Here is a 106,174-nt window from a genome sequence, read left to right as displayed (position 1 = left end):
CCTACCTGCTCACCATAAATCCCCGGCTCGACCAGCACGCAATCCCCAGCCCGCGCCGCTATGACGGCCTCGGTGATCGTTTTGTAGGCCGTGGCAGGCGAAAGCCCATCGCCAGACGACGGCACAGTGCCATCAACATAGCGGTAAACGCCCGAACCTGTTGGATGCAGGACATTTCCACGAGGGCTGAGAAATTCCGCCTCGCCTCCGATCGGTCCCGCAAAATCCACATCATCTGGATCATGCTGCCCTCGATAGATCGCAGATGACGGTGCAGGCGGCGTCTGGACATTAGCCGTCACCGAGAATATCGGGTTCATATTGACCATTATGCTGGCTCCACGAGAATTGAGTGAACGGCAAATTTTTTGCCTGCGGTGCCAGCGCGGGAGCGTATAGTGATATACATAGCCGTCCCGCTTGCAACGATCGTTTGAGTCAGAGTCATAACAGCACCAGCGCCTGCCCCGTCACCCAGAAACCGGTCTGTACTTGAGCCTAAAATGTTACTTCCACCGGCAGTAGTGCCGACTATAAATTCACCCATCACAGAGGATACTGGATTTTCGGCCCCGCCGTCACCTAGCAGCATTTGAGCCTCAATGGTGACCGTATAGCTGACGCCATCCTCAACAGTGATCGCTGTCGTTGTGAAGCCAGTCCAAGCACTCCCCAGCGTGTACTCAAGCTGGTCGTCGGTGCCGTTGTAGACCATGGTCCCGTCACCGCTCGTATAGTTCGCGCTGGTGTCGCTCGTGAAATCGTCATCCCACGGATAGGCTGCTGCTGCCTCAGTTGTGAAGGTGGCTGAAGTTGCGACGTTCGAGCGGTTCGCAGCCGCATCATCATGGACGTAATGCGCCTTGTATCCGGTGCTGGCGGTCAAGCCAGTCTGATCCGCAACAACTTGTGCGCCAGTTCCAGACACCGCTTGCGATCCGCTGACCGTTGCCCCTGTGCCCGCCACAATGTCTGCGGCACTTGGAGTGGATGCCGATGGATAGATGCCCCAATACAAGGTGCCGTTGCCCTCGTCTGTCGTCACACCAAGCGTCGTCGCGCCTGTGGCACCATTCGCCGCGCCAGTCGGAGCGGAAAGGATCGGAGCCGTCACATCAGGTGCGGTTGCAGTTCCGGTGCCGGGAGCGTCAGCCACGAACATGTTGTAGGCTCCTGCTGCCGCCACCGTGAGCGCATTGGGAACGCCGCTGTCGTCGCGATGCAACTCACAAGCAGACGTGAGCGCGACCTTGTTCCCGTCCGTCGGCAGGGTCACGCTGTTTGGGATGGTGATGAAATACTTTGGCATTTTCTTATCCTGTCACGGTCAGAGTGAGTTCCCCACCAACTACGGTTGGTGTCGATGGTGGTGTTGGGTGATCAGTCACGGTCAGCGTTAGTTCACCTCCGGTGATCGCCCACGTCCCTGCATCGGCAAGCGTGATCTCCTGGCGCAGAACATTTGACAGCGCGCCGCCGTTGCTGGCGACAAGGGACAGATCGTAGGTGCCTGCCGCAATTGCTGAGAAATCGAAAGCGATCACGTTCGCGCCTGCCGAGATTGCATCAGGCCCGCCGCTGTCTGTGATCCCGCCCGCGACAATCGTGTCTCCATCTGGGTTCGTGCCAACTGGATCGAGGCTCCAATACAGGTTGGAGACAATATCCACGTCCAGTGAAAGAGAGGTAGGTGCGCCGGTGTCGTCCAGATTAGAGAGGACTGGTGCGGCCGCAACCGCTGTATAAATCAGGCTTGCCCCGCGGTAACGCTTGGTGATTTCGTTCGCACCGAAGTATATTTTTCCTGCGACGGGCATGGCTTACCCAACGATATGATAGATGGTGTTGGCGTCAGGCGTTCCGATCGCGTCATAGTTCGCCTGGCTGATAATGACCTGGTTGGCGATCGCGGTGGCACCGGTGATCCCCGTGACGTTACTGACCACGGCGAGACCGACCTTGGTGACAGCGGCGTCGTCGTAGGCGTTCGTGTCAGCCTCGGCCTCGTACAGTACCTTGATTTCCGCGCCCGTCTGGTCGGCGGTGGCGCCAGCCTCGATCGCGGCCAGCTTGGTAGCATCGCCGCTCGCCATTTCTTCACGGGCGTAGAGTTCGACAAAATTCTCGTTGATCTTGCCGCCAGCGTCCCGAAGCGTGTCGCCGGTCCCGTCATCTGCAACGGTTCCCGTGTTGATTGGTTGATATGCCATTACGATACCTCGTCAAATGTGCGGGATGTGTCGTCAAATGTGAGCGACGTTGAGTCGAATACCGGCGCCGCCGGCGCACCACCGGGGGATCCCGCCTCAAGTGCCGCGACACGCGCCTCAAGTGCGGCAAATTCCTCGGTGGAACTGCCAGCGAAGAACCGCGCCATCTCGACAAAGACGCCGCTACTCATGGTCTCGGGGAACACGATCGACGCTATCCGGTATTTGGGTGTCAGTTCAACCATGTCACAGCCAATCCCTGATTGTGATGATCACAGGGGTACTCTTGACGACGTCACCGGTCGGGGACTCCAAGGTGACGCCAAACTCCGCGTCGCCCTCGGTCCACTCGCTCGTGTCGGCCTCACGAACCTGGAACGCGGTGTGCCCCGCGTCCAACCAGGTCGCGGTGAGCGGCACCCGTCGCGTGTGCCCTGCCATCAAGATCGCTGCGGTGATTGACCACGCGGAAAGATCGACAGCGTCATCAAGCGCATCCAACACGGACATCGGGCCGGAAAAGTCGAACGTCTCACCCCTGTTGAATATCATTTTGACCCCCATCGTCGCTGTTTTGTGACGTCCGTTGGAGTCCGAACTCGCTCATCAACTCATTGTCGCGCTGAATCTCGGCGAACAGGTCACGCACATCCATGCCTCGATCCGCTGCGATTTGCGTGTACGAGGTCTGGTAGGTCTCAAGTGCCTCGGCGTTCGCGCTAATGTCCTTGGCGGGGTCGATCCACGTCCACCCGCGCCCGCGGAACTTGGCGTCCTTGACAGTGGTTGCGAGACGGGTCGGGGCGATCGAGGATCCACCGGACAGCGCGTGCATCCGCGCCCAACGCCGAAAGATCGGCTTCATTGCCATGCGGATGAAGAACCCTTGCTTGCCCTTGTAGAAATCCCGGTCCTCCTGGATGACGGAACGACCCGTCGAATAGGAAACGCCCGCGGTTTCCATGCCCAGGGCGAACGTCGAGATACCGGCACTCATGGCGATGTCTTTCTTCACCTGTGCCTCGAAACTGTGATAGTCAGTCTGCGACCCGCCGGGGTCGAACTTGTCGAACCGCATGCCGTCGGGGAGTTGCTTCAAGGTGCCAGGTTCGACGTTCATGGTGAACAGTTGTTCGTCGTCACCGCCCGTTTCCGTGCCGTCGGCCAGCGCCGCAATTCCGTCAGCCTTGGGCATGTCGCGACTGAAGAAACCCATCATTGCCGCCGCGATGCGACGGTTCATCGTCTCGGCCTCACGGTATCCGTCGAGCATCTTCACGGCGTTGACCATTGCGGCCGCAGGCGGTTCCCCGCGCGTCTGGCCGGGGCGCAGTCGCTCGTAGACGTGGACAATGTTCGACGCCAGGACACGCCGGTGCCGGTTCTTCTGTTGCGTGTGACCCGGTAGCATGTCGCCAGGGTGTTCAGTCAGAAGGTGGTAGGCGACCGGGACACCGAGCGCGTCGATTTCCACACCCATCTTGATCTGGTTGCCGGTAATCTTGTCCGTCGTGTTGAGTGTTTCGTCCAGCATGTCCGGTTCGAGCGGGTTCAACGCAACCATGTCGCGGTATTTCGAGTTCTGCACGATTTCGAAAAGGAACTCGCCGTCGCGGCACCACGTTGCGATCATTTGGCGCTCGAAATCAACCATGTGCATCACGCCATCGACGGTCGGTCTCTCGCACCAGTCGGACCACGCCTGTTCGACGCGCGTGTTGCCCGATTGCAGAGTGAAACCCCGCTCGCCGACAATGTTGTCCTGCATCAACTGGATGTATCGCCTCACGGTGCCCGAGTTTCGAGCGAGGAACCGCGCCTTGCGACGGACCTCGGCGAGACCAACGGACAGTTCGTAATCTGCGGATCCCGACGACCGGATGAAATCGCCGTATCTGGCGACGGTCTGCGCCGCGGAGTATCCTCGCTTCTCACCCGCCATTAGACAAACCCTACTTTAACGGTATTGTTGTTTTTGCGGCGCCCGGTGATCTGGTTCGGTTCACGGCCGACCTCGGCAATGTAGTATTCCCGCCAGTCGGTCAGTTCGCGCACACTCATTTTGGTGATCGAGCGCGATTTGATGGTGTAGGACTCAACGTCGCTGTCTGCACGCCCTTCCAGAATACTCTCGATCTTCTGGACCATGATCCTGGCATGTGACATCCGATCGTTTGGTGTCGCAAAACACTGAATGGTTGACGTTCTGACGACCGCGGCCTCATCGTCCGACAGTCGCGTGACGACCAGGTCGAGGACGTACTGACCGGGCACCAGGTTGCCGGTGAATGCGGAGTTGGCCGTGAATGTCCACAGGTTGTCAGTGAACACACCCGCCAGCGTGTCGGTCAAATGCTTCTGTGAAAACAGATACTTGACGGAAAACAACGCCGGGTCGTAGTCGTCTGTGATCGTCCACGAACTGAACGATCCGACCATCACCGATGCTGGTTCCTGGGTCTGCGGCGCGAAAGGATCAGTCATTTTTCCACCTATCGACCCAACTTTCTTGAGGCTTTCGCGCCCTCGGTTTCGTGCGCGGCATGATTTTCTCTATATCATGTTTGAACTTTTGTCGCAACGCTGCGCGTCTTTGCGCGTTCAGATCAACCGACAACATTTCGAGCGCCGCGGTCGCGTAGACGCGCAAATCGAACGGTTCATTTCGCGGCCGGATTTTGAACCACTCGGAACGGCGGAACCCCTTGACGAACCGGGTGCGATATTCCTCGGCAGTCATACCGCGGAAATAGTCATCTCCGTACTTCTCGGTCGCAGGGAACGCGCAATACCCCGCCTCGTTGTTCTCGACCTTCAACCGCGACACCACGATTTCCTTCAGCGTGTCCACACCGAGCGGGAACAGCGGAATCTTGCGGATGTTGTTGCGCGACGGGCGACCGACCGCGGGCTTGCCGCCGCCGGCGACACCCTTGATTGCGAAGACGTTCGGAATGGTCGCGGAAAAGTCGTAGACCGCGGTCGTGTAGTGACCACCGGAGTCCATGCACCACGCCCGCGGCGCGATGTCGCCGAATACCGGGTGTTCCCGCGGCTGCGCGATGTAGCGCCGCAGTTCCGCCCAGGGTTCGGGCGTGGACAGGTCGCCATAGATCACATGGTAGTCGATCGACCAGCTTCGATAGTCGTCGCCCCACCCCACGACCTCGACCTCGAACCGGTCGTCCTGCACGTCGATCGCGCCCGTCAACAACGTGACGCCTTCGGGCACGGGTGTCACGTATTCCGTCCGGTGATCCATGACGTCGGACCAATCAAGGCGTTTGCCGGCTTCCTCCCAGGTCTCGCCGAGGAACGTGTTCACCCAAGTCTTCAGGAGTTCCGGGTTCCCCTTCGCGTCGAGGAAGTCCCGCACCCCCTCGGCCAGCGGCGCAAAGGGACTGTAAAGCTGCGACAAATGATATGAGACATTGCCGTTGAACGGTCGTTGAGGCTTCCAATAGCCTTCTTTGACCGCCTGGTTCCGTACTGTGTCGTTCCATTTTTCCCCGCAATGTTCACATTCATAGAGCGCCGTATAAGGGTCGCCGTCCTGCCACTTGACCTGTGCCCATTTAAGCACCTGGAACGCGCCGCACTCGGGGCACGGACAGTGTCGCTGGCGCATGTCGCCATTCTCGTATTCTTCCTCGATCCGCGACTCGCCCTTGTTGCCGGGTGTCGAGACGAAGATCAGCACGCGGTTCCAGAACGTCGTCGTCCGCTTGACCGCCAGGTTGATCGGGTCGCCCTCGGTCCCGGCGCTGCGTTCGAAGCGATCGACCTCGTCGCACAGCACGATCCTGATGGGGCGCGACGCGAGACCGGCCGGGGCGTTCGCACCGACGAGCGCGAGGATCCCGCCGGGGAACTTCTTGCCCATTATGGTGTTCTCGGAGTCGCGGCTTTTGGCATCCTTCACGATCCCGCGCAGCGCCGGCGTGTCGCGCAGCATCGGTGCCAGACGTTCCTTGCTGAACATCTTGGCGCTGTCGATTGTCGGGCTGACGTGCAGGATCGGGCAGGGATCCGAGTGCATGAAGTACGCGATCACGTTCTCGACAAACGTCGATTTAGCCACCTGTGCCGAGGACATGAACGTGATCCGTCGAACCTTCGGGTCGCCGACCATGTCCATCGGTTCGCGCATATACTCGGTGCGTTCCGTCCGGTAGTGACCGGGCGAAGCGGATGATTCTGCGGACAGGCGACGATACTCGTCAGACCATTGCGAAACAGTAAGGTCGGGCGGCGGTGCGAGTACCGACAGCGCCCGTTCTATTAGTCCTGGCACACCTTTTCACCCCACCCGCATGCGAGCGCGGTCAACAGCTTCTCACCCGTGCCCCGCATCCTGCCGATGTCGTCGGTCAGTAGCGCGGACGCGTGCCCTTTGCGCAGGTTCACTGTAGCGTCCTGCACCGCGTCGCTACCTTGCGTGCTGGCGCAGGCGCTCAAGGACGTCATCAGGAGTCCGATCTTTAGAAATCGCATGGTCTATCCTTTCGCGTGTGTCTCGATAGTCGATCGCCTCTTTCAGTTCGTCGCGCGACCGCTGGTCCGATGCACCACGCATGTATATCCCGCCAGCGACGAGAATTGCCACGGCCACCGCGCCGCCGATCATGTAGACCCGCATCATCATTTCAGACCCGGTGCGGCACGCAGACCGATCAGCCCGAGACCGCCCCCTATGAGAATCGCGGGTTTCACGCCGCCCAGGAGGGACGACACGAACTCGGCGATGTCGGTAAGTTCATGAATGGGTTCGGCGGCGATGAACACACCGGCACCGACTTGCATGGCGCCAATCCACCACGTCATCGACCGGAACTTGAGATATTTCATACCTTCCCCTCCCGAATATCCTGAAGCATTCGCAATATTTCAGATTGGTTCTGCGTCGCCATGAGACTTGCGCTTTCGGTCGTTCGCGTGGCCCGCTCAAGGTTGGTCAGCGCGACCTCGACCTCTTTGTGTTGGAGTTCCTGACGCTGCTCCAAGAGGTCGATGCGGCGGCTGTCTGTCAGCACGCGGCGAACGAACCATCCGGCTACGGCCAGCGCGGTCGTCACGGCGATCAGGACGATACCCTCGAATGAGTTGGCGAACATGCCTTTTTCAGCCATCGTCGCTTCCCCCATTCTCGGACAGTTCGTTGAGCGCGTCGTAGACAGCGTCTTTGATCTTCGCCTGGATCGAGTGCAGTTCCGGGTCGCCGGCGACCAGTGGGGCGAGCGCGGTGGGCATTTTGAGCAAGCGACTGCGGACCCGCATCAATATCTCTTGCCACCCTTCGACCGTTTCCTCGATCGGCACAAGCAACCCCTCGGCGACCTCGTTCTCACGTTCGGCCTTGATTGCTTGCGCTTCCTTCAGCCTCGCCTCGGCTTGGTTGCGATCGGCGGCGCCCGCTTTCGGCTTGGACCCCGATTGCTTATTGCCACGGTGCGTGGACAGCCAAATTCCAAAATGCTTGGCAGAATACGTGCCGTCAGCGTTGCGCGGCGGCGGGTTGTCTTGCTTCTCCCATTTCTTCATTGTCTGCACGCTGACATTCGCCAGGACGCCCGCGGCCTCCTGGGTTAGCAGGAAATCACCTGCGACGATGTCATACTTGGGGCGTGTCACAAATTACACCGGTTTTGGTTGTTTTCCGTCCACTATTAGCAGATTTGTGAGAAACAAACCATGTTTTTTCTGAAACACCTGCGAATCGTTCGCAACTAGAATTTTACTGCGGTCGCGCGTTACCCTCGACGCAACAATATTTCACAGGACCCGTTAATTACGCAAGATTATTGCGCGAAAGAATGTTGCGCTGCACAGATCACGCACGAAACAATCGATCGCGTCACCTACATGCAATTGATAATCACTCGCAACTGGCGATCAGACAAAGAAAAACCGCGCGACCAGTGAGTCGCGCGGCGTATCGCTTCAGTGTGTGGGCGGCGTGCTAGGTTACACGGCTGGACTGATAGAGCGATGGAGTCAAGTGAACTGCGACCATGCCTTGATCGGCACGCCCATCTTGCGGGCATCATGTGCCTTACGTCCACCGCCGTCGCCATAGACGACAAGTGACGTCGCGGCCGATACTCGTGATACGACACGATAGCCTTTCGACTCGGCGATTGCCACGCATTCCTGGCGCGTCATGTCGGAAACCTTGCCGGTTATGGCGATTGTGCGGCGGGTGTCGCGTGCTGGCAATTTCAGCTTGCGACGCAACGCGGGTTCCGACATTTCGTCGGGGTCCTGCAATTGCAGATAGCGCCAATAGGGCAACACATGACAATCGGGATATTCCGAGTCGGCCATGCGGTTAGCCTCTTCACCGGTCATCAAATGCGGATAGACCCAGTGGGCATAACCGTGCTCGCAAATGCGGAATATACCGTGTTTCATAGCGTCACCAAGGCGGTTGCTGCGGCGCCTATGATCACGCCGCGCATTGTGGGGTATCGCGCCAGGTAGAGCAAGACTCCTGCGATCGCGGCGTACTTCATTTCGCCACACTGCCGAGCGGAGTCGACTCCCATGGTTTGGCAAACGCAATGCACCATTGCGCCATTGTCTTGACCGCGCGGTTTGCTCGATCATCAGTCAGGTAGTTGAATATGCGCCAAGCGCGAGTCGCCTTGTCGCCCTGCCAGAGGGCGTTGTGTATCAGACCATTGCACGAGATGTCCTCGCAAAGTGAATATTCCGCCCATTGGTCCCATGTCTCACCACGTTCTGTTTCCAGATACGCAATCAAGAGCGTGCCAAGTTGGTTATGGTCCCATTCCGACAATCTGCCCCAATGGCGCCAATCATTTCGATAATTCGAAATGAACCCATCGCATGACGTGAAACGCTCTTTCGTAACTCGATCGAGAATCGCGCGGTCAGTTTTCCGCACCATGTCGGCAACCGCGTCGCGTGAAACGTCAATAAACACGCGGTCAGTTGCGAAATTGTATTCGCGCGGACTCGTCATCTCTACGAACGTCCCATCCTTCAGGTATTCGGCAATGAAGGACTCGGCATACTCTTTCGCATATTCTCGATACGCATTGCCCCATTGCGCCGCGTCAAAGAATAAATCCGACAACGATTCCGGAATGTCACATGGCATTGCATCCGACCAAGAGTCATAGACCGATTCCAGTTCGCGGTTTACCTCGTCCTCGTGAATTGAACCATAGAACCCGTCAAACGGTATTTGAATTTCCATCATTCCGACTCCCTACGCGTTGGCTTTGATGATGACAAAACGAGACCGCAAACCCACATGATGCGCTATCGCTTTCAATGCGTCATCAATCGCGGTCATGCCGACTCCGGCAATCGCGCTATCGAATTTGAAACCAGCGGCGCCGAGCGCATCCGCAACGGCCGCGGATTGTTTGCAGTATCCGCCGCCACCAGCCCTGCCGCCACCGCCACCATAGCCAAGCGGATCGTGTGTCCAGACGCATGCGTAGCACGTTGAACCCGGCCAATAGGTCCGGACTATGACAATTTCGCGGCCAGTGTTCAGATCAACAAGTGACCATTGGCAATCGAGTTTACCGTCTTTCCTGTATTTGTGGATACCGTCCGTCGATTGCGGCGTGAATGATGTTACTTGCATGATTTGTTACCTCTGTTCTGTCAGCGCCGCGATTGCATCGCGCGCGGTTTCCATTGCTTCAGTTGCCAGTTCCCGCGCGACGTCGCCGAGATATGAGTTATCCGAGTCGGGGTAGTTACATTCAATGCCCCAAAGCGATTCCGTTGCCAGTTCGATTCCGTTGCGCGAAACCGTGACAACGACTCCGCACCAAAACCATTCGTCATCGCACCAGGCTTTCAACACGCGAAAGTCACGCATTGCAGCTTGCGCGGCGTGACGGATGGGACATGGCGAAAACACGCCAAGACGTCGCGCAATCTTGCATGCGCCCTGAAAGTCATAGAAACGCCGCAATCCACGATCTTCACACAAAACCATCTCACCCGGCAGTTTCGCGCGGTGTTCCCATCCGGTCACGTTACCATGTCCGTCGTGTTCTTCCCAAGGTGCGCCAGTGAAAGGGTCGTGCTCAATCTTGGCGGTCACTGTAAACCCATCTTGAGTCCATTCGATCGTGTCGCCGACACATACATATTTGTCGAATTGTTCCATCGTTTGTCACCTCTGATTCGCTAAACCTGCCACTAAATTAGCGCGCTAAGTCACCCAATACAAGCGGATTCGACATGGCGTGCCGCACCGCAGCATGACCTCGCTGCACCGCAGCACCCCTCCGGGAAAAACCGACGTCAGGTCCGGAAAAAACCAAGGTGTCCGGAAAAAACCGACATTGCCTTGTCCATCGGCAGGCACTTGATCGCACGCCTGGCAGCGTCACGCTCCATGTTGATCCGCTCGTGCAGGTAGACTCGCATGTTCTCGCTGCGCGACGCCTCGATCTTGCGCTCGTACTCACTGACCGCCAGCTTGCGGCGCAGTATGAACTTGGCGACCTCGTCCTCGTCTCGGCGTTCCATGATTTCCACAAGGGATGTCAGGTCGGGCACGAGCGTATAGCTGTCGGCGGCACGCTTGATCGCCGACTGGTGCCTGGAACTGGTCGCGCTGAAGGTGTCAGCGTTGACCAGGAGTTCGTCACCGGAAAAAACCGCGATGACGTTATCGTAGGAAGTCAAAATACCGTTTTTGAATTTAAAATTGCCGCGTCCGTTGCTGGCAAAAGGGACGCGCCGTGCGAGAAATAGCACAGGGATGTCCTGATTGTTCATCGTCATACCTCCTAATACACCCATCAGATGTAGGAGTCGGACGTCACAGAGTCAACTATTTTGTGTTGACTACCCCGGAAAAAACCGACTTGTGCGTATCGAACGGTCCATTGCCGTGTTCCAGTGTCCGGAAAAAACCCGCAATGCTGTCGCTTCAGCGTCCTCGTAGAACCTGAAGCTGCGCCCGATCTGCGCAGTCGGCACAATCGAGTACAGCAATTCGTTCTTGGCGCCCTTGCGCCCACGCTTGATGATGAATTTGCGGGTACCGCGGGTCAGGACGAAGACGTCCTTGCGCTCACCGACGCGCCAGGGCTTCATGTTCGCGCGGATCCGGCCGTTCCCTGACCGCATCTTGTCGGGCGTCGTCGGGACAGCCACACGGCCACCGGATCGACCCGTCTTGGTGCCACCCGTCGCGTGCGTGGCGAGATAGTCCCGATCGAGCGTTTGCTTCAGCACGGTCTCAAGGCGGCTCTTGCTGGCGAGCGGGATCACCCGCCAAAGTTGCCGCGGGAACCTCTTGTTCCGCACGACAAACGAGTTCGGATAGGTCGACTCCACGATACGACGGCGAACGTCGAATATGCTGTCGTTCAACGCCTTCGATGTGGCAAACGGAATTTGTCCGCGCCAGAAGGCGTGAACCTCCGACATGGCTTGGTCGATGTCGCTGCTTATGTCGATCTGTAGCATGCCCCGTCATACCACAGGTCTCCGTCTGCGACTAGACGCTCGATGATGAAACGTCGCAATTTGATACCCCCGGTCGCCTTATCGACAACCGTGTCACCAATGGGCACGAAGTCGCTAGATGACCGGAAAAAACCGATGACCTCGTTGCGCACCGTTTCAGGGATTGGTCGGCGAACATTTCTCACCTCGATTTCAGTCACATCGGGAAACCGTGTCAGTATTTCGTACAGCTTGCACTTCGGGACTGCGGCGGCGCTGGTGATCGGTGGACCGAACACCATGTCGAATAAAATACCGTCATCGGTTGTTCCGACACGATCAGGGCAATAACCGTGTTCCAGAAAAAACTCCATGTGGTGAACATATACGACAGGTTTGCCGTTAATTTTACCGCACGGTTTGACGTGATTGAGAACTCCGGTGTTTCCGGCAATGGTTGGCATCCTTCGCGGATGGTCCATGTCATATAACGTGCCGTCATGCATCGTTCCGATTCGACTCGGGACGTAACCATGAGATTCGTAGAATTTAATGCGGTGCACATAAATTACAGACTTGCCGTTAATTTTACCGTTCGGCTTCAGATGATCGAGAATATTCACAGGGGGCATGTCAGGACTCCAGACAGACAGAACTTTTTCAGTCGCTACGCTATATAACATGGTGCATACATACATGGTGTATACTACATACATGCTCTTACTACTACTACTCTAAATATAAAAAGTAGTAAAGTAATGACAGACCCGTCGCAACCCACTGTGAACATTGAAAAAAACCGTGTCACACGCTCGGTCACACCTGCCACGACTTTGGGATTATCGTTTAGAATCAACGAAGTCACCACTTGCGTCTTGTCACGACTCGATTAGCGTGCTAAGGTGATTCGAGACAAACAGGAGATTACTGTAAAATGACCCAAATTGACGCGCGGACAGCGCAACGCACCGACGGACCCCACCAGCCGCTCACCGTGCGCCTGGCACTCCACGATGCGATGAACACGGCCCTGACCCACCCCGGCGCCAACCTGACGATCGACCAGGCGCTCGGTCCCGATGGTTCACCGGTTGACCTGAAGACGCTTCAGATCACCGTCGCGCAGATCACGCCCGACGACTGGAAGATCGTAACCAGTCGCCGCTCTGGCGCACTAGAGATATGGAGAGTCAGGTAGGATAATGCTGCGCCTTGACGTAGTCCTCCGAGGCGCCCGGTTTCTTGTAGAGCATCGGGCGCTTTCGGTCTTCCTGTATGAGCGGCGAGGTCGCACGACCCCACTGTTCATACCCGAGGTCGGCGAGAATATCCGCTAATTTGTTACGTCCGATTCGGAACCCGCGGTCACGCATGAGTTTGTCGAGTGCCCACGACGACACCCATCCACCGATGAACCCCGGCGTGTTGTCCTCCGCGGCCTCAAGTATCTCGGTCTCGATCGGTCCACGGGACTTGCGCACGGCAGCGGCGGTGCTACTGGTCTCGGGTGCGCGGTGGCAACCCTTCGCCGGATCCAGGTCGTGCGGTATCTCGTAGTTCGTCAGGTAGTGTGCAACAGCGGCATACCCGCCCTCGTCACGCAACCAGTCGTACAGCTTGGGGAAATAGTTCCCGTCCATACCGTCGCGCTTCAGGTCGTCAATGGATTGCTGCGCGGTGAAGAATATCGCATAGCGACGATCGTTGCGCGACTTGATGACGGCATCCTGGTAGTTCGTGCAGAACCCGAAGTTGCAGCGGTTCTCGATCATCCGCTTGTCAACGCCCTTGTTCTCGACCTCGATCCGCAGGTTGGTGATGATCGTCTTCAGGATGTCCAGGGTCTCCCGACGCCCTTCCATGTGGATTTCCTCGAACGTCGAGAAGATTTTCCCCTCGATCCACCCGTTGAATTGCCCGCCGATCTGCCGGGGGTTCGGCATGTGCGAATACCGCTCGCCGACAGCATACGCCACCGTCAGGAAGATCAGGGTCTTGCCGTTCCCCTCGCACCCCTGCAACACCGGAGTCCACTGGAATTTGATACCGGGGTTCTGCACCACCGAGGCGCAGTAGGACAGGAGAATCTGACGGTCGCGTTCGTCCGGTAGCAGTTTCCCCATGAGTTCGAGGAACCGGCTGACGTCGCCCGGTGTCATGTCCACATCGGGCTTGACATAGGTGTTGACCGACCCGTCGTTCAAGATCAGCCCCGGTGGCAGATCGGGTCTGAAGCACGGACGGATTGCCTGCGGGAACCTGATCGCGCGGTTCTCGGTCAGTGCCTCGAACGCCTTGGCGGTCGGCTTGGTGCCGTCGGGCATCGTCTTGAAGATGTGCCCACCATAGCTGGCGTTGAATTGCTCGGGCTTCAACAGGGATCCGTCGGGCACCAGGACGCGGTGCAAGTCCCTGATGTAGACGCAGCCGGCGAAGTGCTTCGCCATGTCCGGTTCCGTCATGTAGACGTCTGCCGTGCCGCCACCCGTGGCCGCAGGCGTGACGGGGCGATCGTAGACCTTGTTGCACAGTCGCGCGGCGTTCTGCACGGTATCGCGCCGATAGTCTGCGCGTTTCTCGTACTTGTCCCGCATGAGCGAGGACCGACGAAACAACCGGTCCATCCGCGGCATGTCCTTGCCGGTCCAGTAGGCCAGATGCGACATCAGCGCGGCGTCGGCCGACGAGTGATCGAACCCGCCGCCACCATCGAACGCAGGGTAATGCTTCGCCAGGACCGCGGTATCAGCATGCCACAGGTCACATACCGTCGCCTTCAGCCCGAACGCCGCACCGGCGCCGCCCTTCGACGCCAGCATTGCCGCTACGAGCGCGTCGTCGTCGCCGACCCATGTGTAGGCAGGATCAACGCCTTCGGGCAACTCGCCGAGATGTTCGCGTTCGGGAACCATGCGTAGAAGCTGGTCTGTCCAGTCCACATCTGGTCTGGTCGTACCGCCAATAGGATTCCACCCGGTAGATCCAAAGGCAACAAAACGCCCATCGGTGTAGAACTCAAGCCACCCATCCCATTTGTTCCTTCTGTCTTGGAGTTTCGACGGGTCGCAACGACCAATGATGTGCAGTCCGGTGCCCGACTGCGAGACCTCGCCCCACGCGCCGGTGAAGGACAGGAATATCGCCTCGGCCTCTGCGGTCCACGCCCCGTCCTCGGCGCGGCACTTGTCGAGGTCGAGGAAGAACAGGCCATCCTCGGCGCGGATGTCGAAAGCCACACCATGCGCCGACGCCGCGGCGGTCTCATAGTCCGTATGGTTCGCCGGGTCATGTGCGTTGCATGGCGTGCCATCGGCACGGCAGGGAACCTTGCGGCCGTCGATCAGACGCCAGTTCAGGAAGCGAGGGGGGAGTTCATTCATCGGAGAAACACCCGCATCCGCGATAGTCGTACTCTCCAATTTCGATCTGACCATCCTCAACCGCCTCTTTGAATTGCGCGAGTGTCAGGTAATTGACATCCCCGTTTACTGTCTTTCGCAAGAACGGTCTGGCAGTCGGACCTATTTGCTCCATCACTTGTGACATCCGTTTCTCATGCTGATCAAACCTTTCAGGGAATGATGTCATCAATGTTTTGAATTGCTTCAGCCCCGCCTTGACGCAGAACCCGCCACAGTTGTTGTGTGGAAACCCGTGTTCGTACAGTCTCGGCATCTTGATCCCAGCCAACGCCAAAATCGCCCCGTGTTGTGGACGGGTGATCTTGTGCCGATTAAGCAGCGAGACAATCGGCCGGTCTCCCCAAACACCCTGTGCCCGCTCGATCCGGTCCTGTTCCGACCAGTCCATTCCCAGAACCAAGGCGTCACCGGCACCGGCGAATTTGTCGAGAAACCGCATGACGGGGCGCGTCTTAAGTTCCGTCGAGCAATGCGCTGTTCGGGTGTTCCCGATGTATCGCTTTTCGACAAAGATGTCCCACGGGTCTTTACCGGTTGTCAGGGTAATGAGTTCCTTGCTGCACGCACGGGCAATGTCTCGGTTGAAGCGATAGGCGTCTTCATCCTCGATTAACGTGTCGGCGAAGACGAGTTCGAAGTCGTATCCGAACCGACGCGCGGTCAGTGCCGAGACGCCGCTACCGACACCCCCTGATAGGCTAATCCAGTGCTTCATTTGCGACGCAAGTCTCCGTTCAAAAACCACCATTCCCGCCGTAGTTCTTCGGCGCGAGTGTGCAGTCCGAGTTTTCGGAGGACATGCTTGTAGTACAGCATGACCTCGTAAGGCATCCCCAAGACCTTGAAAGTCACGTCCGCAGGAACTTCAGCGCGACCGACGCCGCACGATACCGACGGAACCCGGTGTACCCCAGGTCTTCCAGTTTCTCACGGGTCTTGAACCCTTACTGAAGCGAGTCGATGCAGCCGTGACCCTTGACGTCCAGGACGACATGCCCGCCACCCACCGGTGCCTTGCAATACCACAGGGACGCGCGTCGGGTGATCAGGTTCAACCAGAACTTGAGCATCGACTTGCCCGACGCCAACCAGACGAACGTGCATGCGTAATCTTCACAGTCGCCGTAAATCCATCCGCTGTGCTTCAGGATCTTCCACTCGTTCTTGGCGTCACCCGCCGGCATGAACCGCGCGTTCAGATCGCGCCGTGTTTCCTCGATATTTTTCATTCCGTGACCTCCGTGAGTGCTGCGATAAGATCGAGAACAGCTTGCGCCACCGGCTTGCCGATGTACGACACGATGAGTGCGGCCAGGACCAGTTCAGTTGCTGCCTCGTTGAGTGTTGTACGCTTCTCGGAATCGATCGTCACGGTCTCGGGGTCTTCCATCGTCGTGATGTCGATTGCCGCACGTTTCGATTTCGACACAATCTGCCAGATCAGCGCATTTGAAAGCGGGATGTCCACATTACCGGGACCGGATCGTGAACGTCCATAGTAGCGATTCTTCGTGACACCGGATATCACCCATTCCTTTCCATCCTCTATCCGACCCTCACTGACGGATCCGACGACCCGCACAATGTCGCCGATCTGCACGTTGAGTTCCGCCAGTTTTCCGAATTTAATACCCATAGTCTCGCCTTTCATTGTCGCAGTACCCCAAGTCCATGCACCACATACTCGTCCTCGTCGGTGGCCCATGCCGTCAGCACCAAATCAGCTTTCTGGCTTCGCTCTCAACCTTGCGCCAAAGAATGTCTGCATGATCGCCGCGCATCATCATTTCGGCCTGATACATGGTATCTGTCGTGCGGCGATACATGTGGCCGCGATTGTTCGGTTGCCAAATTCCCGGTCCCGAGAATTGCATCTTGCTCCACAGATCAGTCATTGTCGCAGTACCCCAAGTCCATGCACCACATGCCGCGCTCATAATCGCTCGGTTCCGATGTCAGCCACCAGCCAGCGGCGATGACGAACGCAATCAAGATGACGATTTTCATGGCATTTGGCCCTCGTTTCGCCCCCGGTTCAGCGGAAAATCCGTCGAAATAGGTGGGCATTGGTGATGATTTTCCGTTAATTTACAGTAACGTGCCGTGGTGGTTCTGTCTTCGGGAGGCAGGGGCCGGAGGTTCGAATCCTCTCACTCCGACCAATGTCACATCCCGAACGGATTGCATCTTTTCCGCAGGTCGTCCGTTTGCTTCGTGGTTTTCAACCGCCCGCGACATGCGCACTTTCCCTTTGCCGCACGCTGGAAACGATACGCCGGCCAGACCGTGCTTGGCGGGTTGGCCCGTCCTCGCAGGGTTCGGGCCGCCTTCCTCTGGCGAAACGGGAAAACATACAGGCCGGATCCACCCGTTATCGCTAACGTTCACGGTTGCTTCGGGAACGGTTCCCGGTCAGACTGCCTGCCATGTCCGAGGACGGTTCAGCGGCAAGATATGGTATCGGCACCCTACAACGCACGGCGCGGGGCATGTTTGCGCGACAAGTGCGTCAGCGCCCGTGACAGCCGATTGCCCTTCCTGCAAGGCGCGATCGCTGCATGCGAAACCGTCCGGCCCGCCTCTTCTTCAAGGTGACGACCTTCATGCGACTGAACCCGACACTTCGAACCGTAACCGACCGGATCATCGAACGCAGCGCGGCGACCCGCAGGCCCTATCTGGACAGGATGCGCGCCGCCACGGCCAAGGGTCCGGCGCGGCGGCATCTGTCCTGTAGCGGCCAGGCGCATGCCTGTGCGGCTTCGGGACCGGACCTGGATGCGCTGGCCGCTGGAACCGCGGGGAACCTGGGAATCGTCACCGCCTATAACGACATGCTGTCCGCGCATCAGCCGTTCGAACGATTCCCCGACCTGATCCGCGCGGCGGCACGGCAAGCGGGTGGCACGGCGCAGGTTGCCGGTGGCGTTCCGGCGATGTGCGACGGGGTCACGCAGGGCGAGACCGGCATGGAGTTGAGCCTGTTCTCGCGCGACGTCATCGCCCTGGCGGCCGGCGTCGCTCTGAGCCACAACACTTTCGACGCCGCTGTTTTCCTCGGGGTTTGCGACAAGATTGTGCCCGGACTGGTGATCGCCGCCCAGGCGTTCGGCCACCTGCCGGTCGTGTTCCTGCCGGCCGGACCGATGACCAGCGGCTTGCCCAATGATGAAAAGGCCAGGGTCCGCCAGAAATTCGCCGCCGGCGAGGTCGGACGCGAGGCGCTGATGGCGGCGGAAATGGCGGCCTATCACGGCCCCGGCACCTGCACCTTCTACGGCACCGCCAACACCAACCAGATGCTGATGGAATTCATGGGCCTGCACCTGCCGGGAGCGAGCTTCGTGACGCCCAACACCGAATTGCGCGATGCCCTGACCGCCGAGGGCGCGCGCCGCGCGCTGGCTCTGAGCGCGCTTGGCAATGCCTATACGCCGGTCTGCGATATCCTGGATGAACGGGCCTTCGTGAACGGAATCGTCGGGCTGAACGCCACCGGCGGCTCGACGAACCTTCTCATCCATCTCGTCGCAATGGCGCGGGCCGGTGGCATCCTGCTCGACTGGCAGGATTTTTCCGACCTGTCGGACGCGGTGCCGCTGATGGCGCGGGTCTATCCCAACGGTCTGGCCGACGTGAACCATTTCCACGCCGCCGGCGGGTTGGGTTACATGATCGGCGAATTGCTGGAAGCCGGGCTCTTGCACCCGGACACCCGGACCGTCGCGGGCGAAGGGCTGGCGCGGTACACCGCCGAACCGCGCCTGAAAAACGGCGTGCTCAGCTGGGAAACGGGCAGCGGCACATCGCTGAACGACAAGATCCTGCGCCCCGCCTCTGACCCGTTCCAGCCCGATGGCGGGCTGAAACGGCTGTCCGGCAACCTTGGAACGGCGGTGATGAAAGTGTCCGCCGTTGCCTCGGAACATCGGATCGTGCAGGCTCCGGTGCGGGTGTTTCACGATCAGGACGCGGTCAAGGCCGCCTTCAAGGCCGGGGAATTCACCGGGGACACAATCGTTGTCGTGCGCTTCCAGGGACCCAAGGCCAATGGCATGCCGGAACTGCACAGCCTGACGCCGCTGCTGTCGATCCTGCAGGGGCGCGGTCTGAAGGTCGCGCTGGTGACCGACGGGCGCATGTCGGGCGCATCGGGAAAGGTGCCCGCCGCGATCCACGTCTGCCCCGAGGCGCTCGACGGCGGGGTCATCGCCCGCCTGCGCGATGGCGACCTGTTGCGGGTCGATGCGGATGCCGGCGCGCTTGAGATCCTGACCGAGGGTGTGCTCGACCGTCCCGCCGCCACGGCCGATCTGTCCGGGAACGAAGCCGGGCTGGGCCGCGAACTCTTTGCCAATTTCCGCCGCGCCGTCGGATCGGCGGAGTCCGGCGCCACCATTTTCGGAGACTGATCCAATGACCCTCACCGCCATGCAGGCCAGCCGGCACACGCGCGGGATCTGCGCCCGCGCGCCGATCATCCCCGTGCTGGTGATCCACGACATCGCCCATGCCCGGCCGCTGGCCGAGGCGCTGGTCGCCGGCGGACTGCCGGCGCTCGAGGTCACGCTGCGCACGCCCGTGGCGCTGGAGGCGATCCGGATCATGGCAGAGGTTTCCGGCGGGATCGTCGGCGCCGGCACGCTTGTGACGCCCGAGGACGTCCGGGCGGCGCGGGTGGCAGGGGCGCGTTTCGGCGTCTCGCCCGGTGCGACGGACCGGCTGCTGGATGCCTGCGAGGCCCATGACCTGCCGACCCTTCCGGGGGCCGCCACCGCGACCGAAGCGATGCGGCTGCTGGAACGCGGCTATGACATGCTGAAATTCTTCCCCGCCGAAGCCTCCGGCGGTGCCGCCGCGCTCAAGGCGATCGGCGCGCCGCTGCCACAGATCACCTTCTGCCCCACCGGCGGCGTCACGCCGGCTAATGCCGCATCCTACCTGGCCCTGCCCAACGTGCTCTGTGCCGGAGGGAGCTGGGTCGCGCCGGCCGATCTCATGGCGGCGGGCGACTGGGCCAAAATCGAAGCCCTCGCGCGAGCGGCCCGCGCCCTGAGCTGATATCCGTCCGCAGGAGGACGCGGCGGGCGGACAGGCGCATGCAAAACGTCAGCTTGCCGCCGCGGATCAGGACCGGCGCTGAAACGCGATCATCACCAGCGCCAGAAGCGACGATCCGATCATCAGCAACAGCGATACCGCATTCAGCAGCGGCGTCGATCCTTCCTTCAACCGGTCGAACATCGCGACGGTCAGCGGGGCGTCGGAACCAACCAGCATCAGCGTGGTGTTGAAATTCTCGAAACTCATCAGGAAGGCCACCACCAGCGCGCCGATGATCGCGGGCATCAGGTAAGGAATCGTGATCGTACGTACCGCCGTCAACCGGTCCGCGCCGAGGTTCAGCGCGGCCTCTTCCAGCGTCTGGTCGAATTTCTGCAACCGCGCGGAAATCACCAGCGTCGCGATGGTGGTGATGAAGGAGAACTGCCCCAGCACGACCAGGACCAGACCGGGGCGCAGCATCTCGGCGTCGTATTTCACCGCATCCCACAATCCGTTCGCCACGGTCGAGGAAAACACGAGAATCGAAATGCCCAGCACGATGCCCGGAATGACCAGCGGCAAAAGCATCAACACGTAAAGCAGCCCGCGCCCGCGGAACCGGTAGCGGTTGAACAGGAAGGCATTGCTGGTGCCGACCGCCACGGACAGCAGCGCGACGCAGGAGCCGACGATGGCCGAGGTGCCGATGGCGCGCAGGATCGGACGTTCGTGGAACACCCCGATCATCGGTCGCTCGTCACCGAAGAACCAGTTCCAGGTGAAGCCCTCCCAGGGCAGCGACGGGAACTGGCTGTCGTTGAAGGCGAAGACCGCGACCACGACAAGCGGCAGCGCCAGGTAGACGAAGAACAGCAGGACATAGGCCATATAGGCGGCGCGAAAGGCGCGTGGCTGCGGGATAGACGGGATCATCCCATCGTCCTTTCCAGCGTCTGCCCGGTCAGCCGAAGCGTGCCCCAGACGATGACCGAGGACAGGAACAGCAGCATGAAGCCGAAGGCCGCTCCGAGTTCCCAGTTGAAGCGCACGATGAACTGGGAATAGATCAGTTCGGTGAACCAGAGGCTGTCCTTGCCCCCCAGCATCGTCGGCGTCAGGTAGTTGCCAAGCGACAGCATGAACACGACGATGCTGCCCGACACGATCCCCGGCATGGCATGCGGAATGATGATCTCGCGCAGCACGCTCAGCCCGGACCCGCCAAGATCGTAGCCCGCTTCGATCACCGCGTCGTCCAGGCTTTCCAGCGTCGTGACCAAAGGCACCACCATGAACAGCATCGAGGTGTAGACCAGCCCGACCATGATCGCCGCGTCATTGTAGAGCATCTCGACCGGCCCGGTGGCCAGACCCGCCCATTGCAACAGGCTGGAAAACAACCCCGTCTCGCGCAGCAGGATCATCCAGCCGAAGGTGCGCACCAGTTCGGACACCCAGAACGGCACCAGGCACAGCAGGAACAGTGCCGACCGCGTGCGGCCTCTGGCCATCTTGGCGATATAGTAGGCAACCGGAAAGGCGATGATCAGGGTGATCACCGTCGCCAGGACCGACATCACCGCCGTGCGCAGGAACGTCCACATGTAGAGCGGTTCGCCAAAGAAGATGCCGTAATTGGCAAGGCTCGTCGTGTATTGGCCGACGCCGACCCGTTCGCGCAGGCTCAGCAAGGCCATGTCCACATGCGGGATCAGGATCAGCAGGCCAAGCCACAGCAAAAGCGGCGTCAGAAGCAGGAAGAACCCCAGCCGGGCTTGCGATTGCATCGGATCAACCCTGCCGCGCGAAACAGGTGGTCTGATCGCCGGACCAGCCGATCCGCACCGGCGCGCCCCTGGACAGCGTGGCGAATTCGCCCGATTGCGGCAGTGTCACTTCGATCTCTTCGCCGACCTCGTCCCGCACGAGAATTCGGCTCGCCGCGCCGTTGAACAGCAGGCTGCTGACGACACCGCTCACCTGGTTGTCGAACTGCGCCAAGTCGGCCGCATCCCGTGCCACGCGGATTGCCTCTGGGCGCAGGAAGATTTCGGCGGCTTCGCCCTTGGCCAGTGCCTTGCCCTGCGCCCTGCTCCGGATCAACAGACCCTCGGCGGTGCGCAGCGCGACGGTGCTTCCATCTACCTGCTCGACGGTTCCGGCCCAGCGGTTGCTGTCGCCGACAAACCCGGCGACAAACGCGGTTTCAGGACGGTAATACAGGTCGCGCGCGGTCCCGACCTGTTCGAAAACACCGTGGTTCATCACCGCGATCTGGTCGGACATCACCAGCGCCTCGGACTGATCGTGGGTGATGTAGACGAATGTCGTGTCAAACGCCGCCTGCAACGATTTCAGTTCGATCTTCATCCGTTCGCGCAGCTTCAGGTCGAGCGCCCCGAGCGGTTCGTCCAGCAGCAGGACATCCGGTTCCAGAACCATGCAGCGCGCAATCGCCACGCGCTGCTTCTGCCCGCCGGACAGTTCATCGACCCTGCGGGACCCGATCCCCGGCAGGCCGATGCGCTCCAGCACTTCGCCGACCTTGCGGACGATTTCAGACTTGGGCAGCCCGGCGCGGCGCAGCCCGTAGCCGATGTTGTCGGCCACGTTCATCATCGGGAACAGCGCCAGGTGCTGGAACACCATGTTCACAGGGCGCTTGTTGGGCGGCACGTTCAGCATCGACCGCCCCTTGATCCGGATATCGCCGCCGGTCGGTTCCAGAAAGCCCGCGATCATCCGCATGATCGTGGTCTTGCCGCATCCAGACGGGCCGAGGATCGAAAAGAACGATCCCGGCGCGACGGAAAAGGACACGTCCTGCACCGCAAGCGTGTCGCCAAAGCGTTTGCACAGGGTCCGGCATTCAAGGTCTGGCGTCATGCGCGCTCCGTATCAATGCAAGCGGCACCCACGATTCACGCGGATGCCGCTCCGGTTGTCCGTCCGATCAGTTGGCCGCCTTGACCCGGTCAAGGATGCCGCCTTCGATGGCTTCAAGCCCGGCGGGCACCGGCGGATACCACTTGATGTTGTCAATGGCAGCCTGCGGGAAGCTGGCCTGGAATTGCGCCTTCAGACCGTCCGAGGCGAATTGGTCCGCGCCCTTGGACGCGGTGAAGTTGCCTGCCGCTTCGGTGATCATCGCCGACACTTCGGGCCGCATCACGAAGTTGATCCAGTCATAGGCGGCATCGTCCGCCTGCCCCTTGGCCGGCAGCGCGAAGGTGTCGATCCATCCCAGCGCGCCGGAGGCCGGTGCGACGAAGGTGATGTCGGGCATTTCGCCGTTCAGTTTCCATCCGCCCGTGTCCCAGGCCATCGACGCGGTGACTTCGCCGGAGCGCAACAGCCCCATCAGCTCGTCGCCGCCGCCCCAGTAGGTTTTCACCAGCGGCTTGCACTCGATCAGCTTGGCTTCGACCTTTTCCATCATTTCGGCATAGGCCGCCGGATCGTCATAGGCGGCGAACGGGTCCATGCCCATCGCGAAGGCGAACCCGATCAGCGTCGGCCGCTTCAGCCGGTAGGACACCTTGCCCGCCAGGTCCGCGTTGCAGAGATCGGTGTAGTCCCTGACCATGTCCGCCTTGGCCGTGTCGATGACCAGGCCGCTGGTTCCCCAGACATGCGGCACGGCATGGACCGCGCCATCGATGGTGGTGTTGGCCTTGGTCGCCGCGAGCATGGAGTCGATGAACTGCGATGCGTCGATCCGCGACAGGTCGATCGGCTTGTAGATGCCGAATTCCGCCTGCGGCCCGGAGATACGGTCCTGGCTGGGCTGCGCGAGGTCGAAACCGCCGCCGCCGGTGGCGCGCAGCTTGGCGATCATCTCCTCGTTGTTGGACAGGGTCACTTCAACGGTGTGCCCGGTTTCCTTTTCGAACATCTCGATGACGTTCTCCGGCGCATATCCGCCCCATGTCAGCAGCCGCAGCGTATCGGCCTGCGCCAGCCCCGCCAGGGACACCGCCAGCGTGGCCCCGATGATCATTGTGTTTTTCATGTCATTCCCCTGTTTTTTCCTGTTGAAATCACGGCTCGCTACCTGCCAGCGCCTTGCAACGGTTTTGCGACGGTTGATCCGCCCTGCGATCGTTTTTTGATCCTTTGGTCAAACAAGGCCGCAATTCCCGCAGCCTGTCAACATCGCGTTTCCCGGACGCCATCATGTGAACTTTCGAAAGAACCGGGTGCGGTCGAACATGTCTTCCAACGCCTCCATCCGCGCCTTGCTGGTGTCCCAGGTGCGTTCCTGCACATCGGCGATTACCGTTTCGAGCATCAGCATCAGCGTCACCATGGAATCCCAGGCTGACGGCGCGACAATCCGCCCGCAGAACGCGCAATCCGCCAGATCGTGCACCGGCGAACGCCACTGATCGGTGAACAGGATGATATGGGCACCGCGTTCGCGCGCCATTTCCGCCAGCTTCAGAGTCGAATTCTCGTATCGCCTGACATCGAAGATCACCACCACGTCGCCCTGCGCCACATCCAGCAGGTAATGCGGCCAGGCGTTCGAAATCGACTGGATATGCGTCACTTTCGCCCGCATCACCTGCATGTGCAGAAAGAAATGTTCGGCCAGCGAATGGGTAATCCGGCCGCCGACGACGAGAATCGACCGGTCCGGATCCGCCAGGACCGCGCAGCTGCGTTCGAACATGTCCAGATCGATCTGAGTCAGGGTCTGGCGGATATTGCCGATCACCGCATCGGTGAAACGGTTGAGGATATGCGCCTCGGGTGCGGATTCCGCCCAGGTGTTGCGTTTGCTGATCGGGTCCGAAATCCGGGCTTCGAGCTCCGCGCGCAGCGCCGCCTGAAACGCCGGAAACCCGGCAAAGCCCAGTTTCTGAACCATCCGAACCACAGTCGGCGTCGACACGCCCGCATTCTGCGCCACCTGCGTGATCGACGCCAGGCCGGACACGGGATAGGCCTGCAAAAGGGAATCCGCCAACTGGCGCTCGGCCCGCGTCAGACTGTCGAACGCATCCTTGAGCCGTTCCGCGATGGTTTCCGTTGACTCCGCCATGCCGCCCCTCCTTGTTCAGATTATCAACAAGCAGAACCTTCGTGAATAAAAAATTTCAGAGTTTGATTGACAGACCGGACCCGCCTGACGAATCCTGATCCGGACAGGGTGGGATGAATCGTCGGCGGCATGGCTGAACCAGAACAGGAACCGAAAGCAGAGGCGGTCGCCCTGCACAACACGGCCGGCCGCGGGCCGGTTCTGATCGTCTGCGAACACGCTTCGCGCCGGATGCCTGACCGGTTCGGCGTGCTTGGACTGACCCCGGATCAGTTGAAAAGCCACATTGCATGGGATCCGGGCGCCCTGCCCGTGGCACGCCGCCTGAGCGCGCATTTCGATGCGCCGCTGGTCGCGGGCGGAATGTCCCGGCTGCTCTTCGACTGCAACCGCCCGCCGGGCGCGCCCGACGCGATCCCGACACAAAGCGAAGGCCAGGCGATTCCCGGCAACTTGGCGCTTGACGATACCGGACGGGCCGAACGGGTGCGCGACATTCACGACCCGTTCCGGGCAGCTTTGAAAAAGGCGATGTCCGGGTTTGCCACCCCGCCCGTCGTGATCACGGTTCACAGTTTCACACCGGTCTTTCTCGGCGTGGCGCGGCAGGTCCAGATCGGCCTGATCCATGACGAGGACGACCGGCTGGCCCGCGCCATGCTGACCCGCGCCGGGCAGCATACCGGCCGCGTCGTCGCCCTGAACGACCCCTACGACCCGCAGGACGGTGTCACGCATACGCTCAGATCCTTCGCCCTGCCCGCCGGAGCCGTCAACATCATGCTGGAAATCCGCAACGACCTGATCGGCGACGCGCAGGCGCAATCGGACATGGCGGACATGCTGGCGGGCTGGATCGCCGTCGCCTGCGACGATCTCGGCGTCTCCCTTGATCCGGGGGCCGCGGCATGCGCGGAATGATGCACGGTTTCATCCGCACCGTTGACGCGGTGAACTACCGGCTGGGACGGATCGTGATGTATGGCATCTTCGTCATGGTCGGCATCCTGCTGTGGTCCTCCGTTTCCAAGACCTTTTTCCTGCCCTCGCTCTGGACGCTGGAAATGGCGCAGTTCGCGATGGTCGCCTACTACATGCTGGGCGGTCCCTATTCGATCCAGCTGGGATCGAACGTGCGCATGGACCTGTTCTATCACACCTGGTCGGACCGCCGGAAAGCCTGGTTCGATGCCGTTACCGTGTTGTTCCTGATCTTCTACCTGGGTGTGCTGTTATATGGCGGATGGGATTCCACCGCCTATTCGCTGCAATATGGCGAACGCAGTCCGACCGCATGGCGGCCCGTCATGTGGCCGATCAAGATCATCATGATGACCGGTATCTTCCTGATGCTGCTTCAGGCCCTGTCCGAGTTCTGCAAGGACATTCTCCGGCTGCGCGGGGAATCCTTCTGATGTCCTACGAGATGATCGCCGTCTTCATGTTCTCGCTGATGATGCTGATGCTGTTCACCGGCCAGAGGGTCTTCGCGGCCATCGGAGGGGTGGCGGCGGTGGCGGCGCTGATGCTCTGGGGGACGGGCGGGTCGGACATCCCGTTTTCCGCCGCGATGAAGCTGATGAAATGGTATCCGCTTCTGACGCTGCCGATGTTCATCTTCATGGGCTACATCCTGTCGGAATCCAAGATCGCCGACGATCTCTACAAGATGTTCCACGTCTGGATGGGTCCGGTGTCCGGCGGACTCGCGATCGGCACCATCGGGCTGATGGTGCTGATCTCGGCGATGAACGGGCTCAGCGTCGCGGGCATGGCCATCGGCGCCACCATCGCGCTGCCGGAACTGCTGCGGCGCGGCTATGACAAGAAGATGGTGACGGGCGTGATTCAGGCCGGATCGAGCCTGGGAATCCTCGTCCCGCCCTCGGTGGTGCTGGTGCTCTATGCGATGATCGCGCGGCAACCGGTCGGACAGCTCTGGCTGGCGGGCGTGCTGCCGGGCCTGATGATGGCGGCCATGTTCATCGCCTACATCTATGTCCGATGCCGGATCAATCCCGCGCTGGGACCGGTTTTGCCGGCCGAGGACCGGCAGGTGCCGATGGCCGAGAAACTGCGTCTTCTGAGCGCGGGACTTCTGCCCCTCGTGATCTTCGCCGCCATGATGGTGCCCTTCGTCAACGGCTGGACCTCGCTGGTGGAAAGCAGCGCCATCGGCGCGATGACCGCCTTCCTGGCGGCGGTTCTCAAGGGCCGGATGACCCGCGCCGTGTTCGAGACCAGCGTCCGGCAGACGCTGGCGATTTCCTGCATGTTCATGTGGATCATTCTCGCCGCGCTTGGCTTCGGCGCGGTGTTCGACGGGCTGGGGGCGGTGCGCGCCATCGACAACCTGTTCACCGAACAGCTCGGACTCGACCCCTGGATGATCCTGATCCTGATGCAACTGTCCTTTCTGCTGATGGGAACGTTCCTCGACGACACGGCGATGCTGGTCATCGTCGCGCCGCTCTACGTGCCGCTGGTCAAGGCGCTGGGGTTCGACCTGATCTGGTACGGGATACTCTACACGATCACCACGCAGATCGCCTACATGACGCCGCCGTTCGGCTACAACCTGTTCCTGATGCGGGCCATGGCGCCGCCGGAAATCACCCTGCGCGACATTTACGGGTCGATCCTGCCCTTCGTGCTGGTGATGATCCTGGCCCTTGTCCTGATCATGGTCTTTCCGCAGATCGCGCTCTGGCTGCCCCAGAAGATCTACGGCCCCTAACCCTCCGGCCAAGAGAGGGATCACACTTCCAACCAACAAGGAGAGAACCACAATGACCACAAGACGCAAGTTTCTCGGCACCGCGGCCATGGCCGCGCCCGCCGCGCTGGCCACGCCGGCACTGGCGCAATCCACCATCACCTGGCGGATGCAGACCTACGCCGGCCCGGCGCTGGCCGAACATGTCGTCGATCCGGCCATCGCGATGTTCAACAAGATCGCCGGCGACCGCATGCAGATCGAACTGTTCTATGCCGATCAGCTGGTGCCGACCGGGGAATTGTTCCGCGCCATGCAGAACGGCACCATCGATGCGGTGCAGTCCGATGACGACAGCATGGCCTCGCCCACCGAAGTCACCGTGTTCGGCGGCTATTTTCCCTTCGCCAGCCGCTACAGCCTCGACGTGCCGGTGCTGTTCAACCAGTACGGGCTGAACGAAATCTGGGACGAGGAATACTCCAAGGTCGGCGTGAAACACATCAGCGCCGGGGCCTGGGACCCCTGCCATTTCGCAACCAAGGACCCGATCCGCAGTCTGGAGGACCTGAAGGGCAAGCGCGTCTTCACCTTCCCGACCGCGGGACGGTTCCTGGCGCAATTCGGCGTCGTTCCGGTGACGCTGCCCTGGGAGGACATCGAAGTCGCCATGCAGACCGGCGAACTCGATGGCATCGCCTGGTCCGGGATCACCGAAGACTATACCGTCGGCTGGTCCAAGGTGACGAACTATTTCCTGACCAACAACATCTCGGGTGCCTGGGCGGGTTCGTTCTTCGCCAACATGGACCGCTGGAACGAATTGCCCGAAGACCTGCAGGCCCTGTTCCGGGTCTGCTGCGACCAGTCGCACTACTATCGCCAGTGGTGGTATTGGGGCGGCGAGGCGCAGTTGCGGGTGCATGGCACCGATCTGGAACTGACCTCGATCCCGGATGCGGAATGGCAGACGGTCGAGGACGCCGCCCGCGTGTTCTGGGACGAGATCGCCGCCGAAAGCCCGACCAAGGCCAAGGTCGTCGAGGTTTTCAAGAAGTATAACGCGGACATGCAAAAGGCCGGTCGCCCCTATCGCTACGGCTGAACCCGCGCTACAGGATGAAAGCCCTGCCCCGGATCGTCTCTGGGGCAGTGGCACGACAGGTCAAGGGCAGTGAGGATGAACCATGCAGGGATTGATGACCTTTGAGGCGCTGAAGGCCGCCGTGGACGCGGGCCGCACCGATACGGTCCTGGCCTGTATCGTGGACATGCAGGGCCGCCTGATGGGCAAACGATTCGTCGCACGCCATTTCGTCGACAGCGCCTGGGAAGAAACCCATTGCTGCAACTACCTGCTGGCCACCGACCTGGCGATGGCCACGCCCGACGGCTATGCCAGCACCAGCTGGCAGGCGGGCTATGGCGACTATGTGATGAAGCCCGATCTGACCACCATCCGCCCGATGCCCTGGCTCGACGGCACCGTGATGGTGCTTTGCGACGTTCTGGACCACCACACGCACGCGGAGGTGCCGCATTCCCCGCGCGCAGTGCTCAAGCGGCAGATCGCGCGGTGCGAGGCGATGGGCCTGACCCCGATCATGGCGACGGAGCTCGAATTCTTCCTGTTCGAGAAATCCTTTGCCGAGATCGCCAGGGGCGGCTACCGCGACCTGACCCCGATCAGCAAATACAACGAGGATTACAATATCCTTCAGACCAGCCGCGAGGAGCACGTGATGCGCCCCTTGCGAAACCATCTTCATGCGGCCGGCATTCCGGTCGAGAATTCCAAGGGCGAGGCCGAGGCCGGCCAGGAGGAACTCAATATCCGCTACGCCCCGGCCATGGAGACCGCGGATCACCATACGATCGCAAAGCACGCCACCAAGGAAATCGCCGACCAGCAGGGCCACGCGGCGAGCTTCCTGCCGAAGTGGCACGCGGATCGCGTCGGCAGTTCGTCGCATGTGCACCAATCGCTCTGGAAGGACGGCGCGAACGCCTTTCACGATCCTGCCGGCGAATATGGCATGTCCGCCCTGATGCGGCACTACATGGCGGGGCTGATCCACTATGCACCCGACATGACCGTGTTCATGGCCCCCTATATCAACAGCTACAAGCGCTTCGCCAAGGCGACCTTCGCCCCGACCAAGACGGTCTGGTCGGTGGACAACCGCACCGCCGGATTCCGGCTTTGCGGCGCGCATACCGGAGGCGTCCGGGTGGAATGCCGGATTCCGGGTTCGGACATGAACCCCTACCTGGCGATGGCGGCGCAACTGGCGGCAGGGCTGGCCGGGATCGAAGAAAAGCTGGAGCTGCAAAGACCGACCACCGGAGACATCTACGAGGCCGCACAGGCCGGGGAAATCCCCAAGACCCTGCGCGATGCGCTGGACACGTTGCGTGGCTCCAAGATGCTGAGCGCGGCGATGGGCGAGGATGTGATCGCCCACTACTGCCGTGCCGCCGAGTGGGAGATCGAGGAGTTCGACCGCGCCGTGACGGATTACGAGATCGTCCGCGGATTCGAGCGGGCCTGAACCGACAGGACCGGGGGGCCAGCCCCCCGGCACCCCCCGGAGTATTTCCGGCAAGAGGAAAACCGATAGGTCCCGCGGGACCGTGGAGAGCATAAAATGGGCAAGACGCTGACATGCGTGTCGCCGATCGACGGATCGGTCTACGTTCAACGGGAGACGCTGTCGCCACAAGCGGCGGCAGCGATGGCCGCGAGCGCGCGGGCGGCGCAGCGCGCCTGGGCGGCGCGGCCCCTGCAGGAGAGGATCGACCTGGTCCTGACCGGCGTTGCCGGCATCGGGGCGATGAACAACGAGATCGTGCCGGAACTGGCGCGACAGATGGGCCGCCCGATCCGCTACGGCGGCGAATTCGGCGGTTTCGAGGAACGCGCGCGCTTCATGGCCCGGATCGCGCAAGAGGCCCTGGCGCCAATCGTGCTGGAGGACAGCGCCGCCTTCAAGCGCCATATCGCGCGGGTGCCGCATGGCGTGGTCCTGGTGATCGCACCCTGGAACTATCCCTACATGACCGCGATCAACACCATCGCCCCGGCGCTGATCGCCGGGAACACGGTGGTGTTGAAACATGCCAGCCAGACGCCCCTGGTCGGCGAACGGCTGGAACGGGCCTTTCGCGCGGCGGGCATTCCCGCGGAGGTTTTCCAGAACGTGTTCCTGGATCACGAAACGACATCCGGGCTGATTGCCGGCCGCGCCTTCGATTTCGTCAATTTCACCGGCTCCGTCGCAGGCGGACGGGCAATCGAGACCGCTGCCGCCGGCACCTTCACCGGGCTGGGGCTGGAACTGGGGGGCAAGGATCCGGGCTATGTCTGCGAAGACGCCGACCTGGACGCCGCCGTGGACACGCTGATCGACGGGGCGATGTTCAATTCCGGGCAGTGCTGTTGCGGGATCGAACGGATCTATGTGCATGAGAGCCTGTTTGACGCCTTTGTCGAAAAGGCGGCCGCCGTGGTCAGCGGCTACAGGCTCGGCAACCCGCTCGATCCGGAAACGACGCTCGGCCCGATGGCGCAGGAACGGTTCGCCGACCTGGTGCGCGCCCAAACCGCCGAGGCTCTGGCCGCCGGCGCGACGGCGTTGATCGACCCCGCGCTGTTTCCGCAGGACGGCGGCGCCTATCTCATGCCGCAGATCCTGACCGGCGTGGATCATTCCATGCGCGTGATGCGCGAGGAAAGCTTTGGTCCCGTGGTCGGCATCATGCCGGTCAAGGACGACGCCGAAGCCATCGCCCTGATGAACGACAGCGACTATGGGCTGACCGCATCGATCTGGACCGGCGATACCCGCCGCGCCGAAGCCATCGGCGCGCAGATCGAAACCGGCACCGTGTTCATGAACCGCGCCGACTATCTCGACCCCGGCCTGTGCTGGACCGGTTGCAAGGACACCGGCCGCGGCGGCGGGCTGTCCGTCATCGGCTATCACAACCTGACCCGACCCAAATCCTACCATCTGAGGAAACTGTCATGATCCCGACCGCCAACTGGTCCTATCCCACCGCCATCCGTTTCGGGGCGGGACGCATTGCCGAACTGGCCGAAGCCTGCGTCGCGGCCGGCATCACGCGCCCGCTGCTTGTCACCGACAAGGGGCTGGCGAACCTGCCGATCACCCGCGCCGCTCTCGACGTGATCGACGCCGCGGGACTCGGGCGGGCGATGTTCTTCGAAGTCGATCCGAACCCGACCGAAATCAACCTGGCGGACGGGGTCGCAGCCTATCTGGATGGCGGCCACGACGGGGTGATCGCCTTTGGCGGCGGCTCCGGGCTCGACCTCGGGAAAATGATCGCCTTCATGGCCGGGCAGACCCGCCCGGTCTGGGACTTCGAGGATATCGGCGACTGGTGGACGCGCGCGGATGCCAGCGCCATCGCCCCGATCATCGCGGTTCCGACCACCGCCGGCACCGGCTCCGAGGTCGGGCGGGCGTCGGTCCTGACCAATTCGGTCAGCCACGAGAAAAAGATCATCTTCCACCCGAAGATCCTGCCCGCCATCGTCATCGCCGACCCGGAACTTACGGTCGGCATGCCGCGGGCGATCACTGCGGGCACCGGGATGGACGCCTTTGCCCATTGCCTGGAAGCCTATTGTTCGCCGCATTATCACCCGATGAGCCAGGGCATCGCGCTGGAAGGCATGCGGCTGGTCAAGGACTACCTGCCGGCGGCCTATGCGGACGGCACCGATCTGGCGGCGCGGGCCGAGATGATGAGCGCGGCGATGATGGGCGCGACTGCGTTCCAGAAAGGGCTGGGCGCGATCCATGCCCTGTCCCATCCGATCGGCGCGGTGTTCAATACCCATCACGGAACCACCAACGCGGTGGTGATGCAGCCGGTGCTGCGCTTCAACCGCGCAGCTGTCGAGGACCGGCTGGCGATGGCCGCCGGGTATCTCGGGATCAAGGGCGGGTTCGACGGGTTCTTCGACTATGTCGGCAGCCTGACCGACCGGCTGGGCATCCCCTCCACCCTCACCGAACTCGGCGTCACCGATCCGGACATCGATGCGCTGGTCGCATCGGCCCTGAGCGATCCGAGCACCGGCGGCAACCCGGTGAAGATGACCGCCGAGAACACCCGCGCGCTGCTGCTGGACTGTCTGTGATCCGGCATCCTGGCGGACCGGGGCGGAAAGCGGCAGCGGCCTGACCTTGCAAGACCGGGCGGATCGGTGTGAAGCTTGTCCGCGGCACGAGTGGTTTCCGGAAGGAGTGAAAGATGCGCATCGCGACTATGGCGACCGGGGGAATCGGCGGTTTCCTGGCGGTCAGGCTTGCGAAGGCCGGGCACGAAGTGGCCACGATCGCCCGCGGCGCGCATCTGGATGCGATCCGGAAGCACGGGCTGGTGCTGGAAACCCCGTCCGGGACGGACCGGGTGCGGCCCTGGATGGCGACCGACGATCCGGCAGAGATCGGCCCGGTCGACGCCATCATCTTCGGCGTCAAGGGTGACGCCCTGCCCGACGCGGCCCGTGCCTGCGGTCCGATGATCGGCCCCGATACCGTCGTCGTCCCGTTTCTCAACGGGGTCGAAGCCGCGGACCGGCTGCTCGAATTCCTGCCCGGACGCGCGGTCGCCAATGGGGTCGCGCAAGTGTCCACCACGATCGCCGCACCCGGCGTCATCCGGCAGACCGGATCGTTCAACACCTTCACCTTCGCCGAACGCGACAGCAGGCCATCCGAACGGATCGGCGCGCTGAGAGAGGCGATAGACCAGGCCGGGGCATCGGCCCCGGCGACCGATGACATAGAGCGCGACCTCTGGTCGAAATTCGTCTTCTTTTCCGCTCTGTCCGGTGTCACCGCTGCCGGGCGGTGCAGGATCGGGGACATCACGTCGATCCCCGCTCTCGGCGACCTGTTCCGGGCGGTGCTGGCGGAAACCGCCATGATCGGACGCGCCCTCGGCGTGGCGCTCGACGACGGTATCGCGGACCGGACCTGGTCCTTCATGCAGAGCTTCCCGCCGGACGGCAGAGCCTCGACCGCCATCGACCTGGAGCATGGCCGGCCGCTTGAAATCGAATGGGTTTCGGGCGCGGCCGTCCGGCTGGCGCGGAAAGCCGGGGTTGCGGCACCGATGAACGCCGCCCTCTACGCTCTGCTTCTGCCACACCGGAACGGCCGATAGGACGACCCCGAGGCTCCTGGCCGGAAAGATCGCCACGTCGCGTTCCGAGAGCGTCAGTTGCCAGAGATCGGAATGCGCCTCGATCACGTCGCGCATGGCCGAAGTCGCCGCCGGGCAAAGATCGGCGGACTCGACCGGCGGTTCACCGGTCCGCGACTCCGGTTCAGGGCCTGTCAGCCGGAAAATGCGCCGGACAGCGATGCCTCTGTCCCGTCGGGCAAGGTCCCGACATCCCAGAACAGCCCGGTCATCAGCCCCAGCGCATCCCGGCAAAGGGATGTCAGCACATGTTCGTTCGGCGCATGCTGGCTGCACCCGCGATAGGAATGCGGCACCCAGACGGTGGGCAGGCCCAGCACATCGGAAAAACAATCGTTGGGCAGGGAACCGGCGAGATTCGGCAGAATGTGCGGTGCCCGCCCCGTGGTGGCCCGGATCGAACCGGCGACGAACCGGACCCAGGGATGATCGATGCGAAGCCGCGTCGCCGGAAAGCTGCCATCCTGCTGCGCCACCACCTGCACCTGCGCGAACCCCTGCCGGTCCAGCTGCCGCCGCAGCGCCGACAGGATGTCGTCCGCCTGTGTGCCGACGACGAAACGCAGCTGGCAGGTGGCCCGCGCCTGACCGGAAATCGCGTTGACCGGGGCGTCCGGGTCCCCGCTTTTCATCGCCAGCACGGCAAAGGAGTTCCAGCCGAAAGCGCGTTCGGCGGGACTCAGCCCTGGTTCGCCCCAATCCGCGTCCACATGCGGCCCCGGCCCGTCCGTGACCGGGATGTCGCGCAAGGCGTCCCGCACCGCTTCCGTCAGGCTGTCCGGACGCCATTCCGGCACCGCGATCCGGCCCCGCGCGTCGGTTATCGACGCGATCGCGTGGCACAGGACGATCGCCGGGTCCGCCAGCAACCCGCCCCAGTTGCCGGAATGATGCGCGCCGTCGCGCAGGTCGACGCGCAGATCGAAATTGACCGCGCCGCGCGATCCCATGAACAGCGTCGGCACCTCGGCCTGCACCCGCGGTCCGTCCGACGCGATCAGCACATCCGCCGACAGCAGGTCCCGGTGCCGGTCGCAAAAGGCCGCGAGCCCGGCGGATCCGGTCTCTTCGGACATCTCGATCAGGATCTTGGCGTTGAACCCCAGACGCCCCCGCGCCCGCAGCACCGCGTCCAGCGCCAGAATGTTGACGAGATGCTGGCCCTTGTTATCCGCCGCGCCGCGTCCGTAGAGCCGGTCGCCCTCCTGCGTCAGATCGAAGGGCGACAATCCGGCGCGCCACTGATCCGCCTGCCCCCGGATCACGTCGCCATGGCCATAGGACAGCACCGTCGGCCGGTCCGCCCCTTCCTGCCGCGTCGCCACCAGCAGCGGCGCGCCGCCCGGCACCGGGTTGTCAAGCACATGACAGGCAAATCCCAGCCGCGACAGCATCGGCTGCATGGCCTGGTGCAGGTAGCGGCGCAGATCGGCCGCCCGCTCCGGCACCTGGCTTTCCGTCGGCCAGGCGACAAGCGCGGCAAGATCGTCGCGAAACCGGCCTGTGTCCACGAGGGTCTGCGCCGCGGCCACCGCGCGGGCGCGCGCCTGATCACCTCCGTCCTTCCGATGTCCGTATGAATTGTCTTCCGTCATCGCCGCGGCACCGGTCCGCGATACCTGGCCGTCAGATCCGGCGGCAGGTCCGCCGCCTCGAAAACACCCAGCAAGATGCCTTTTCTCGGCGATTTCCCCCGCATCGCCGCGATATCCGCGTCCGAGCGCGTGACCCGCTGCGCCGACCGCCGTCCCCAGGCCGCCAGGCGGTCATACATGCGTTCAATGATGTGCCGGTGCTCCGCGCTGTCTCCTAGATCGAAGAATTCATCGGGGTCGCTTTCCATGTCGAACAGGATCGGACGGTGCCCGCTTTCGCAATGGACGAATTTCCACCGCTTGTCCGCGACCATGAACAGCCGCGCCTGTTCCGGCCGCAGCCCCATGTTCACCGTCATCGGCCGGGCGGAGAAATCGTATTCGCTGACCGCGAAGTCCCGCCAGCCGGCGGGTGTTTCGCCTTGCAGCAGGGGATCGAGCGACCGGCCTTCGAGTATATGGTTCGCCGGAGCGCCCCCCGCGGCGGCGACGAAGGTGGGGGCAAGGTCTATCGCCTCCACCAGCGCGTCGCAGACCGTTCCGCGCGTCGCATCCGCCTCGGGGCGCGGATCGTAGACGATCAGCGGCACCTTGACCGAAGGTTCGTGAAAGAAATCCTTTTCCCCCATCCAGTGATCGCCAAGGTAATCGCCGTGATCCGATGTCAGGACGATCATCGTGTCCTGCATGCGCCCGGTCCGTTCCAGGAAATCGAAAAGACGCCCCATCTGGTCATCGCATTGCTTGATCAGGCCCATGTAGGCGGGGATCGCCTTCTGCCGGACCTCGTCGCGGGAAAACGCCTGCCCCACCGGACTGTCCATGAACGCCTTCAGGACCGGATGCGGGTTCTCCTTTTCCGACGGATGCCGGACAGCGGCCGGCACCTGGTTGGCGCCATAGATCGCATGGTAGGGTGCGGGCACGATATAGGGCCAATGCGGTTTGATATAGCTGACATGCGCGCACCATGGCCCCTCGGCCTGCTCGATGAAGCGGATCGCCTCGCCGGTCAGCCAGGGCGTTTCGCTGTCTTCCTCGGCGATATTGGCGGGCTTGTCGGCATTGGCCATGAACCAGCCGGACGCGAGATCGCCTCCCTCTTCCCCCGCATTGGCGAAATCCGCCCAGGGATTTGCGCCGGGATACCCCCTGGACTTCAGGTAGGCATTGTACGGGCTGCGGTTCGCATCGTAGAATCCGTCCGGCCCCTCCGCCCAAAGCCCGTCGTCCCGGCACCAGACATCGAACCCGCATTCCGCCTGCCGCGCGCCGATCACGCTGTCCGGGTCCAGCCCCAGTCGCTCCATGCCACGCGCATCCGCCCGCATGTGGGTCTTGCCGATGAGCCAGCATCCCATGCCGGCGTCGCGCAGATGATCGCCGAGCGTGACCTCCCCGACCCGAAGCGGAAAACCGTTCCACTGCGCGCCGTGCGACGAGGTGTAGCGGCCGGTGTAGAAGCTCATCCGCGACGCGCCGCAGATCGGCGACTGCACATAGGCCCGGCTGAACCGCACCCCGCGCGCCGCGAGGGAATCGATATGCGGCGTCTGAAGATGCGGATGCCCGGCGCAGCTCAGATAATCGAACCGCAACTGGTCGAACATGATGAAAAGGATGTTCACGGGTATCCTCGCGGTTGGGTTCTGGCGGAGTTCATCGTCACATGAAACCCGGAACCGGGAAAGGGGGCTCTGCCCCCGCCGCCGCAAGCGGCGACTCCCCCGGAGTTTTCCTCGCAAGAGGAAGCCGCGCCGGGCGTCGCTACGATTTTGCGTCCGGAAGGATCGCAGGGTTGGGACGCGCGAACGGGAGACGCCGGGGTCTGGTGATGGCGGATGCCTATCCCTTGCCTTTCCAGGGCACGAGAATCCGTTCGGCCCAGCGCATCAGCATGTCGATGCCGAACCCGATGATGCCGATCAGGATGATGCCCATGATGACGATGTCGGTGTTCTGGAACTTCGACGCCACCATGATCATCATGCCCGCGCCCTTTTCCGCCGCCACCAGTTCGGCGGCGACCACGGTGCCCCAGCAGACCCCCATCGCCACGCGCGCGCCGGTGAAGATTTCCGGCAGGCTGTTGGGGATGATGACATGGCGCATGATCTGCGCCTTGCTCGCGCCCAGCGAATAGGCGGCGTGCACCTTGGATATCTTGACGCCGGACACGCCTGCGCGCGCCGCGATCGCCATGATCCAGAGCGCGGCGAGAAACAGCAGGATGATCTTGCCCGTCTCGCCGATGCCCGCCCAGATGATTACCAGCGGGATCAGCGCCAGCGGCGGCACCGGGCGCATGAATTCCACGATCGGATCGAACCAGCCGCGGAACCAGTCCGAAAGCCCCATCGCATAGCCGAGCGGGATGCCGACCAGCGCCCCGAAGAAGAACCCGATGATCACCCGGAACAGCGAATAGCCGAGATGTTCCCACAGGGTCGAACCGCGAAAGCCCTCGCGCGCGATCTCGGCCACCCGGGCGGCCACCGCCTCGGGCGCGGGCAGCCAGATCGGCTCCATCTGCCAGCCCTTGGCGGGTTCGAAGGTCAGCGTGCCCTTGGGGCTCATGCCGACGCGACCGAAATCGGTTTGAACGGAGCCGCCGGGCACGATCTGCTCGCCATTGACCGCGACGATCTCCGCCCCGTCGGCGCGGCCGAATTCGTCATTCTGGTCGACCCGGATCAGGCCGCTGCGCCAGGCGCCGATGGTCGCGCTGTCATTCTTCGCCCAGCCGTCGCCCAAGTCCACCTCGGGTGCCGACACCTCCTGGTCGACCGGATGCACGAGCACCGTCACCGTCGCCGTGTCGCGCTGTCCGTCGGGCAGTTGCGCGGTATAGTCGAAGGTCGCGAGACCCTCGAAGGGTCCCGGCATGTGCAGGAATTTCGGCAGAAGAGTCGATCCGGTGAACATGCCCCAGAGCAGGAACAGGGTCAGGATCGAGATAACCGATGCGGTCCGGTTCGGCCTGACCGCGCTTTCGTCGCCAAAGGTCACGGTCTTGAGCGAGGTGTAGTCGTTGCGCGCCGCGTGGTGGATCACCTTGGTGACGACATAGTAAGACACCACGAAGATCGCGACATAGATCAGAAGGGGGATCATGCGCCGGCTCCTTCCATGCGGCCCATGATTTCTTCTTCCATGTCCCAGATCATCGCCAGGATTTCCTCGCGCCTGACCGCGAAATCAGGGTGTTTCTTGACCTCGCGCAGATCCTGCCCGACGCCAAGATCGGCGAAGGGGAGGCGGTATTCCTTGTGGATGCGGCCCGGCCGGGGGGCCATGACCAGCAGCCGTTCGCCCAGCAGCAACGCCTCCTCGACCGAATGGGTGATCAGGATGATCGTCTTGCCGGTCTCCTTCCAGAGCTTCAGCACCAGGCTCTGCATCTTCTCGCGGGTCAGCGCGTCGAGCGCGCCCAGCGGTTCATCCATCAGGATCACGTCCGGATCGTTGGCGAGGCAGCGCGCCAGCGCGACCCGTTGCTGCATGCCGCCGGACAGTTCGTAGACCGCCTTGTCCTTGAAATCCTGCAAGCCGACCACATCCAGCAGGTGATCGACCCTTCCGGCCATTTCGGGTTTCGGCATCCCTTTCATCCGGGGTCCGAAGCCGACGTTCTCGCGCACGCTCATCCATTCGAACAGCGCGCCCTGCTGGAACACCATGCCGCGTTCCGCATCCGGTCCCTTGACCGTGTGACCGTTCATCACGATCTGCCCCTCCGTCGGGGCCAGAAACCCCGCGACGATGTTCAGAAGCGTGGTCTTGCCGCAGCCCGACGGACCGAGCACGCTCATCAGTTCGCCTTCCTTCAGGTGCAGCGACACGTCCTTGAGCGCCTGAACCGACCCGCCGCCGGGCAGGTCGAAACGCATTGAAATCTTCTCGATGGCGAGACCGGACATGGCTGTCTCCACGGTCGCGGCGCGACCGGCGCTTCACGCCGGCCACACCCGTTTCGGGAACCCGCCGCCGGGGCGGCGAGTGCGACTCACGTACCGCCAGAGGCGGCGACGGCGGCGAGCGGGCCGGTGTTCACGGCGTTCTCATAGCTGTCCAGCGCCGAGTCGATGCTGCCGGCCTGGACAAAGACGTCCGCGACACCCTTCATGAATTTCTGCGCGGCGCCGCCCAGCCATTTCTCGGACAACTGTTCCTCGACCGACGGAAATACGAAGGTTGCAAGAGAACTGGCGGCCGCTTCCTCGTCCATGCCGGCATCCTTGGCGATCACCGACAGCATCTCATCGGTATGCTCGCCCGAATTCCACATGGCGTTGGCATCCGCCGTCACCTTCAGAAACTTTGCCACCAGATCGGCATTTTCCGCCACGAACCCGGCCGGCGCACTGGTGACGTCAAAGACGAGAAGTCCCAGTTCCTCTTTCTCGGCGCCGGTCAGCAGCACATTGCCGTGTTCCTTCATCCGCAGCAGACCGCCAGCATAGCCGCAGGCCATGTCCACGCTCTTCTGGCTGAGCGCCGCCGCGCCTTCGGACGGGGCCATGTCCACCACTTCCATGGTCGAGATATCGACGCCGAAATGGTTCATTTGCTCAAGAAACCCGTAATGCGCGGCGGTGCCAAGCGGCACGGCGACCTTCTTGCCTTCCAGTTCCTTGGCCGTGGTCTTGTCAATTTCCAGATCCGCATGCACCACGCAGTTGTCGTTTTCGGAATAGGACACGGCGATGTCGAGGATTTGCAGGTCCTGGCCCGCACTGGTCGCAACCACGAAAGGCGGCAGACCCTGGCTGACGCTCATCTGCACGTCGCCCGAGGCCATCGCCGCGCTCATCGCGGTTCCGGTGTCGAAGCTGACCCAGTTGACCGTGACGCCCATTTCCTCGTCATAGGTGCCCATCACCTTGGCGTATTCGAACGGCATCGGCCATTCGAGGAAATATCCGACCGTCACTTCGTCGGCGGCAAAGGCGGACTGCGCCCCCGCCAGCATCGCCACACCGGCAACGGCGCCCATCAGTCTGGATTTGAATTTCATTCGTCGTCTCCCTGTTGCACCGCCTCCCGTGGCGGTTTCTCTGGATCGGGCGGTCATCCGCCTCTGGTTTGCGCGTCGCCTGCCACCTGGCTGCCGCACGCTTCCTGCGATCGGACCTCAAAACCCTTTTGCGATCAATGTTTTTTCGAACGGCAAACGGGCGTCCGGCCGGATTTCTCCTGCATTCGTCCGGATTTCAGGACGAGAATTTCCCATATTTTCCGCCGCCTAATCGAAACCGCCGCGGGCCAGTCCCCGGTGGCGGGTGGAATCTGGACTTAGGGGAGGATTCAATCTGGCCCTACGAGTTGACCTGTTTTCAGGCTCTTGCTTTTACCATGACGACTTGGGCGGTTCATGCCACCATGGTCGTGCGCGACTCTCAATTTTCCGGAAAGGACATGTCATGGACGGCACGTTCAATGAAAACGACATCTCTCATGTGGTCGAGGCCGACAAGGCCCATATCTGGCACCACCTGAGCCAGCACAAACCCTACGAGACCACCGACCCCCGCATCATCGTCGAAGGCAAGGGGATGAAGGTCTGGGACCAGAAGGGCAAGGAACATCTGGATGCCGTTTCCGGCGGGGTCTGGACAGTCAATGTCGGCTATGGACGCGAAAGCATCGCCAACGCGGTCCGCGACCAGCTGATCAAGCTGAACTACTTTGCCGGGTCCGCCGGATCGGTGCCGGGGGCGACATTTGCCAAGAAACTGATCGAGAAGATGCCGGGGATGAGCCGGGTCTACTACACGAACTCGGGGTCGGAGGCGAACGAGAAAGCGTTCAAGATGGTCCGCCAGATTGCGCATGCGAAATACGGCGGTAAGAAGCACAAGATCCTCTACCGCGACCGCGACTATCACGGCACCACCATCGGCTGCCTCTCGGCGGGCGGCCAGGACGAGCGCAACGCGCAATACGGCCCCTTCGCGCCCGGTTTCGTGCGGGTGCCGCATTGCCTGGAATACCGGGCGTTCGAGCAGGAGGGCGCGCCGGTCGAGAATTACGGCCTCTGGGCCGCGGACCAGATCGAGGCGGCGATCCTGCGCGAAGGCCCGGACACCGTCGGCAGCCTGTGCCTTGAACCCGTGACCGCCGGCGGCGGCGTCATCACCCCGCCCGATGGCTATTGGGAGCGCGTCAGCGAAATCTGCGCCAAATATGACGTGCTGCTGCATATCGACGAGGTCGTCTGCGGCGTCGGGCGCACCGGCACCTGGTTCGGCTACCAGCATTACGGAATCAAGCCGGACATGGTCACGATGGCCAAGGGAGTCGCCTCGGGCTATGCCGCCATCGCCTGCCTCGTGACCAACGAGCGCGTGTTCGACAAGTTCAAGGACAATGCCGACGATCCGCTGAACTATTTCCGCGACATTTCGACCTTCGGCGGCTGCACCGCCGGCCCGGCGGCGGCGCTGGAAAACCTGCGTATCATCGAGGACGAGAACCTGCTCGCCAACACCACGGCGATGGGAGACTACATGCTCGACAAGCTGCATGCGCTGGCCGACAAGCACCCGGTCATCGGACAGGTTCGGGGAAAGGGCCTGTTCCTCGGCGCGGAACTGGTCGAGGACCGCGACAGCCGCGCCCCGGTGCCGGAAAAGCGGGCGCAGGCCGTGGTGGCGGACTGCATGGCGCAGGGGGTCATCATCGGCGTCACCAACCGGTCGGTGCCGGGCTACAACAACACGCTGTGCTTCTCGCCGGCGCTGATCGCCCGGAAGGACGACATCGACCACATCACCGACGCCGTGGATGCGGCGCTCGGCCGGGTGTTCGGCTGATACGTCTCCCGGCTCCGCGCCCCGCGCCGGAGCCGGGACTGACGAAAGGGTTTCACCCGCCCGCGAAATCGGTGCAGACTGCGGTATCACGACGGGCGCCCCGGAAAGGACGCTGCCATGACGCCACCGACCGATCCCGCGACCGAACGGCTGAACGCCGCCCTGGCCGAGCTTGACGCCACCATGGCCGAAGTGGACGAACTGCAACGCAAGGTCGATCACGTCACCAGCCGGATGGACACCCTGCTGCACCGGACCGTCCGTTCTCCTACCGCGAACCTCGGCGCCAACCTCAGATCGCTGGATGCCCGCAGCGACGTTCTTCGCAAGGCCCTGGACCGGGCCAGACGCGCCTATGCCGCCGCGCGCAAGGGCTATCACCAGGCGTCCCGCGCCTACCGCGAACACCACGACCAGGTCAGCGTTCGGCAGGCCGCCATCGGCACCGGCCTCGCGGACGCGGAACGCTGCAAGGCCGCGCTGGAACGTTGCCTGACCGATCTGCTGGGCCGGCAAGCCGATCCCGGCGAAACACAGGCGCAACGGCTGGACGGGGCAAATCGCTATCTCCCGGTTCCCATTTCCCGGTTCTTTGACAGCCTGATCGCCCTGGAGCGGCATCTGGCGCTGGACCCGGACTACGATCACCCGGCACTGCGTCACCGCCCCGTGTCCTTCCTCGATGTCGGCTGCGGCAGCGGCCGCGATCTGGCGCTCGCCCGGTCCAGCGGCATCCTGCCGTTCAGCGCAATCGCGGGTTTCGACGCCGACGAAATGCAGATCGCGCGCGGCCGCACGCTGTTCGGCCTTGGCGGTGATATCCGCGTCGCGGATGCGCTGAGCTTCGACTACGGCGGTTTCGACGTGGTGTTTTCCGTCCGCCCGTTTCCGGACCCGGAACGGCTCGCCGCCTTTGAATCCCGCCTTGTTTCCACCCTGAGCCCGTCGGCCTACCTGATCGCCGTCCTGCCGCTGGACCTCGCCCGGTTCCCCGATCTGGACGCGATCGACCCGGCGCACGGGATCTGGAAGAAGACCGCCCCGACCAGAGGAGACGCGTCATGACAGCCCTGACCGGAGGCTGCTATTGCGGCGCCATCAGATACGCTTCCACCGGCACGCCGGTGATGAAATCGCAATGCCACTGCCGTGAATGTCAGTATATCTCGGGCGGCGGGCCGAATTACTTCATGATCCTGCCGACGGACGGGTTCCGCTATACCGCCGGCACGCCGAACAGCTTCACCCGCTCCGACCTCGATACCCCCGTGACGCGGGAATTCTGCCCCGGCTGTGGCACCCATCTGCTGACCCGGCGCCCCGGACTGGACATGGTGATCCTCAAGGTCGGCACGCTCGACCATCCCGCCGAATACGGTGGACCGGAGTCGGCGATCTACATCATGGATGCCCAACCCTTCCACCTCATCCCCGAAGACCTGCCCGGCTTCGAAAAGCTGCCGCCCCGCCGTTAGGTCCAGATTGCAAGCGCCATAAGGCCAGACTATCCTGCGCCATGGCCATTTCCGTCGACACCTTCTTTCTGAACCCCGACGCCCAGGGCACGCTTCAGGCCCAGATCCAGCAGATGATCGCCGAAGGCATCCTGTCGGGCCGCTTCCACAGGGGCGAGAAACTGCCCTCCTCGCGCAAGCTGGCCGGTCATCTGGGCGTCAGCCGCATCACCGTGACGCTGGCCTATACGGAACTTTTGGCCAACGATTACCTGACTTCGCGCGGACGCTCCGGCTACTACGTGTCCGAAAACGCCCCGGTGCCGCCCACCTACACGCCCCCCGACCGACCGCTGGACAGGGTGGACTGGGCGCGGGCCATCAGCCACCGTTTCACCGGCGGCGACACGCCACAGAAACCGCGCAACTGGAGCAGTTTCCGTTATCCCTTCATCTATGGGCAGGCCGATCCGACCCTGTTTGACCATGCAAACTGGCGGCTTTGCGCGTTGCGGGCGCTGGGGCAGAAGGATTTTTCCTCCCTGACCGCCGACTATTACGATCAGGACGACCCGCTGCTGGTCGAATTCATCGCCCGTCACACCCTGCCCCGGCGCGGCATCGCCGCCCGCCCCGAGGAAATCCTCATCACCATGGGGGCGCAGAACGCCCTATGGCTGGCGGCGCAGGTGCTGCTGGATGACACCCGCACCGCCGCCGTCGAAGACCCCTGCTACCATGCGCTGCGCGACGTGCTGGTGCAATCGGGCTGCCGCCTCGCGCCGATCCGGGTGGATGCCGACGGGTTGCCACCCGAATCCCTGCCGCCGGACACGGACGTCGTGTTCTCCACGCCCAGCCACCAGTCGCCGACCACGGCGACCATGCCGCTGGCCCGCCGCCGCGCCCTGCTGGCCCGCGCCAGCGACCTCGACGCGCTGATCGTCGAGGACGATTACGAGTTCGAACTCTCCTTCCTCGCCGCGCCCTCTCCGGCGCTGAAGTCGCTGGATCGGGACGGGCGGGTGATCTACGTCGGCAGCTTTTCCAAGTCGCTCTGTCCGGGGCTGCGTCTGGGATACATGGTCGGCTCCGAACCGTTCATCCGGCAGGCCCGCGCCCTGCGCGCCAGCGTGCTGCGCCATCCGCCGGGCCATATCCAGCGCGCCGCCGCCTATTTCCTGTCGCTCGGCCATTACGACGCCCAGATCCGGCGCATGTCGCGGTCGCTGCACGAACGCCGCAAGATCATCGAAACCGCCATTTCGGAACATGGCCTGACCATCGCCGGGAGCGGCGTCTACGGCGGGTCTTCTCTGTGGATGCGCGCGCCCGACGGCACCGACAGCACGGCGCTGGCCATGGACCTGGCGCGCGACGGCGTCCTGATCGAACCGGGCACGCCGTTCTTCTCCGGACCGGATCGCCCGACACAGTTCTACCGGCTCGGCTATTCCTCGATCCCGGCGGCACGCATCGCACCGGGCATCGCCAGGATCGCCCAACGCCTGTGACCCGCCCGGCCCGACATCTAGGCAGGCGGGTTCACAGGCGAATCTGGACCTAACCGGGCAGCCCGTCTGGACCTAACGGGCTGGCGGCACGCCACCTAAAACCATCGGCGACACACCGGCGCGGCAAGCCGGTTTTCGGCGTTTCAGGGGAGAGATCGCAATGAAGATGACCACCGAAGAAGCCTTTGTGAAAACACTGCAAAGGCATGGGATCGAACATGCGTTCGGCATCATCGGCTCGGCCATGATGCCGATTTCCGATCTGTTTCCGCTGGCCGGTATCATGTTCTGGGACTGCGCCCACGAAGGCAGCGCCGGGATGATGAGCGACGGATACACCCGCGCCACCGGCAAGATGAGCATGATGATCGCCCAGAACGGCCCCGGCATCACCAATTTCGTCACCGCCGTGAAAACCGCCTACTGGAACCATACGCCGCTCTTGCTGGTGACGCCGCAAGCCGCCAACAAGACCATCGGCCAGGGTGGTTTCCAGGAAGTCGAACAGATGAAACTGTTCGAGGACATGGTCGCCTACCAGGAAGAGGTGCGCGATCCCTCCCGCGTCGCCGAGGTTCTGACCCGCGTGATTTCCAAGGCGAAACGCCTGTCGGGCCCCGCACAGATCAACATCCCGCGCGATTTCTGGACCCAGGTCGTGGATATCGAAATTCCCGATCCGATCGAATTCGAAGCCTCCCCCGGCGGCGAGAAGTCGGTCAGGGCGGCGGCGGACCTGTTGTCGGGTGCGAAAAACCCGGTGATCCTGAACGGTGCGGGCGTGGTCCTGTCCAAGGGCATCGGCGCGTCGATGGCGCTGGCCGAACGGCTGGATGCGCCGGTCTGCGTCGGCTATCAGCACAATGACGCGTTCCCGGGAAGCCATCCGCTGTTCGCCGGACCGCTCGGCTACAACGGGTCCAAGGCGGCGATGGAGCTCATCAAGGACGCCGACGTGGTGCTCTGCCTCGGCACCCGGCTCAACCCGTTCTCGACGCTGCCGGGCTATGGCATGGACTACTGGCCGCAGAACGCAAAAATCATCCAGGTCGACATCAACCCCGACCGGATCGGGCTGACCAAGAAGGCCACGGTCGGCATCGTCGGTGACGCGAAAAAGGTGGCCGAGGGCATCCTCGCGCAGCTTTCGGACAGCGCCGGGGACGAAGGCCGCGCCGACCGCAAGTCCCGCATCGCGCAGACCAAGTCACGGTGGGCGCAGCAACTTTCGTCGATGGATCACGAGGACGACGATCCCGGCACAACCTGGAACCAGCGCGCCCGTGCCGACAAACCCGACTGGATGAGTCCCCGTATGGCCTGGCGCGCGATCCAGTCCGCCCTGCCGCGCGAGGCGATCATCAGTTCCGACATCGGCAACAACTGCGCCATCGGCAATGCCTATCCCACCTTCGAGGATGGCCGGAAGTATCTCGCGCCCGGTCTCTTCGGGCCCTGCGGCTATGGCCTGCCCGCCATCATCGGCGCCAAGATCGGCCAACCCGACGTTCCGGTGGTCGGATTCGCCGGTGACGGCGCCTTCGGCATCGCGGTGAACGAACTGACCGCCATCGGCCGCGCGGAATGGCCGCCGATCACCATGATCGTCTTCCGCAACTACCAGTGGGGCGCGGAGAAACGCAATTCGACCCTATGGTTCGACGACAATTTCGTCGGCACCGAACTGGACACCGACGTCAGCTATGCGGGCATCGCCAAGGCCTGCGGCCTCAAGGGCGTCGTCACGCGCAGCATGGACGAACTGACCGCCGCGCTGACCCAGGCGATCACCGACCAGATGGAAAACCGCACCACCACGCTGATCGAAGCGATGATCAACCAGGAACTGGGCGAACCCTTCCGCCGCGACGCGATGAAGAAACCTGTGTCCGTCGCGGGGATCAGCGCCGACGACATGCGCCCGCAGACGGTGTGACCAACGCCGCCGCAACACCCGATGGCACCGGCCTGGCCCGCAACGGTCAGGCCAGTGCCGCAGCCACCGCCGTCGAGGCGACGATGTCGGCGACCGTCGCGCCCCGGCTCAGGTCGCAGACCGGGCGCGCGAACCCCTGCAACATCGGCCCGATGGCCTGTGCCCCGGCGAGTTCCTGGCACAGCTTGTATGCGATGTTGCCCGCATCCAGAGAGGGAAAGACCAGCACGTTGGCGTCCCCGTTCCCGAGTCCCTTCTTCGCCGCGATGGCCGCGTTCAGCGCCGCATCCGACTGCACCGGCCCCAGAAAGCCGGTTGCCTCCGCCGCCGCGCGCACCTTGTCCACGCTGTCGCCCGCGCCCGAAGTGCCGGTGGAAAACGACAGTAGCGCCACCCGCGCCGCGCCGAGCAGCGCCGCGCCCGAAACGGCAGAGGCCCGCGCGATACCCGCCAGGGCGTCCGCATCCGGGTCCACGTTCACCGCGCAATCGGCGAACAGGAATTCGCGCCCGTCCGGAAACACCATCAGGAAGAAGGACGACGGCGCGGAAACGCCTTCGGTCAGTCCGATCGCGATGCTTGCCGCCTCGATCACCCGCCGCGTCGGACTGTCCGCCCCCGCCACCATCGCGTCGGCCTCGCCCGCGGCCACCATCGCGGCCGCCCGATACAGCGGCTTGGCAAGCAACCGCCGGGCAAGCGACTCCTTCAGGCCCCGCGCCGCGACCAGGGCCGCCACATGGGCGTCCGTCACGGCCCCCAGCGTCACCGGCGCGCAAAGCCCCTCCGACTCTAGCCGCCGCGCCGCTTCGGCCACGCGCGGCTCCGACATCTCGGGAAACACCACCCGCGCGCCCCGTGCGCGCGCCCTGGCAAGCACATCATCCAGAACCGGCATTTCCACCTCCCCGCAGGATCACCGAAGGAGCGTCTAATGAGCGAACCCGTCAAGATCAACCGTGGCCTCAAGGGTGTCTATTTCGAACGCTCCGGCGTCAGCGACATCGACGGCGCCGCCGGCACACTCAGCTATCGCGGCTATTCGATCCACGATCTCGCCACCAAATCGACGTTTGAAGAGGTCAGCTATCTGCTGATCTTCGGCGAATTGCCCTCCGCCGGCGAACTGGCGGGTTTCGACGCACGGCTGAAGGCCGCCCGCACCCTGCCGCCGCAAGTCCACGACATCATCCGCGCCTGCAAGGACGGGCATCCGATGGACGTGCTGCGCACCGCCGTATCGGCGCTCGCGGCACTGGAACCCGAAAGCCAGCAGGTCGGCGAAGACGCCTTTGTCGCCAACGGCATCCGCCTCACCAGCCAGGTGCCGATGATCATCGCCGCCCATGACGCGATCAGGAACGGGCGCGACCCGGTGCCTGCCGACCCGGACCTGTCCCACGCCGCCAACTGGCTCTGGATGCTGAAAGGCGAAAAACCCAGCGCCGAGGCCGCCCGCCTGGCCGATGTCGATTTCATCCTGCATGCGGAACACGGCAGCAATGCCTCCAGCTTCGCCGCCCGCGTCACCATCGGAACCGAAGCGAACCTGCACGGCGCCATCGTCACCGCGCTGTCCACCCTCGCAGGCCCCGCCCACGGCGGCGCCGCGGAAGATGTGATGAAGATGGTCGCCGAGATCGGCGAGCCCGAGAACGCCGCCGCCTATGTCAAGGCAAAGCGCGCCGCCAAGGAAGCCGTCACCGGCTTCGGCCATCGCGTCTACCGCAAGGAAGACCCACGCGCGCGCCACATGCGCGAAGGCGTGCGCCAACTGGGCGAGGAAATGGGCGCGCCGGAGTGGTATGAAATCCTGCAGGCCGTGGTCGAGGCGATGCAGCCCTATGCGCGTCACGGACTCAACGTGAACGTCGATTTCTATTCCGGCGTGATCTACCAGCTGCACGGCATTCCGATGGATCTCTACGTGCCGATCTTCGCCATCGGGCGGATGCCGGGCTGGATCATCCAGTGTATCGAACAGCAGCGCGGCAACATCCTGATCCGCCCGCTGACGCTTTACAACGGACCGGAGCCCCGCGCCTATGTCGATCCGGACCGGCGTTGAGCCACCTGCTCGCCCTGCCGCCGGGGCTGACGGTCCTTGCGATACTGGCCTGTTTCCTGGCTGGCGCGGTGCGCGGGTTCGCCGGTTTCGGTCTGTCCGCGCTCGCCATGGCGATGCTGGCGGCCTTCATTCCGCCGATCCAGTTGATCCCGGCGTTCTGGTTCCTGGAAATGTCCGCCTCCCTGATTCTGATGAAGGGCGGCTGGGCAGACGCGGACCGTCCCGCCGCGCTGATACTCATCCTGTCCGCCGGCATCGGTCTGCCGATTGGGCTGTCGGTGTCCCTGTCGCTCGATCCAACCCTGTCGAAAACGGCGGCGCTGGCGGTGCTGATCGTTCTGGCGCTGATGCAGGTGTCGCGCCTGCGCCTGCCGGTGCTGGCGACGCGGCCCGGCACCGTCGCGACCGGGCTGTCGGCCGGGTTCATCACCGGAATCGCCGGCGTGGGCGGCATGCTGATCGCGCTATATGCGCTGGCCCGCGACATCCCGGCACGGCGGATGCGCGGCACGCTCAACATCTACCTGCTCGGTGGCGGCGTGATCGGACTGGTCGTCCATCTGCTGATCGGCACCATGACGGCGCAGGCCGCGACGCGTGGGCTGGCGCTGATCCTGCCGACGCTGGCGGGCGTCTTTGTCGGCCAGGCGCTGTTCACCCCGCGCTGGGAGCGCTGGTATCGCCCCGCCTGCCTGTTCCTGCTGATCGGCCTGGCCGCGTCCGGTCTCCTGCGGCTCGTTCTCGCGCAATGAGGGAGATCATTCCGAGATCCGGCACAATTCCGGAACAGCATTCCGCCTGACGCCGCAAACCCAGAAAAGGGTTGCCCGCGGCATCGAATTCGTCGAGCGTCTGACAAAAGGGAGACACAGCGATGGCCCATCGCCAACCACAGCTGGACCTGTCGCCGCCCGTCTCCGACGAGGTGCGAAAGACGACCTGCTACATGTGCGCCTGCCGCTGCGGCATCAACGTGCACATGAAGGACGGTAAAGTCGCCTATATCGAGGGCAACCGCGATCATCCGGTCAACAAGGGCGTGCTCTGCGCCAAGGGGTCGGCCGGCATCATGCAGCACAACGCGCCGTCGCGCCTGCGTGCGCCGCTGAAGCGGGTCGGCCCGCGCGGTTCCGGCGAGTTCGAGGAAATCACCTGGGACGAGGCGCTTCAGATCGCGACCGGCTGGCTCGCCCCGATCCGAAAGACAAACCCGGAAAAGCTGGCGTTCTTCACCGGGCGCGACCAGTCGCAGAGTTTCACCAGTTTCTGGGCGCAGAATTTCGGCACGCCCAACTATGCCGCCCATGGCGGTTTCTGCTCTGTCAACATGGCGGCTGCGGGCATCTACACGATGGGCGGCGCCTTCTGGGAATTCGGCCAGCCGGACTGGGACCACACGAAGCTCTTCCTGCTGTTCGGCGTCGCCGAGGACCACGACAGCAACCCGATCAAGATGGGGATCGGCAAGATCAAGGCGCGCGGCGCGCGCATCATCGGCGTGAACCCGATCCGCACCGGCTACAATGCGGTTGCCGACGACTGGGTCGGCATCACGCCGGGCACCGACGGGCTGTTCATCCTCGCGCTGGTGCACGAGCTGATGAAGGCCGGCAAGATCGATCTGGACTACCTGGCCCGCTACACCAACGCGCCCTGTCTCGTGATCGAAGCACCGGGCAGCGACCGGCACGGGCTGCTGCTGCGCGACGAGGCCGGCAAGGAACTGGTGATCGATACGGCGACCGGCGATCTCGCGCCCTTCGACGCTCCCGGCATATGCCCGGACCTGTCGGGGAGTTTCGTACTGAACGGACAAACCTGCCGGACCGTGATGCACAGAATGGCGGAAACCTACCTCGACCCGCAGTTTTCCGCCGACGCCGTGGCAGAGCGCTGCGGGATCCCGGCCACGAAAATCCGGGCCGTCGCCGCCGAGATCGCGCGCATCGCCTTCGACGAAGCCGTCGAAATCCAACAGGAATGGACCGACTTCCGCGGCGAAAGACACGCCACGATGAAAGGTCGCCCGGTCAGCTTCCACGCCATGCGCGGAATCTCCGCACACGCAAATGGCTTTCAGACCTGCCGCGCGCTGCATGTTCTGCAAATCCTGCTTGGCACCGTCGAGGTTCCCGGCGGCTTCCGTTTCAAACCGCCCTATCCGAAACCCGCCACCGCGCACCCCAAGCCTCATGCCGGGATGAATCCCTGCGCGCCGCTGAACGGTCCGCATCTCGGATTTGTCCAGGGACCGGAAGACCTTGCGTTGAAAGATGATGGCACGCCCGCACGCATCGACAAGGCCTTCACCTGGGAAAATCCCATGAGCGCGCATGGCCTGATGCACATGGTGATCTCCAACGCCCATGCGGGCGATCCCTACAAGATCGACACGCTGTTTCTCTACATGGCCAACATGTCCTGGAACTCTTCCATGAACACCGGCGGCGTGATGAAGATGCTCACGGATACCGACGAAAACGGCGACTACCTGATCCCCCGGATCATCTATTCCGACGCCTATTCGTCCGAGATGGTCGCCTATGCCGACCTCGTGCTGCCCGACACCACCTATCTCGAACGCCACGACTGCATCTCGCTGCTCGACCGCCCGATCTGCGAAGCCGACACCGCCGCCGACGCCATCCGCTGGCCCGTGGCCGACCCCGACAGGGACGTGCGCGGCTTCCAGTCGGTGCTCTGCGATCTCGGCGCGCGTCTCGGCCTGCCCGGCTTCACCAACGAGGACGGCAGCGCGAAATATGCCGACTATGCCGACTACATGGTCAACCACGAACGCCGCAAGGGCATCGGACCCCTTGCGGGTTGGCGGGCGGGCGACGCCGCGGACGCACCCGAAGGGAGCGGACGCGGCGAGAGCCGTCCCGACCAACTGCAACGCTACATCGACAATGGCGGCTTCTGGATCAAGCACGTTCCCGAACCGGCCCGCTATTACAAACCCTGGAACAGCGCCTACCAGGACTGGGCCGTCGAAACCGGCTTCTACGACAGCCCGTCTCCCTACCTGTTCCAGCTCTATGTCGAACCTCTGCGCCGGTTCCAGCTCGCCGCCGAGGGCCATGGCGACCGCCAGCCCCCCGACCGCCTGCGCGCCCGCATCAAGGCGGCGATGGACCCGCTGCCAATCTGGCAGGACACCGACCAGACCGGCAATGACGGCTTCACCGTGCACGCGCTCACCCAGCGCCCGATGGCGATGTATCACAGCTGGGGCACTCAGAACGCCTGGCTGCGCCAGATCCATGGCCACAACCCGCTCTATGTCCCGACGAAACTGATGCGCGAACACGGACTGACGGATGGCGACTGGGCGCGCGTCACCTCGCCCCATGGCGCAATCACCGTCCCAGTGATGGAAATGGCCGCGCTCAACGACAACACCGTCTGGACCTGGAACGCGATCGGCAAGCGCAAGGGTGCCTGGGCGCTCGAAACGGATGCCCCCGAGGCGACCCGAGGCTTCCTGCTGAATCACCTGATCCACGAATTGCTGCCCGAACGCGGCGACGGCCAGCGTTGGGCCAATTCCGACCCGATCACCGGCCAGGCGGCCTGGTTCGACCTCAAGGTCCGGCTGGAAAAGACCACCGCCCCCGCCGAAAGCCAGCCCGCCTTCGCGCCGATGCGCTCGCCGGTCGGCACGGGCCCCGAGACCCTGGCCTGGAAGACCGCACGATGAGCTGCCCGCCCCTTCATCTTTGCCGAAATACTCCGGGATCCGGGGCAGCGCCCCGGTCCGCCCGCCGCCATCCACAGCCCAAGGCCCGATCATGACCCGCCTCCCCGACCGCACCGAAAGACAGCTGGGCCTCGTGATCGATCTGGACACCTGCGTCGGCTGCCATGCCTGCGTGATCTCCTGCAAGGGCTGGAATACCGAAAACTACGGCGCGCCGCTCTCCGATCAGCAGCCCTACGGCGCCGATCCCTCCGGGACCTTCCTGAACCGGGTGCATTCCTACGAGGTCACGCCGCTGGTCGAGAGCGCGATGGCGCAGCTGGTGCATTTCCCGAAATCCTGCCTGCATTGCGAGGACGCCCCCTGCGTCACCGTCTGCCCGACCGGCGCCAGCTACAAGCGGGTCGAGGACGGGATCGTGCTGGTCAACGAAACCGACTGTATCGGCTGCGGCCTCTGCGCCTGGGCCTGTCCCTATGGCGCGCGCGAACTCGACGCGGCGGCGGGCGTGATGAAGAAATGCACGCTTTGCATCGACCGCATCTACAACGAGAACCTGCCCGAGGAAGACCGGCTTCCGGCCTGCGTGCGCACCTGCCCGGCGGGCGCGCGCCATTTCGGCGATTTCTCCGACCCGGACAGCCACGTCTCCCGGCTGACCGCCGAGCGCGGCGGCATGGACCTGATGCCCGAACAGGGCACGAAACCGGTCAACAAGTATCTGCCACCCCGTCCCAAGGATCAGCTGGAGTCCCAGCTCGGCGTACTCGCCCCGCTGCTCGCCCCCGTCGCCGAGGATTCCAGGGGTTTTCTCGGCTGGCTCGACAGAACCCTGGACAAGATCTGATGCATCCGGCCCCTTCCGTCATCCTTTTTACCACCTGTTCCGGGCTTGGCTTCGGTCTGCTGGTCTGGCTCGGCATCGGCTTTCCCGCCGTCACCGGCCGGGTCGCCTTCGTCTTCTTCGCCATCGCCTATCTGCTGGCGGCCGGCGGGCTCATCGCCTCCACCTTCCATCTTGGCAGGCCCGAACGCGCGCTCAAGGCGTTTACCCAATGGCACACAAGCTGGCTGTCGCGCGAGGCGTGGTGCGCCGTCGCCGCCCTGACCCTGATGGCGCTCTACGGTGCGGGGCTGGTGTTCCTCGGCACCGCGTGGCCGGTGGTCGGACTGGCCGGCGCACTGGCGAGTCTCGCCACGGTATTCACGACCTCGATGATATATACCCAGCTCAAAACCGTCCCGCGCTGGCACACGGTGCTGACGCCGCTCCTGTTCCTGGCGATCTCGGTTTCGGGCGGCGCGCTGATGGCGGGGCAGACCGGCCTGGCCCCCTGGCTCCTGCTCCTGGCCGGGATCGTGCAGGTCGCGGTCTGGCTGCGCGGCGATGGGGCTTTTGACGCATCCGGCACCACGCTGGCCAGCGCCACCGGCCTGGGCGAAATCGGAACCGTACGCGCGTTCGAATCGCCCCATACCGGCACCAATTACCTGCTGCGGGAATTCGTCCATGTGATCGGTCGCAAGCACGCGAGGAAGCTGCGGATGATCTCGCTGACCCTGATGACCGTGTTGCCCGTCATCCTGCTTCTGCTGCCCTTCGGCCACGTGCTTGCGGCGCTGGCCGTGCTGTCGCACCTCGCAGGCGTCGCCGTGTCGCGCTGGCTTTTCTTCGCAGAGGCAGAACACGTCGTCGGTCTCTACTACGGCAAACGCTGACCCGCGCGCGGACACCATCTCGGCACCGCGCGCAGAACGCGCATTCGATCTGCCCGTCCCGAGGCGCGTGGGGTTAGTTGATCAGCCCCGCATGTCGCATTGCGTCGTCCATCATCGCACGGGTCGCATCGGTCAGACCCGTCAGCGGCAGCCGCACCTCTTCGCTGCACAGACCCAGCTTGGACATACCGTATTTCGCGCCCACCAGGCCCGGTTCGGTGAAGATCGCCTTGTGCAGCGGCATCAATCTGTCCGCGAGGTCCAGCGCCGCCGCGTAGTCGCCGGCCAGGGTCGCCGCCTGCATCTGCGCGCAGAGTTTCGGCGCGACATTGGCCGTCACCGATATGCAGCCGACACCGCCCTGCGCGTTGAACCCGTGCGCGGTGGCGTCTTCGCCGGACAGCTGCACGAAGTCGCGCCCGCAGGTCATCCGCTGGAAACTGACCCGCGCCAGATCGCCCGTGGCGTCCTTGACGCCAACGATGCGCGGCAGTTTCGCCAGTTCGCCCATGGTCTCCGGCGACATGTCGATGACGGACCGGCCTGGGATATTGTAGATGATGATCGGAATGTCGGTGGCATCGTGCACCGCGGTGAAATGCGCGATCAGGCCGCGCTGGGTCGGCTTGTTGTAATAGGGTGTCACCACAAGCGCCGCATCGGCCCCGACGGACTGGGCGTGCCGGGTCAGCCGCAATGCTTCCAGCGTGTTGTTGGACCCGGCCCCGGCGATCACCGGCACCCGCCCGGCGGCGGCCTTCACGACCTCGGCGACGACGATCTCGTGCTCCTCATGGGTCAGGGTCGGGCTTTCCCCCGTGGTGCCGACGGGAACCAGGCCGCTGGAGCCTTCGCCGATGTGCCATTCGACCAGTTGTTTGAGCGTTTCCAGATCCAGCTCGCCGTTTCGAAACGGGGTGACGAGGGCTGGCATAGAGCCTTTGAACATGGGCACGCTCCTTCTTGCTTCGTATCCGTCGCGGCAATCGACCGCGGATCTTGCAGCTTTCCCGAGAATGTGTGTTGATCCCGGCCAGCCACGGCTTATCGTCTCAGCCTCTAGCCTTGGTTTGTTGGGAATTGCAAGCAATGTTGCGCAATCTGGCGATCGTTCTGTGTCTGAATCTGCTGTTCCTGGACGCCGCCTGGGCGGAGGACGCCACGCGCCTGTCCCGCGCGATGGAGGCCATGCGGAAGTCCGACTGGGACACGGCGCTGACCATGGCGGGCAAGCAGAACAGCGTCGCCCGCGACATCATCGAATGGAACAGGCTTCGGGCCGGGCTGGGCGATGCCGCCGATGTCGCGGCCTTTCTGGAACGCCGGCCCGACTGGCCCGGGCTGGAATGGCTGCGCCGCAAGAGCGAATCCGCGATGACCGTGCTATCTGCCGAGCAGACGCTCGCGTTCTACGACGAGACCCCGCCGCAATCCCCCGAAGGTGTCCTGACCCACGCCCGCGCCCTGATCGCCAATGGTCAGCGCGGCGACGGCGAGGCGGAACTGGTGCTTGCCTGGCGGACGATGCCGATGGGCAGCAACATCCAGGCGGACTACCTCAGCCAGCATCGCAGCCTTCTGGCGCCGCATCACAACGCGAGGCTCGACCGGATGCTCTGGGACGGGCACAAGGTCAGCGCGCGGCAGATGCTGTCGCTCGTCGATGACAGCCACCGGGCGCTGGCCGAGGCCCGCATGTCGCTGCAAGACATGGAACCGGGGGTCGACAACCGTATCGCCGCCGTTCCCACCGCCTTGCAGAACACGCCCGGCCTGGCGCATGACCGCTTTGTCTGGCGCGACCGCAAGGGCCGGGACAGCGACGCCATAGAGCTGCTGCTGGAACGCAGCGCGAGCGCCGCGACCCTGGGGGAACCCCGTCAATGGGCCGGTCGCCGCGCCAACCTGGCCCGCCAGCAGATGCGGGCGGGGGACGCATCCGGCGCCTACAAGATCGCGTCGCGCCATTTCCTGACCGACGGGGCCGATTACGCGGATCTGGAATGGCTGTCGGGCTTCCTCGCGTTGCGCTTTCTCAACGATCCCGCCACCGCCCTGCGGCATTTCCAGAATCTCGACGCCGCGGTGGAAACGCCGATTTCCAAGGGGCGCGCCGGATACTGGATGGGACGCGCCCATGCCGCTCTGGGCGATGCCGACAACGCCCATGCCGCCTATGCGATGGGGGCGGAACACCAGACCTCTTTCTATGGTCTGCTGGCGGCGGAACGCATCGGGCGGCCCTTCGATCCGGTGCTCGCCCACCCGCCCGAACTGCCGCCCTGGAAGGACGCGCCGTTCATGTCCTCTTCGGTGCTTCAGGCGGGGCTCCTGCTGCTGGAGGCGGACCAGCCGAACCTCGGTGAAAGGTTCCTGACCCATCTGGTGGAATCACTGGACCCGGTGCAGGCCGGGCAACTGGGCGACATGGCTGTCGATCTCGGCCGTCCGCACCTGGCCGTAATGATCGCAAAGCGGGCCGCCAGCCAGGGCATGGTGCTTCCGGCCGCCTATTACCCGTTGCATCCGCTTGCCAAGGAAACCCTGCCGATGGCGCCCGAGATGAACCTTGCCATTGCCCGGCGGGAAAGCGAATTCGATCCGACCGTCATCAGCGGCGCCGGGGCGCGCGGCCTGATGCAGGTGATGCCGGCAACCGCGGTCGCGATGGCCACCGAGATGGGCATTCTCAGCAATCATGACACCGAAAATCTGACGCGCGACTGGCAATACAACGCGAAACTCGGGGCGCGCTATCTTGCCGGGCTCGCTGGCGGCTTCAACGGCAACGTGGTGATGATGGCGGCGGGTTACAACGCCGGTCCCGGCCGCCCGCTGCAATGGATGCTGGATTACGGAGATCCCCGAACCGGGGCAGTCGATATCGTGGACTGGATCGAATTCATCCCGTTCAGCGAAACGCGCAACTACGTGATGCGCGTGACCGAAAGCCTGCCGATCTACCGTGCGCGGCTGGGGCTCGACCCGCTGCCGATTCCGTTCACGCAGGAATTGACCGGCTCAACGCTGCGTGCGTTCGCGCCATAGGGTGAACAGACCGGCCGCCACGATGATCGCGGCACCGATCGCGACATTGGCTCGCAAGGTTTCGCCGAACAGCATCATTCCCATCGCCGAGGCGAACACCAACTGGAAATAGGCGAATGGCTGAACGGCACTCGCTTCCGCCGCCTCGTAGCAGCGGATCAGAAGCCAGTGCCCGGACACGCCCGTGACACAGAGCGTCAACATCCAGCCCCAGTCGCGCGGCGCCATCGGTTCCCAGAACCAGACGCCGACAGCAGTCATCAGGACGGCGCCGACCGTGCCGGTCCAGAAGAAACTGGTCGCCGTACTGTCGCGCCGCGCGGCATACCGGTTCAGCAGACCATAGACCGCGAACATTACCGCAGACACCAGCGGGATGATCGCCCAGGGATCGAAGACCCCGAAACCCGGCTGCAGGATGATTAGGATACCGATGAAGCCGACTCCGATGGCGCTCCAGCGCCGCCAGCCGACCCGCTCGCCCAGGATCGGCCCCGACAGGGCCGCGATCAGCAGAGGATAGCAGGCAAAGACCGCGTGGCTTTCCACAAGGCCGAGAATGGTGAACCCCAGAACCGCCACGCAGATTTCCGCCGCCAGCAACAATGCCCGGATGATCTGTATCCCTGGCTGCGCCGTGCGCGCCGCCGCCGCGACCCCGCCCCTGGCCCGCGCGGCGATCGCCACAACGAACGCGGCGAAGAACCAGTAGCGGATCATCACCACCATCATCACGTTGTATTCACCCGCCAGGTGCCGCGAAATCCCGTCCTGGGCGGCGAACACCACGGTTGTCGCGATCATCAACACGATACCCAGGGGAACGTTGTTGCTCTGCTGTCTGATTTCGGTCGCGCTCACGCCAGAACCCCTCGCGTCATGTGCCGCTTGCGCCCGTATCCGGTGCAACGCGTCACGTCAAACCCCGCTTGCGTTAGGCCCCGGCGCACTTCCCCCGCAGCAGTATAGGTCGCCACGGTTCCACCTGGAGCCGTGTGCAGCGCCACCTGTCGCATGAGGTCCGCGCCCCACAATTCCGGGTTCCGGGCCGGCGCGAACCCATCGAGAAACCACGCATCGGCCCGACCTACCCAGTCCGGCAGGGTTTCGCGGGCGTCGCCCATGACCAGTTCCAGCCGGAGCGAGCCGAGGTCGCATTTCCGCTGTCCGGTCCAGGACGACAGGAACCTGTTGCTCCAGGGTGCGAGACCGGGAAACGCTTGCAAGGCCCGCGCCATCTGCTCCGGGTCCATCGGAAAAGCTTCGAAAGAGGTGAAATCCAGAGGTTCGTCGAACCCCGACTGTTCCCAGGCCGCCCAGGCGGCCAGCATGTTCAATCCGGTGCCAAACCCCAGTTCCGCGATGTGAAACCCCCGTGCAAACCGCGCGGGCAGCCCGTTTCCGTCAAGAAACACATGGCGGGTTTCCGCCAGCCCGTCGTCAAGACTGAAATACGGATCGCCGAAGCGGGCGGATACCGGGATGTATCCGTCCCGCCACTGCAAGTCTGGCCGCTGGTCCTGCATCGGAATAGATCCTAAAATACCTGCCAATCGCCGCGAGCAATGGCGTAACGCGGAAGGATAAGCAATGGTGGACGTGACCGTGCGCGGCGCGGGGATATTCGGACTGTCCATCGCCTGGGCCTGCGCCCGTCGCGGCGCCAAGGTGCAGGTGATCGACCCGCATGGTCCGGGGGCCGGAGCCTCGGGCGGCCTGGTCGGCGCATTGGCCCCGCATGTGCCGGAGAACTGGAATGACAAGAAGGCGTTCCAACTGGACAGCCTGTTGATGGCGCAGGGGTTCTGGGACGCGGTGGAACGGACCGGCGGCGTCAGCCCCGGATATGCCCGGACGGGACGCCTGCAACCGATCGGCGACCAGCGCGCGCTGGATCTGGCGCGCGCCCGCGCCGTCACCGCCGACAGGCTCTGGCAGGGAAAGGCCCGATGGCTTGTCGTGCCGGCGGAGGAAATCGGCACCTGGGCGCCACCCAGTGCGACGGGCTACATCATCCGCGACACGCTCAGCGCCCGGATGCATCCGCGCCGGGCCTGCGCCGCGCTGGTCGCGGCACTCGCGGTTCTGGGGGTTCCTGTCCGTCCCGAGGGCGAGGATCATGGAAAGATCGTCCACGCCACAGGGGCCGCCGGGCTTGCCGAACTGAGTGCGGAACTGGGCCGGCCGGTCGGCACCGGCGTCAAGGGGCAGGCGGCGCTGCTGCGTTTTGACGCCGCGCGGCAGCCGCAACTGTTCATCGACGGCCTGCATTTGATCCCCCATGCCGACGGCACGCTCGCCATCGGGTCCACCAGCGAACGCGCTTTTGACGACGCGGCGACCACGGACGCGCAACTGGATGCGCTGATCGACCGTGCGATGGCGTCGATGCCGGTTCTGCATGGCGCCCCGGTGATCAACCGCTGGGCCGGGGTCCGGCCGCGCAGCAAGAGCCGCGCCCCGATGCTGGGCCGGCATCCGGCCCGCCCTTTCCATTTCATCGCCAACGGCGGCTTCAAGATCGGCTTCGGAATGGCGCCCAAGGTGGCCGAGGTGATAGCGGAGCTTGTGCTGGACGACCGCGACACGATCCCCGAAGACTTTCGGGTCGAGGCATCGCTATGATCCGGGGAGAGCCAGTTCGAACCGGATGCACCCGGCCCGTCCGGATGGTTCTGGCAGGTCTCTTCGTCTGCTGGGCCGGATTCGCGGTCGCGGCGGGACCGGACTCGACCGCCGGCGAACCAAGGTCGCAGGGCGCAGCCCGCCCCGAAACGGACGGATCGGCCAGCGCGAAGTCCAACCGGCCCCGTATCTGGAGCGCACTCAGCGGCGACCGGATCGAACTCGATGGCGTCCAGTTCGCCCTGGACGGTGTGACCTGCCCACCGGCGGACACGCCAGAGGGGCGGGACGCGAAGGCGCTGCTCAACACCTTTCTGCGGGCCGGGCATGTGCGTTGCACGATCGCCGGAACGGTGACGGCGCAAACCGCCGTCTGCACCGTCAATGGCCACAATATCAACGAAGAGATGGGGCGGCTGGAAGGATGCCGTCCTTACACCCGGCCGCAACCGTCGCCTTCCGACCGGTCCGCGCAAAAGCCCCCGAACCTGACACAGCCCCGCCTTGTCGAGCGGCGGGTTCGTCCCGCCGACCCCTATCTTCTGTGGCGCGGGCCGACAGGGCTGGGGCCGGTCGCGGACCGTTTGCAATTGCTGCTCTACAGCCTTCACCTGAACGGGGTCGCTCTCGGTTCAGGATCGTATGAGGGCGAATGACTCCGCCCTCCGCGTCAGAGCTGGGGCACCGCATTGGCCGTCATCACGCCGCGCCCATCCGGCCCCCGCACCCAGAGATCGGTGCCATGCCGGCACAGGGTCGCCGTTTCGAAATGCATCAGCGGCGACTCGGCGCGGAATGCGAATTGCGCCAGCGGCCCGACCAGTTCCTCGGCCATCAGCATCAGGTGTTGCGCCAGCAGCGGGCCATGCACGACCAGCCCTTCGTAACCTTCGACGCCGCGCGCATAGTCCAGATCGTAGTGGATGCGGTGGCCGTTGAAGGTCAGCGCGGAGTATCGGAACAGGAGCGTCGAACTGAAGCTCAACTCGCGGCTTTCGGTTTCATCCGTGGGCGCCACGGGCGGCGTCGGACGCGCCGCATCCGGATCGGGGTCCTGCCTGTAGACGAGATCCTGCCATTCGGTCAGACAGACCGACCCCGCCTGCCGGATCTCGTGCCGCAAGGTGACAAAGCCAAGCGGTCCGCTGCGCCCATGCTTGTGTTCCGCCTTCTCGACCACGGTGCGCCGTTCGGCGGGGACGCCGGCGCGCAATGGATGCGCGAATCCGATCCGCCCTCCGGCCCACATCCGGCGCGGCAGGCCGAGATCGGGAATCAGCCCGCCGACTTTCGGATGCCCGTCCCGACCCAGATGTTCCGGCGCATGCGGCGTCCAGAAATAGAGCTGGTGAAAGAACGGCGGCAGCGGTCCGCCCTCGGCGATGTCGGCAGGGTGGCCAAGCGCGATCTGGAACGCCCTGGCGCGCGCCGGGTCCATGACATCGGTGCAGGTTTCGGTTGCGGGATGGACGGGTTTCATGCCCAGGATCGTAGGTTCATTGCGATCACGGGGCAATCCCGGATCACATGACGGCCTACCGGTCGATTTCGTTGCGCAGCTTGTCCATCAGCGCCTGAAGCGTCTTGATATAGAGTTCGCCGGTCAGCCGTCCCCGTTCGTCGAACTGCTTGCGCGTGTCGGCCACGTGGACTTCCGGACCCTGAAGGATACGGGTTTGAAACGGCACCATGAATCCGCGCAGAACCATCTGCGCCCGTTCGCCGCCGGCCCGTCCCGCCGCCGCGGACATGACCGCGACCGGCTTGTCCTGCCACGGGTTGCCTTTTGTCCGGCTGATCCAGTCCAGGGCGTTTTTCAGAACGCCGGACGGACCCTTGTTATATTCCGGCGTCGAAATCACCACCGCATCAGCGGCGGCGATCTGGTCGGCGATGGCCTGTACCGCATCGGGCACGCCGTCTGACTCCTGGACATCGGCATCGAAAAGCGGCAGCCGCAGGTCCAGTTCGACGAACCGGCATGGCCCGAACAGGCGGGCCGCCTCGCGGATCAGTTTCCGGTTGGTGGACTCTGCGCGCAGGGCGCCGGATAGCCCGACAAGGACGGGATCTGCCATGATATGCGGCCTCTTTCTGGTCTTCACCCAACCACTTAGAGGCAGGACCCGGAGGCTGCCAGTATTTTTACCCGTTTCTCGGGATCACGACGATCTCGACCCGGCGGTTCCGGGCGCGACCCTCTTCCGTCAGGTTCGACGCCAGCGGCTGCTCTTCGCCCCGGCCGACGGTGGCGATACGGCTTGCCGCGACCCCGTCGGCGGCCAGGATATCGCCAACAGCGGTCGCGCGGCGCAGGGACAGGCCAAGGTTATAGGTCGCATCGCCGGTGTTGTCCGTATGGCCGATCACCTGCACGCTGCTATCGGGATACCGGTTCAGGTTGTTCGCGACCCGGCCCAGATCGGCGCGCAGCGACGACCGGACAGCGGCGCTGTCGGTATCGAAGGTGATGTCCTGCGGCAGGGACACGATCAGGCGATCCCCGGCGTTGGTGATGGTGATCCCGTCGTTGGCCAGTTCTGACCGCAATTCGGCGGCCTGCTTGTCCAGCTGGTTGCCGACGATCCCGCCCGCGGCGGCGCCGGCGGCGGCCCCGAGCAGGATGTTGGCGCCTTCGCCGCCGGTGGCGGCGGACAGCCCCGCGCCCACGGCGGCCCCGAGCAGCGCCCCCTGCTTTGCCTTGGCGTTGGGGTCGTTGTTCATGGTCATGTTTGCCGGATTGTTGCATGCCCCCAGCACCAGCATGGCGGAAAGTGCCGCGGAAACGGTGATCTTGAATGTCATGGTGATCGGCCTTCTGCTCGGCCCCCGTTGATCGGAGGCGGTTGCCCGGAGCATAGCACATCCCGCACGGGTTCGCTCAAGCCGGAAATTCGCCATTTTCGGCGAAAGGTCGCCCATTTTCCGGCGTCGGACGCCGCCGGTCCAGTTCAGGACAGCCCACCCGCCCGCGCCGTTTCATATGCCAGCATCGCGCGTTTGACCGGCAAGCCCCAGTGGTATCCGCCAAGACCGCCCGATTTTCGCAACGCCCGGTGGCAGGGAATGAGCCAACTGACCGGATTGCGCCCGACCGCGGTGCCGACGGCCCGAACCGCGCGGGGACTGCCGATCGCCTCGGCGATTTCGGAATAGGTCGTCACCTGGCCCGACGGGATTGTGAGCAGGGCTTCCCAGACCTTGATCTGGAAAGGCGCGCCGATCAGGAAAAGCGGCGTCTTGCCGAGATCGGCGCTTTCGGCCCCGAAGGCCGCCAGAACCCAAGGCCGCAACATCGTCGGATCCTCGACGAAATCGGCCAGCGGCCAGCGCGACAGCAGATCCTCCATCGTCGCCTCTTCGCCGGTCTCGGCGGCAAATCCGATGCCGCAGATACCCTTGTCGGTGCCCATCACCAGGGCCGGACCGAACGGGCTGTCAAACCAGCCCCAGTAGATCGTGAGTCCCGCGCCCTTGCGGGCGAATTCGCCGGGACTCATCGCCTCCCACCGCAGAAAGAGGTCGTGCAGACGCCCGCCACCGGACAGGCCAACTCCGTGGCTTGCCTCCAGCGTGGTGAACTGTTCCCGCAAAAGGGTCTTGGCGTGGCCCAGCGTCAGGTATTGCTGGTAGCGTTTCGGCGACACGCCGACCCAGCGGGAAAACAGCCGCTGGAAATGCGCCGGGCTCATGTCCATCTGCGCCGCGAGTTGTTCCAGCGTCAGCCCTTCGCCGCCCTGGTCAATCAGTTCGATCGCGCGGCGAATGACGTGGAAATGATAGCCGTCTTCGGTGGTTTGCATGTTCATGGTTCTGGCCTCCGTCTACGGAAGGAGAATAAGCGCCCTGCGCCGCCGCCGCGACCCGAAAGCTGCGGTTAGTGGACGGGTCACTCGTTGCCAAAGATTCTTGGCGGCTTCGGCGATTGCCCCGTGATTGGCGCATTGCTGCCATTTTCATGGTGCTGAATCCGAAAAAACGAGTAGGAACCAGCATGTCCCCGATTTCCAGCAACGCCTACGGGCGTTTGTTCGTCTTCTTCCTTCTGCTTCTTGCTTATTCGATTGCCATTTTCGGCATCATTCCAATGATCATGCTGATCTTCGGTTTGGTCATGGCCGACCGAAAGAAGGATTGTGGTTTCATCGCGTTCGCATCGCGGGTCATTGACGGATATGCGCAGTTGCTTTTCGCACTCACGTTCCTTGCAACGGCCTATTTCACTTACTGCTATGCCACAGAGGAATACTATAGTGACGATCTCGAACAGGCCATTGTCTTCGGTATCCTGGCGCTTTCGGCGTTGGCTTTGATGGTGGCGCAGAAAGCTCTGTTTCTGGAGCCACTGTCTGCACATAACGATTGGATCAATGGGCATGGGGTGTTCCGTTCAAGCGTCAAGACGGTGCGCAGTAGTTCGAATACGCCGTCACGCTTGAAGGTCCGAAAGTTTCGAACCGGCCAGTCTGTTGCCGACGAACTTCTGAAATGGGGAAAGCTGCGCGACGATGGGCACATTTCGGAGGCAGAGTTCCTAGAGATGAAGGATCAGTTGCTGGAGCGGAGATAGCAACGCGGAGTCAAACCGAATCCCGCCTTTCCCGTTGCAGCCCCACGCCCGGCGCGGCATTAAGGCGGGCATGGCCAAACAACTCGACTATCACACGATCCGCGAGATCTTTACCCGGTTTCATGCCGCGGACCCCGAACCGAAGGGCGAGCTTGAGCATGTGAACGCCTATACGCTGGTCGTCGCCGTGGCCCTGTCCGCACAAGCCACGGACGCAGGCGTGAACAAGGCCACCCGCGCCCTGTTTCAGATCGCCGACACGCCGCAGAAGATGCTCGAGCTCGGGATTGACGGGCTGACCGAGCACATCAAGACCATCGGACTCTACCGCCAGAAGGCGAAGAACGTCATGAAGATGAGCCGGATTCTCGTCGACGACTACGGCGGCGAGGTGCCCAATTCACGCGCCGCGCTGCAATCGCTGCCGGGCGTCGGGCGCAAGACCGCCAATGTGGTGCTGAATATGTGGTGGCACATGCCCGCGCAGGCGGTCGACACCCACATCTTCCGGTTCGGCAACCGTTCGGGCGTCGCACCGGGCAAGGATGTGGAAGCCGTGGAACGCGCCATCGAAGACAACATTCCCGCCGATTTCCAGCAGCACGCGCATCACTGGATGATCCTGCACGGACGCTATCACTGCAAGGCGCGCAAGCCCATGTGCCCGACCTGCATCATCCGCGATCTGTGCCAATACGAGGACAAGACCGAATGAAAACCTACGATCTGGTCGGGATCGGCAATGCCGTCGTCGATGTCATCACCCAGTCGGACGACAGTTTCCTGGCGCATATGGGCATCGAAAAAGGCATCATGCAGCTGATCGAGCGCGAGCGCGCCGAACAGCTTTACGGCGCGATGGACGGCCGGGTGCAGACACCGGGCGGTTCGGTCGCCAACACCATCGCCGGCGCGGGGGCGCTGGGTCTCGACACCGCGTTCATCGGACGGGTGCGCGACGACGCTCTGGGACGGTTCTATGCCGATGCGATGAACGAAGTCGGCATCGATTTCGTCAACCCTCCGGTCGCGAACGGATCCGACCCGACCTCGCGCTCGATGATCTTCGTCTCGCCCGATGGCGAACGGTCGATGAACACCTATCTTGGCATTTCCACCGGGCTGACGTCCGCCGACGTGCCGGACAATGTGTCCGGCAACGCGAAGATCATGTTCCTCGAAGGCTACCTGTTCGATCACGACGCGGGAAAGACCGCCTTTCGCGAAGCCGCCCGCGCCACCCGCGCCGGCGGCGGCAAGACCGGCATCGCCATATCGGATCCGTTCTGCGTCGACCGCCACCGTTCGGATTTCATCTCGCTGATCCAGCACGACCTGGATTTCGTCATTGGCAACGAGGCCGAAATCCAGTCGCTGTTCGAAACCGACCACCTGGATGACGCGCTGATGATGACCGCCGCGCTCTGCCCGCTCGTGGTCTGCACCCGCTCCGGCGATGGCGTTTCGGTGATGGAGGGCACCTCGCGGATCGACGTCCCGGTGGACAGGATCGTTCCGGTCGACGCGACCGGCGCCGGCGACCAGTTCGCCGCCGGGTTCCTGTTTGGGCTTGCACAGGGGCGCGATCTGGAAACCTGCGCCCGCATCGGCTGCGTCTGCGCGAGCGAGGTCATCTCCCATATCGGGCCGCGCCCGGAAACCGACGTGTTGCACCTGTTGCGCGACCGCGGGCTGGTCTGACCCCATGCTGGCGGACGGTTTTCACGATGTGCCCCCCGGCAAGGTCGCGACGGTCGTGACCCACCTGGAAATGACCGCACAGGCCGCGCCGCGCCCGGTGCCCGAACCGGAAAGCATAACGCTGGATCGGGTCGCCACCCCCGATCTCGACTGGTATCGCGACCTTTTCCAGCGGGTTGGCGGGCAGGACTGGCTGTGGTTCTCACGGCTGAACATGAACGACGCCGAATTGTCGGCGATCCTGAACGCGCCCGAAGTCGAACTTTACGCACTGATGGCCGGCGATCATTCCGCCGGCCTGGTGGAACTGGACTTCCGCGACCGGGACACCTGCGAACTGGCCTTTTTCGGTGTGACCCCCGACCTGATCGGCGCCGGGGCGGGACGGTTCATGATGAACCATGCGATCGCCCGCGCCTGGTCGCGCCCGATCAGGCGCTTCACCGTGCACACCTGCACCCTGGACAGCCCGGCGGCCCTGCCATTCTACCGGCGCAGCGGTTTCGTGCCGATCCGGCAGCAGGTCGAAATCGCCGACGATCCGCGTCTCACCGGCAAACTCCCGCGCGACTCCGGACGCCACATTCCGATCTTCGACTAGCGTCGGCGTCAGTCGTCGCTTGCCGTGCTACCGCCACCGCTTCCGCCGGAACTCGGCGTCGGGCCGGGCGGCAAAGGCGGAAGTCCGGGCGGAGGCGTGACCGGCGTGCCGCCGGTCCCGACAGGCACGCATCCACAGGTCGCGGCCTGGGTGCCGAACAGGAAATACGGCCGGGTCGTGAGCGCGACACAGCGTTGTCCGGGCAGACAGCCCCCGACGCAGGCATCCTTGAGGATCATCGACTTTTTCAGAACGCAGGCTCCGCCCAGCGACGCGATCCATCGCCCGAAAGCATCGAAAATGAGAAAAATCACCACACCAGCAATAACGACAACGACAATGATAAGGCCATTTGACATCGGAAATTCCCCCTCGAAAAACCCCATCATAGCACGAATTTCCGTCGTCCGCCCGCTTTGGAGCAAGGCGTGACGGCGCGAACCCCCACACCAATCAGCCAAGGCGCCCTTGCGGCGTTTGCGGACCCGAGAAGGCCCTGCCTTCGGCGACCTTACCCCAGGTGCGCCGAAAAGACTTTGAGAACCTGTTCGTAAACCTGCCGTTTGAAGGGCACGATCCGGTCCACCAACTGATCCACGGCCTGCCATTTCCAGGTGGTGAATTCCGGATGTTCGGTGTCGATCTTCACCTGATCGTCCCGTCCCAGAAACCGCATCAGGAACCATTTCTGTTCCTGCCCGCGAAAACGGCCCTTCCAGATGTTCGGCACGATGTCGTGGGGCAGGTCGTATGGCAGCCAGTCGTCGGATTCGGCAACGATCTCGACCAGGTCGGGGGTGACGCCGGTTTCTTCCCGAAGCTCGCGCAGCGCCGCCTGACGCGGATCTTCCCCCTTGTCCACCCCGCCCTGCGGCATTTGCCAGGCCTCGTGGTGCCGGTCGTTGCGCTGTCCCACGAACACCTCGCCCTCGGCGTTCATCAGCATGACACCGACGCAACGGCGATAGGGCAGTTTCGCGATCTCTTCCGGGGTCATCGGCAAGGCTCCTTGTGGATCGTCCCTGTCTAGCAAGGCTGACCGGCCGCGCAAGCCCGTGACGCCGCGTTTGTCGTGACATGTTCTGCGACCGGGGTATTTCTGTGCGCACAAAAGGAGATTCTGATGGCTGATTATCCGCACCTTCTGGCACCGCTCGACCTGGGTTTCACCAAACTGAAAAACCGCGTTCTGATGGGGTCCATGCATACCGGGCTGGAAGAGACCCGCGACTGGAACAGGGTCGCGGAATTCTATGCCGAACGCGCGCGCGGCGATGTGGCGCTGATGGTCACGGGCGGCATCGGCCCCAATCTCGAAGGCTCCGTCCTGCCGGGTGCCGCGATGATGACCACGCAGCAGGATATCGACAACCACAGCGTCGTCACCCAGCGCGTGCATGACGCGGGCGGCAAGATCTGCATGCAGATCTTGCATGCCGGGCGCTATGCCTACGGGCCGAAATGCGTCGCTCCCAGCCCGGTCAAGTCGCCCATCTCCCCTTTTCCGCCCAACGAACTGGACGAGGCCGGGATCGAGAAACAGATCGCCGACATCGCCGAAGCCGCCCGCAAGGCCCGCGAAGCCGGTTATGACGGGGTCGAGATCATGGGGTCCGAAGGCTATTTCCTGAACCAGTTCCTCGTCACCCATACCAACAAGCGCGAGGACCGCTGGGGCGGATCCTACGAGAACCGGATGCGCCTGCCGATCGAGGTCGTGCGCCGAACCCGCGAGGTCTGCGGCCCGGATTTCATCATCATCTACCGCCTGTCGATGATCGACCTGGTGCCCAACGGATCGACCTTCGACGAGGTCGTCGAACTGGCGCGGAACATCGAAAAGGCCGGGGCCACCATCATCAACACCGGCATCGGCTGGCACGAGGCGCGCATCCCCACCATCGCCACCTCGGTGCCCCGCGCCGCCTTTGCCTGGGTCACGAAGAAACTGATGGGCAAGGTCGGTATCCCGGTCATCACCTCCAACCGCATCAACACGGCCGAGGTCGCCGAGGATGTGCTGGCGACGGGCTGCGCCGACATGGTGTCGATGGCCCGCCCGATGCTGGCGGATCCGCATTTCGTCGCCAAGGCGGCGGCGGGCAAGGGAGACCGGATCGCTCCCTGCATCGCATGCAATCAGGCCTGTCTCGACCACACCTTCAGCGGCAAGCTGACCTCCTGCCTTGTCAATCCGATGGCGTGCCATGAAACCGAACTGGTGATCGCCCCGGCCGGGCACAGCAAGAAAATCGCTATCGTGGGCGCCGGTCCCGCCGGTCTGTCCACCGCGATCACCGCGGCGCAACGCGGCCACGCCGTCACATTGTTCGACAGGGCGAGCGAGATCGGCGGACAGCTCAACATGGCGAAACAGATCCCCGGCAAGGAAGAATTCTGGGGGCTGGTCGATTGGTATCGCACGATGATCGCGGATCTGAATGTCACGACCGAACTGAACCGCGAGGTCGGCGCCGACGATCTGGACGGGTTCGACGAAGTCGTCATCGCCACCGGCGTGATCCCGCGCGACCCACAGATTCCAGGACAGGGGGCGCCCAACGTCGTGGATTACATCGACGTTCTCAGGCACAAGGCCAAGGTCGGCAAGCGCGTGGCGGTGATCGGCGCCGGCGGCATCGGGTTCGATGTCTCGGAATATCTGGCGCATGAAGGCACCAGCCCGACGGAAAGCCTGCCCCTCTGGATGAAGGAATGGGGCGTGACGGACCCGGCCGAACACCGCAGCGGGCTGGCGCCGGAAGGCCCGCAGCCGCATGCGTCGGCGCGCGACATCACCCTGTTGCAGCGCAAGGCCAGCAAGCACGGTAAGGGTCTGGGCAAGACCACCGGCTGGATTCACCGAGCCGCGCTGAAGATGAAGGATGTGAAATTCGTCGGCGGCGTGAATTACGAAAGCATCGAAGGCGGCGGGTTGATGGTGTCCTTCGGCGAGGCGCGGGAAAACCCGACACTGATCGAAGCGGACACCATCGTGCTCTGCGCCGGGCAGCTCCCGGAACGCACGCTGGCCGACGCATTGATCGCCAGGGGCGTGACCCCGCATGTCATCGGGGGCGCCGATGTGGCCGCGGAACTGGACGCCAAGCGGGCGATCGATCAGGGCACGAGACTGGCCGCCAGTCTCTAGCTATCATGCGCGGCGATGCTGTCCGACGGGGCCCCGGCCCTGTCGAACATGCCGTAGTCGCGGATCACATGCGCCACCCGCAGCCGGTAGTCGCTGAACACGCCGCCGCGCCCCTTTGCCTGCGCCGCGCGGTGCTCGGCCAGCCGCCGCCAGTTCTGAACGGCTTCTTCGTCGCGAAACAGCGACAATGACAGCAGCTTGTCGGGATTTGTCAGGCTCTGGAACCGCTCGACCGAGATGAAGCCGTCCACCTCTTCGACAAGCGGGCGCATCTTGGCGGCGATATCGAGATATTCTTCCTTGCGCCCCTGGGCGGGCTGAACCTCGAAAATGACTGCGATCACGATCTTGCCTCCTGCTGCCGATGGGACGGCCTGCCCGAAACGCAGGCCGTTCTACTTGACTGTAATCGTTATCACCTCGGATACAATCGGCGTGGCATGCGCCACGTGCCCGGCATCGCCAAGCACCAGTTGCAGCGTGTGAGTTCCCGGCGGCAGGTCCAGCGTCACCTCTGTCTGGCCGCCGCCGAAATGCATGTGGTTCTCGTCCGACGGCAGGCCGCTGGAAAGTTCGTCCGCGCCTGCGTCACCCTCGCCGAACGGGGCACGGTTGATCAGCAGGTGATGATGGCCCGTCATCTCCTTTTCCGACCCGGCGGGAGCGACGCCCATGCCGGTCAGGCCGAACACGATTGTCAGCGGCGAAGAGACGGTATCGCCATCCTTGAGGTTGACGAAATAGGCGCGGGCATCCGGGTTGGCCGGCGTTTCGCCCCCGGCCAGGAGAGGCATGCCCAGCACGGCAACGACGGCGGCGATCAACAGGGGCTTCATGGCAACTCCTTGGGTCAGACTTGATGAAAAACAGATAGTGCGCCTTGCACCCTGCGTCAGATCGGATCCGGAATAAAGCCTCTATCGGTGCCCGCCCGCCAACGGACCCGTCCTGTCCTTCGTGCTTGAATGGTTCAGGATTCGCAGACGATCCGCGACAAAACCGCGATATTATCCCAAGGCCGCCGCGTTCTTGCCCAGATTTTCCGGATAGATGGGGGCTGACGCATCAGCCCACCCGAGGAAAGAGCATGGACCGACTGACCGAAATGGAAGCCTTCGCCAATGTGGTGGACCAGGGCGGCTTCACGGATGCGGCCAAGAAGATGGGTATCTCGAAATCCGCCGTTTCCAAGCATGTGTCCAGTCTCGAAGCACGTCTGGGCGCGCGCCTTCTGAACCGCACGACCCGGCGCGTCAGCCCGACCGAAATCGGACTCGCCTATTACGATCGCGCCCGGCGCGTCCTCAACGACGCGGGCGAGGCCGACGCGCTCGTGACCTCGATGCAATCGGCGCCGTCGGGCCTGTTGCGCATCAGCGTCGCCACCGATTTCGGCGTCAACCACCTGTCCCCGGTGCTCAGCGATTTTCTGGTCGATTTTCCCGATATCACCGTCAACATGGTGCTGAACAACCGCTATGTCGAACTGATTTCCGAAGGATTCGACCTGGCCGTGCGCATCGGCGAACTGGAGGACAGCACCCTGCGCGCCCGCAAGCTGACCGAAACCGAAAAACGCATGATCGCCGCGCCGTCCTATTTCGAGAAATACGGCCGGCCGCAGAAGATCGACGATCTGAACGCGCACAAGCTGCTGCACTATTCGAACCAATCCAGCGGAAATGTCTGGAAACTGACCGCCCCGTCCGGCGAGAAACGGCAGGTCCGCACGGCGGGCTGGCTCAGCGTGAATGACGGCCAATCCCTTCTCAACGCGGCCATCGCAGGGCTGGGGATCGCCTATCTCCCAAGCTTTCTTTACGCGCATGCGCTGGAAAAGGGATTGGTCGAAGACGCGATGCCGTCGCTTCCCGCCGAAATCCAGGGTATCTACGCGGTTTATCCGCCCGGCCGGTTCACCCAACCCAAGGTCCGGGCGTTCATCGATTTCCTGGTTCGGGCCTTTGCCGAGAAAGGCCCGAAAGACTGGTGATCATCCGGAACGCGACCTCCGCATCATGGCGGTTTTGCATGCCTGCGTCAGCGCGTGGACAGCAGGATCGCTTCGACACGGCGGTTCGCGGTGCGCCCCTGTTCCGTCAGGTTGGACGCCACCGGGGCCAGATATCCCATGCCTTCGGCGTCGATCCGGCCCTCCGCCAGCCCATAGCCGGAAACGAGCCGGTCTTTCACCGCCTCTGCACGGCGTTTTGACAACAACACATTGGCATCGAGCGACCCGGTGCTGTCGGTGTGGCCGACAAGCGCGATCCGCTGATCGGGGGTATCGCGCAGGTATGCCGCCAGTTGTTCGACCGAGGCAAACGGCCCCGCCCCCAACACGGTCTCGCCGGTCGAGAAATCAAGATCGGACAACACCACATGGCCCTCTGCCACCAGTTCGGCGGCCAGGTCCGGCAGGTCTGCGGGGCCATCACGCCCGGAATCCTCGGCAGTCGGCACCGCGACCGTCTCGGCGTCTTCGACCGGCGGAGAGACCCGGATAATCTGCACATAGGCGCCGTTGCGGCTTCGGCTGACAAGCAGGCTCAAGGCCTCGTCCGGGCCGCGCATCGCCGAAACGAAGCGGTAGTTCCGGATGTCCACATGCATGTCCGGGGCCGGGACGACCTCGGTTCCGAAGCGAAAATCGAACCCGCCACAGACCCTGTCCTCGCATTGAAACAGCAGGTCATACCCATCCGCGACGATCTGATCGCGCAGCGGCGACAAGACCTGGAGCGTCGTCTTGCTGCCGCCGTCGATCCGCCATGTCTGCCGATCGACCCGGCCTTCGAACCTGCGGATCGGGATCGCGCCCCCGGAAAACCCGCCGACCGGCAAATCGTAGCTGTCCAGCGCGCTGACACGCTCGGCCAGCTGACGGGCCCCGTCCGGCATGGTCAGCCCATCGGCGGCGAGGACAGGAACAGGCGGACCAAGACACAGGCCGACAAGGGCAAGGCGCGGGATCATCTGAATTGCGCGTGATACTCGTCGTTGGGATGCATCGCCGTGGCGCTGGCGACGCGGTTGGTCATATTGAAGAACCCGGCGACATTCGCGATGTCCCAGATGTCGCGGTCGCTGAACCCGAGATCACGCAGGCCCTGCCGGTCGGCCTCGTCGATGGTCGCGCTGGCGGTCGTCATCTTGGCGGCGAAATCGAGCATCCCGCGCTGGCGCGCATCCAGCGGCGCAACGCGATAGTTCATCACCAGCATCTCTCCGAGGATCGGGTCGCCGGACAATTGCCGCACCGCCGCGCCATGGGCGACGAGACAGTAAAAACAGCGGTTGATGGACGAAACGACGACCGCGATCATCTCGCGTTCCAGCTTGCTCAGCCCGCTGTCCGCCAACATCAGGTCGTTGTACATGCCGGTGAAGGCGTTCAGCTTGTCGATGTCGAACGCGTTCGCTTTCAACACATTCGGGACCATTCCCAGCTTTTCCATGCAGATGTCGAAATACTTCCGGGTCGCTTCGGGCAAGGGATCCACCATCGGAAGATCGAGCGAGGTGGGGCGGGACTTGTCGGTCATTCGGCTTCAGGCTCCGTCTGGCAAGTGGCGATAATGATACTGTCCCACAGCCTGCATCCCGAGGGAAGCGTAGAGCGCATTCGCGGCGACATTCTGGACCGTGCACATAACGGCAAGGGTATCGGCCTGGTTTTCGGCCGCCCAGAACGCAGCGGCGCGCATGATCCATCGGCCCATCCCGGCCCGGCGCTGGTGCGCCAGGATCTCGACCGCATGCACCATCGCCACCCGGTCGTGGATGGCGGCGAATGCGACGCCCGCCGGTTTGTCCCGATGACGCGCGAGGAACCCGGTCTTGGGACCCGCGGCGCGTTCCATGACGGCCAGCCGTTCCGGGCCAATCCCCCCGGACGCCCAGATTTCCCGCATGATCGCCAAGGGTTCCCAGATGCTGAAGACCGTCACCCGCGGAATCTGTTCCGTCATCAGGTGCTGCGGGTCGCAGGCATAGATCGTCACCGGGTCCTTGATCGCGTAGCCCCGGATTTCAAGCTGCCGGTCAAGATCGGTTTCGCCGGGACGGATCATGAAGATCCGCGGCTGACCCATGTCCTGCATCGCGGCCTCGGCCCTGTCGATATCCGCATCCGTCGAAGCGGCGCCAGCGGCAGCGAGCGACGCCGCCGAGACCCGGTTGCCGCCGCACCGGCCGCAGCGGATCATCCAGGGGCCAAGCCTGTCATAGCGAGCGGCGGGCCAGGTCCCGTCGATCGCCTCGAACCACGAATGCCGTTCTATGCTCACGTGTCCAACTCTTTCGCCAACTCGGTCATGGCCGCATCGACACGTGCGCCATCGGACCCGCGGATCACGATGTTGGCGCCGAAAGCACCCTCTTTCTGGAACGGGTAACACCCTATCGACAGGTCCGAGAACCGGTCCGCCAGTTGCGAGAGCAACTCGGCGATATCGCCCTCGCCGCGAAAAACGCGCAGGGTCTGGGACAACAGCGGCGCGCCGCCGGTCAGGGTCGGCAGGACGCTGGCGACCATGGCCTGGAAAACCGACGGCACGCCGGCCATGACATGCACATTGCCGATGGTGAATCCCGGCGCCATCGACACCGGATTGTCGATCAGCGTCGCGCCTTCCGGTATCCGCGCCATCCGCAGGCGGGCGGCGTTCAGTTCCAGGCCGGTCTTGTCGTAATGCGCCTGCAGGATCGCGCGCGCATCGTCCCGGATGTCGATGGCCGCGTCGAAGGCGGCGGCGATGCAGTCGGCGGTGATATCATCATGCGTCGGGCCGATTCCGCCGCTCGTGAACACGGTGTCATGTGCATCCGACAATGCCTTGACCGCGGCGACGATCGCGGGACGGTCATCGCTGACGATCCGCACCTCCTTCAGGTCGATCCCGTGCTTCGTCAGCTCTCCGGCAAGGAAATGCATGTTCGCATCCCGTGTGCGGCCTGACAGGATCTCGTCGCCGATGACCAGCATGGCGGCGGTCGGATTGGCCATGACGTGCCTCCCTTGAATGGATCGTGTCGCAGGTATAATCCCCGCGTCATGCGTTTTGAAACCCCTCTTGTTCCCGCCCGGCTGATCCGCCGCTACAAACGGTTTCTCGCCGACTGCCGGCTGGAGGACGGCCGCGAAATCACGGCCCATTGCGCGAACCCCGGTTCGATGTCCGGTCTTGCCGAACCGGGAACGAAGATCTGGCTGGAACCGAACGACGACCCGCGCCGGAAGCTCGGTTTCGGCTGGCGCCTGGTGGACCACGAGAACGGCGACTTCACCGGCGTCGATACCTCGGTTCCGAACCGCGCGCTCAAGGCCGCGTTGCAGGATCGGCGGATCCCCGAACTGGCCACCTATGAAACCCTGCGGGCCGAAGTGAAATACGGCCGGTCCAGCCGGATCGATTTCCTTCTGTCGCAGTCCGGTCTTCCGGACGCCTACGTGGAAGTCAAAAGCGTCACCCTCAGCCGGCAGGCCGGGCTCGCCGAGTTTCCCGATTCGGTCACGGCGCGCGGCGCCAAACATCTGGACGAACTGGCCGAAATGGCTCAGGCCGGGCATCGCGCCATCATGCTGTACCTGGTCCAGCGCACGGATTGCACCCGGTTCGACCTGGCGCGCGACATTGACCCCGCTTACGCGCGCGCCTTTCGCGCCGCGACGGAAAAAGGGGTCGAAACCCTGTGCTACGGAACCCGGATTTCGACCGAAGCCATCGATGTCGGAAAGCCGGTCGCAACAGCGTTCTGACAACCTCTGGTTCTTTTGCGACAAGCGCATTAAATAGGGATCGACGGGAACGAAATGGAGTCACCATTGAACAACGAACTTCGCGGTCGTCTCACCAAGGATGGCATTCGAATCTACGATCGGGCGGATTTCGCCGGAATGCATGCTGCGGGCGCCCTGGCGGCCCGTATCCTGGACGAAATAGCGTCGGAAGTCGCCGTCGGCCAGACAACCGAAGCGATCGACAGGACGATCACCGACCTGGTCGAAGCCGCCGGGGCGAAATCGGCGACGATCGGGTACAAGGGCTATCAGCACGCCAGCTGCATTTCCGTCAATCACGTGGTCTGCCACGGGATTCCCAGCAGCAAGACACTGAAGGACGGCGATATCCTGAACATCGACGTGACGGTGATTCTGGATGGCTGGTTCGGTGACACGAGCCGGATGTATGTCGCCGGAAAACTGCCCCGCAAGGCGGAACGGTTGATACAGGTGACGCACGACGCCCTGATGAAGGGGATCGAAACCGTCCGGCCGGGCAAGACCTTCGGAGACATCGGCCATGCGATCCAGTCCTATGTCGAAGCGCACCGGATGAGCGTCGTCCGCGACTTCTGCGGTCACGGCCTGGGCCGCGTCTTTCACGCGCCGCCCAACGTACTGCACTACGGCAAACCAGGCACGGGCGCGGTTCTGGAAGAGGGCATGTTTTTCACGATTGAACCGATGGTCAACCTGGGGCGGCCGGAAACCAAGACGCTTTCCGACGATTGGACGGCGGTGACGCGGGACAAATCGTTGTCCGCGCAGTTCGAACATTCGGTGGGGGTCACGTCGGATGGGGTCGAAATCTTTACCCTGTCGCCATCCGGGCGGTTTCATCCCACCTACGATTGATCATCATCCGTTGCCGCCTGATCGCGCAGCATCTTCAGAAGAATGGTTTCATTGCGCAGCGGCGTTACCGCGTCGTGAATGAACACCGGCGCATTGCGCCGGCGGGGAGCGGAGCGCGTGGCACCCTGCGACGGGTCTGACCGGACCCGGTGCCACAGAGGAAGTTTCTGCACGTCGATCATGGGCCGGGATCTTACCACGAGATCCTACGGAACTCAGCCTTCGCCGTGATGGCGCAGCAGCGTGACATGGGTGTCCCCATAGCGGCGGCTGTCCAGTCCGGTGAATCCGGCCGGGGGCGGCATCGGGACGTTCTCTTCCCAAACGATCAGCGCGTCCGGCGCGATCCAGCCGCCGGCGGTTGCCGCGGCCAGCGCCAGTTGGCCCAGACCCTTGCCGTAGGGCGGATCGAGGAACACCAGATCGAACGGCGCAACGGCGCAAGCGCCGAGACGGGTGGCATCGTCCTGCAACAGGGCCGTCTCTCCGCCGCTCGCCGTCAATTCGATGTTCTTGCGTATCAACCGGCAGGCCGCGCGGCCGTCATCCACGAAGGTGACATGCGCCGCGCCGCGCGACAGGGCCTCAAGACCCAGCGCCCCGGTTCCCGCGAACAGATCCAGAACCCGCGCTCCGTCCAGGTCGTGCCGATGCACAAGGACGTTGAACAGGCTTTCGCGCACCCGGTCGGCGGTCGGCCGCAGATGCGCCGCCGCATCGCCCTTGCCGACGCTGGCCAGCACGCGCCCGCGCAGGTTTCCGGCGATGATTCTCACGAGGCCAGCAGCGCCTTCAGATCGGTTTCGGGATCGGCAATCGCTTCGGGATCAGCCGTTCTTCCCGCGTCGATCAGGCGTTTTCCGATCAGGTAGGCCCGCGGGTCGTTCATCGCGTCCACCGCCAGGAGCTTGTCCCCCTTGAAATACCAGAATGACACCGCGCCCTTGTCGCCCGTCCTCGTGACGATCCGGTCGTAGCCGGTGTTCAAACCCGCGATTTGCAGCTTCACGTCATACTGATCCGACCAGAACCACGGCCTGGGGATGTATCGTTCCTGCGCCCCCAGCATGTTTCGGGCCACGCATTCCGCCTGGTCGATTGCGTTCGGGACGCTTTCCAACCGAAGCCGCCCGCCATCATGTGGAAAACAGGCGCAGTCGCCAGCCGCCCAGATCTCCGGATCGGAGGTTCGCCCGAAATCGTCGACTTCAATTCCGTTGTTCAGCGCCAGCCCGGCCCGTTCCGCAAGGTCGGTGGACGGAAAGATACCGACGCCGACAATGACGAAATCCACATCCAGCGTGGTGCCATCCGCAAGAACCGCCCCGGTCACGCGGCCATCCGATCCTGCCAGGCGTTCAAGCCCGACTCCTTCGCGGATGTCGACACCGTGATCCCGGTGCAGATCACGAAAAAAGGCGCTCGTCTCGGGGCAGGCGACCCGTTGCAGGATGCGGTCCGCCATTTCCACCAGCGTCACGGCGACGCCGCGTTTGGCGGCCACCGCCGCCGCTTCCAGCCCGATATAGCCGCCACCGACGATCAGGGCGCGCGCACCCTCCGTCACCGACGCCGCCATCGCATCGACATCGGCCAGCGTGCGCACGACAAACACGCCTTCCAGGTCGCCACCAATCGCTGCCGGAAGGCGATGCGGCTGCGATCCGGTCGTCAGCGCCAACTGGTCATACCGGATCACGTCGCCGGCAACCGTCACCGTTTTCCCGACCGGATCGATCGCCGTCACAGGCTGACCGAGGCGCAGGGCGATGTTCTGGTTCGCATAGAATTTCTCGGGCCGCAGATACAGCCGTTCGACCGCCATTTCGCCCAGCAGGTAAGCCTTGCTCAGCGGCGGGCGCTGGTAGGGAACGACAGGTTCGGCGCCGATCAGGGTAATCTCGCCGTCGAATCCGTCCTTGCGCAGCATCGCGACCAGGGATGCCCCGGCCTGCCCCGCCCCGATCACGACAATATGGCTCATCTTTCCTCAGTGCCCTTGCAAGAATTGCTCCGATGACCATTAATCCTATATGCGCTGCAACGGCAAACACATCGCAACGAAAGGGAGACAGCATGACAATTTCCAAAGGAGACAAGCTGCCAGAGGCTACTCTGGTCCAGATGGGCGACGAAGGGCCGGCTCCGGTGGCGCTGTCGGACAAGACCAAGGGCCGCAAGGTCGTGGTTTTCGCCGTTCCCGGCGCGTTCACCCCGACCTGCCATTCCGCGCATGTCCCGAGTTTCTTGCGCACGAAGTCGCAGTTCGACGACAAGGGCGTGGACGAAATCATCTGCATTTCGGTGAACGATCCCTTCGTCATGAAAGCATGGGGTGACGCCACTGGCGCAACCGCAGCCGGGATCACGATGCTGTCGGACCCGCAAAGCGCGTTCACCAAGGCCATCGGCATGGATTTCGACGCCCCGCCGGCCGGGCTGGTCGGGCGTTCCAAACGCTATGCCATGCTGGTCGAAGACGGAACCGTCAGCGTTCTCAACCAGGAGGAATCGCCGGGCGTCTGCGAAGTCTCGGGTGGCGAAGCTCTGCTGGCTGCCATGTGACCGGGGTCTTTCCCGATTGTTCGCAAACGGGAAAGACCCGTTCGCGGCACCGACCGAAACGCGCCGCCGGGACACGGCGGCGCAGATCGCTGAACCGAACCACCGACTGCCGGAGTCCACAATGACCAGGTTTCGCTTCTTGCCGATCCTTCTGCTCGTTGCGGCCTGTTCGGTTCCGAGCAACCCGTCGCGGACCGGTGCTTCGGGCGTGACCGAGATTCAGCTGATCGACGGCAGGAACTGCTGGAACAACCGCTGCCTGCGGTTCGACAGCATGAACAGGTCCGTCTCCGTGGCCGGGAAATTCCCGGTCCGGGCCCCGCGCGACATCGACCTTCGCGGCGGTTACGTCACCGAAGCGGAATTCGCCCGGATGTTCCAGACGGCCAACATGGCCTACGCGACCGGAGTCGGACGCAGATAGGCCGCGTCAGACCAGGCTGTCCATCTTTCGCGCCAGCTTCGCGTCCAGCGCGCTCAGCCCGCCCACATCATGTGTCGTCAGGATCACCGTGACCGTTTTGTAGACATTGTTCCATTCGGGATGGTGGTCCCATTTTTCCGCCCAGATGGCGACGCGGGTCATCCATCCGAACGCATCGACGAAATTCTTGAACTCGAAGGTCTTGGTAATCGCATCGCGGCGGCTGTCCATCGCCCAGCCGGCCTTGAGCAAAGGATCCAGCAGCGGCCCCCGGGCCTCGTCCGACAGTTTCTCGGTCATTCCCGTTCCTCCACTTTCATCTTCTTGAACGGACCATATTCGGTCAGAATCCCAATTTCTTCTTCCACCGCATCGCGTTCTGCGTCCAGATAGCGCCGTATCGCATCGGCGAATCCTTCGTCCCCGACCCAATGCACACTATGGGTCCGGGATGGCAGATAGCCGCGTGCCAGCTTGTGTTCTCCCTGTGCGCCCGCTTCGACCCGGTCAAAGCCGCCGGCGATTGCGATGTCGATGGCGCGATAATAGCACAGTTCGAAGTGCAGGCAGGGATGATGTTCGATGCACCCCCAGTAGCGGCCGAAAAGCGTCCCGCGTCCGACGACGTTCAGCGCGCCCGCCACCCAGCGTCCGTCGCGTTCCGCCAGGACCAGAATCAGATCGTCCCGCAGAGTCTTCTGGGCCTCGTCGAAAAACTGCCGGGTCAGGTAAGGCGACCCCCATTTCCGCGACCCGGTGTCCTGATAGAACACCCAGAACGCATCCCAATGTTCGGGTTTGATGTCATCGCCGCTCAGGACATGGATCGACCCGCCAAAGGCATTCGCCTGCGCCCTCTCCTTGCGGATATTCTTGCGCTTTCGCGAGGACAGCGTTGCCAGGAAGGAGTCGAAATCGGAATAACCGTCATTCAACCAGTGGAACTGCTGGGTCGTTCGGCTCATGAGCCCCATCTGCCGCGCGGCGTCGGCTTCGCCAGCCGTGCAGAAGGTCACATGCAGTGAGGAGATGTGATTGTCCGCCGCCAGTTGCACCGCGCCCTGGACCAGCGCGGATTGGCCGATTTCCTCGTAGCCGGGGCGGACCAGAAACCGCCGTCCGGTCGCCGGCGTATGCGGCACCGCGATCTGGAGTTTCGGATAATACCGACCGCCTGCCCGTTCATAGGCATGCGCCCAATTGTGATCGAAGATGTATTCACCCTGCGAATGCGATTTCGCATACATCGGCGCGCAGGCAATCAACTGCCCGTCAAGATAGGCCGTCAGATATTGCGGCTGCCATCCGGTGCCGCGCCCGACGGAGCCGCTGTTTTCCAAGGCCGACAGAAAGCGATAGGTCGTGAACGGGTCATGAGGCCGCCCGCCATCCGCAGTTTCCGGACAGGCACAGCTGTCCCAATCCTGTTGCGCGACCTGCGACAGGCTTGCGATCACCTGAATTTCGATCTGCGCCTGATCCATTCCACCCCCGCGACAGGTCTCTATCTGGGTTCAAAACCCATGCGATCAAGACGGATGCCTGGCCAGATACCCTTCGAAGGTCACGTTGTCGGCGAATTCGCGCGCGGCGGTTTCTTCCTGTGGCGACCGGATCGTCCAGCACAGGACCGGCACCCCATCCGCGCGCAACTGCTGGACACGGGGACGCGCCAGGTCGGTCTTGTCATGGCTGACAAACGCGGCCTTGCAGGCGTCGAAATCCGGTATGTCGCGCAGGCGGGCACAGGTTTCCGCCGGCAGCGGCCAATCCGCCGGATCGTATCCTTCGGTCACGAGACCCCGCGGCACCGCCGGAGCAAGGTCCGCCAGTCTTGCCACGCTGTAGGGGTTGAACGACATCACCGCGACCGGCCCATCGTAACCAGCAAGCGCCTGTGCCGTCGCCTGTTCCAGCGGCCCCACGTCAGGCCCCATGCCGCCATCCTGATCCTTGATTTCAATCAGGAGAGGGACCGCGCCCCGCACCAGATCGAGTATCTCGGACAGGCGAGGAATGGTTTCTCCGTCGCCGTTCTTCAACCTGATCCCGGCCGCTTCGGCGGCGGTTCGTTGCCGCAGCGGCCCCTTGGCGTCGGTCAACCGGGACAGGTCATAGTCGTGGAACACCACCGCCTGCCCGTCCGCCGTCAGTTGAAGATCGATCTCGATGCCATAGCCATGGTCGATCGCGGCGCACACCGCCGCCCGGCTGTTTTCCGGGCGTCCTTCGGTCACGTCGTGAAGCGCGCGATGCGCGATCGGAATCGTCAGAAAGTCCGGGTGCAACCGCGGCGTCATCGGATCTGGAAAATGCCTTCGATTTCGACAGCGACCCCCAGGGGCAGCGCCGCTGCGGAAACCGCAGAGCGCGAATGCCGGCCGGCGTCGCCCAGCGCTTCGACCAGGAAATCGGAAGCGCCGTTGATCACCTTGGGCTGGTCGGTGAAATCCGCGGTCGAATTGACGAACCCGGTCAGCTTGATCACCCGCTCAAGCCGGTCGAGGTCGCCGCCGCAGGCCGCCTTCACCTGCGCCAGAAGGTTGATGGCGCAGCGACGAGCGGCTGCGGCCCCTTCCGCGACGTCCATCGTGGCGCCGAGCTTGCCGAGGATCAGACCGTTCTCGTCGTTGCTGATCTGCCCGGACACGAACACCAGATCGCCGGATTGCACGTAGGGAACGTAGTTGGCGGCCGGCGCCGGGGCATCCGGAAGCGTAACGCCCAATTGGGACAATCTGTTTTCAATGCTCATCTGGGAGTCCTCTTCTGCTGGTGCTTCGCGGCGGACGCTACTCCTGTTCCCACCGGGCGAAAAGCCCGAACTCAGGATTCCCGGAACGCCTTGGTGAAGTAATCCGCCAGCGGCTTCACCAGATAGGCCATCGGAGACCGGTCATCCGTCCGGATGAAGGTTTCGACAGGCATCCCCGGAATCAGCACCGTTCCTTCGGGCAGCCTGTCCCTCTCGCCCTCGTTCAGCTCGATTTCCACCCTGTAGTAGGATACGGGGCTGTTGGCTTCTTCGAAGGCGTCCGCGGACACCTGCTTGACTGTCCCGAAAAGTTCAGGGGTCTGGCGCTGGTCAAAGGCCGAGAACCTCAGTGTCACGGACTGATCGACGAATATCTTGTCGATGTCGGTGGGTTCGACCTTGGCCGCGATGACCAGCGGGCGATCCTGGGGAACGAGATACAAGACCGGGTCCGCCGGCCGGATAACCGATCGGGGCGCATGCACCTGCAATCCATAGACGATCCCCGATACCGGCGCGGTGATATCCAGACGATCCAGCCGGTCGATCAGCGATCGGCGCTGTTCGGCCAGTTCCAGTTCACGATACTGAAGATCGCGCAGACGGGTGATCGCCTCTTCACGCTGGCTGGTTCCGAGTTTCAGGATTTCGATGTCGATTTCGGTTATCCGCCCTTCGGCCTGCGCCTGGCTGGCGATGAGTTCGCCCAGCGACCCGTCCAGATCCGCGGCGGCGCGTTCCAGATTCAGAACCGTCCCCGCCTGCGCGAGTCCCCGGTCCAGCAGGGACTGCTGGTTCGCCAGTTCCTTGCCGATCAGGTCGATCTGGCGCCGCATCGACGCCTGCTGCGCCGTGATCCCCTCGATCTGGTTTGAAATCTGGCCGCGCCGTTTCTCCAGCTGCTCGGTTTCGCGCGCCGTTGATTCCTTGCGGGCCTCGAACAGGCGCTGCTGGCCTTCGATCAGATCCGCAACTTCCGGCCGTTTTGCCGCCGCATTCAGGAGTTCTTCTTCGAACGTGATCCCGGTGGCGCTGTCGCGTTCCGCCTCAAGCCGGCCGCGCCGGGCGATCAGTTCGAAAAGCTGGCCCTCGGTGATCAGAAGCTGGGACTGGAGCAACGTCGCGTCCAGACGGATCAGGACCTGCCCCAATGCGACGGAATCGCCTTCGTCCACCATGATTTCGGACACGACCCCACCGTCGGGATGCTGAACGACCTGACGGTTGCGGTCGACCTCGATCCGGCCGGAGGCGATCACGGCACCGGCAATGTTGGAAATCACCGACCAGGTTCCGAACCCGCCCACCAGCAACAGAAGACCGAACAGCCCCAACAGGACGGGTTTTCGGGCAGACCACCGGGAATCGCTCATCGGACACCCCCCATGCCGGCGGATTTCCGCAATTGCTCGTGGTTCGCCACCATGTCGCGCAGCACCTGGTCCTTGGGGCCGAAGGCCGTGCGCACCCCGTTGTCCAGAACCAGAAGCGTATCGCATTCCTGGATCGCCGCCGGCCTGTGCGCCATGATCAGGACCGATTTTCCGGCGGCCTTCAGGTCGCTGATCGCACGGTTCAACGCAAGCGAACCATCGTTGTCCAGGTTGGAGTTGGGTTCGTCCAGAATGACGATGACCGGGTCGTCATACAATGCGCGGGCCAGGGCGATTCTCTGCATCTGGCCGCCGGACAGCCGGCCGCCCCCGGCGCTGACCTGGGTGTCATACCCGTTCGGCAGATTGACGATCATATCGTGAGCGGCCGCCTTCTTGGCGGCGATCACGACCTTTTCGCTGTCCGGCTGTCCGCTGAGCCGGGCGATGTTGGACGCGATGGTCCCGCCGAACAGCTGCACCCGTTGCGGAAGATACCCGATATGCTGACCCAGAACGTCCGACGCATATTGATCCAGCGACGCCCCATCGAGCCGGATCACGCCGCCGGCGGGACGCCAGACGCCGGTAAGGGCGCGCGCCAGCGTCGATTTTCCGGACCCCGACGGCCCGATGACACCGACGGCTTGTCCGGGTTCGACCTTGAAGCTCACGGTCTTCAACGACGCCCGCGTATCGCCGGGCGGCACGATGGTCAGTGACTGCACGTCGAGCTTGGCCCTCGGTTTGGGCAGTTCCGTCCGCCGCGGTTCCGGCGGGACTTTTTCCAACAGTTCCGCGAGACTGTTCCACCCCTTGTTCGCCCGCTGCACCAGCGGCCACTGTCCGATGGCCAGTTCTATCGGGGCAAGAGCCCGGCCCAGAAGGATCGAGGCGGCGATCATCGCGCCTGCGGTCACTTCATTCTGCAAGACCAGATAGGCCCCCAATCCCAGCATCGCCGATTGCAGGAAAAGCCTGAGGGTCTTGGTCGCAGAGGAAAAGGTCCCCCCGACGTCATTGGCAGAGATGCTTTCGCTCAACGATGTCTCGCGGGCCTGCGCCCAGTGTTCGAAGGCCGCGCCGCGCATTCCCATGCTCTGGATCATCTCGGCTTCGTTTCGGATTTCTTCGGACAGAAGCGAGGCACGATGCGATGCGACGTTGGCCTGCAACAAGGGCGTTCTGGAAAACATCTGGTTCAGAAACGTGATCAGGACCAGCAGCGCACCGCCGCCAAGCGCCAACATGCCCAACCAGGGGTGAAACAGGATGATTCCCGCCAGAAAGATCGGCGTCCAGGGCAGATCGAACACGGCCATCAGAACCGGCGACGAGATCAGTCGCTGCACGGCTTCGAGATCGGCCAGTCCGGTCTGGGCCGAGGCATCCGACGCCACCGCCGACCGGCGCACCATCGCATCGAAAACCCGGCGATCCAGCGCCGCCTGAAAACGCGCCCCGACACGGGCCATGATCCGGCCTCGGGAATAGTCCAGAAGGCCCATGACCCCATACAGAAACGCGACAAGCAACGACAGGGCGACCAAGGTCTCTTCCGACCGGCTGCCAAGAACGCGGTCGTAGACCTGCAACATGTAGATCGGACCTGTCAGCATCAGGAGATTGGCGAAAAAGCTGAAAACACCCACGATCCAGTACAGGGAGCGGCTTTGCTGTCTTGCGCTTCGCAATTCGTCGCGACCGGGTTTCGGGTTCATGTCTGTCCTGTCTGGTCTGGCACGTCGGCGCCGGCGCGCGGGGCTGCAACCTCGGCATGATCGCGCGCGGTTCCTGGATCGCCTGTTTCCATAATGCCACTTTTTCATTAAGTGAACCTCTACCAAGTGTGAACCATGGTCGTTTCAAATAGAAAACCTTCGAACGACTCGGACTCTCCTGGATTGGATACGGATCTCATGGACACGACACGGCGCCCAAGACGGATCTTTCTTGCTGTTGCGATGCTGGTCGCGCTTTCGGCCTGCGCCGTGCCGGAACCTGACGTCCGATCCAGCGACACGCCCTTTGATCCCTTCGAGGCCAACAACCGCAATGTGCACCAGTTCAACCTTGCGGTGGACCGGATGCTGTTCCGCCCGGCGGCAAAGGGCTACACCAATCTGGTGCCCGATCCGATCGAGGACAGTTTCAACAATTTCGCCGCCAATCTTTCGGAACCCGGCGACGCGGCGAATTTTCTCTTTCAAGGCGATCTGAGGCAGGCCGGAATTTCGTTGGGCCGCTTCCTGATGAATTCCACCATCGGTTTTTTCGGGTTGGCCAACCCGGCCAGCGACTTCGGAATACCGGAAACCGAAACCGACTTCGGCGCAACCCTGGCGGTCTGGGGCTTCAGCGAAGGCGCCTATATCGAACTGCCCTTCTTCGGGCCTTCGACCCAACGCGACGCCGTGGGCGTCTTCGTCGACTTCTTCACAAATCCGCTGACCTTCGCACCGCAGCGCCCGGTCGACAACATCGGTTTCTATGCGGAAGGCGTCGAAAGGTTGAGCGCGCGGGGCCGGTTCTCGGATACGATCGATTCGATCCTGTATGAAAGTGCCGACAGCTATGCCGTTTCCCGCCTGATCTTTCTGCAGAACCGCCGGTTCGAACTGGAAGGCAACAGTGGGGATACCTATGTTGATCCCTATGCCAACGATTCCTTTGACCCATACGAGGACCCCTATGCAGAGTAAGCAACTGATAAGGCGAAACTTCTTGCTAACAGGCATCGCGACGGCGGGATTGATGGCCCTGCCGCTTCCGGCGCTGGCCCTGACAGAGGCGGGCGCGCGCGCGCTGGTGGATCAACTGGTCGGAGAGATCAATGGCGTCATCGCGTCGGGAAAATCCGAAAGCGCCATGATCCGCGATTTCGAAAAGATCTTCGTGCGGTACGCGGACGTTCCGATCATGGCCCGCTACGCGCTTGGCAATGATGCGCGCAGGGCCAGTGCGGCTCAGATGAGGGCCTTCACCACCGCTTTTCAGGGATATATTTCGCGGAAGTACGGAAAGCGGTTCCGTGAATTCATCGGCGGCAAGGTCGAAGTTCAATCCTCGCGCAAGATCAAAAGCGGCTACGAGATCCGCAGCACCGCCATCCTGCGGGGCGAGGCACCTTTCGAAGTCACGTTCCTGGTGTCGGACAAGTCCGGCAAGAACCTGTTCTTCAACATGTTCATCGAAGGCGTGAACCTGCTCTTGACCGAACGCACAGAGATCGGCGCGATGCTGGACCGGCGCAAGGGCAATATCGACCAGCTGATCGCGGATCTCAACAAGGTCGGCTGAACGTCAGCGGTCGTTGTTCGCCCTGGGCGGCGTGGCCGCGCCGCCGCTGCCGCCGCCACCGAAGATATCGCGCAGCACCTGATCGACGACGGCTCCCAGAGAGCCGCCGCCGGACGCGACCGAACCCGCGCCACCGTCACGATCCCGGGTCGCTCCTTCCGGCGCCTTCATCGGCAAGGGAGTCGGCGTCAGCCCCTTGTGCACACGCACCATGGTTTCATGCCAGATTTCGGCCGGAAGCCCGCCCCCCGTCACCCCGGTCAAGGGGGTGTTGTCATCATAGCCCATCCAGACCCCGGCGACATATTGCGAGGTGAAGCCGATGAACCAGGCATCCCTGGCGGCCTGAGTCGTGCCGGTCTTGCCCGCAGCCTGCCAGTCCGGAAGCGCCGCGCGGCGTCCCGATCCGTCGGAAACGACCTTTTCCATCATCCAGATAAGTTCCTGCGCGGCCTCGACCTGAATCACCCGCTCCCCGATGCCACCGTCGGCCCCCATCAGGGGTTCCCGGTCTCCGAGCAGCCTGAGTTCCGTCAGCCCATAGGGTGTAACCGCAGAGCCGCCGTTCAGGATTCCCGCGTAAGCACCGGTCATTTCGATCAGGGTGCTTTCGGACGCGCCCAGCGCCAGGGCCGGACCTGCCGCCAGATCGCTGTCGATCCCGAACTGGGCGGCCACCTGCCGCACCAGTTCGCGGCCCACGCGTTCGGACACCTTGACCGCAGGGATGTTCAGCGAGTCCTTCAATGCCTCGGCCAACGTGACCCTGCCGTAATACCGGTTGGTATAGTTCTTGGGGCACCATTGCCCCGATCCCGGAATATCCATGCAGAACGGTTCGTCGACGACCGTGTCCAATGGGGAAAAACCTAGGTCCATCGCGGTGGCGTAAACGAAGGGCTTGAAGGCCGATCCGGTCTGCCGCTTGGCTTGGATCGCCCGGTTGAAGGCCCCCGCGACCTTGGTTTCCCGTCCGCCGACCATGGCGCGCACCGCTCCGTCAGCCGACATGACAACGATGGCCGCCTCCGCCTTGGACCCGTCACGGACCTTGTTTTCAAAGATATACTGCATCGCATCTTCGGCGGCGGCCTGCAGTCGGCGGTCCAGCGTCGTGCGAATGATCACATCCTCGGTCGTATTGCGGGTAAAGAACTCCGGGCCGCTGGACATGACCCAATCGGCGAAATAGCCGCCCGCCCGTTCGGCGGCGGCCTCCGAAAGCTGCGCCGGGGAATTGCGCGCCTTGTCGGCTTCGGAGGCGTTCAGATATCCCTGCTGCTCCATCAGCCCGACGATCACCGTGGCCCGGTTCTGGGACCGGGTCAGGCTGTTGGTCGGCGCGTAGCGCGTCGGGGCCACCAGAAGTCCCGCCAGCATCGCCGCTTCAGCCGGGGTCACGTTCGACGCGGATTTGCCGAAATACCGCTGGCTGGCGGCTTCGAAACCGCGGGCCCCGGCCCCCAGAAAGGCCCGGTTCATATAGACAGTCAGGATTTCGTCCTTGGTGTATTTCAGCTCCATCGCCATGGCGAACACGGCTTCCTTGGCCTTTCGCCAAAGGGTCCCGCGACGACACTCCGCCTCGTACTTGGCTTCACTGATGCCTGAAGCGGGATCGTAGGGTTCGCCAAGGCAAAGCAGCTTTGCCGTTTGCTGGGTGATCGTCGAACCGCCATGCCCCGACAGCGGACCACGCCCCTCGCTCAGGTTGATGCGGACGGCGCTGGCTATGCCCCGGGGGCTGACGCCGAAATGCCGGTAGAACCGCTTGTCTTCCGTGGCCACGATCGCATTCTTGATATGCGGGGAAACGGTGTCCGTCGTGATGACGCCGCCGAACTGATCGCCGCGCCAGGCAAACACGTCGCCATTGCGATCGAGCATTGTCACGGATCCCCGCGCCCGCCCGTCCAGAAGCGCCGTGACATCCGGCAGGGTGGTGTAGATATAGCCCACCCACAGCGCGACACCCAGGCCGATGACGGCACCGACGCGCCAGGTGAAGGCCCAGACCAACCGGAATACCCATCCGATGAGGCCCCGGAAAAAGCCGCGTATTCCACCGCGCCCCGAAGATCCGGACCGGCTCTTCCGGGTGCGCTTTCGCGTCGTTTGCTTCGTTCTGGGAGACGCCGTGCCGGTCTTCGCGCTTTTCGCCTTGGCGGATCTGCGCGACCCGGAAGGATAGCGTTTGTCAGCCACCAGGGGCGGCTTTCCCGAAGATTTCTGTGCCATGATCAGCCCTGCCCGGCCTTGGTGTTTGGGCGACAATAGCGCGCTGTTAATCGTTTGTAGAGAGCGAGTCCACTCCGGCAATCGCCTTTCTTGTTCGCCTACATTTTCATCATGTTTGGATTTTTGTGCAAAAATTGTGCATTTTTCCGGAATGCTGCCCGGTTTCCGGCCCGGAATCGTTTCCCAACCCGACACTGACCCGTTTTTCTGCGGGTGCAAACATGCGGGGTTGCCCGCCTAGTGAAGGGGATAGAGGTGAAACTCATCATTGCGACAATCAAGCCGTTCAAACTGGAAGAGGTCCGTGAAGCACTGACCGAAGCCGGTGTGCGCGGCATGATGGTGACAGAAATCAAAGGCTTCGGATCGCAATCCGGCCACACCGAAATCTACCGTGGCGCTGAATACGCGGTGAATTTCGTACCCAAGATCAAACTGGAAATCGTGGTCTCCGCCGGAATGGCGGATCTCGTGGTCGAAACGATCACAAAGGCGGCCAAGACCGGCAAGATCGGCGACGGCAAGATATTCGTTCTGGACGTCCTGCAAGCCATTCGGGTGCGGACCGGTGAAACCAATGAGGACGCGCTGTGATGCCGCGGCAAACAAAGGGATACGACGACATGAAACTTCTCAAGACACTCCCCCTGGCGGCCGCACTTGTCGCCTTGCCGACGCTGGGGCTGGCGCAGGAGGCTGACACGACGCCGACCAACGCGGACATCGGGTTCATTCTGAACACCTTCATGTTCCTCGTGATGGGGGTTCTGGTGTTCTGGATGGCCGCGGGTTTCGCCATGCTCGAAGCCGGGCTGGTGCGGTCCAAGAACGTGACGATGCAGCTGACCAAGAACATGGCGCTGTTCTCGCTCGCTTCGCTGTTCTACTATCTGCTTGGCTACAACCTGATGTATCCCGGCGACGGCTGGACGATCACCAACATTCTCGGCGCGTTCAGCATCACCGGCCTGGAACCGGTCGGTCTGACCGGCGCCGAACCCGATCTGACCTATGCTTCCGTCGGATCGGATTTTTTCTTCCAGCTGATGTTCTGCGCCGCCACTGCGTCGATCGTGTCCGGGGCGCTGGCGGAACGCATCAAGCTCTGGCCATTCCTGTTCTTCGTGATCGTCCTGACCGCAGTGATCTATCCGGTTCAGGCAAGCTGGAAATGGGGTGGCGGGTTCCTCAATGAGATGGGCTTCCTGGACTTCGCCGGATCGACCGTCGTGCATTCGGTCGGTGGCTGGGCCGCCTTGACAGGCGCGATCATTCTTGGCCCGCGGATTGGAAAATATTCCAAGGATGGGCGCGTGGTCCCGATCCCCGGCTCCAACCTGGCGCTGGCAACCGTGGGTGCCTTCATCCTGTGGATGGGCTGGTTCGGCTTCAACGGTGGTTCCCAGCTTTACATGGACACCGCAGGCAATGTCGCAGACATCAGCCGGATCTTCGGCAACACGAACACCGCCGCCGCAGCCGGCGCCGTGGCCGCCCTGATCCTGACCCAGCTTCTGTACAAGAAACCCGATCTGACGATGATCTTGAACGGCGCGCTGGCGGGCCTCGTGTCGATCACCGCCGAACCGCTGACACCGTCGCTGATCTCGGCCACCCTGATCGGGGCCGTCGGTGGCGTGATCGTGGTCTTCGCGGTGCCGTTCCTCGACAAGCTCAAGATCGACGATGTGGTCGGCGCCATTCCGGTTCACCTTTTCGCGGGGATCTGGGGCACGATCGCGGTGGTGTTCACCAACAGCGACGCCAACCTGATGACCCAACTGTATTCCATCGTCGTCGTCGGGGCCTTTGTTGTCGTGACGTCGGGACTCGTCTGGTTCATTCTCAAGGCGACAATCGGCATCCGTGTCGGCGAAGAAGAAGAGATCAACGGTCTGGACATGGCGGAACTGGGCATGGAAGCCTATCCGGAATTCTCAAAGAGCTGATCCGAACAGTTCAGCAAATCCGCGGCCCCGGTGCAAACTCCGGGGCCGCTCGCGTTGGCAGTGATGCGAATGCGGCCGACGTCAAAAGTGCCGCGCGATCCGGGTGTCCCTTCAAATCCCTTGCAATCGCCCCGCAGTCACACGAGCATTACATTCCCACGCTTCAGCTTTTGCGTGTCAGAAACTCAACAGGGAAAGACACTGATGAACTTCAAGCTTGCTGCTACCCTCTCCGCTCTTGCCACTTTCGCCGCGACATGGGCCGGGGCCGACACCTTCGAAAAATATGGCGAAACCGAGGGCTGGAAGGTCTTTGTCGATAACGAAAAGATGTCCTGCCTGATTGAAAAGATCGACGCCGCCGAGAATGTCGTCCAGATGGGCCTGACAACGGACCGTTCCGTTGCCTATGTCGGCGTTTTCACCAAGGGCAAGACCGATCTCAAGGCCGGCGATACCGAAGGAGTCGTGATTGACATCGACGGCACCCTTTATGTCGGCGAAGCGACCGAGATGCGCGGCAACATTACCAAGGGATACTCTGGCGGATACGTGCTGTCGGACGATCCGCAATTCGTCGAAGATATCGCCCGCAAATACGTGATGACGGTGTTTCCGGAAAAGGAATTCGCTTTCGCGGTCAACCTTGAAGGAACGTTCAAAGCCATCGAAATGGCCCGCAAATGCAACGAAAGCCTGCTGGAGTAGATCAAACCGCCCGTTTCAGCACAAGCCGAACCCGTTCGGATTGCCCCCTGTCAGCCCTATGCCGACAAGGGGGCATGCAGATCAGACGCCCGCGTCGACGATCGCTTTGGCAAGGATCGGTACGGTTCGGGCGTTCAGACCGGCAATATTCATGCGGCTGTCGCCGATCATGTAGATCCCGTAGTCCGCCCTCAGTTTCTCCACCTTATCGGGCGTGGTTCCAAGACGCGAGAACATGCCCCGATGCTGCGCCAGAAAGGCAAAGCGGTCCGAACCGGACAGGCGCTGTAGTTCGTCCGCAAGGGACTGCCGCAATCCGAGCATGGACAGGCGCACGTCTTCAAGCTCCCTGGCCCAATCCGCGCGCAACCCGTCGTCATTCAGGATCATCGTCACCAGACGCGCCCCGTGATCCGGCGGAAAGGAATAATTCTGCCGGTTGAGGAACGCCAGCGTGTCCTGGTTGAGCTTGCGCTGGCCGGCATCCTGGGACACCGCCATCAACAGGCCGGTGCGTTCCCGGTAAATGCCGAAATTCTTGGAACAGCTAGCCGCGATCAGGCATTCGGGAACCTGCTCTGCCACCAGGCGTGTCGCGGCGGCATCGGCTTCAAGCCCGTCGCCAAATCCCTGATAGGCAATGTCGATCATCGGAACCAGCCCCCTGTCCAGCATCAGGTCTATGACCGCCTGCCATTCGGTGAGGTTCAGATTCGCGCCGGTCGGATTGTGGCAGCAACCGTGCAGCAGAACCACGTCGCCCGGCTTCGCCGTCTTCAGGTCCTCGATCATGCCGCCGAAATCGACGCCCCGCGTTTCATCGTCGAAATAACGATAGGCCATGGCTTCGATTCCAAGGTATTTCAGAATCGACAGGTGGTTGGGCCAGGTCGGGTCAGACACGAAGACCCGCGCCTCCGGGTTGGCCATGCGGATCAGCTCGAACGCCTGGCGGCACGCGCCGGTGCCGCCGGGCGTCGCCGCGGCGCCAATATTGGACTGTGCCACACTGTCGCCCAGAACCAGACCGATCATCGCATCCGCAAACGCCGGATCACCCGCCAGCCCGACATAGGCCTTGCTGTCCTGTTCTTCCCACAGCCGATGCTCTGCCGCCTTGATCGCATGCATGACAGGGGTGACGCCATCCGCGTTCTTGTAGACACCGACACCAAGGTCGATCTTCCGGTCGCGCGGATCGTCCTTGAACGCCTGCATCAGCGCGAGGATCTTGTCGGCGGGTTGGGCTTTGAGGTGTTCGAACATCAGGCGTCTCCGGTTGCGACGGGAAGGGTGGAAAAGGCACCCCATTCCGCCCAGGACCCGTCATAGAGCGCATGGTCATGTTTCCCGATGCGCTCCAGGGCCAGATTCAGAATGGCGGCGGTGACACCGGACCCGCAGGTGGTGACGGCCGGCTTGGAAAGATCGACGCCCGCGGCTTCGAAGATCGCCCGCAGGTCCGCCGGTTCCTTCATGGTGCCGTCGGCGTTGAGCAGGTCGGAATAGGGCACATTGCGCGACCCGGGTATGTGCCCGCCCCGCAGACCGTCGCGAGGTTCGGGTTCGGTTCCAGCGAAACGGCCGGCCGAGCGCGCGTCGATGATGGCGTGGTCGCCGAGCTTGGCGGCCTGGCTCACCTGTGTCACGTCGCGCACAAGGTTGTTCTGGACCCGCACGGTCATGTGGCGGTCCCGCACCATCGGCGGGAGGTCTTCGACCTCATGGCCTTCGGCCTGCCACTTGGGCAGCCCGCCATCCAGAACCGCGACATTGGGCTGGCCCATCAGCTTGAAAAGCCACCAGACACGGGCTGCCGACACCAGCCCGGCCCCGTCATAGACAACCACCTGATGGCCGTCGCCAACGCCCATCGCGCGCAGCCGGGAAATGAACTTTTCCGCAGGCGGGGCCATATGCGGCAGATCGGACCGGTGGTCGGCGATATCGTCGATGTCGAAGAACCGGGCGCCCGGAACATGGGCGGCGTCATATTCGGCCTTCGGATCGCGCCCCGCTGCGGGCAGATACCACGATCCATCCAGCACCCGCAGATCCGGGTTCTTCAGATGGGCCGCCAACCAATCGGTTGACACCAGCGTCTTGGGATCGTCCTGCATGTCGGTAGCCCCTTGTTTCCTGCGCCCCCTTTGCTAGCTTCCCGCCGCGAGCGTTGCAAGGCCGGCGTCGGTCGCGAGACATGCGGGATGATGCCGCAAATCCGCCGACCGTTGCGACAAGGCCAGACAGGCGCGCCGCGCACTTTCACCCGGCTGCGGAGTGACGAAACAATCGAATATCGCGGCAGATACGGATCGGTCGGCATCGTGGCGCAGGTTGACGGCCCTCTTCCATATGTCGTCCGACAGTTCGGCTCCCGTCATCGGCAGGCCGTTTTGAACGGCGAGGATCAATTGCATTTCCGAATGCCGCAGCGGCCATTCGCGGCGATCGCAAAATCGGCACCCTTGCGGATAACCGCAACGCGGGACCGGCGTCGCCATCGCGGCCGCAATCGAGATCAGCGTTCTGCGGAGCCTTCCGAGATCAGGTTTCCGGAAACCCGAGACTCTTGAGAGCCCCGTATACCTCGCCCCGGACACCGGGATCGCGCAAAGGGAGCGCCGAGAAGAATTGCGCGATCGAGGCATCGGGGCGTTGCGCGATGGTCCGGTCGGCCCAGTGCCGAGCCTGCGATTCCTTGCCGGAGACCTTGTTGATCGCGGCCGCGATACTCGTCACGATATAATGCGAACCGGGTTCACGGGCGCCCGCATTCGTGATCCGGCAGGCCTCCTCATAGTCGCCCAGGTGCAGGAGGGCCATGGCTTTGGCCTGGCGCATCGCGTATAGAAACGGGTCCAGCGGGCTGAGCGCGATGGCTTCATCGGCAGAAGCGATCGCTTCAGCGCCTTGACCGGCAATCATTTCGGCGTGGGATCGGGCATAGAGTCCATGCGCGAAACTCGGGCTCATCCCGATTGACCGCGCCAGATATGTCTGGCCGGCTTCGTGATCTCCGTTCAGCCAGAAGGATCGCCCGAAGTTGAAGTTCCCGAACGGGTCGGTCGGGTCGATCTCGAGGCATCTTTCCGCAAACCGCCTGGCATTCTCGACTTCCAGCTTCCGGTTGGAGGAATAGTTCACGAAAGCGGCCTGAAAGCAGGTGAAGGACCTGGCCGCGAAGGCTCTGGCAAAGCCGGGATCGAGACGGGTCGCCTTCGCGAAATAGTCCGCGGCAATGGCATTGTCCTTGCCATTGAAGCGATACATGTGGTTGAGCCCAAGGTGATAGAGGCTCCAGGCATCCAGGCTTTCGGGCGGGCGCAGGCGGGCGCGCTCGGTTTCGTGAATGTTGATGTGCAGTTCGAGTCCGGAACAGACCAGGCGGACGATATCGGTCCTGATCCGGTGGATGTCATCGATCCCGCCCGACAGTGTCTCGCACCAGATCACCCGTCCGTCGCGCGTGTCCGACAGTTCGACCGAGATCGCGACCCTGGGTCCGATAATCTCGACGTCACCTGCCAGGCAATAGGTGGCACCGAGACTGGACCGGATGACGGACAAGTCCGGCAGGGGGTCGCGAAACCGAAAGGCCGACCCGCGCGCCAGGACCCGCAGCCATCTGAGACGGGACAGCGAAGAGATCAGCTCTGCCGGCACGGCTTCGGCAATCGCACCCCAATCCTCTGTTTGGCCGACCCTGCGAAATGGCAGCACCGCAATGGACGGGCGCGTTCCTTCGGCCTGTTCCACAGGCTCTTGCGGCGGTGCGTCCTTGGCGGCGCCGGCGAGCGCGGACTGGCGCAAGATACCGACAAAACGGAAACCGCGCCGCTGCACCGTCTTGATCAGGCGTTGCTCTGAACCGTCGTCGTCCAGGGCTTTTCGAGCGTCGCGAATACGGCTGGACAGGGCGGCATCAGATACGATCCGATCTCCCCAGATCCCTGCGAAAAGTTCGTCCTTTGTGACAACACGGTCTGGCTCGGTCACCAGAAGATGAATGAGTTGAAAGACCTGCGGTTCGATGTGGACGGGCCTGCCTTCTTTGCGCAATTCAGCGCGAGCAGGGTCCACCTCAAAATTCTCGAACGCGTAGATCATGCGGGAAACTGTCCGCCTGATCGTTGATCAAGACAACAGAAATTTGCCCCAAGGGCCGGGAACCTCGGCATTTTCGCCCGATCCACGAGGTGGCGCATCGGCTGACATATGAAAGTATGACGCTAAGACAATGACATATTTCGATCCGCAGCATTCTCCAAGGAACCTCCAGAACATCTCCAACTCTCCGCCAAGCGGGGCCGTTCTGTCGTCCCTATACCTTGTCACATGGCGGCGACCTTGCCACCGCACAACGACAAGAAGTCAGGACAAGACAATGATTTACGAGGTGCCACGCGGAACAATGCTGCTTCATCGCCGCCGCCGCTCCAGGTTGTCGGGATGGCTGGAACTGAAAGGCCCGCGCCGCGCGCTCCGCCATCCGGACGACCATTGGCTTCAAGATGCCGTTCTCAACCCGAAAGGACCCAGACCATGACCTTCAAGACCTCTCTCGTTACCGCCCTCGTGACCTTTGCCGCGGCCAGTGCCGCGCAGGCTCAGAACGACCACGCCCCGGCGCCGTATGTTGCCGAGACGGCCGAATGGGTCCCGGCACCTGCGGTTCTGCCCGCCGGCGCCGAAATCGCCGTCTTGTCCGGCAACCCTTTTGCCGAAGGTTGGTTCGTCCTGCGCCTGAAGTTTCCCGCAGGGTACGACGTGCCCGCGCATATCCACTCCGGTGACGAGTTGATCACGGTGATCGCGGGTGAATTCAACGTCGGTCACGGCAAGAAACTGGACATCAATGCCGGCACGCTGCTGAAGGCCGGCGGTTTCGTGGAGATGCCCGCGGGCCATCCGCACTTCGCCTGGACCACGGCCGAAACCATCGTCCAGATCCACGGCCCCGGACCCTTTGACATCACCTACATGGACCCGGCGGACAATCCCGTTAGCCAGTAACCTCGCTTTTCCCGGCCGCACAGCCACCAGGGGCAGAGAAACCTTCCCCGAAAGGATCAAGTCCCTGGAAGACTTTGAATGCGTTCTGCCCCGGCCCGGCCGCAGCCCGCGAATCTCTGGACTTCGCGGGTTTCGCGGCCCGGACATGTTTCAGGGCTGGTTCTTCGGCGCTTCCCTATCCCCCTGTGGACCGGCATCGGCACGACCCCGGCATGGCGTGGACAACCGTCTATCCCGTTCAAGCCCCTTCCGCCAAGGCGACCGGGTTCTAGCCCTCGGCGGGAAAACCGCGCTGCATCGTCCGAAAGCAGTTCTCCGAGGCCGAACCATTCTACGGATCGCGGCATTTGAAGCACACCCGGCCGATGGCGGACCGGATGTGCTCGTGTCCCGAAGCCCTAGTCGCTGGCGCGTTGTTCCGCATCTTCGAGTTTCTTGATATCGGCTTCACTCAGCTTCGGGCGGTCCACCTTGATCGTCAGCTTCTCGAGCGTCGCCGTCAGCGGGAACGGTGGCTTGTAGTCTGTGTCATAGACGCCGGTGAGCGTGTCTGAGCCGATGTCGAACGCCTCGTCCCACTGCAGGATCATGGGAATGGTGTTCTTCATCTCCTTCGTATCGACGACGGCTCCATCGACCTTCAGCGTGCCGGTCCCGCTCTTGCCGAGGCCGCTCATGCTGTCGTAGGCAAGCGTCTCCGCGCCGAGCCCGTCATACCTGAAGTCGAATTCGACCGTGTGTCTGCCGGGGGACAGCGCGTCCGCCCCCTCCCACCGGATCCGCTCCAGGTCGAGCATGTTCCAGGTGAACACGGGTTTTCCCTTGAGCAGATAGAAGCCGTAGCCCGCGAAGCGTCCGCCGGAGGTCAGGATCATGCCCTCGGCGCCGCCCGCAGGCACGTCAATCTCTGCGGTGATCGTATAGGAACTGTTCAGCAGGCTGGGCGAGTCACCCTGCGGCAGGCCCGTCATCGGCCGAGTGTAGACGAATTCCGTCCTTCCGGCGGTGATGTTGGGGCGCGGCGCGGCAACGCGTTTCCCGACCGACGCGTCCATCGGAAAGACTTGATATTTCTGCGCCTCTTCGATGAAGAGCGCCTTCAACTCCTTCACCTTGTCGGGGTGATCCGCGGCAACGTCCGTCGTCTGGTTCATGTCCTTGGTGAGGTCGTAGAGTTCCAGCACCTGATTGTTCAGCGGATCGGGATTGGCGGCTCCAAAGGCTTCCCACGGCGCGCGGTTGACCTTGGTGCTGAGCAGCCAGCCCTCCCGATAGAGTGCCCACTGGCCCATCATCTCGAAATACTGGGTGGTGTGGCGGCTCGGCGCATCGGCATTCGCCGTATCGAAGGTGTAGGCGAAGCTCGTTCCTTCGATCGGGTGCTGCAGGATGCCATCGACTTCCAGCGGCGCGTTGATACCCGACACTTCGAGGATCGTCGGAACCACGTCGATCACATGCATGAACTGGTCGCGCTTGCCGCCCTTGTCGGTGATGCCGTTCGGCCACGAAACGACCATGTTCTGCCGGATGCCACCAAGCCGCGAGGCGTTCTGCTTGAACCAGTCGAACGGCGTGTCGAAAGCCCAGGACCAGCCGGCCGACATGTGGTTGTAGGTCGCTTCGGTGCCCCAGACATCGTACCATTTCATCTGGGTTTCGACAGGCAGCTCGTTCAGGCCATTGAAGAAGGCGACCTCATTCGGCGTGCCCATCGGGCCGCCTTCGGCCGAAGTGCCGTTGTCGCCGTTGATGTAGAAGATCAGCGTGTCATCGAGTTCGCCGATCGCGTCGATGGCGTCGATCACGCGACCGATTTCATGGTCGCTGTAGGCTGCGTAGGCGGCAAAGACCTCAACCTGCCGGATGAAAAGCTTCTTTTCATCGTCGCTGAGCTGGTCCCACGGCTTCAGCTTGTCGGCGGGCCAGGGCGTCAATGTCGCGTCCTCGGGCACGAGCCCCATCTTTTTCTGGTTCTCGAAGATGGTCTGGCGCAGCGCCTCATAGCCGTCGTCAAAGAGGTTCATTGCCTCGATCTTCTCCACCCATTCCTTGGTCGGATGGTGCGGCGCGTGCGTCGCGCCGGGGGCGTATTTCACGAAGAAGGGCTTGCCAGGGTCGATCTGGTGCATCCGGGTGATCCAGTCGATGGCGTCGTTGGCCATGCCGGTAACGAGATTCCACTCGGGATTGCCATCGAACGGGTAGATCTGCGTGGTGTTGCGGAAAAGGTTCGGCTGCCACTGGTTCGAGTCGCCGCCGACGAAGCCGTAGAAATACTCGAAACCCAAACCCGTCGGCCAGAGATCGAAGGGGCCGGACTGGCTGGCTTGGAAGGCAGGCGTGTTGTGATCCTTTCCGAACCACGAGGTGCTGTAACCGTTGTCGAGCAGGATCCGTCCGATCGTCGCCTTGTCATCGGGGATGACGGAGTTGTAGCCGGGATAGCCCGTCGATTGCTCCGAAATCACGCCGAAGCCGACCGAATGATGGTTGCGCCCGGTGATCAGAGCCGCGCGGGTGGGCGAGCAGAGTGCGGTGGAATGAATATTGGTGAAGCGCAGCCCTTCGGCGGCAAGCGCGTCCATCGTCGAAGTCGGAATGACGCCGCCGAAGGTGCTCGGCACGCCAAAGCCCGCATCGTCGGTGATGATGAGCAGGACGTTCGGCGCGTTCTTCGGGGGCACGACCTGCGGAGGCCACCACGGCGTGGACTTCTCCGCCTGCTCGGCAATCGTGCCGCCGAAGGGCAGCGGCAGAGGGGGCAGTTGGCGCCCGTCGATGGTCGTGGTGGCGCCGGGTGCGCCGGGCGTCATCTGGGCGACGGCTCCGCCCGCTGGCGGCAGGGTCAGCATCCCGGCGGCCATCACGAACGCCATCGCTCGTGTTCCTGCAATCATCGAAGGTCTCCTTTCATCGTTTCTCAAAAGCCGGAGCGCAGGGGCGTCGCCCGGCCCGAACCGGGATGCGGGGGAGACGATGTCCGAAGCACGGCGGAAGCCTTGCACCCTGACGCGGCGGGAAGTTTGATGCAGATCAAAGCGGAGGCCCGAATTTAACATTTGGGGCCATGACGCCTTTCCCCTAGGCTATGCGTATGGCCTTTTCACGATCGATCCCTCTCATACGCGCCGCCGCAACCGCGCCGATACGGCGGTGGTTGTCCGAGCAGGGCATTGATCCGCATCCGTTGTTCGAACGATCCGGGTTGGCCTGGGTGCCGGACGATAGCCCGCTACTTCCGGTTCCCTTGCGCGGGGCGGTCCGGCTGCTCGTCGAAGCCGCCAGAGCCTCGGGTCCGGACGCGCCATTCAGGATCGCCAGGGACCGCGGAGTATTCGAAATCGGTCCGATCGGAGCGATGGGCCTGGCTGGGCCGACCGTGCGCGCGGGGCTTCACAATATCGCCCGCAACATGCCGCGACACTGCACACACGAGATCTTCACCGTGGAGGACTGCGATGGGTTCGTTCGCGTCGGAGACGGGTGGGCCGCGAATATCGGAGACCCGGAGGCGCGGCACCTGGTACAGCAATACGTCGCCGCCCTCGTGGAGGGCGTCTGTCGCGCGGCTGGCGGGACGACGCAGTGCATTTCGCGCGTTGTGATGACGCCGCACCCCGTTGCAGCTTTGAACCATCTGCACCCCTGGCTCGGCGAGAGTATCCACCCTGCGGAGGGCGGGCGATTGGAACTCGACATACCGGACGAAACCGCGGATCGGGTCATGCCGGACCATTCCGGCGCGATGACAGGCGCACCGGCCGATGAACCGTGGGACACGATAGGTGCCGGCGAGACGCTGGCCGAGAATATCGGCACGCTCGTGGCAAGCATGCTGCCCTTTGCTTTCCCTTCGATCGACTCGGTCGCGAGCGCTGCCGGCGTAAGCGCGCGGACGCTGCGCCGGCGCCTGAAGGAAGAGGGCACGACACTGTCCGAAGTGATCGACCGCACCCGAGCGGAACTGGCGATCGCGCGTCTCAGCGGTGGAACGGCGCAGTCCCTTCAGGGTCTCGCACAGGAACTGGGCTATGCGCATCAGGCCGCCCTGACCCGTGCAGTGAAACGCTGGACCGGCAGGACGCCACGGCATTTCAAAACAGGTTCATTGCATTAGGTAGAGAACATTGGACCCTGGATCGTTCCCGACCGCCACCCGTCACTTGTGGCGGCAAAGTCTTTCTTTCCCCGTTTTTCGGGCGCTTTGACCCTCAAAAGGAATAGGGCCGGCGCGAGGCCCTGCAATTCGGCCAACTCCTTGCCGTCATCGCCCGTGCCGCGCCTCATTATCCCGTGATCCCAAGGCAAGTCCAATCAAGGCGCACGAAAAGTATTACGCCGCCAAAAAAGGCACCGTTGCCGATGCCTTTTTTCGCGTTGGAGTTGGATCGGTGCAGCGGGTCGCGGAAGCGATCAGGAATTCGCCTTGCCCCGCTTGCGCAGAGCCCCCAGCGCGCCCAGCCCACCGAGAAGCAGGACCGCCGCGCCCGGCACCGGAACGGTGGGCGGCTCTTCCCCCGACGGCGGGTTGCGGACCGCCATCACCAGATCCTGGCTGCTGTCCCTGTCCGCGTCTAGGAAATTGACGGTGAACAGGTCGCTGACCGTCCCGGTCATCCAGCCGAGAAATTCATTGGCGCGCGCCGTGATCGCCGCGGTGGAACCGCTGCCGATACGATTTCCCGACGTCAGGGAAAGCGGACCCGCAGCCGTTTCATAGCCGGCTTCCCAAAGGGCCAGCTGGAACGCCGCAGCATCCGTGCTGTTCGTCGCATCCACATCCGCATACGCGGCATCGAAGAGCAATTCGACATTGGCCCGCTGGATCGGCTGCAACACGCGGACCGGCTGGAACGGATTGACGTTGTTGATGACGTAGTTGTCGCTGCTTGCGATAACTCCGGCCAAGTCGAGGCAGAATGCAAAGAAGTCCGTTCCCAGACCGAGCGCATTCGTCGCGTCCTTCATCCGGAAACTGGCGGCCGCACGATTGATGTAGTCCGGATAGTCTGGACCGGCGTTGGGTGTATTGTCCTTCGCGGTCACATTCGCACGCGCGCCTTCGCCGACGTAGGTCAACGTCGCGGCCGATACCGCCCCAGACGTTAGTGTCAGCCCGGCGGCGATGAAGCTTGCTTTCAAGATTTTCATGGTAATTCCTGGTCCTCGTTAACAAAAAACGCGGTTATTCCGCGCGCACCTCGTAACATTCTCAGCTAATACATCGACAGTTTTACAAGTAAAGCTGTGAAGATAAAATCTTACTCCGCCTTTGATTGTGTTAGCACATACAGGCGAAAACGCGGGCTGGGTTCGATCCGCGCCAAACGTCATTTGCAGACAAGGCGCATGCCGTAAACGCGCGAACCCGGCAAGGCGAGTCGTGGAACCATCGTTGTTCGTGGGCAACGCCTGTCGAAAAACTGGGTCCGCCAAAGGTCTTTCCGCACCAAGACGAAATGAAACGTTCTAGGCTTTGGGCAGATCAGTTGGGAGAACCCCCACATGCCCCCACGCCTAATTCCCCGAGCATTTGCCTTTGGAACCCTGTTTCTATTTGCGCATCCCGCCGTTTCCGAAGAATCCCGTTCCCCTCTGACGCTTGATATGGGCGGCGGTGTTTCCGTGACCTTGTATGGCTATATCAAGGCCGATTTCATCTGGGACGACGGCTATGACCTGGGACGAACCACCAGCGGGATCAAGTCCATCGGCCTGCCGAATGGGCCGGAGGCGGGCGATTTCGACCGCCAGCAGCTGAACGAAACCCGGATCGGCTTCGATGTCGTCGGACCGAACGACGTGTTCGCAAGGTTCGAAGGCGATTTCTATGGCGCCGACAATGATCTTCGGCTCCGCCATGCCTATGTGTCGTGGCATGGGCTGATGATCGGGCAGAACTGGACCAACTTCATGTCGGTGAAAAACCTTGCCCCGACGGTTGATTTCCAGGGCGCCGGCGCTCTGCCCTTCGCGCGGACACCGCAGGTTCGATACACCTATGACGGAATCAGCGACGTCATCCTGTCCGCATCGGTCGAAGAGGACATCGCGAATTCCGACGATTATGCCTACACGCTGGCGATCCGCTACGGTTTCGACCTGGGCATGGTGCGCGCATCCGGTTTGTGGCGGGACACCGTGATCGCCGGAGGCGCGCTCGAGGGATGGGGCGTCAACCTCGCGACCGTCCTTACCCCCTGGTCCGGCGGCAAACTGCAAGCCAACGTGACCACGGGCGAAGGCATTTCCGACATTCTGGCCGCTGGTCTGACCGGCGACGCGCTGTTGATCAATGGCAGCGCGGTCGGGGTCAATGCCGCGGCCCTGAGCCTGTCCCACGATGTCACGGACAGGCTCATGTTGGCGGCGACCGCGAGCTGGCTCAAGCAGGATGAGGCGAACGGGGCGGACACCGAGGAACTGACCGGCCTGCACCTGTCCGCCTTCTACACCGTGTTCCGCAACACCACGCTGATGGCGGAATATTACACCGGCACGCGACAGCAGGGAGACGGCATCAGTTTTGACGCGGATCGCGTCCAACTGGCGGTGAAATACGCCTTCTAGTCGCCACTGGACGGCACTGGCGCTCAGCGGTTGTCCTTGAGCAGCCGTTGTTTCTGACGGGACCAGTCGCGCTTGGCTTCGGTTTCGCGCTTGTCGTGATGTTTCTTGCCCTTGGCGATGCCGATTTTCAGCTTGGCCAGACCTGCGTGATTGAAATACATCACGATCGGCACCAGCGTCATGCCCTTGCGCTGGGTCGCGTTCCATAGGTTCGACAGTTCCTTTCGCGACACGAGGAGCTTGCGGCGGCGGCGTTCTTCATGGCGAAAGGTCTTCGCCTGATCATAGGGCGCGATATAGCTGTTGATCAGCCAGAGTTCGCCGTCCTCGACCGAAGCATAACTTTCGGCGATATTGGCCCCGCCCTGTCGCAGCGATTTGACCTCGGACCCTTCCAGCAGGATCCCGCATTCCAGATCGTCTTCGATGGCATAATCGAACCGCGCCCGCCGGTTTTCGGCGATCACCTTGTAGTTGGGGTCTGATGTCGTCTTTGCCATAGGGCGGAGATGTAGGCGCTCGCGCGCGCTGGCGCAAGCGGGCACTGAAAACCGGGGAATCCCGCCAGTCCGTCCGACTTTGCCTTGTTTGCGACCGCCGGTCGGGTAAGGATTGCACCAAGGCGAAAAGCCAGGTCTGACGAGCAGGAGACACCAGAATGCGAATTTCGCGACGCGCCGTAGGTCTTGGCATGGCGGCAACGCTGTTGACGGCCTGTTCGGGAGGAAGCGTGACGCAAACCGCATCCTCGCCGATGCGCCCGGTCCCGAACGCCGGCTACGATGCCTGGGTTGCAGGGTTCAAAAGCCGCGCCGCGGCGCAGGGCATATCGCAGGCCACGATCGACCGGGCGTTTCGCGGTGCAGGCTATCTTCCCGACGTGATCGAACGCGACCGCAACCAGACCGAATTCAAACGGTCCCTCGAAGACTATCTCGCCATAGCCGCGTCCGACGACCGGGTCAGCGCCGGCAAGGCCAAACTGCGCCAGTACAACAACACGCTCGGCCAGATCGAATCCCGCTACGGCGTCGAAAAGGAGGTGGTCACGGCGATCTGGGGGCTGGAAAGCCGCTACGGAGAGCGGCGCGGTGACATCCAGGTGGTTTCGGCCCTGTCGACGCTGGCCTATGACGGACGCCGCGGCGCGTTCTTCGAGAGCCAGTTGATTGCCGCGCTCAAGATCCTTCAGAACGGCGATGTGACGCCGGACCGGATGACGGGAAGCTGGGCGGGTGCAATGGGGCACACCCAGTTCATTCCGACCTCCTATCAGGCCTATGCGGTGGATTTCGGCGGCGATGGCAAGCGCGACATCTGGTCGGACGATCCCACGGATGCATTGGCGTCAGCCGCCGCCTATCTCGCGAAAAGCGGCTGGACGCGGGGTCAGCCCTGGGGGGTCGAAGTGCGCCTGCCCCCGGGATTTTCCGGCCCCTTCGGGCGCGGCAGCACGCGCAGTCCTTCGCAATGGGCGGCAATGGGCGTGCGCGACATGGACGGGCGCGCCGTGCCGGACTATGGCCCCGCGTCGATCATCATCCCGGCCGGGGCCAATGGCCCGGCGTTCATGACCTTCCGCAATTTCGCTGTCATCACCCGCTACAACAACTCGGAAAGCTACGTCATCGGGATCGGGCACCTGTCCGACCGGATCGTCGGCGGCCCTCCCATCCGGGGCGGTTTTCCGCCGGATGCCAATGGAATGACCCTGGACGACCGCAAGGAATTGCAACGCCGTCTGACGGCGGCGGGCTTTGATACCGATGGTGCGGATGGCGTGATCGGGTCGAAGTCCGAGGCCGCGATCAGCGCCTACCAGCGCAGCGTCGGCCTGCCCGCCACCGGCCAGCCGACTCTGGATCTGCTCAACCGCTTGCGCTAAAGCATTTCGGGGAAACCCTGAGTCGCTGGGGATTCCCTTGAGGGGTCGATTGTGATTCATCCTTTTCAGGAGGATGTTTCATGTCAGCACCACTGCCAGGCGCGCTTCGGACGCGGT

111 protein-coding genes are annotated in these 106,174 nt (G+C 63.0%); 43 read left to right on the top strand and 68 right to left on the bottom strand.

Annotated elements, in window-relative coordinates; translation table 11 throughout:
* The 20 genes from QO034_RS13365 to QO034_RS13270 form a co-directional block, all read right to left on the bottom strand.
* Positions 1-329, bottom strand: a 329-nt coding sequence (locus QO034_RS13365) for a hypothetical protein (RefSeq protein WP_284486044.1), incomplete at its 3' end; no start/stop codon positions are given.
* Positions 329-1,309 carry a hypothetical protein gene (locus tag QO034_RS13360; protein WP_284486043.1) on the bottom strand — a complete coding sequence of 327 codons (981 nt, stop codon included), beginning with the start codon at positions 1,307-1,309 and terminating at the stop codon, positions 329-331. The genes QO034_RS13360 and QO034_RS13365, both read right to left, overlap by 1 nt.
* Positions 1,310-1,313: 4 nt before the next feature.
* Positions 1,314-1,817, bottom strand: coding sequence for a hypothetical protein (locus QO034_RS13355; protein ID WP_284486042.1), 504 nt, complete (start codon positions 1,815-1,817; stop codon positions 1,314-1,316).
* Positions 1,818-1,820: 3 nt separating this feature from the next.
* A complete protein-coding gene (locus tag QO034_RS13350) occupies positions 1,821-2,210 on the bottom strand; it encodes a phage upper tail fiber protein (protein ID WP_284486041.1) in 390 nt (129 codons plus the stop codon).
* The gene (locus QO034_RS13345) at positions 2,210-2,455 is read right to left on the bottom strand and encodes a hypothetical protein (RefSeq protein WP_284486040.1); all 246 of its coding nucleotides are present in this window, start codon (positions 2,453-2,455) and stop codon (positions 2,210-2,212) included. The genes QO034_RS13350 and QO034_RS13345 overlap by 1 nt, the downstream gene beginning before the upstream one ends.
* Before the next feature lies 1 nt (position 2,456).
* Complete coding sequence (locus tag QO034_RS13340) at positions 2,457-2,762, bottom strand: hypothetical protein (RefSeq protein ID WP_284486039.1); 306 nt, start codon at positions 2,760-2,762, stop codon at positions 2,457-2,459.
* The gene (locus tag QO034_RS13335; RefSeq protein ID WP_284486038.1) at positions 2,743-4,152 is read right to left on the bottom strand and encodes a phage portal protein; all 1,410 of its coding nucleotides are present in this window, start codon (positions 4,150-4,152) and stop codon (positions 2,743-2,745) included. Before QO034_RS13335 ends, QO034_RS13340 begins: the two co-directional genes overlap by 20 nt.
* Entirely contained in the window at positions 4,152-4,694 is a 543-nt protein-coding gene (locus QO034_RS13330; protein WP_284486037.1) for a hypothetical protein, read from the bottom strand. The genes QO034_RS13335 and QO034_RS13330 overlap by 1 nt, the downstream gene beginning before the upstream one ends.
* Positions 4,687-6,504 carry a phage terminase large subunit family protein gene (locus QO034_RS13325; RefSeq protein WP_284486036.1) on the bottom strand — a complete coding sequence of 606 codons (1,818 nt, stop codon included), beginning with the start codon at positions 6,502-6,504 and terminating at the stop codon, positions 4,687-4,689. Before QO034_RS13325 ends, QO034_RS13330 begins: the two co-directional genes overlap by 8 nt.
* The gene (locus tag QO034_RS13320; protein WP_284486035.1) at positions 6,492-6,704 is read right to left on the bottom strand and encodes a hypothetical protein; all 213 of its coding nucleotides are present in this window, start codon (positions 6,702-6,704) and stop codon (positions 6,492-6,494) included. Before QO034_RS13320 ends, QO034_RS13325 begins: the two co-directional genes overlap by 13 nt.
* Before the next feature lie 147 nt (positions 6,705-6,851).
* Positions 6,852-7,058, bottom strand: coding sequence for a hypothetical protein (locus QO034_RS13315; protein WP_284486034.1), 207 nt, complete (start codon positions 7,056-7,058; stop codon positions 6,852-6,854).
* Entirely contained in the window at positions 7,055-7,339 is a 285-nt protein-coding gene (locus QO034_RS13310) for a hypothetical protein (protein ID WP_284486033.1), read from the bottom strand. The genes QO034_RS13315 and QO034_RS13310 overlap by 4 nt, the downstream gene beginning before the upstream one ends.
* Complete coding sequence (locus tag QO034_RS13305; protein WP_284486032.1) at positions 7,332-7,841, bottom strand: hypothetical protein; 510 nt, start codon at positions 7,839-7,841, stop codon at positions 7,332-7,334. The genes QO034_RS13310 and QO034_RS13305 overlap by 8 nt, the downstream gene beginning before the upstream one ends.
* A 363-nt stretch (positions 7,842-8,204) precedes the next feature.
* Entirely contained in the window at positions 8,205-8,621 is a 417-nt protein-coding gene (locus tag QO034_RS13300; RefSeq protein WP_284486031.1) for a BRCT domain-containing protein, read from the bottom strand.
* 97 nt (positions 8,622-8,718) lie between these two features.
* Positions 8,719-9,435 carry a hypothetical protein gene (locus tag QO034_RS13295; RefSeq protein ID WP_284486030.1) on the bottom strand — a complete coding sequence of 239 codons (717 nt, stop codon included), beginning with the start codon at positions 9,433-9,435 and terminating at the stop codon, positions 8,719-8,721.
* 9 nt (positions 9,436-9,444) lie between these two features.
* The gene (locus tag QO034_RS13290) at positions 9,445-9,831 is read right to left on the bottom strand and encodes a hypothetical protein (protein WP_284486029.1); all 387 of its coding nucleotides are present in this window, start codon (positions 9,829-9,831) and stop codon (positions 9,445-9,447) included.
* A gap of 6 nt (positions 9,832-9,837) precedes the next feature.
* Positions 9,838-10,365, bottom strand: a complete 528-nt coding sequence (locus QO034_RS13285) for a hypothetical protein (protein WP_284486028.1) — start codon at positions 10,363-10,365, stop codon at positions 9,838-9,840.
* Between the two features lie 137 nt (positions 10,366-10,502).
* Positions 10,503-10,982 carry a hypothetical protein gene (locus QO034_RS13280; protein WP_284486027.1) on the bottom strand — a complete coding sequence of 160 codons (480 nt, stop codon included), beginning with the start codon at positions 10,980-10,982 and terminating at the stop codon, positions 10,503-10,505.
* A gap of 69 nt (positions 10,983-11,051) precedes the next feature.
* The gene (locus tag QO034_RS13275) at positions 11,052-11,678 is read right to left on the bottom strand and encodes a hypothetical protein (protein ID WP_284486026.1); all 627 of its coding nucleotides are present in this window, start codon (positions 11,676-11,678) and stop codon (positions 11,052-11,054) included.
* Positions 11,660-12,289, bottom strand: a complete 630-nt coding sequence (locus QO034_RS13270) for a hypothetical protein (protein WP_284486025.1) — start codon at positions 12,287-12,289, stop codon at positions 11,660-11,662. The genes QO034_RS13275 and QO034_RS13270 overlap by 19 nt, the downstream gene beginning before the upstream one ends.
* 302 nt (positions 12,290-12,591) lie before the next feature.
* On the opposite strand from QO034_RS13270, the gene QO034_RS13265 reads away from it, so the two are divergent.
* Positions 12,592-12,855 carry a cupredoxin domain-containing protein gene (locus tag QO034_RS13265; RefSeq protein WP_284486024.1) on the top strand — a complete coding sequence of 88 codons (264 nt, stop codon included), beginning with the start codon at positions 12,592-12,594 and terminating at the stop codon, positions 12,853-12,855.
* On the opposite strand, the gene QO034_RS13260 is transcribed toward QO034_RS13265, so the two are convergent.
* From QO034_RS13260 to QO034_RS13235, 6 genes are all read right to left on the bottom strand, one after another.
* Entirely contained in the window at positions 12,848-15,037 is a 2,190-nt protein-coding gene (locus QO034_RS13260; RefSeq protein ID WP_284486023.1) for a phage NrS-1 polymerase family protein, read from the bottom strand. The two genes, QO034_RS13265 and QO034_RS13260, sit on opposite strands and share 8 nt — an antisense overlap.
* Positions 15,030-15,794 (bottom strand): phosphoadenosine phosphosulfate reductase domain-containing protein, encoded by a 765-nt coding sequence (locus tag QO034_RS13255; protein WP_284486022.1) that lies wholly within the window; start codon positions 15,792-15,794, stop codon positions 15,030-15,032. Before QO034_RS13255 ends, QO034_RS13260 begins: the two co-directional genes overlap by 8 nt.
* 229 nt (positions 15,795-16,023) lie before the next feature.
* Positions 16,024-16,308 (bottom strand): hypothetical protein, encoded by a 285-nt coding sequence (locus tag QO034_RS13250; protein ID WP_284486021.1) that lies wholly within the window; start codon positions 16,306-16,308, stop codon positions 16,024-16,026.
* Entirely contained in the window at positions 16,305-16,730 is a 426-nt protein-coding gene (locus QO034_RS13245; RefSeq protein ID WP_284486020.1) for a hypothetical protein, read from the bottom strand. The genes QO034_RS13250 and QO034_RS13245 overlap by 4 nt, the downstream gene beginning before the upstream one ends.
* A gap of 58 nt (positions 16,731-16,788) precedes the next feature.
* A complete protein-coding gene (locus QO034_RS13240) occupies positions 16,789-16,974 on the bottom strand; it encodes a hypothetical protein (protein ID WP_284486019.1) in 186 nt (61 codons plus the stop codon).
* Positions 16,967-17,146, bottom strand: a complete 180-nt coding sequence (locus QO034_RS13235; protein WP_284486018.1) for a hypothetical protein — start codon at positions 17,144-17,146, stop codon at positions 16,967-16,969. The genes QO034_RS13240 and QO034_RS13235 overlap by 8 nt, the downstream gene beginning before the upstream one ends.
* 536 nt (positions 17,147-17,682) lie before the next feature.
* On the opposite strand from QO034_RS13235, the gene edd reads away from it, so the two are divergent.
* Both edd and eda read left to right on the top strand, forming a co-directional pair.
* Positions 17,683-19,491, top strand: coding sequence for a phosphogluconate dehydratase (gene edd / locus QO034_RS13230; protein WP_284486045.1), 1,809 nt, complete (start codon positions 17,683-17,685; stop codon positions 19,489-19,491).
* A 4-nt stretch (positions 19,492-19,495) separates the two neighbouring features.
* Complete coding sequence (eda, locus tag QO034_RS13225) at positions 19,496-20,140, top strand: bifunctional 4-hydroxy-2-oxoglutarate aldolase/2-dehydro-3-deoxy-phosphogluconate aldolase (RefSeq protein WP_284486017.1); 645 nt, start codon at positions 19,496-19,498, stop codon at positions 20,138-20,140.
* Between the two features lie 66 nt (positions 20,141-20,206).
* Here eda and QO034_RS13220 read toward each other — a convergent pair whose 3' ends face one another.
* From QO034_RS13220 to QO034_RS13200, 5 genes are all read right to left on the bottom strand, one after another.
* Positions 20,207-21,058, bottom strand: coding sequence for an ABC transporter permease (locus tag QO034_RS13220; protein ID WP_284486016.1), 852 nt, complete (start codon positions 21,056-21,058; stop codon positions 20,207-20,209).
* Positions 21,055-21,912, bottom strand: coding sequence for an ABC transporter permease (locus QO034_RS13215; protein ID WP_284486015.1), 858 nt, complete (start codon positions 21,910-21,912; stop codon positions 21,055-21,057). The genes QO034_RS13220 and QO034_RS13215 overlap by 4 nt, the downstream gene beginning before the upstream one ends.
* 4 nt (positions 21,913-21,916) lie before the next feature.
* Complete coding sequence (locus QO034_RS13210; protein ID WP_284486014.1) at positions 21,917-23,011, bottom strand: ABC transporter ATP-binding protein; 1,095 nt, start codon at positions 23,009-23,011, stop codon at positions 21,917-21,919.
* A gap of 67 nt (positions 23,012-23,078) precedes the next feature.
* Positions 23,079-24,137 (bottom strand): extracellular solute-binding protein, encoded by a 1,059-nt coding sequence (locus tag QO034_RS13205; protein ID WP_284486013.1) that lies wholly within the window; start codon positions 24,135-24,137, stop codon positions 23,079-23,081.
* 162 nt (positions 24,138-24,299) lie between these two features.
* Positions 24,300-25,172 carry a MurR/RpiR family transcriptional regulator gene (locus QO034_RS13200; RefSeq protein ID WP_284486012.1) on the bottom strand — a complete coding sequence of 291 codons (873 nt, stop codon included), beginning with the start codon at positions 25,170-25,172 and terminating at the stop codon, positions 24,300-24,302.
* Between the two features lie 129 nt (positions 25,173-25,301).
* On the opposite strand from QO034_RS13200, the gene QO034_RS13195 reads away from it, so the two are divergent.
* From QO034_RS13195 to QO034_RS13160, 8 genes are all read left to right on the top strand, one after another.
* On the top strand, positions 25,302-26,093 hold the full coding sequence (locus QO034_RS13195) for an N-formylglutamate amidohydrolase (RefSeq protein WP_284486011.1): 792 nt from the start codon (positions 25,302-25,304) through the stop codon (positions 26,091-26,093).
* On the top strand, positions 26,081-26,587 hold the full coding sequence (locus tag QO034_RS13190) for a TRAP transporter small permease subunit (protein ID WP_284486010.1): 507 nt from the start codon (positions 26,081-26,083) through the stop codon (positions 26,585-26,587). Before QO034_RS13195 ends, QO034_RS13190 begins: the two co-directional genes overlap by 13 nt.
* Positions 26,587-27,909 (top strand): TRAP transporter large permease, encoded by a 1,323-nt coding sequence (locus QO034_RS13185; protein ID WP_284486009.1) that lies wholly within the window; start codon positions 26,587-26,589, stop codon positions 27,907-27,909. Before QO034_RS13190 ends, QO034_RS13185 begins: the two co-directional genes overlap by 1 nt.
* A 52-nt stretch (positions 27,910-27,961) precedes the next feature.
* Positions 27,962-28,993: a TRAP transporter substrate-binding protein gene (locus QO034_RS13180; protein ID WP_284486008.1), complete on the top strand. Its 1,032-nt coding sequence runs from the start codon at positions 27,962-27,964 to the stop codon at positions 28,991-28,993.
* A gap of 82 nt (positions 28,994-29,075) precedes the next feature.
* The gene (locus QO034_RS13175) at positions 29,076-30,440 is read left to right on the top strand and encodes a glutamine synthetase family protein (protein WP_284486007.1); all 1,365 of its coding nucleotides are present in this window, start codon (positions 29,076-29,078) and stop codon (positions 30,438-30,440) included.
* A gap of 96 nt (positions 30,441-30,536) precedes the next feature.
* The gene (locus tag QO034_RS13170; protein ID WP_284486006.1) at positions 30,537-31,919 is read left to right on the top strand and encodes an aldehyde dehydrogenase family protein; all 1,383 of its coding nucleotides are present in this window, start codon (positions 30,537-30,539) and stop codon (positions 31,917-31,919) included.
* A complete protein-coding gene (locus QO034_RS13165) occupies positions 31,916-33,061 on the top strand; it encodes an iron-containing alcohol dehydrogenase (RefSeq protein ID WP_284486005.1) in 1,146 nt (381 codons plus the stop codon). Before QO034_RS13170 ends, QO034_RS13165 begins: the two co-directional genes overlap by 4 nt.
* Positions 33,062-33,174: 113 nt before the next feature.
* Positions 33,175-34,092 (top strand): ketopantoate reductase family protein, encoded by a 918-nt coding sequence (locus tag QO034_RS13160; protein WP_284486004.1) that lies wholly within the window; start codon positions 33,175-33,177, stop codon positions 34,090-34,092.
* Between the two features lie 173 nt (positions 34,093-34,265).
* Here the strand turns inward: QO034_RS13160 and QO034_RS13155 are convergent, their stop codons facing one another.
* The 5 genes from QO034_RS13155 to QO034_RS13135 form a co-directional block, all read right to left on the bottom strand.
* Complete coding sequence (locus tag QO034_RS13155; RefSeq protein ID WP_284486003.1) at positions 34,266-35,726, bottom strand: M20 family metallopeptidase; 1,461 nt, start codon at positions 35,724-35,726, stop codon at positions 34,266-34,268.
* Positions 35,723-37,354: a sulfatase-like hydrolase/transferase gene (locus QO034_RS13150; protein WP_284486002.1), complete on the bottom strand. Its 1,632-nt coding sequence runs from the start codon at positions 37,352-37,354 to the stop codon at positions 35,723-35,725. Before QO034_RS13150 ends, QO034_RS13155 begins: the two co-directional genes overlap by 4 nt.
* 217 nt (positions 37,355-37,571) lie before the next feature.
* Positions 37,572-38,840: an ABC transporter permease subunit gene (locus QO034_RS13145; protein ID WP_284486001.1), complete on the bottom strand. Its 1,269-nt coding sequence runs from the start codon at positions 38,838-38,840 to the stop codon at positions 37,572-37,574.
* Entirely contained in the window at positions 38,837-39,646 is an 810-nt protein-coding gene (locus QO034_RS13140; protein ID WP_284486000.1) for a taurine ABC transporter ATP-binding protein, read from the bottom strand. Before QO034_RS13140 ends, QO034_RS13145 begins: the two co-directional genes overlap by 4 nt.
* An 86-nt stretch (positions 39,647-39,732) precedes the next feature.
* On the bottom strand, positions 39,733-40,743 hold the full coding sequence (locus tag QO034_RS13135) for a taurine ABC transporter substrate-binding protein (protein ID WP_284485999.1): 1,011 nt from the start codon (positions 40,741-40,743) through the stop codon (positions 39,733-39,735).
* Between the two features lie 406 nt (positions 40,744-41,149).
* Between QO034_RS13135 and QO034_RS13130 the strand changes: the two genes are divergently transcribed.
* From QO034_RS13130 to xsc, 5 genes are all read left to right on the top strand, one after another.
* Positions 41,150-42,541 carry an aminotransferase family protein gene (locus QO034_RS13130; protein ID WP_284485998.1) on the top strand — a complete coding sequence of 464 codons (1,392 nt, stop codon included), beginning with the start codon at positions 41,150-41,152 and terminating at the stop codon, positions 42,539-42,541.
* A 117-nt stretch (positions 42,542-42,658) separates the two neighbouring features.
* Complete coding sequence (locus tag QO034_RS13125) at positions 42,659-43,606, top strand: class I SAM-dependent methyltransferase (protein ID WP_284485997.1); 948 nt, start codon at positions 42,659-42,661, stop codon at positions 43,604-43,606.
* Positions 43,603-44,016 (top strand): GFA family protein, encoded by a 414-nt coding sequence (locus QO034_RS13120; RefSeq protein ID WP_284485996.1) that lies wholly within the window; start codon positions 43,603-43,605, stop codon positions 44,014-44,016. Before QO034_RS13125 ends, QO034_RS13120 begins: the two co-directional genes overlap by 4 nt.
* 41 nt (positions 44,017-44,057) lie before the next feature.
* Complete coding sequence (gene pdxR / locus QO034_RS13115; protein ID WP_284485995.1) at positions 44,058-45,509, top strand: MocR-like pyridoxine biosynthesis transcription factor PdxR; 1,452 nt, start codon at positions 44,058-44,060, stop codon at positions 45,507-45,509.
* 160 nt (positions 45,510-45,669) lie between these two features.
* Positions 45,670-47,445, top strand: a complete 1,776-nt coding sequence (xsc, locus tag QO034_RS13110; RefSeq protein ID WP_284485994.1) for a sulfoacetaldehyde acetyltransferase — start codon at positions 45,670-45,672, stop codon at positions 47,443-47,445.
* A 46-nt stretch (positions 47,446-47,491) separates the two neighbouring features.
* On the opposite strand, the gene QO034_RS13105 is transcribed toward xsc, so the two are convergent.
* On the bottom strand, positions 47,492-48,343 hold the full coding sequence (locus QO034_RS13105; protein ID WP_284485993.1) for a phosphate acyltransferase: 852 nt from the start codon (positions 48,341-48,343) through the stop codon (positions 47,492-47,494).
* A 36-nt stretch (positions 48,344-48,379) separates the two neighbouring features.
* Between QO034_RS13105 and QO034_RS13100 the strand changes: the two genes are divergently transcribed.
* The 5 genes from QO034_RS13100 to QO034_RS13080 all read left to right on the top strand — a co-directional run bounded on the left by QO034_RS13100 (position 48,380) and on the right by QO034_RS13080 (position 54,935).
* Positions 48,380-49,513 (top strand): citrate synthase, encoded by a 1,134-nt coding sequence (locus QO034_RS13100; protein WP_284485992.1) that lies wholly within the window; start codon positions 48,380-48,382, stop codon positions 49,511-49,513.
* On the top strand, positions 49,510-50,265 hold the full coding sequence (locus tag QO034_RS13095) for a sulfite exporter TauE/SafE family protein (RefSeq protein WP_284485991.1): 756 nt from the start codon (positions 49,510-49,512) through the stop codon (positions 50,263-50,265). Before QO034_RS13100 ends, QO034_RS13095 begins: the two co-directional genes overlap by 4 nt.
* 122 nt (positions 50,266-50,387) lie before the next feature.
* Positions 50,388-53,216, top strand: a complete 2,829-nt coding sequence (locus tag QO034_RS13090) for a molybdopterin oxidoreductase family protein (RefSeq protein ID WP_284485990.1) — start codon at positions 50,388-50,390, stop codon at positions 53,214-53,216.
* 91 nt (positions 53,217-53,307) lie between these two features.
* On the top strand, positions 53,308-54,063 hold the full coding sequence (locus tag QO034_RS13085; RefSeq protein WP_284485989.1) for a 4Fe-4S dicluster domain-containing protein: 756 nt from the start codon (positions 53,308-53,310) through the stop codon (positions 54,061-54,063).
* Complete coding sequence (locus QO034_RS13080) at positions 54,063-54,935, top strand: dimethyl sulfoxide reductase anchor subunit family protein (protein ID WP_284485988.1); 873 nt, start codon at positions 54,063-54,065, stop codon at positions 54,933-54,935. The genes QO034_RS13085 and QO034_RS13080 overlap by 1 nt, the downstream gene beginning before the upstream one ends.
* A 73-nt stretch (positions 54,936-55,008) precedes the next feature.
* Here the strand turns inward: QO034_RS13080 and dapA are convergent, their stop codons facing one another.
* Entirely contained in the window at positions 55,009-55,884 is an 876-nt protein-coding gene (gene dapA, locus QO034_RS13075) for a 4-hydroxy-tetrahydrodipicolinate synthase (protein WP_284485987.1), read from the bottom strand.
* Between the two features lie 140 nt (positions 55,885-56,024).
* Here dapA and QO034_RS13070 point away from each other — a divergent pair, with 140 nt between their 5' ends.
* Complete coding sequence (locus tag QO034_RS13070) at positions 56,025-57,983, top strand: lytic transglycosylase domain-containing protein (RefSeq protein WP_284485986.1); 1,959 nt, start codon at positions 56,025-56,027, stop codon at positions 57,981-57,983.
* Here the strand turns inward: QO034_RS13070 and QO034_RS13065 are convergent.
* Positions 57,957-58,844 carry a DMT family transporter gene (locus QO034_RS13065; RefSeq protein ID WP_284485985.1) on the bottom strand — a complete coding sequence of 296 codons (888 nt, stop codon included), beginning with the start codon at positions 58,842-58,844 and terminating at the stop codon, positions 57,957-57,959. The two genes, QO034_RS13070 and QO034_RS13065, sit on opposite strands and share 27 nt — an antisense overlap.
* Entirely contained in the window at positions 58,841-59,509 is a 669-nt protein-coding gene (gene mnmD, locus QO034_RS13060) for a tRNA (5-methylaminomethyl-2-thiouridine)(34)-methyltransferase MnmD (RefSeq protein ID WP_284485984.1), read from the bottom strand. The genes QO034_RS13065 and mnmD overlap by 4 nt, the downstream gene beginning before the upstream one ends.
* A 64-nt stretch (positions 59,510-59,573) precedes the next feature.
* On the opposite strand from mnmD, the gene QO034_RS13055 reads away from it, so the two are divergent.
* Positions 59,574-60,608 (top strand): NAD(P)/FAD-dependent oxidoreductase, encoded by a 1,035-nt coding sequence (locus tag QO034_RS13055; protein WP_284485983.1) that lies wholly within the window; start codon positions 59,574-59,576, stop codon positions 60,606-60,608.
* A 44-nt stretch (positions 60,609-60,652) separates the two neighbouring features.
* A complete protein-coding gene (locus QO034_RS13050; RefSeq protein ID WP_284485982.1) occupies positions 60,653-61,264 on the top strand; it encodes a hypothetical protein in 612 nt (203 codons plus the stop codon).
* A gap of 14 nt (positions 61,265-61,278) precedes the next feature.
* Here the strand turns inward: QO034_RS13050 and QO034_RS13045 are convergent, their stop codons facing one another.
* The 4 genes from QO034_RS13045 to QO034_RS13030 all read right to left on the bottom strand — a co-directional run bounded on the left by QO034_RS13045 (position 61,279) and on the right by QO034_RS13030 (position 64,417).
* Positions 61,279-62,088 (bottom strand): acyl dehydratase, encoded by an 810-nt coding sequence (locus QO034_RS13045; RefSeq protein WP_284485981.1) that lies wholly within the window; start codon positions 62,086-62,088, stop codon positions 61,279-61,281.
* A 55-nt stretch (positions 62,089-62,143) separates the two neighbouring features.
* A complete protein-coding gene (locus tag QO034_RS13040) occupies positions 62,144-62,686 on the bottom strand; it encodes an NADPH-dependent FMN reductase (RefSeq protein WP_284485980.1) in 543 nt (180 codons plus the stop codon).
* Positions 62,687-62,753: 67 nt separating this feature from the next.
* Complete coding sequence (locus QO034_RS13035) at positions 62,754-63,413, bottom strand: OmpA family protein (protein ID WP_284485979.1); 660 nt, start codon at positions 63,411-63,413, stop codon at positions 62,754-62,756.
* A gap of 146 nt (positions 63,414-63,559) precedes the next feature.
* Positions 63,560-64,417 carry a bifunctional helix-turn-helix domain-containing protein/methylated-DNA--[protein]-cysteine S-methyltransferase gene (locus tag QO034_RS13030; RefSeq protein ID WP_284485978.1) on the bottom strand — a complete coding sequence of 286 codons (858 nt, stop codon included), beginning with the start codon at positions 64,415-64,417 and terminating at the stop codon, positions 63,560-63,562.
* A 185-nt stretch (positions 64,418-64,602) separates the two neighbouring features.
* Here QO034_RS13030 and QO034_RS13025 point away from each other — a divergent pair, with 185 nt between their 5' ends.
* The 4 genes from QO034_RS13025 (at position 64,603) to QO034_RS13010 (ending at position 67,480) form a co-directional block, all read left to right on the top strand.
* A complete protein-coding gene (locus QO034_RS13025) occupies positions 64,603-65,178 on the top strand; it encodes an SHOCT domain-containing protein (protein WP_284485977.1) in 576 nt (191 codons plus the stop codon).
* Positions 65,179-65,248: 70 nt separating this feature from the next.
* Positions 65,249-65,893 (top strand): endonuclease III, encoded by a 645-nt coding sequence (gene nth / locus QO034_RS13020; RefSeq protein WP_284485976.1) that lies wholly within the window; start codon positions 65,249-65,251, stop codon positions 65,891-65,893.
* Positions 65,890-66,879: an adenosine kinase gene (locus QO034_RS13015; protein WP_284485975.1), complete on the top strand. Its 990-nt coding sequence runs from the start codon at positions 65,890-65,892 to the stop codon at positions 66,877-66,879. The genes nth and QO034_RS13015 overlap by 4 nt, the downstream gene beginning before the upstream one ends.
* 4 nt (positions 66,880-66,883) lie before the next feature.
* On the top strand, positions 66,884-67,480 hold the full coding sequence (locus QO034_RS13010; protein WP_284485974.1) for a GNAT family N-acetyltransferase: 597 nt from the start codon (positions 66,884-66,886) through the stop codon (positions 67,478-67,480).
* 8 nt (positions 67,481-67,488) lie between these two features.
* Here the strand turns inward: QO034_RS13010 and QO034_RS13005 are convergent, their stop codons facing one another.
* Both QO034_RS13005 and QO034_RS13000 read right to left on the bottom strand, forming a co-directional pair.
* A complete protein-coding gene (locus QO034_RS13005) occupies positions 67,489-67,839 on the bottom strand; it encodes a hypothetical protein (RefSeq protein ID WP_284485973.1) in 351 nt (116 codons plus the stop codon).
* A 152-nt stretch (positions 67,840-67,991) separates the two neighbouring features.
* The gene (locus tag QO034_RS13000) at positions 67,992-68,477 is read right to left on the bottom strand and encodes an RNA pyrophosphohydrolase (RefSeq protein WP_284485972.1); all 486 of its coding nucleotides are present in this window, start codon (positions 68,475-68,477) and stop codon (positions 67,992-67,994) included.
* A 126-nt stretch (positions 68,478-68,603) separates the two neighbouring features.
* On the opposite strand from QO034_RS13000, the gene QO034_RS12995 reads away from it, so the two are divergent.
* On the top strand, positions 68,604-70,631 hold the full coding sequence (locus tag QO034_RS12995; protein ID WP_284485971.1) for an NADPH-dependent 2,4-dienoyl-CoA reductase: 2,028 nt from the start codon (positions 68,604-68,606) through the stop codon (positions 70,629-70,631).
* Here QO034_RS12995 and QO034_RS12990 read toward each other — a convergent pair.
* Together QO034_RS12990 and QO034_RS12985 are read right to left on the bottom strand one after the other, a co-directional pair.
* Positions 70,628-70,975 (bottom strand): antibiotic biosynthesis monooxygenase family protein, encoded by a 348-nt coding sequence (locus QO034_RS12990; protein ID WP_284485970.1) that lies wholly within the window; start codon positions 70,973-70,975, stop codon positions 70,628-70,630. The two genes, QO034_RS12995 and QO034_RS12990, sit on opposite strands and share 4 nt — an antisense overlap.
* Positions 70,976-71,026: 51 nt before the next feature.
* On the bottom strand, positions 71,027-71,467 hold the full coding sequence (locus QO034_RS12985) for a DUF4399 domain-containing protein (RefSeq protein WP_284485969.1): 441 nt from the start codon (positions 71,465-71,467) through the stop codon (positions 71,027-71,029).
* A gap of 251 nt (positions 71,468-71,718) precedes the next feature.
* On the opposite strand from QO034_RS12985, the gene QO034_RS12980 reads away from it, so the two are divergent.
* A complete protein-coding gene (locus QO034_RS12980; protein WP_284485968.1) occupies positions 71,719-72,624 on the top strand; it encodes a LysR family transcriptional regulator in 906 nt (301 codons plus the stop codon).
* A 47-nt stretch (positions 72,625-72,671) separates the two neighbouring features.
* Here QO034_RS12980 and QO034_RS12975 read toward each other — a convergent pair whose 3' ends face one another.
* From QO034_RS12975 to QO034_RS12960, 4 genes are read right to left on the bottom strand one after another with little or no spacing between them, the layout of a single operon-like run.
* The gene (locus QO034_RS12975) at positions 72,672-73,607 is read right to left on the bottom strand and encodes an OmpA family protein (RefSeq protein ID WP_284485967.1); all 936 of its coding nucleotides are present in this window, start codon (positions 73,605-73,607) and stop codon (positions 72,672-72,674) included.
* Positions 73,604-74,176, bottom strand: coding sequence for a peroxidase-related enzyme (locus tag QO034_RS12970; protein WP_284485966.1), 573 nt, complete (start codon positions 74,174-74,176; stop codon positions 73,604-73,606). Before QO034_RS12970 ends, QO034_RS12975 begins: the two co-directional genes overlap by 4 nt.
* A 6-nt stretch (positions 74,177-74,182) precedes the next feature.
* Positions 74,183-74,920 carry a GNAT family N-acetyltransferase gene (locus tag QO034_RS12965; protein ID WP_284485965.1) on the bottom strand — a complete coding sequence of 246 codons (738 nt, stop codon included), beginning with the start codon at positions 74,918-74,920 and terminating at the stop codon, positions 74,183-74,185.
* Entirely contained in the window at positions 74,917-75,639 is a 723-nt protein-coding gene (locus QO034_RS12960; protein WP_284485964.1) for a competence/damage-inducible protein A, read from the bottom strand. Before QO034_RS12960 ends, QO034_RS12965 begins: the two co-directional genes overlap by 4 nt.
* Positions 75,640-75,687: 48 nt before the next feature.
* Here QO034_RS12960 and sfsA point away from each other — a divergent pair, with 48 nt between their 5' ends.
* The gene (gene sfsA, locus QO034_RS12955; protein ID WP_284485963.1) at positions 75,688-76,392 is read left to right on the top strand and encodes a DNA/RNA nuclease SfsA; all 705 of its coding nucleotides are present in this window, start codon (positions 75,688-75,690) and stop codon (positions 76,390-76,392) included.
* 66 nt (positions 76,393-76,458) lie between these two features.
* Entirely contained in the window at positions 76,459-77,271 is an 813-nt protein-coding gene (map, locus tag QO034_RS12950) for a type I methionyl aminopeptidase (RefSeq protein WP_407696765.1), read from the top strand.
* Here map and QO034_RS12945 read toward each other — a convergent pair.
* From QO034_RS12945 to QO034_RS12935, 3 genes are read right to left on the bottom strand one after another with little or no spacing between them, the layout of a single operon-like run.
* A complete protein-coding gene (locus QO034_RS12945; protein ID WP_284485961.1) occupies positions 77,262-77,453 on the bottom strand; it encodes a hypothetical protein in 192 nt (63 codons plus the stop codon). The genes map and QO034_RS12945 overlap by 10 nt on opposite strands.
* A gap of 33 nt (positions 77,454-77,486) precedes the next feature.
* A complete protein-coding gene (rsmD, locus tag QO034_RS12940; RefSeq protein ID WP_284485960.1) occupies positions 77,487-78,047 on the bottom strand; it encodes a 16S rRNA (guanine(966)-N(2))-methyltransferase RsmD in 561 nt (186 codons plus the stop codon).
* Positions 78,044-79,255: an NAD(P)/FAD-dependent oxidoreductase gene (locus QO034_RS12935; RefSeq protein WP_284485959.1), complete on the bottom strand. Its 1,212-nt coding sequence runs from the start codon at positions 79,253-79,255 to the stop codon at positions 78,044-78,046. Before QO034_RS12935 ends, rsmD begins: the two co-directional genes overlap by 4 nt.
* Before the next feature lie 92 nt (positions 79,256-79,347).
* On the opposite strand from QO034_RS12935, the gene QO034_RS12930 reads away from it, so the two are divergent.
* Positions 79,348-79,836, top strand: a complete 489-nt coding sequence (locus QO034_RS12930; RefSeq protein WP_284485958.1) for a peroxiredoxin — start codon at positions 79,348-79,350, stop codon at positions 79,834-79,836.
* Positions 79,837-79,957: 121 nt separating this feature from the next.
* Positions 79,958-80,260 (top strand): hypothetical protein, encoded by a 303-nt coding sequence (locus tag QO034_RS12925; protein WP_284485957.1) that lies wholly within the window; start codon positions 79,958-79,960, stop codon positions 80,258-80,260.
* Between the two features lie 6 nt (positions 80,261-80,266).
* On the opposite strand, the gene QO034_RS12920 is transcribed toward QO034_RS12925, so the two are convergent.
* The 6 genes from QO034_RS12920 to QO034_RS12895 all read right to left on the bottom strand — a co-directional run bounded on the left by QO034_RS12920 (position 80,267) and on the right by QO034_RS12895 (position 86,109).
* On the bottom strand, positions 80,267-80,560 hold the full coding sequence (locus QO034_RS12920; RefSeq protein WP_284485956.1) for a 4a-hydroxytetrahydrobiopterin dehydratase: 294 nt from the start codon (positions 80,558-80,560) through the stop codon (positions 80,267-80,269).
* Positions 80,557-81,744, bottom strand: a complete 1,188-nt coding sequence (locus QO034_RS12915) for a GNAT family N-acetyltransferase (protein ID WP_284485955.1) — start codon at positions 81,742-81,744, stop codon at positions 80,557-80,559. The genes QO034_RS12920 and QO034_RS12915 overlap by 4 nt, the downstream gene beginning before the upstream one ends.
* A gap of 45 nt (positions 81,745-81,789) precedes the next feature.
* Positions 81,790-82,560: a glycerophosphodiester phosphodiesterase family protein gene (locus tag QO034_RS12910; RefSeq protein ID WP_284485954.1), complete on the bottom strand. Its 771-nt coding sequence runs from the start codon at positions 82,558-82,560 to the stop codon at positions 81,790-81,792.
* A complete protein-coding gene (locus QO034_RS12905; protein ID WP_284485953.1) occupies positions 82,557-83,015 on the bottom strand; it encodes a RidA family protein in 459 nt (152 codons plus the stop codon). Before QO034_RS12905 ends, QO034_RS12910 begins: the two co-directional genes overlap by 4 nt.
* A 71-nt stretch (positions 83,016-83,086) precedes the next feature.
* The gene (locus tag QO034_RS12900; protein ID WP_284485952.1) at positions 83,087-84,388 is read right to left on the bottom strand and encodes an HlyD family type I secretion periplasmic adaptor subunit; all 1,302 of its coding nucleotides are present in this window, start codon (positions 84,386-84,388) and stop codon (positions 83,087-83,089) included.
* Positions 84,385-86,109, bottom strand: coding sequence for a type I secretion system permease/ATPase (locus QO034_RS12895; protein ID WP_284485951.1), 1,725 nt, complete (start codon positions 86,107-86,109; stop codon positions 84,385-84,387). Before QO034_RS12895 ends, QO034_RS12900 begins: the two co-directional genes overlap by 4 nt.
* A gap of 198 nt (positions 86,110-86,307) precedes the next feature.
* Between QO034_RS12895 and QO034_RS12890 the strand changes: the two genes are divergently transcribed.
* Together QO034_RS12890 and QO034_RS12885 are read left to right on the top strand one after the other, a co-directional pair.
* Positions 86,308-87,090 (top strand): MlaA family lipoprotein, encoded by a 783-nt coding sequence (locus QO034_RS12890; protein ID WP_284485950.1) that lies wholly within the window; start codon positions 86,308-86,310, stop codon positions 87,088-87,090.
* Positions 87,080-87,688: an MlaC/ttg2D family ABC transporter substrate-binding protein gene (locus QO034_RS12885; protein ID WP_284485949.1), complete on the top strand. Its 609-nt coding sequence runs from the start codon at positions 87,080-87,082 to the stop codon at positions 87,686-87,688. Before QO034_RS12890 ends, QO034_RS12885 begins: the two co-directional genes overlap by 11 nt.
* A 3-nt stretch (positions 87,689-87,691) precedes the next feature.
* Here the strand turns inward: QO034_RS12885 and QO034_RS12880 are convergent, their stop codons facing one another.
* The gene (locus tag QO034_RS12880) at positions 87,692-89,926 is read right to left on the bottom strand and encodes a transglycosylase domain-containing protein (RefSeq protein ID WP_284485948.1); all 2,235 of its coding nucleotides are present in this window, start codon (positions 89,924-89,926) and stop codon (positions 87,692-87,694) included.
* 255 nt (positions 89,927-90,181) lie between these two features.
* On the opposite strand from QO034_RS12880, the gene QO034_RS12875 reads away from it, so the two are divergent.
* The 3 genes from QO034_RS12875 (at position 90,182) to QO034_RS12865 (ending at position 92,583) form a co-directional block, all read left to right on the top strand.
* The gene (locus QO034_RS12875) at positions 90,182-90,520 is read left to right on the top strand and encodes a P-II family nitrogen regulator (protein ID WP_284485947.1); all 339 of its coding nucleotides are present in this window, start codon (positions 90,182-90,184) and stop codon (positions 90,518-90,520) included.
* A 29-nt stretch (positions 90,521-90,549) separates the two neighbouring features.
* The gene (locus QO034_RS12870; protein WP_284485946.1) at positions 90,550-91,875 is read left to right on the top strand and encodes an ammonium transporter; all 1,326 of its coding nucleotides are present in this window, start codon (positions 90,550-90,552) and stop codon (positions 91,873-91,875) included.
* A 204-nt stretch (positions 91,876-92,079) separates the two neighbouring features.
* Positions 92,080-92,583 (top strand): hypothetical protein, encoded by a 504-nt coding sequence (locus QO034_RS12865; RefSeq protein WP_284485945.1) that lies wholly within the window; start codon positions 92,080-92,082, stop codon positions 92,581-92,583.
* An 81-nt stretch (positions 92,584-92,664) separates the two neighbouring features.
* Here the strand turns inward: QO034_RS12865 and QO034_RS12860 are convergent, their stop codons facing one another.
* From QO034_RS12860 to QO034_RS12850, 3 genes are all read right to left on the bottom strand, one after another.
* On the bottom strand, positions 92,665-93,849 hold the full coding sequence (locus QO034_RS12860) for an amino acid aminotransferase (protein WP_284485944.1): 1,185 nt from the start codon (positions 93,847-93,849) through the stop codon (positions 92,665-92,667).
* Positions 93,849-94,703: a 3-mercaptopyruvate sulfurtransferase gene (gene sseA, locus QO034_RS12855; RefSeq protein WP_284485943.1), complete on the bottom strand. Its 855-nt coding sequence runs from the start codon at positions 94,701-94,703 to the stop codon at positions 93,849-93,851. Before sseA ends, QO034_RS12860 begins: the two co-directional genes overlap by 1 nt.
* Before the next feature lie 427 nt (positions 94,704-95,130).
* Positions 95,131-96,693, bottom strand: a complete 1,563-nt coding sequence (locus QO034_RS12850) for a winged helix-turn-helix domain-containing protein (RefSeq protein WP_284485942.1) — start codon at positions 96,691-96,693, stop codon at positions 95,131-95,133.
* 435 nt (positions 96,694-97,128) lie between these two features.
* Between QO034_RS12850 and QO034_RS12845 the strand changes: the two genes are divergently transcribed.
* Positions 97,129-97,599, top strand: a complete 471-nt coding sequence (locus tag QO034_RS12845; RefSeq protein ID WP_284485941.1) for a cupin domain-containing protein — start codon at positions 97,129-97,131, stop codon at positions 97,597-97,599.
* Between the two features lie 398 nt (positions 97,600-97,997).
* Here the strand turns inward: QO034_RS12845 and QO034_RS12840 are convergent, their stop codons facing one another.
* Positions 97,998-100,499, bottom strand: a complete 2,502-nt coding sequence (locus QO034_RS12840; protein ID WP_284485940.1) for an arylsulfatase — start codon at positions 100,497-100,499, stop codon at positions 97,998-98,000.
* Between the two features lie 197 nt (positions 100,500-100,696).
* Here QO034_RS12840 and QO034_RS12835 point away from each other — a divergent pair, with 197 nt between their 5' ends.
* Positions 100,697-101,719: an AraC family transcriptional regulator gene (locus QO034_RS12835; RefSeq protein WP_284485939.1), complete on the top strand. Its 1,023-nt coding sequence runs from the start codon at positions 100,697-100,699 to the stop codon at positions 101,717-101,719.
* A gap of 296 nt (positions 101,720-102,015) precedes the next feature.
* On the opposite strand, the gene QO034_RS12830 is transcribed toward QO034_RS12835, so the two are convergent.
* Complete coding sequence (locus tag QO034_RS12830; protein ID WP_284485938.1) at positions 102,016-102,753, bottom strand: hypothetical protein; 738 nt, start codon at positions 102,751-102,753, stop codon at positions 102,016-102,018.
* A gap of 354 nt (positions 102,754-103,107) precedes the next feature.
* Here QO034_RS12830 and QO034_RS12825 point away from each other — a divergent pair, with 354 nt between their 5' ends.
* Positions 103,108-104,172: a DcaP family trimeric outer membrane transporter gene (locus QO034_RS12825; RefSeq protein ID WP_284485937.1), complete on the top strand. Its 1,065-nt coding sequence runs from the start codon at positions 103,108-103,110 to the stop codon at positions 104,170-104,172.
* Positions 104,173-104,195: 23 nt separating this feature from the next.
* Here the strand turns inward: QO034_RS12825 and smpB are convergent, their stop codons facing one another.
* Positions 104,196-104,672 carry an SsrA-binding protein SmpB gene (smpB, locus tag QO034_RS12820; RefSeq protein WP_284485936.1) on the bottom strand — a complete coding sequence of 159 codons (477 nt, stop codon included), beginning with the start codon at positions 104,670-104,672 and terminating at the stop codon, positions 104,196-104,198.
* A gap of 158 nt (positions 104,673-104,830) precedes the next feature.
* Here smpB and QO034_RS12815 point away from each other — a divergent pair, with 158 nt between their 5' ends.
* Positions 104,831-106,057 (top strand): lytic murein transglycosylase, encoded by a 1,227-nt coding sequence (locus QO034_RS12815; RefSeq protein ID WP_284485935.1) that lies wholly within the window; start codon positions 104,831-104,833, stop codon positions 106,055-106,057.
* Positions 106,058-106,174: the final 117 nt, after the last annotated feature.

The sequence above is a fragment of the Sedimentitalea xiamensis genome, assembly GCF_030164465.1.
Classification (GTDB): Bacteria; Pseudomonadota; Alphaproteobacteria; order Rhodobacterales; family Rhodobacteraceae; genus Sedimentitalea; species Sedimentitalea xiamensis.
Note: the sequence above shows the minus strand (reverse complement) of the source record. Positions and strands in the feature narration are given on the sequence as shown.

Excerpts from the sequence above, each read along its gene's own strand:
- QO034_RS13360 (WP_284486043.1), bottom strand. The coding sequence starts at position 1,309 with ATGCCAAAGTATTTCATCACCATCCCAAACAGCGTGACCCTGCCGACG.
- QO034_RS13355 (WP_284486042.1), bottom strand. The coding sequence starts at position 1,817 with ATGCCCGTCGCAGGAAAAATATACTTCGGTGCGAACGAAATCACCAAG.
- QO034_RS13350 (WP_284486041.1), bottom strand. The coding sequence starts at position 2,210 with ATGGCATATCAACCAATCAACACGGGAACCGTTGCAGATGACGGGACC.
- QO034_RS13345 (WP_284486040.1), bottom strand. The coding sequence starts at position 2,455 with ATGGTTGAACTGACACCCAAATACCGGATAGCGTCGATCGTGTTCCCC.
- QO034_RS13340 (WP_284486039.1), bottom strand. The coding sequence starts at position 2,762 with ATGATATTCAACAGGGGTGAGACGTTCGACTTTTCCGGCCCGATGTCC.
- QO034_RS13335 (WP_284486038.1), bottom strand. The coding sequence starts at position 4,152 with ATGGCGGGTGAGAAGCGAGGATACTCCGCGGCGCAGACCGTCGCCAGA.
- QO034_RS13330 (WP_284486037.1), bottom strand. The coding sequence starts at position 4,694 with ATGACTGATCCTTTCGCGCCGCAGACCCAGGAACCAGCATCGGTGATG.
- QO034_RS13320 (WP_284486035.1), bottom strand. The coding sequence starts at position 6,704 with ATGCGATTTCTAAAGATCGGACTCCTGATGACGTCCTTGAGCGCCTGC.
- QO034_RS13315 (WP_284486034.1), bottom strand. The coding sequence starts at position 7,058 with ATGAAATATCTCAAGTTCCGGTCGATGACGTGGTGGATTGGCGCCATG.
- QO034_RS13310 (WP_284486033.1), bottom strand. The coding sequence starts at position 7,339 with ATGGCTGAAAAAGGCATGTTCGCCAACTCATTCGAGGGTATCGTCCTG.
- QO034_RS13300 (WP_284486031.1), bottom strand. The coding sequence starts at position 8,621 with ATGAAACACGGTATATTCCGCATTTGCGAGCACGGTTATGCCCACTGG.
- QO034_RS13295 (WP_284486030.1), bottom strand. The coding sequence starts at position 9,435 with ATGATGGAAATTCAAATACCGTTTGACGGGTTCTATGGTTCAATTCAC.
- QO034_RS13290 (WP_284486029.1), bottom strand. The coding sequence starts at position 9,831 with ATGCAAGTAACATCATTCACGCCGCAATCGACGGACGGTATCCACAAA.
- QO034_RS13285 (WP_284486028.1), bottom strand. The coding sequence starts at position 10,365 with ATGGAACAATTCGACAAATATGTATGTGTCGGCGACACGATCGAATGG.
- QO034_RS13280 (WP_284486027.1), bottom strand. The coding sequence starts at position 10,982 with ATGAACAATCAGGACATCCCTGTGCTATTTCTCGCACGGCGCGTCCCT.
- QO034_RS13275 (WP_284486026.1), bottom strand. The coding sequence starts at position 11,678 with ATGCTACAGATCGACATAAGCAGCGACATCGACCAAGCCATGTCGGAG.
- QO034_RS13270 (WP_284486025.1), bottom strand. The coding sequence starts at position 12,289 with ATGCCCCCTGTGAATATTCTCGATCATCTGAAGCCGAACGGTAAAATT.
- QO034_RS13265 (WP_284486024.1), top strand. The coding sequence starts at position 12,592 with ATGACCCAAATTGACGCGCGGACAGCGCAACGCACCGACGGACCCCAC.
- QO034_RS13260 (WP_284486023.1), bottom strand. The coding sequence starts at position 15,037 with ATGAATGAACTCCCCCCTCGCTTCCTGAACTGGCGTCTGATCGACGGC.
- QO034_RS13255 (WP_284486022.1), bottom strand. The coding sequence starts at position 15,794 with ATGAAGCACTGGATTAGCCTATCAGGGGGTGTCGGTAGCGGCGTCTCG.
- QO034_RS13250 (WP_284486021.1), bottom strand. The coding sequence starts at position 16,308 with ATGAAAAATATCGAGGAAACACGGCGCGATCTGAACGCGCGGTTCATG.
- QO034_RS13245 (WP_284486020.1), bottom strand. The coding sequence starts at position 16,730 with ATGAAAGGCGAGACTATGGGTATTAAATTCGGAAAACTGGCGGAACTC.
- QO034_RS13240 (WP_284486019.1), bottom strand. The coding sequence starts at position 16,974 with ATGACTGATCTGTGGAGCAAGATGCAATTCTCGGGACCGGGAATTTGG.
- QO034_RS13235 (WP_284486018.1), bottom strand. The coding sequence starts at position 17,146 with ATGCCCACCTATTTCGACGGATTTTCCGCTGAACCGGGGGCGAAACGA.
- edd (WP_284486045.1), top strand. The coding sequence starts at position 17,683 with ATGCGACTGAACCCGACACTTCGAACCGTAACCGACCGGATCATCGAA.
- eda (WP_284486017.1), top strand. The coding sequence starts at position 19,496 with ATGACCCTCACCGCCATGCAGGCCAGCCGGCACACGCGCGGGATCTGC.
- QO034_RS13220 (WP_284486016.1), bottom strand. The coding sequence starts at position 21,058 with ATGATCCCGTCTATCCCGCAGCCACGCGCCTTTCGCGCCGCCTATATG.
- QO034_RS13215 (WP_284486015.1), bottom strand. The coding sequence starts at position 21,912 with ATGCAATCGCAAGCCCGGCTGGGGTTCTTCCTGCTTCTGACGCCGCTT.
- QO034_RS13210 (WP_284486014.1), bottom strand. The coding sequence starts at position 23,011 with ATGACGCCAGACCTTGAATGCCGGACCCTGTGCAAACGCTTTGGCGAC.
- QO034_RS13205 (WP_284486013.1), bottom strand. The coding sequence starts at position 24,137 with ATGAAAAACACAATGATCATCGGGGCCACGCTGGCGGTGTCCCTGGCG.
- QO034_RS13200 (WP_284486012.1), bottom strand. The coding sequence starts at position 25,172 with ATGGCGGAGTCAACGGAAACCATCGCGGAACGGCTCAAGGATGCGTTC.
- QO034_RS13195 (WP_284486011.1), top strand. The coding sequence starts at position 25,302 with ATGGCTGAACCAGAACAGGAACCGAAAGCAGAGGCGGTCGCCCTGCAC.
- QO034_RS13190 (WP_284486010.1), top strand. The coding sequence starts at position 26,081 with ATGCGCGGAATGATGCACGGTTTCATCCGCACCGTTGACGCGGTGAAC.
- QO034_RS13185 (WP_284486009.1), top strand. The coding sequence starts at position 26,587 with ATGTCCTACGAGATGATCGCCGTCTTCATGTTCTCGCTGATGATGCTG.
- QO034_RS13180 (WP_284486008.1), top strand. The coding sequence starts at position 27,962 with ATGACCACAAGACGCAAGTTTCTCGGCACCGCGGCCATGGCCGCGCCC.
- QO034_RS13175 (WP_284486007.1), top strand. The coding sequence starts at position 29,076 with ATGCAGGGATTGATGACCTTTGAGGCGCTGAAGGCCGCCGTGGACGCG.
- QO034_RS13170 (WP_284486006.1), top strand. The coding sequence starts at position 30,537 with ATGGGCAAGACGCTGACATGCGTGTCGCCGATCGACGGATCGGTCTAC.
- QO034_RS13165 (WP_284486005.1), top strand. The coding sequence starts at position 31,916 with ATGATCCCGACCGCCAACTGGTCCTATCCCACCGCCATCCGTTTCGGG.
- QO034_RS13160 (WP_284486004.1), top strand. The coding sequence starts at position 33,175 with ATGCGCATCGCGACTATGGCGACCGGGGGAATCGGCGGTTTCCTGGCG.
- QO034_RS13155 (WP_284486003.1), bottom strand. The coding sequence starts at position 35,726 with ATGACGGAAGACAATTCATACGGACATCGGAAGGACGGAGGTGATCAG.
- QO034_RS13145 (WP_284486001.1), bottom strand. The coding sequence starts at position 38,840 with ATGATCCCCCTTCTGATCTATGTCGCGATCTTCGTGGTGTCTTACTAT.
- QO034_RS13140 (WP_284486000.1), bottom strand. The coding sequence starts at position 39,646 with ATGTCCGGTCTCGCCATCGAGAAGATTTCAATGCGTTTCGACCTGCCC.
- QO034_RS13135 (WP_284485999.1), bottom strand. The coding sequence starts at position 40,743 with ATGAAATTCAAATCCAGACTGATGGGCGCCGTTGCCGGTGTGGCGATG.
- QO034_RS13130 (WP_284485998.1), top strand. The coding sequence starts at position 41,150 with ATGGACGGCACGTTCAATGAAAACGACATCTCTCATGTGGTCGAGGCC.
- QO034_RS13125 (WP_284485997.1), top strand. The coding sequence starts at position 42,659 with ATGACGCCACCGACCGATCCCGCGACCGAACGGCTGAACGCCGCCCTG.
- QO034_RS13120 (WP_284485996.1), top strand. The coding sequence starts at position 43,603 with ATGACAGCCCTGACCGGAGGCTGCTATTGCGGCGCCATCAGATACGCT.
- pdxR (WP_284485995.1), top strand. The coding sequence starts at position 44,058 with ATGGCCATTTCCGTCGACACCTTCTTTCTGAACCCCGACGCCCAGGGC.
- xsc (WP_284485994.1), top strand. The coding sequence starts at position 45,670 with ATGAAGATGACCACCGAAGAAGCCTTTGTGAAAACACTGCAAAGGCAT.
- QO034_RS13105 (WP_284485993.1), bottom strand. The coding sequence starts at position 48,343 with ATGCCGGTTCTGGATGATGTGCTTGCCAGGGCGCGCGCACGGGGCGCG.
- QO034_RS13100 (WP_284485992.1), top strand. The coding sequence starts at position 48,380 with ATGAGCGAACCCGTCAAGATCAACCGTGGCCTCAAGGGTGTCTATTTC.
- QO034_RS13090 (WP_284485990.1), top strand. The coding sequence starts at position 50,388 with ATGGCCCATCGCCAACCACAGCTGGACCTGTCGCCGCCCGTCTCCGAC.
- QO034_RS13085 (WP_284485989.1), top strand. The coding sequence starts at position 53,308 with ATGACCCGCCTCCCCGACCGCACCGAAAGACAGCTGGGCCTCGTGATC.
- QO034_RS13080 (WP_284485988.1), top strand. The coding sequence starts at position 54,063 with ATGCATCCGGCCCCTTCCGTCATCCTTTTTACCACCTGTTCCGGGCTT.
- dapA (WP_284485987.1), bottom strand. The coding sequence starts at position 55,884 with ATGTTCAAAGGCTCTATGCCAGCCCTCGTCACCCCGTTTCGAAACGGC.
- QO034_RS13070 (WP_284485986.1), top strand. The coding sequence starts at position 56,025 with ATGTTGCGCAATCTGGCGATCGTTCTGTGTCTGAATCTGCTGTTCCTG.
- mnmD (WP_284485984.1), bottom strand. The coding sequence starts at position 59,509 with ATGCAGGACCAGCGGCCAGACTTGCAGTGGCGGGACGGATACATCCCG.
- QO034_RS13055 (WP_284485983.1), top strand. The coding sequence starts at position 59,574 with ATGGTGGACGTGACCGTGCGCGGCGCGGGGATATTCGGACTGTCCATC.
- QO034_RS13050 (WP_284485982.1), top strand. The coding sequence starts at position 60,653 with ATGGTTCTGGCAGGTCTCTTCGTCTGCTGGGCCGGATTCGCGGTCGCG.
- QO034_RS13045 (WP_284485981.1), bottom strand. The coding sequence starts at position 62,088 with ATGAAACCCGTCCATCCCGCAACCGAAACCTGCACCGATGTCATGGAC.
- QO034_RS13040 (WP_284485980.1), bottom strand. The coding sequence starts at position 62,686 with ATGGCAGATCCCGTCCTTGTCGGGCTATCCGGCGCCCTGCGCGCAGAG.
- QO034_RS13035 (WP_284485979.1), bottom strand. The coding sequence starts at position 63,413 with ATGACATTCAAGATCACCGTTTCCGCGGCACTTTCCGCCATGCTGGTG.
- QO034_RS13030 (WP_284485978.1), bottom strand. The coding sequence starts at position 64,417 with ATGAACATGCAAACCACCGAAGACGGCTATCATTTCCACGTCATTCGC.
- QO034_RS13025 (WP_284485977.1), top strand. The coding sequence starts at position 64,603 with ATGTCCCCGATTTCCAGCAACGCCTACGGGCGTTTGTTCGTCTTCTTC.
- nth (WP_284485976.1), top strand. The coding sequence starts at position 65,249 with ATGGCCAAACAACTCGACTATCACACGATCCGCGAGATCTTTACCCGG.
- QO034_RS13015 (WP_284485975.1), top strand. The coding sequence starts at position 65,890 with ATGAAAACCTACGATCTGGTCGGGATCGGCAATGCCGTCGTCGATGTC.
- QO034_RS13010 (WP_284485974.1), top strand. The coding sequence starts at position 66,884 with ATGCTGGCGGACGGTTTTCACGATGTGCCCCCCGGCAAGGTCGCGACG.
- QO034_RS13005 (WP_284485973.1), bottom strand. The coding sequence starts at position 67,839 with ATGTCAAATGGCCTTATCATTGTCGTTGTCGTTATTGCTGGTGTGGTG.
- QO034_RS13000 (WP_284485972.1), bottom strand. The coding sequence starts at position 68,477 with ATGACCCCGGAAGAGATCGCGAAACTGCCCTATCGCCGTTGCGTCGGT.
- QO034_RS12995 (WP_284485971.1), top strand. The coding sequence starts at position 68,604 with ATGGCTGATTATCCGCACCTTCTGGCACCGCTCGACCTGGGTTTCACC.
- QO034_RS12985 (WP_284485969.1), bottom strand. The coding sequence starts at position 71,467 with ATGAAGCCCCTGTTGATCGCCGCCGTCGTTGCCGTGCTGGGCATGCCT.
- QO034_RS12980 (WP_284485968.1), top strand. The coding sequence starts at position 71,719 with ATGGACCGACTGACCGAAATGGAAGCCTTCGCCAATGTGGTGGACCAG.
- QO034_RS12975 (WP_284485967.1), bottom strand. The coding sequence starts at position 73,607 with ATGATCCCGCGCCTTGCCCTTGTCGGCCTGTGTCTTGGTCCGCCTGTT.
- QO034_RS12970 (WP_284485966.1), bottom strand. The coding sequence starts at position 74,176 with ATGACCGACAAGTCCCGCCCCACCTCGCTCGATCTTCCGATGGTGGAT.
- QO034_RS12960 (WP_284485964.1), bottom strand. The coding sequence starts at position 75,639 with ATGGCCAATCCGACCGCCGCCATGCTGGTCATCGGCGACGAGATCCTG.
- sfsA (WP_284485963.1), top strand. The coding sequence starts at position 75,688 with ATGCGTTTTGAAACCCCTCTTGTTCCCGCCCGGCTGATCCGCCGCTAC.
- QO034_RS12945 (WP_284485961.1), bottom strand. The coding sequence starts at position 77,453 with ATGATCGACGTGCAGAAACTTCCTCTGTGGCACCGGGTCCGGTCAGAC.
- QO034_RS12935 (WP_284485959.1), bottom strand. The coding sequence starts at position 79,255 with ATGAGCCATATTGTCGTGATCGGGGCGGGGCAGGCCGGGGCATCCCTG.
- QO034_RS12930 (WP_284485958.1), top strand. The coding sequence starts at position 79,348 with ATGACAATTTCCAAAGGAGACAAGCTGCCAGAGGCTACTCTGGTCCAG.
- QO034_RS12925 (WP_284485957.1), top strand. The coding sequence starts at position 79,958 with ATGACCAGGTTTCGCTTCTTGCCGATCCTTCTGCTCGTTGCGGCCTGT.
- QO034_RS12920 (WP_284485956.1), bottom strand. The coding sequence starts at position 80,560 with ATGACCGAGAAACTGTCGGACGAGGCCCGGGGGCCGCTGCTGGATCCT.
- QO034_RS12915 (WP_284485955.1), bottom strand. The coding sequence starts at position 81,744 with ATGGATCAGGCGCAGATCGAAATTCAGGTGATCGCAAGCCTGTCGCAG.
- QO034_RS12910 (WP_284485954.1), bottom strand. The coding sequence starts at position 82,560 with ATGACGCCGCGGTTGCACCCGGACTTTCTGACGATTCCGATCGCGCAT.
- QO034_RS12905 (WP_284485953.1), bottom strand. The coding sequence starts at position 83,015 with ATGAGCATTGAAAACAGATTGTCCCAATTGGGCGTTACGCTTCCGGAT.
- QO034_RS12900 (WP_284485952.1), bottom strand. The coding sequence starts at position 84,388 with ATGAGCGATTCCCGGTGGTCTGCCCGAAAACCCGTCCTGTTGGGGCTG.
- QO034_RS12895 (WP_284485951.1), bottom strand. The coding sequence starts at position 86,109 with ATGAACCCGAAACCCGGTCGCGACGAATTGCGAAGCGCAAGACAGCAA.
- QO034_RS12890 (WP_284485950.1), top strand. The coding sequence starts at position 86,308 with ATGGACACGACACGGCGCCCAAGACGGATCTTTCTTGCTGTTGCGATG.
- QO034_RS12885 (WP_284485949.1), top strand. The coding sequence starts at position 87,080 with ATGCAGAGTAAGCAACTGATAAGGCGAAACTTCTTGCTAACAGGCATC.
- QO034_RS12880 (WP_284485948.1), bottom strand. The coding sequence starts at position 89,926 with ATGGCACAGAAATCTTCGGGAAAGCCGCCCCTGGTGGCTGACAAACGC.
- QO034_RS12870 (WP_284485946.1), top strand. The coding sequence starts at position 90,550 with ATGAAACTTCTCAAGACACTCCCCCTGGCGGCCGCACTTGTCGCCTTG.
- QO034_RS12865 (WP_284485945.1), top strand. The coding sequence starts at position 92,080 with ATGAACTTCAAGCTTGCTGCTACCCTCTCCGCTCTTGCCACTTTCGCC.
- QO034_RS12860 (WP_284485944.1), bottom strand. The coding sequence starts at position 93,849 with ATGTTCGAACACCTCAAAGCCCAACCCGCCGACAAGATCCTCGCGCTG.
- sseA (WP_284485943.1), bottom strand. The coding sequence starts at position 94,703 with ATGCAGGACGATCCCAAGACGCTGGTGTCAACCGATTGGTTGGCGGCC.
- QO034_RS12850 (WP_284485942.1), bottom strand. The coding sequence starts at position 96,693 with ATGATCTACGCGTTCGAGAATTTTGAGGTGGACCCTGCTCGCGCTGAA.
- QO034_RS12845 (WP_284485941.1), top strand. The coding sequence starts at position 97,129 with ATGACCTTCAAGACCTCTCTCGTTACCGCCCTCGTGACCTTTGCCGCG.
- QO034_RS12840 (WP_284485940.1), bottom strand. The coding sequence starts at position 100,499 with ATGATTGCAGGAACACGAGCGATGGCGTTCGTGATGGCCGCCGGGATG.
- QO034_RS12835 (WP_284485939.1), top strand. The coding sequence starts at position 100,697 with ATGGCCTTTTCACGATCGATCCCTCTCATACGCGCCGCCGCAACCGCG.
- QO034_RS12830 (WP_284485938.1), bottom strand. The coding sequence starts at position 102,753 with ATGAAAATCTTGAAAGCAAGCTTCATCGCCGCCGGGCTGACACTAACG.
- QO034_RS12825 (WP_284485937.1), top strand. The coding sequence starts at position 103,108 with ATGCCCCCACGCCTAATTCCCCGAGCATTTGCCTTTGGAACCCTGTTT.
- smpB (WP_284485936.1), bottom strand. The coding sequence starts at position 104,672 with ATGGCAAAGACGACATCAGACCCCAACTACAAGGTGATCGCCGAAAAC.
- QO034_RS12815 (WP_284485935.1), top strand. The coding sequence starts at position 104,831 with ATGCGAATTTCGCGACGCGCCGTAGGTCTTGGCATGGCGGCAACGCTG.